This window comes from Actinosynnema sp. NPDC037264 (assembly GCF_055603705.1).
Window position 1 is genome coordinate 226396 of record NZ_JBVJVK010000004.1, and the last position, 114581, is coordinate 340976.

108 protein-coding genes are annotated in these 114581 nt (G+C 71.6%); 59 read left to right on the top strand and 49 right to left on the bottom strand.

Translation table 11 applies throughout. The features are described 5' to 3' along the window. Positions 1-106 precede the first annotated feature (106 nt). The 5 genes from ACZ7GX_RS07390 to ACZ7GX_RS07410 form a co-directional block, all read right to left on the bottom strand. Positions 107-520, bottom strand: a complete 414-nt coding sequence (locus tag ACZ7GX_RS07390; RefSeq protein ID WP_498773881.1) for an SAM-dependent methyltransferase — start codon at positions 518-520, stop codon at positions 107-109. Positions 521-883: 363 nt separating this feature from the next. After that, positions 884-2935 (bottom strand): alpha/beta fold hydrolase, encoded by a 2052-nt coding sequence (locus ACZ7GX_RS07395; protein WP_498773883.1) that lies wholly within the window; start codon positions 2933-2935, stop codon positions 884-886. Continuing rightward, positions 2935-3897, bottom strand: a complete 963-nt coding sequence (gene galE, locus ACZ7GX_RS07400; RefSeq protein WP_498773885.1) for a UDP-glucose 4-epimerase GalE — start codon at positions 3895-3897, stop codon at positions 2935-2937. The genes ACZ7GX_RS07395 and galE overlap by 1 nt, the downstream gene beginning before the upstream one ends. A 27-nt stretch (positions 3898-3924) precedes the next feature. Beyond that, a complete protein-coding gene (gene galK, locus ACZ7GX_RS07405; RefSeq protein WP_498773887.1) occupies positions 3925-5085 on the bottom strand; it encodes a galactokinase in 1161 nt (386 codons plus the stop codon). Further along, positions 5082-5774: an iron-dependent transcriptional repressor DtxR gene (locus ACZ7GX_RS07410; RefSeq protein ID WP_230566637.1), complete on the bottom strand. Its 693-nt coding sequence runs from the start codon at positions 5772-5774 to the stop codon at positions 5082-5084. The genes galK and ACZ7GX_RS07410 overlap by 4 nt, the downstream gene beginning before the upstream one ends. A gap of 61 nt (positions 5775-5835) precedes the next feature. Here ACZ7GX_RS07410 and ACZ7GX_RS07415 point away from each other — a divergent pair, with 61 nt between their 5' ends. Next, positions 5836-6678 (top strand): sulfurtransferase, encoded by an 843-nt coding sequence (locus ACZ7GX_RS07415; RefSeq protein ID WP_498773890.1) that lies wholly within the window; start codon positions 5836-5838, stop codon positions 6676-6678. 157 nt (positions 6679-6835) lie between these two features. On the opposite strand, the gene ACZ7GX_RS07420 is transcribed toward ACZ7GX_RS07415, so the two are convergent. Beyond that, complete coding sequence (locus tag ACZ7GX_RS07420) at positions 6836-7456, bottom strand: DUF3558 family protein (protein WP_498773892.1); 621 nt, start codon at positions 7454-7456, stop codon at positions 6836-6838. Between the two features lie 163 nt (positions 7457-7619). On the opposite strand from ACZ7GX_RS07420, the gene ACZ7GX_RS07425 reads away from it, so the two are divergent. The 5 genes from ACZ7GX_RS07425 to ACZ7GX_RS07445 all read left to right on the top strand — a co-directional run bounded on the left by ACZ7GX_RS07425 (position 7620) and on the right by ACZ7GX_RS07445 (position 13818). After that, positions 7620-8795 (top strand): acetoin utilization protein AcuC, encoded by a 1176-nt coding sequence (locus ACZ7GX_RS07425; protein ID WP_498773894.1) that lies wholly within the window; start codon positions 7620-7622, stop codon positions 8793-8795. Between the two features lie 5 nt (positions 8796-8800). After that, positions 8801-11464 (top strand): bifunctional acetate--CoA ligase family protein/GNAT family N-acetyltransferase, encoded by a 2664-nt coding sequence (locus ACZ7GX_RS07430; RefSeq protein ID WP_498773896.1) that lies wholly within the window; start codon positions 8801-8803, stop codon positions 11462-11464. A 136-nt stretch (positions 11465-11600) separates the two neighbouring features. Continuing rightward, complete coding sequence (locus ACZ7GX_RS07435) at positions 11601-12434, top strand: glutamate ABC transporter substrate-binding protein (protein ID WP_498773898.1); 834 nt, start codon at positions 11601-11603, stop codon at positions 12432-12434. Between the two features lie 59 nt (positions 12435-12493). Further along, the gene (locus ACZ7GX_RS07440; protein ID WP_498773900.1) at positions 12494-13267 is read left to right on the top strand and encodes a GntR family transcriptional regulator; all 774 of its coding nucleotides are present in this window, start codon (positions 12494-12496) and stop codon (positions 13265-13267) included. 224 nt (positions 13268-13491) lie between these two features. Then, positions 13492-13818, top strand: a complete 327-nt coding sequence (locus ACZ7GX_RS07445; RefSeq protein ID WP_498773902.1) for a hypothetical protein — start codon at positions 13492-13494, stop codon at positions 13816-13818. A gap of 110 nt (positions 13819-13928) precedes the next feature. Here the strand turns inward: ACZ7GX_RS07445 and ACZ7GX_RS07450 are convergent, their stop codons facing one another. From ACZ7GX_RS07450 to ACZ7GX_RS07475, 6 genes are all read right to left on the bottom strand, one after another. After that, positions 13929-14327 (bottom strand): hypothetical protein, encoded by a 399-nt coding sequence (locus ACZ7GX_RS07450; RefSeq protein ID WP_498773904.1) that lies wholly within the window; start codon positions 14325-14327, stop codon positions 13929-13931. Further along, positions 14327-14890 carry a hypothetical protein gene (locus ACZ7GX_RS07455; protein ID WP_498773906.1) on the bottom strand — a complete coding sequence of 188 codons (564 nt, stop codon included), beginning with the start codon at positions 14888-14890 and terminating at the stop codon, positions 14327-14329. Before ACZ7GX_RS07455 ends, ACZ7GX_RS07450 begins: the two co-directional genes overlap by 1 nt. A gap of 105 nt (positions 14891-14995) precedes the next feature. Next, positions 14996-15799 carry an ABC transporter permease gene (locus ACZ7GX_RS07460; protein WP_498773908.1) on the bottom strand — a complete coding sequence of 268 codons (804 nt, stop codon included), beginning with the start codon at positions 15797-15799 and terminating at the stop codon, positions 14996-14998. After that, a complete protein-coding gene (locus ACZ7GX_RS07465; RefSeq protein WP_498773910.1) occupies positions 15796-16776 on the bottom strand; it encodes an ATP-binding cassette domain-containing protein in 981 nt (326 codons plus the stop codon). The genes ACZ7GX_RS07460 and ACZ7GX_RS07465 overlap by 4 nt, the downstream gene beginning before the upstream one ends. Positions 16777-16885: 109 nt before the next feature. After that, positions 16886-17626 carry an HNH endonuclease gene (locus ACZ7GX_RS07470; protein ID WP_498773912.1) on the bottom strand — a complete coding sequence of 247 codons (741 nt, stop codon included), beginning with the start codon at positions 17624-17626 and terminating at the stop codon, positions 16886-16888. Then, positions 17623-18957 carry an AAA family ATPase gene (locus tag ACZ7GX_RS07475; RefSeq protein WP_498773915.1) on the bottom strand — a complete coding sequence of 445 codons (1335 nt, stop codon included), beginning with the start codon at positions 18955-18957 and terminating at the stop codon, positions 17623-17625. The genes ACZ7GX_RS07470 and ACZ7GX_RS07475 overlap by 4 nt, the downstream gene beginning before the upstream one ends. 207 nt (positions 18958-19164) lie before the next feature. Here ACZ7GX_RS07475 and ACZ7GX_RS07480 point away from each other — a divergent pair, with 207 nt between their 5' ends. Both ACZ7GX_RS07480 and ACZ7GX_RS07485 read left to right on the top strand, forming a co-directional pair. Further along, positions 19165-20019 (top strand): helix-turn-helix domain-containing protein, encoded by an 855-nt coding sequence (locus ACZ7GX_RS07480; RefSeq protein ID WP_498773917.1) that lies wholly within the window; start codon positions 19165-19167, stop codon positions 20017-20019. Next, positions 20016-20192: a DUF397 domain-containing protein gene (locus tag ACZ7GX_RS07485; protein ID WP_498773919.1), complete on the top strand. Its 177-nt coding sequence runs from the start codon at positions 20016-20018 to the stop codon at positions 20190-20192. The genes ACZ7GX_RS07480 and ACZ7GX_RS07485 overlap by 4 nt, the downstream gene beginning before the upstream one ends. Here ACZ7GX_RS07485 and ACZ7GX_RS07490 read toward each other — a convergent pair. Both ACZ7GX_RS07490 and ACZ7GX_RS07495 read right to left on the bottom strand, forming a co-directional pair. Then, a complete protein-coding gene (locus ACZ7GX_RS07490; protein WP_498773921.1) occupies positions 20170-21303 on the bottom strand; it encodes a sensor histidine kinase in 1134 nt (377 codons plus the stop codon). The genes ACZ7GX_RS07485 and ACZ7GX_RS07490 overlap by 23 nt on opposite strands. After that, positions 21300-21956 (bottom strand): response regulator transcription factor, encoded by a 657-nt coding sequence (locus tag ACZ7GX_RS07495; protein ID WP_498773923.1) that lies wholly within the window; start codon positions 21954-21956, stop codon positions 21300-21302. The genes ACZ7GX_RS07490 and ACZ7GX_RS07495 overlap by 4 nt, the downstream gene beginning before the upstream one ends. A 104-nt stretch (positions 21957-22060) precedes the next feature. Here ACZ7GX_RS07495 and ACZ7GX_RS07500 point away from each other — a divergent pair, with 104 nt between their 5' ends. The 5 genes from ACZ7GX_RS07500 to ACZ7GX_RS07520 all read left to right on the top strand — a co-directional run bounded on the left by ACZ7GX_RS07500 (position 22061) and on the right by ACZ7GX_RS07520 (position 29304). Further along, on the top strand, positions 22061-22540 hold the full coding sequence (locus ACZ7GX_RS07500) for a hypothetical protein (RefSeq protein ID WP_498773925.1): 480 nt from the start codon (positions 22061-22063) through the stop codon (positions 22538-22540). Between the two features lie 1077 nt (positions 22541-23617). Further along, positions 23618-24673: a peptidoglycan-binding protein gene (locus tag ACZ7GX_RS07505; protein ID WP_498773927.1), complete on the top strand. Its 1056-nt coding sequence runs from the start codon at positions 23618-23620 to the stop codon at positions 24671-24673. Further along, positions 24670-25335 (top strand): ABC transporter ATP-binding protein, encoded by a 666-nt coding sequence (locus ACZ7GX_RS07510; RefSeq protein ID WP_498773929.1) that lies wholly within the window; start codon positions 24670-24672, stop codon positions 25333-25335. The genes ACZ7GX_RS07505 and ACZ7GX_RS07510 overlap by 4 nt, the downstream gene beginning before the upstream one ends. Continuing rightward, the gene (locus ACZ7GX_RS07515) at positions 25328-26521 is read left to right on the top strand and encodes an ABC transporter permease (protein ID WP_498773931.1); all 1194 of its coding nucleotides are present in this window, start codon (positions 25328-25330) and stop codon (positions 26519-26521) included. The genes ACZ7GX_RS07510 and ACZ7GX_RS07515 overlap by 8 nt, the downstream gene beginning before the upstream one ends. Before the next feature lie 50 nt (positions 26522-26571). Then, on the top strand, positions 26572-29304 hold the full coding sequence (locus tag ACZ7GX_RS07520; protein ID WP_498773933.1) for a tetratricopeptide repeat protein: 2733 nt from the start codon (positions 26572-26574) through the stop codon (positions 29302-29304). A 41-nt stretch (positions 29305-29345) separates the two neighbouring features. Here the strand turns inward: ACZ7GX_RS07520 and ACZ7GX_RS07525 are convergent, their stop codons facing one another. The 5 genes from ACZ7GX_RS07525 to ACZ7GX_RS07545 are packed head-to-tail and all read right to left on the bottom strand — an operon-like array spanning position 29346 to position 35577. After that, entirely contained in the window at positions 29346-29561 is a 216-nt protein-coding gene (locus ACZ7GX_RS07525; protein ID WP_498773935.1) for a formate dehydrogenase subunit delta, read from the bottom strand. Further along, a complete protein-coding gene (gene fdhF / locus ACZ7GX_RS07530) occupies positions 29561-32371 on the bottom strand; it encodes a formate dehydrogenase subunit alpha (RefSeq protein ID WP_498773937.1) in 2811 nt (936 codons plus the stop codon). The genes ACZ7GX_RS07525 and fdhF overlap by 1 nt, the downstream gene beginning before the upstream one ends. Next, on the bottom strand, positions 32368-33915 hold the full coding sequence (locus ACZ7GX_RS07535) for a formate dehydrogenase beta subunit (protein WP_498773939.1): 1548 nt from the start codon (positions 33913-33915) through the stop codon (positions 32368-32370). The genes fdhF and ACZ7GX_RS07535 overlap by 4 nt, the downstream gene beginning before the upstream one ends. Further along, positions 33912-34382 (bottom strand): formate dehydrogenase subunit gamma, encoded by a 471-nt coding sequence (locus tag ACZ7GX_RS07540; RefSeq protein ID WP_498773941.1) that lies wholly within the window; start codon positions 34380-34382, stop codon positions 33912-33914. Before ACZ7GX_RS07540 ends, ACZ7GX_RS07535 begins: the two co-directional genes overlap by 4 nt. A 37-nt stretch (positions 34383-34419) precedes the next feature. Beyond that, the gene (locus tag ACZ7GX_RS07545) at positions 34420-35577 is read right to left on the bottom strand and encodes a molybdopterin molybdotransferase MoeA (RefSeq protein ID WP_498773943.1); all 1158 of its coding nucleotides are present in this window, start codon (positions 35575-35577) and stop codon (positions 34420-34422) included. Positions 35578-35667: 90 nt separating this feature from the next. Here ACZ7GX_RS07545 and ACZ7GX_RS07550 point away from each other — a divergent pair, with 90 nt between their 5' ends. After that, a complete protein-coding gene (locus ACZ7GX_RS07550; protein WP_498773945.1) occupies positions 35668-36975 on the top strand; it encodes an OFA family MFS transporter in 1308 nt (435 codons plus the stop codon). Here ACZ7GX_RS07550 and ACZ7GX_RS07555 read toward each other — a convergent pair. Further along, complete coding sequence (locus ACZ7GX_RS07555; protein ID WP_498773947.1) at positions 36920-37387, bottom strand: hypothetical protein; 468 nt, start codon at positions 37385-37387, stop codon at positions 36920-36922. The genes ACZ7GX_RS07550 and ACZ7GX_RS07555 overlap by 56 nt on opposite strands. Positions 37388-37404: 17 nt before the next feature. Here ACZ7GX_RS07555 and fdhD point away from each other — a divergent pair, with 17 nt between their 5' ends. The 3 genes from fdhD to sigJ all read left to right on the top strand — a co-directional run bounded on the left by fdhD (position 37405) and on the right by sigJ (position 40446). Continuing rightward, positions 37405-38232 (top strand): formate dehydrogenase accessory sulfurtransferase FdhD, encoded by an 828-nt coding sequence (gene fdhD / locus ACZ7GX_RS07560; RefSeq protein WP_498773949.1) that lies wholly within the window; start codon positions 37405-37407, stop codon positions 38230-38232. Between the two features lie 86 nt (positions 38233-38318). Continuing rightward, a complete protein-coding gene (locus tag ACZ7GX_RS07565) occupies positions 38319-39500 on the top strand; it encodes an NAD(P)/FAD-dependent oxidoreductase (protein ID WP_498773951.1) in 1182 nt (393 codons plus the stop codon). A gap of 10 nt (positions 39501-39510) precedes the next feature. Then, on the top strand, positions 39511-40446 hold the full coding sequence (gene sigJ, locus ACZ7GX_RS07570; protein WP_498773953.1) for an RNA polymerase sigma factor SigJ: 936 nt from the start codon (positions 39511-39513) through the stop codon (positions 40444-40446). Between the two features lie 7 nt (positions 40447-40453). Here sigJ and ACZ7GX_RS07575 read toward each other — a convergent pair whose 3' ends face one another. The 3 genes from ACZ7GX_RS07575 to sucC all read right to left on the bottom strand — a co-directional run bounded on the left by ACZ7GX_RS07575 (position 40454) and on the right by sucC (position 43842). Next, a complete protein-coding gene (locus ACZ7GX_RS07575; RefSeq protein WP_498773955.1) occupies positions 40454-41179 on the bottom strand; it encodes a hypothetical protein in 726 nt (241 codons plus the stop codon). A gap of 619 nt (positions 41180-41798) precedes the next feature. Then, positions 41799-42680, bottom strand: a complete 882-nt coding sequence (gene sucD, locus ACZ7GX_RS07580; RefSeq protein ID WP_498773957.1) for a succinate--CoA ligase subunit alpha — start codon at positions 42678-42680, stop codon at positions 41799-41801. A 1-nt stretch (position 42681) separates the two neighbouring features. Further along, entirely contained in the window at positions 42682-43842 is a 1161-nt protein-coding gene (gene sucC / locus ACZ7GX_RS07585) for an ADP-forming succinate--CoA ligase subunit beta (protein ID WP_498773959.1), read from the bottom strand. Between the two features lie 204 nt (positions 43843-44046). On the opposite strand from sucC, the gene ACZ7GX_RS07590 reads away from it, so the two are divergent. From ACZ7GX_RS07590 to ACZ7GX_RS07615, 6 genes are all read left to right on the top strand, one after another. Further along, positions 44047-45783 carry a thiamine pyrophosphate-binding protein gene (locus ACZ7GX_RS07590; protein WP_498773961.1) on the top strand — a complete coding sequence of 579 codons (1737 nt, stop codon included), beginning with the start codon at positions 44047-44049 and terminating at the stop codon, positions 45781-45783. 213 nt (positions 45784-45996) lie between these two features. Continuing rightward, a complete protein-coding gene (frc, locus tag ACZ7GX_RS07595) occupies positions 45997-47226 on the top strand; it encodes a formyl-CoA transferase (RefSeq protein ID WP_498773963.1) in 1230 nt (409 codons plus the stop codon). Positions 47227-47322: 96 nt separating this feature from the next. Then, positions 47323-49455 carry an acetate--CoA ligase family protein gene (locus tag ACZ7GX_RS07600; protein ID WP_498773965.1) on the top strand — a complete coding sequence of 711 codons (2133 nt, stop codon included), beginning with the start codon at positions 47323-47325 and terminating at the stop codon, positions 49453-49455. 48 nt (positions 49456-49503) lie between these two features. Continuing rightward, positions 49504-51009, top strand: a complete 1506-nt coding sequence (locus ACZ7GX_RS07605; protein ID WP_498773967.1) for an Nramp family divalent metal transporter — start codon at positions 49504-49506, stop codon at positions 51007-51009. Continuing rightward, positions 51009-51548, top strand: a complete 540-nt coding sequence (locus ACZ7GX_RS07610; protein ID WP_498773969.1) for a hypothetical protein — start codon at positions 51009-51011, stop codon at positions 51546-51548. The genes ACZ7GX_RS07605 and ACZ7GX_RS07610 overlap by 1 nt, the downstream gene beginning before the upstream one ends. Positions 51549-51572: 24 nt before the next feature. Continuing rightward, the gene (locus ACZ7GX_RS07615) at positions 51573-52565 is read left to right on the top strand and encodes a TerC family protein (RefSeq protein ID WP_498773971.1); all 993 of its coding nucleotides are present in this window, start codon (positions 51573-51575) and stop codon (positions 52563-52565) included. A 63-nt stretch (positions 52566-52628) separates the two neighbouring features. Here the strand turns inward: ACZ7GX_RS07615 and ACZ7GX_RS07620 are convergent, their stop codons facing one another. Next, complete coding sequence (locus ACZ7GX_RS07620) at positions 52629-52835, bottom strand: hypothetical protein (RefSeq protein ID WP_230566596.1); 207 nt, start codon at positions 52833-52835, stop codon at positions 52629-52631. Positions 52836-53092: 257 nt separating this feature from the next. Next, the gene (locus ACZ7GX_RS07625) at positions 53093-53830 is read right to left on the bottom strand and encodes a GntR family transcriptional regulator (protein WP_498773974.1); all 738 of its coding nucleotides are present in this window, start codon (positions 53828-53830) and stop codon (positions 53093-53095) included. Between the two features lie 192 nt (positions 53831-54022). On the opposite strand from ACZ7GX_RS07625, the gene ACZ7GX_RS07630 reads away from it, so the two are divergent. The 3 genes from ACZ7GX_RS07630 to ACZ7GX_RS07640 are packed head-to-tail and all read left to right on the top strand — an operon-like array spanning position 54023 to position 57630. Then, positions 54023-55006, top strand: a complete 984-nt coding sequence (locus ACZ7GX_RS07630; RefSeq protein WP_498773976.1) for a 2-dehydropantoate 2-reductase — start codon at positions 54023-54025, stop codon at positions 55004-55006. 10 nt (positions 55007-55016) lie between these two features. Continuing rightward, entirely contained in the window at positions 55017-56555 is a 1539-nt protein-coding gene (locus ACZ7GX_RS07635) for an aldehyde dehydrogenase family protein (protein ID WP_498773978.1), read from the top strand. A 13-nt stretch (positions 56556-56568) separates the two neighbouring features. Beyond that, positions 56569-57630 carry an acyl-CoA dehydrogenase family protein gene (locus tag ACZ7GX_RS07640; protein ID WP_498773980.1) on the top strand — a complete coding sequence of 354 codons (1062 nt, stop codon included), beginning with the start codon at positions 56569-56571 and terminating at the stop codon, positions 57628-57630. A gap of 222 nt (positions 57631-57852) precedes the next feature. On the opposite strand, the gene ACZ7GX_RS07645 is transcribed toward ACZ7GX_RS07640, so the two are convergent. Genes ACZ7GX_RS07645 through ACZ7GX_RS07655 form a run of 3 tightly spaced genes read right to left on the bottom strand, consistent with a single transcriptional unit; the run spans position 57853 to position 60973 of the window. After that, positions 57853-59343 carry an aldehyde dehydrogenase (NADP(+)) gene (locus ACZ7GX_RS07645; protein ID WP_498773982.1) on the bottom strand — a complete coding sequence of 497 codons (1491 nt, stop codon included), beginning with the start codon at positions 59341-59343 and terminating at the stop codon, positions 57853-57855. Then, positions 59340-60161, bottom strand: a complete 822-nt coding sequence (locus ACZ7GX_RS07650) for an NAD-dependent epimerase/dehydratase family protein (RefSeq protein ID WP_498773984.1) — start codon at positions 60159-60161, stop codon at positions 59340-59342. The genes ACZ7GX_RS07645 and ACZ7GX_RS07650 overlap by 4 nt, the downstream gene beginning before the upstream one ends. Before the next feature lie 29 nt (positions 60162-60190). Beyond that, a complete protein-coding gene (locus ACZ7GX_RS07655) occupies positions 60191-60973 on the bottom strand; it encodes an IclR family transcriptional regulator (protein ID WP_073895339.1) in 783 nt (260 codons plus the stop codon). A gap of 727 nt (positions 60974-61700) precedes the next feature. On the opposite strand from ACZ7GX_RS07655, the gene ACZ7GX_RS07660 reads away from it, so the two are divergent. The 8 genes from ACZ7GX_RS07660 (at position 61701) to ACZ7GX_RS07695 (ending at position 68777) form a co-directional block, all read left to right on the top strand. Next, positions 61701-62603, top strand: coding sequence for a 5-dehydro-4-deoxyglucarate dehydratase (locus tag ACZ7GX_RS07660; protein WP_498773986.1), 903 nt, complete (start codon positions 61701-61703; stop codon positions 62601-62603). After that, the gene (locus tag ACZ7GX_RS07665) at positions 62600-63856 is read left to right on the top strand and encodes a glucarate dehydratase family protein (protein ID WP_498773988.1); all 1257 of its coding nucleotides are present in this window, start codon (positions 62600-62602) and stop codon (positions 63854-63856) included. The genes ACZ7GX_RS07660 and ACZ7GX_RS07665 overlap by 4 nt, the downstream gene beginning before the upstream one ends. A 14-nt stretch (positions 63857-63870) precedes the next feature. After that, positions 63871-64992: a hypothetical protein gene (locus ACZ7GX_RS07670; RefSeq protein WP_498773990.1), complete on the top strand. Its 1122-nt coding sequence runs from the start codon at positions 63871-63873 to the stop codon at positions 64990-64992. 192 nt (positions 64993-65184) lie between these two features. Then, a complete protein-coding gene (locus tag ACZ7GX_RS07675) occupies positions 65185-65661 on the top strand; it encodes a hypothetical protein (protein ID WP_498773992.1) in 477 nt (158 codons plus the stop codon). An 88-nt stretch (positions 65662-65749) separates the two neighbouring features. Then, entirely contained in the window at positions 65750-66268 is a 519-nt protein-coding gene (locus ACZ7GX_RS07680; protein ID WP_498773994.1) for a hypothetical protein, read from the top strand. A gap of 36 nt (positions 66269-66304) precedes the next feature. Then, on the top strand, positions 66305-66994 hold the full coding sequence (locus tag ACZ7GX_RS07685; protein WP_498773996.1) for an SDR family NAD(P)-dependent oxidoreductase: 690 nt from the start codon (positions 66305-66307) through the stop codon (positions 66992-66994). Positions 66995-67008: 14 nt separating this feature from the next. Further along, positions 67009-67377, top strand: a complete 369-nt coding sequence (locus ACZ7GX_RS07690; protein WP_498773998.1) for a MerR family transcriptional regulator — start codon at positions 67009-67011, stop codon at positions 67375-67377. 56 nt (positions 67378-67433) lie between these two features. After that, positions 67434-68777: a jacalin-like lectin gene (locus tag ACZ7GX_RS07695; RefSeq protein ID WP_498774000.1), complete on the top strand. Its 1344-nt coding sequence runs from the start codon at positions 67434-67436 to the stop codon at positions 68775-68777. Positions 68778-68781: 4 nt separating this feature from the next. Here ACZ7GX_RS07695 and ACZ7GX_RS07700 read toward each other — a convergent pair whose 3' ends face one another. Next, complete coding sequence (locus ACZ7GX_RS07700; protein ID WP_498774002.1) at positions 68782-69015, bottom strand: hypothetical protein; 234 nt, start codon at positions 69013-69015, stop codon at positions 68782-68784. Positions 69016-69143: 128 nt separating this feature from the next. On the opposite strand from ACZ7GX_RS07700, the gene ACZ7GX_RS07705 reads away from it, so the two are divergent. Both ACZ7GX_RS07705 and ACZ7GX_RS07710 read left to right on the top strand, forming a co-directional pair. After that, a complete protein-coding gene (locus tag ACZ7GX_RS07705) occupies positions 69144-69992 on the top strand; it encodes a helix-turn-helix domain-containing protein (RefSeq protein ID WP_498774004.1) in 849 nt (282 codons plus the stop codon). Continuing rightward, positions 69989-70177 carry a DUF397 domain-containing protein gene (locus ACZ7GX_RS07710; protein WP_498774006.1) on the top strand — a complete coding sequence of 63 codons (189 nt, stop codon included), beginning with the start codon at positions 69989-69991 and terminating at the stop codon, positions 70175-70177. The genes ACZ7GX_RS07705 and ACZ7GX_RS07710 overlap by 4 nt, the downstream gene beginning before the upstream one ends. A 21-nt stretch (positions 70178-70198) precedes the next feature. On the opposite strand, the gene ACZ7GX_RS07715 is transcribed toward ACZ7GX_RS07710, so the two are convergent. Continuing rightward, positions 70199-71857, bottom strand: a complete 1659-nt coding sequence (locus ACZ7GX_RS07715) for a fumarate hydratase (RefSeq protein ID WP_498774094.1) — start codon at positions 71855-71857, stop codon at positions 70199-70201. A 102-nt stretch (positions 71858-71959) separates the two neighbouring features. Here ACZ7GX_RS07715 and ACZ7GX_RS07720 point away from each other — a divergent pair, with 102 nt between their 5' ends. Next, positions 71960-72880 carry a phosphotransferase family protein gene (locus ACZ7GX_RS07720; RefSeq protein ID WP_498774008.1) on the top strand — a complete coding sequence of 307 codons (921 nt, stop codon included), beginning with the start codon at positions 71960-71962 and terminating at the stop codon, positions 72878-72880. A 184-nt stretch (positions 72881-73064) separates the two neighbouring features. Here ACZ7GX_RS07720 and ACZ7GX_RS07725 read toward each other — a convergent pair whose 3' ends face one another. The 4 genes from ACZ7GX_RS07725 to ACZ7GX_RS07740 all read right to left on the bottom strand — a co-directional run bounded on the left by ACZ7GX_RS07725 (position 73065) and on the right by ACZ7GX_RS07740 (position 78002). Continuing rightward, positions 73065-74057, bottom strand: a complete 993-nt coding sequence (locus tag ACZ7GX_RS07725) for a sigma-70 family RNA polymerase sigma factor (protein WP_498774010.1) — start codon at positions 74055-74057, stop codon at positions 73065-73067. A gap of 202 nt (positions 74058-74259) precedes the next feature. Then, positions 74260-74685 carry a D-aminoacyl-tRNA deacylase gene (gene dtd, locus ACZ7GX_RS07730; RefSeq protein ID WP_498774012.1) on the bottom strand — a complete coding sequence of 142 codons (426 nt, stop codon included), beginning with the start codon at positions 74683-74685 and terminating at the stop codon, positions 74260-74262. Beyond that, positions 74682-76169, bottom strand: coding sequence for a DUF7782 domain-containing protein (locus tag ACZ7GX_RS07735; protein ID WP_498774014.1), 1488 nt, complete (start codon positions 76167-76169; stop codon positions 74682-74684). Before ACZ7GX_RS07735 ends, dtd begins: the two co-directional genes overlap by 4 nt. 339 nt (positions 76170-76508) lie before the next feature. Continuing rightward, a complete protein-coding gene (locus tag ACZ7GX_RS07740; RefSeq protein ID WP_498774016.1) occupies positions 76509-78002 on the bottom strand; it encodes a PucR family transcriptional regulator in 1494 nt (497 codons plus the stop codon). A gap of 118 nt (positions 78003-78120) precedes the next feature. Between ACZ7GX_RS07740 and ACZ7GX_RS07745 the strand changes: the two genes are divergently transcribed. Next, complete coding sequence (locus tag ACZ7GX_RS07745; protein ID WP_230566574.1) at positions 78121-78435, top strand: DUF3099 domain-containing protein; 315 nt, start codon at positions 78121-78123, stop codon at positions 78433-78435. On the opposite strand, the gene ACZ7GX_RS07750 is transcribed toward ACZ7GX_RS07745, so the two are convergent. Both ACZ7GX_RS07750 and ACZ7GX_RS07755 read right to left on the bottom strand, forming a co-directional pair. Further along, the gene (locus ACZ7GX_RS07750) at positions 78417-79307 is read right to left on the bottom strand and encodes a carbohydrate kinase family protein (protein WP_498774018.1); all 891 of its coding nucleotides are present in this window, start codon (positions 79305-79307) and stop codon (positions 78417-78419) included. The genes ACZ7GX_RS07745 and ACZ7GX_RS07750 overlap by 19 nt on opposite strands. Before the next feature lie 40 nt (positions 79308-79347). Then, a complete protein-coding gene (locus ACZ7GX_RS07755) occupies positions 79348-80256 on the bottom strand; it encodes a pseudouridine-5'-phosphate glycosidase (RefSeq protein ID WP_498774020.1) in 909 nt (302 codons plus the stop codon). A 31-nt stretch (positions 80257-80287) separates the two neighbouring features. On the opposite strand from ACZ7GX_RS07755, the gene ACZ7GX_RS07760 reads away from it, so the two are divergent. Beyond that, positions 80288-80536 (top strand): DUF3039 domain-containing protein, encoded by a 249-nt coding sequence (locus tag ACZ7GX_RS07760; RefSeq protein WP_141978007.1) that lies wholly within the window; start codon positions 80288-80290, stop codon positions 80534-80536. Between the two features lie 6 nt (positions 80537-80542). On the opposite strand, the gene ACZ7GX_RS07765 is transcribed toward ACZ7GX_RS07760, so the two are convergent. After that, positions 80543-81691, bottom strand: a complete 1149-nt coding sequence (locus ACZ7GX_RS07765; protein ID WP_498774022.1) for a YihY/virulence factor BrkB family protein — start codon at positions 81689-81691, stop codon at positions 80543-80545. Positions 81692-81864: 173 nt separating this feature from the next. Here ACZ7GX_RS07765 and ACZ7GX_RS07770 point away from each other — a divergent pair, with 173 nt between their 5' ends. The 5 genes from ACZ7GX_RS07770 to ACZ7GX_RS07790 all read left to right on the top strand — a co-directional run bounded on the left by ACZ7GX_RS07770 (position 81865) and on the right by ACZ7GX_RS07790 (position 88454). After that, entirely contained in the window at positions 81865-83580 is a 1716-nt protein-coding gene (locus tag ACZ7GX_RS07770; RefSeq protein ID WP_498774024.1) for a DEAD/DEAH box helicase, read from the top strand. Positions 83581-83759: 179 nt separating this feature from the next. Then, positions 83760-84896 (top strand): sugar ABC transporter substrate-binding protein, encoded by a 1137-nt coding sequence (locus ACZ7GX_RS07775; RefSeq protein ID WP_498774026.1) that lies wholly within the window; start codon positions 83760-83762, stop codon positions 84894-84896. Between the two features lie 123 nt (positions 84897-85019). Further along, positions 85020-85793, top strand: a complete 774-nt coding sequence (locus ACZ7GX_RS07780; protein ID WP_360460122.1) for an ATP-binding cassette domain-containing protein — start codon at positions 85020-85022, stop codon at positions 85791-85793. Between the two features lie 56 nt (positions 85794-85849). Then, positions 85850-87280: a sugar ABC transporter permease gene (locus ACZ7GX_RS07785; RefSeq protein WP_498774029.1), complete on the top strand. Its 1431-nt coding sequence runs from the start codon at positions 85850-85852 to the stop codon at positions 87278-87280. Position 87281: 1 nt separating this feature from the next. Then, entirely contained in the window at positions 87282-88454 is a 1173-nt protein-coding gene (locus ACZ7GX_RS07790) for an ROK family protein (RefSeq protein ID WP_498774031.1), read from the top strand. Here the strand turns inward: ACZ7GX_RS07790 and ACZ7GX_RS07795 are convergent. The 6 genes from ACZ7GX_RS07795 to ppgK form a co-directional block, all read right to left on the bottom strand. Then, positions 88347-90395 carry a tetratricopeptide repeat protein gene (locus ACZ7GX_RS07795; RefSeq protein ID WP_498774033.1) on the bottom strand — a complete coding sequence of 683 codons (2049 nt, stop codon included), beginning with the start codon at positions 90393-90395 and terminating at the stop codon, positions 88347-88349. The two genes, ACZ7GX_RS07790 and ACZ7GX_RS07795, sit on opposite strands and share 108 nt — an antisense overlap. 7 nt (positions 90396-90402) lie before the next feature. Then, positions 90403-90759, bottom strand: coding sequence for an RIP homotypic interaction motif-containing protein (locus ACZ7GX_RS07800; protein WP_498774035.1), 357 nt, complete (start codon positions 90757-90759; stop codon positions 90403-90405). A gap of 147 nt (positions 90760-90906) precedes the next feature. Then, positions 90907-91086, bottom strand: coding sequence for a DUF7455 domain-containing protein (locus ACZ7GX_RS07805; protein WP_015800348.1), 180 nt, complete (start codon positions 91084-91086; stop codon positions 90907-90909). Positions 91087-91501: 415 nt separating this feature from the next. Further along, on the bottom strand, positions 91502-92995 hold the full coding sequence (locus ACZ7GX_RS07810; RefSeq protein ID WP_498774037.1) for a vanadium-dependent haloperoxidase: 1494 nt from the start codon (positions 92993-92995) through the stop codon (positions 91502-91504). 178 nt (positions 92996-93173) lie between these two features. Beyond that, positions 93174-94502 carry an RNA polymerase sigma factor gene (locus ACZ7GX_RS07815; RefSeq protein WP_211363475.1) on the bottom strand — a complete coding sequence of 443 codons (1329 nt, stop codon included), beginning with the start codon at positions 94500-94502 and terminating at the stop codon, positions 93174-93176. 170 nt (positions 94503-94672) lie between these two features. Next, entirely contained in the window at positions 94673-95434 is a 762-nt protein-coding gene (ppgK, locus tag ACZ7GX_RS07820) for a polyphosphate--glucose phosphotransferase (protein WP_498774039.1), read from the bottom strand. 95 nt (positions 95435-95529) lie between these two features. Here ppgK and ACZ7GX_RS07825 point away from each other — a divergent pair, with 95 nt between their 5' ends. Next, on the top strand, positions 95530-96330 hold the full coding sequence (locus ACZ7GX_RS07825) for an inositol monophosphatase family protein (protein WP_498774041.1): 801 nt from the start codon (positions 95530-95532) through the stop codon (positions 96328-96330). A 66-nt stretch (positions 96331-96396) separates the two neighbouring features. Here the strand turns inward: ACZ7GX_RS07825 and cei are convergent, their stop codons facing one another. Continuing rightward, the gene (gene cei / locus ACZ7GX_RS07830; RefSeq protein ID WP_498774043.1) at positions 96397-97119 is read right to left on the bottom strand and encodes an envelope integrity protein Cei; all 723 of its coding nucleotides are present in this window, start codon (positions 97117-97119) and stop codon (positions 96397-96399) included. A gap of 430 nt (positions 97120-97549) precedes the next feature. Here cei and ACZ7GX_RS07835 point away from each other — a divergent pair, with 430 nt between their 5' ends. Continuing rightward, positions 97550-97849, top strand: coding sequence for a DUF4193 domain-containing protein (locus tag ACZ7GX_RS07835; protein ID WP_053717171.1), 300 nt, complete (start codon positions 97550-97552; stop codon positions 97847-97849). Between the two features lie 179 nt (positions 97850-98028). On the opposite strand, the gene ACZ7GX_RS07840 is transcribed toward ACZ7GX_RS07835, so the two are convergent. After that, positions 98029-98493, bottom strand: a complete 465-nt coding sequence (locus ACZ7GX_RS07840; protein ID WP_498774045.1) for a DUF3093 domain-containing protein — start codon at positions 98491-98493, stop codon at positions 98029-98031. 24 nt (positions 98494-98517) lie between these two features. Between ACZ7GX_RS07840 and dut the strand changes: the two genes are divergently transcribed. Both dut and ACZ7GX_RS07850 read left to right on the top strand, forming a co-directional pair. Next, the gene (gene dut, locus ACZ7GX_RS07845) at positions 98518-98985 is read left to right on the top strand and encodes a dUTP diphosphatase (RefSeq protein WP_053717169.1); all 468 of its coding nucleotides are present in this window, start codon (positions 98518-98520) and stop codon (positions 98983-98985) included. A gap of 5 nt (positions 98986-98990) precedes the next feature. Then, positions 98991-99617 (top strand): DUF3710 domain-containing protein, encoded by a 627-nt coding sequence (locus tag ACZ7GX_RS07850; RefSeq protein WP_498774047.1) that lies wholly within the window; start codon positions 98991-98993, stop codon positions 99615-99617. On the opposite strand, the gene ACZ7GX_RS07855 is transcribed toward ACZ7GX_RS07850, so the two are convergent. Beyond that, a complete protein-coding gene (locus ACZ7GX_RS07855; RefSeq protein WP_498774049.1) occupies positions 99614-100300 on the bottom strand; it encodes an alpha/beta fold hydrolase in 687 nt (228 codons plus the stop codon). The genes ACZ7GX_RS07850 and ACZ7GX_RS07855 overlap by 4 nt on opposite strands. A gap of 105 nt (positions 100301-100405) precedes the next feature. On the opposite strand from ACZ7GX_RS07855, the gene ACZ7GX_RS07860 reads away from it, so the two are divergent. From ACZ7GX_RS07860 to ACZ7GX_RS07870, 3 genes are all read left to right on the top strand, one after another. Continuing rightward, positions 100406-100783, top strand: coding sequence for an OB-fold nucleic acid binding domain-containing protein (locus ACZ7GX_RS07860; protein WP_033437072.1), 378 nt, complete (start codon positions 100406-100408; stop codon positions 100781-100783). Next, positions 100780-101547: a DUF3159 domain-containing protein gene (locus ACZ7GX_RS07865; RefSeq protein ID WP_498774052.1), complete on the top strand. Its 768-nt coding sequence runs from the start codon at positions 100780-100782 to the stop codon at positions 101545-101547. The genes ACZ7GX_RS07860 and ACZ7GX_RS07865 overlap by 4 nt, the downstream gene beginning before the upstream one ends. Positions 101548-101690: 143 nt before the next feature. Beyond that, positions 101691-101876: a hypothetical protein gene (locus ACZ7GX_RS07870; RefSeq protein ID WP_498774054.1), complete on the top strand. Its 186-nt coding sequence runs from the start codon at positions 101691-101693 to the stop codon at positions 101874-101876. Between the two features lie 190 nt (positions 101877-102066). On the opposite strand, the gene ACZ7GX_RS07875 is transcribed toward ACZ7GX_RS07870, so the two are convergent. Next, complete coding sequence (locus ACZ7GX_RS07875; protein ID WP_498774056.1) at positions 102067-103305, bottom strand: helix-turn-helix domain-containing protein; 1239 nt, start codon at positions 103303-103305, stop codon at positions 102067-102069. Between the two features lie 135 nt (positions 103306-103440). Between ACZ7GX_RS07875 and ACZ7GX_RS07880 the strand changes: the two genes are divergently transcribed. Together ACZ7GX_RS07880 and ACZ7GX_RS07885 are read left to right on the top strand one after the other, a co-directional pair. Beyond that, complete coding sequence (locus tag ACZ7GX_RS07880; RefSeq protein WP_498774058.1) at positions 103441-104016, top strand: bifunctional DNA primase/polymerase; 576 nt, start codon at positions 103441-103443, stop codon at positions 104014-104016. Then, positions 104013-104321 (top strand): hypothetical protein, encoded by a 309-nt coding sequence (locus tag ACZ7GX_RS07885; protein ID WP_498774060.1) that lies wholly within the window; start codon positions 104013-104015, stop codon positions 104319-104321. The genes ACZ7GX_RS07880 and ACZ7GX_RS07885 overlap by 4 nt, the downstream gene beginning before the upstream one ends. A gap of 104 nt (positions 104322-104425) precedes the next feature. On the opposite strand, the gene ACZ7GX_RS07890 is transcribed toward ACZ7GX_RS07885, so the two are convergent. Then, positions 104426-105082, bottom strand: a complete 657-nt coding sequence (locus ACZ7GX_RS07890; RefSeq protein WP_053717165.1) for a potassium channel family protein — start codon at positions 105080-105082, stop codon at positions 104426-104428. Beyond that, a complete protein-coding gene (locus ACZ7GX_RS07895; protein ID WP_498774062.1) occupies positions 105083-105745 on the bottom strand; it encodes a potassium channel family protein in 663 nt (220 codons plus the stop codon). A 247-nt stretch (positions 105746-105992) separates the two neighbouring features. Here ACZ7GX_RS07895 and ACZ7GX_RS07900 point away from each other — a divergent pair, with 247 nt between their 5' ends. The 6 genes from ACZ7GX_RS07900 (at position 105993) to ACZ7GX_RS07925 (ending at position 114282) form a co-directional block, all read left to right on the top strand. Further along, the gene (locus ACZ7GX_RS07900; protein ID WP_498774064.1) at positions 105993-108002 is read left to right on the top strand and encodes an APC family permease; all 2010 of its coding nucleotides are present in this window, start codon (positions 105993-105995) and stop codon (positions 108000-108002) included. Further along, complete coding sequence (locus ACZ7GX_RS07905) at positions 107999-109228, top strand: class I SAM-dependent RNA methyltransferase (protein WP_498774066.1); 1230 nt, start codon at positions 107999-108001, stop codon at positions 109226-109228. Before ACZ7GX_RS07900 ends, ACZ7GX_RS07905 begins: the two co-directional genes overlap by 4 nt. 75 nt (positions 109229-109303) lie before the next feature. Further along, on the top strand, positions 109304-111202 hold the full coding sequence (gene dxs / locus ACZ7GX_RS07910; RefSeq protein ID WP_498774068.1) for a 1-deoxy-D-xylulose-5-phosphate synthase: 1899 nt from the start codon (positions 109304-109306) through the stop codon (positions 111200-111202). Positions 111203-111433: 231 nt separating this feature from the next. After that, the gene (locus ACZ7GX_RS07915; RefSeq protein WP_498774070.1) at positions 111434-112066 is read left to right on the top strand and encodes a slipin family protein; all 633 of its coding nucleotides are present in this window, start codon (positions 111434-111436) and stop codon (positions 112064-112066) included. A gap of 394 nt (positions 112067-112460) precedes the next feature. Continuing rightward, positions 112461-113138 (top strand): response regulator transcription factor, encoded by a 678-nt coding sequence (locus tag ACZ7GX_RS07920; protein ID WP_230566547.1) that lies wholly within the window; start codon positions 112461-112463, stop codon positions 113136-113138. Next, a complete protein-coding gene (locus ACZ7GX_RS07925) occupies positions 113128-114282 on the top strand; it encodes a sensor histidine kinase (RefSeq protein WP_498774096.1) in 1155 nt (384 codons plus the stop codon). The genes ACZ7GX_RS07920 and ACZ7GX_RS07925 overlap by 11 nt, the downstream gene beginning before the upstream one ends. Positions 114283-114581 lie beyond the last annotated feature (299 nt).

A 114581-nucleotide genomic window follows, 5' to 3' on the forward strand; every position in this document is an offset into this window, starting at 1 on the left:
CCGCCGTCCGACACCGCCGTCCGACACCGCCGTCCGACACCGCCGTCCGACACCGCCGTCCGACACCGCCGTCCGACACCGCCGTCCGACACCGCCGCGGGCGGTGTTACGGCTGGAAGTACTCCGACATCAGGTGGCTGACCCAGGCCGGCTGCCTGACGTCCGCCGGGAGGAACTCCGTCATCGTCGGCTTCAGGTCGATGACGGGGGTGCCGGAGACCGCGTCGAGGCCCACCACCGTCAGTTCACGGCCGTGCACGGACTCGATGGCGCAGCACGTCACCCCGATGCGGTTCGGCCGGCGCGGGCCGCGGCCCGCGAAGATCCCGACGGGCGGGAGGTCCGGGCGGCCGCGGTAGGGGCGGGGTTCGCGGAAGTCGTCGCTCTCCGGGAACTGGTCGAAGACGAAGAGGACCTCCACGTGCGAGAAACCCTCCAAGCCTTGGAGGCACGCCTCGCCGAAGCGCTCGTCGACGGTGATCGTGCTGCGGACGGCACCCCAGTTGTCCGTGTGCTGCACGTCCGTCCGGTCGTTCCGGACGGTACCGATCGGTGTGACTTCGAAGCTCGGCATGGCAGGGGTTCTCTCTTCGGTCAGCGTTGCCTGGAGGGGGGATGACTGCGAGCTGTGCTGCGGCCTGGTGCGCGCCGGCGGGCTCGGCGCACCCGCGTGGCCAAGCCGCGTCACTGCTCCCACGCCCTCGGCGGACCCGCTGCGGACACCGGCGACGAACCGCGCGCACCGCAGCCGCGCGCACTACCCCGCCGTGCCCGCCGCCCGGTCGGTGACGTCACCACCCGGCTCCCCGGCCGACTGTCGCGGGCGCGGAGAACCGGGGCGCTCACCCGAGAGGTGGGCAACACGGCGGTGAGGCGAGTACGACTAGACGAGTTCCGGCCGTTCCCAGGGCTCGCCGAGCACGTGCTCCGCCAAGAACGCGAAGACCGTCTCGTACCAGACCTTGGCGTTGCCGGGCGTCAGGATCCAGTGGTTCTCGCTCGGGAAGTACAGGAACTTCGCCGGCACGCCGTGCCGCACGAGGTCGAAGTACAGCCGTTGCCCCTCGCCGATCGGCACCCGGTAGTCCTTGTCACCGTGGATCACCAGCATCGGCGTCTTCACGTCCGCCACCCGCAGGTGCGGCGAGTTCGCCCGCACGGTGTCCTGCTGCCGCAGCGGGTCGCCCATCTCGCGGATCCAGTAGTACGAGTCGTCGGTGGTCCCGGTGAACGCGTCCAGGTGCCACAACGACGCGTGCGTCACGATCGCCTTGAACCGGTCGGTCTGCGTGGCGATCCAGTTCGCCATGTACCCGCCGAACGACCCGCCCATGGCGGCCGTCCGCGAGTCGTCGACGTCGTCCCGCCGCACCGCCACGTCGGTGATCGCCATCAGGTCCGTGTACGGCTTGTCGCCCCACGAAGCCCACCCGGCGCGCACGAAGTCGTACCCGTACCCGGTCGACAGCGCCGGGTCCGGCAGCAGCACGGCGTAGCCCCGCGCCGCCATCAGCCACGGGTTCCAGCGCCAGCTCCACCCGCTCCAGCTCATCACCGGACCGCCGTGCACCCACAGCAGCAACGGCGCCGGCTGCGACGCCGACGCGCCGCGAGGCAGCACCAGCCACGCCCGCACCGTCCGGCCGCCCTCGACCACCGTCTCGACCTCGGTCAACGTCCCCGGCACCGACTCCACCGCACCGGGCGCCGGCAGCGGCACGGCCACCTGGTCCACACCGGACGCCGACAGCCGCACGGGCTGCGGCGGGTGGTCCCACGCGCTGCGCAACGCGTACACAGTCGCGCCGTCCGGGCTGACCCGCACGTCGGTGTAAGCACCGGACGCGGTCAGCTTCACCACCGAGCCGGACGCCAGGTCGAGCTTCCAGATCGGCTGGTGGCCCCGGTGGCTGCTGATGAAGTACACCGCGTCACCGGCCGGGCTCACCACCGGGTGGTCGGGCTCCTCGGCGAAGTCCGCGGCCAACTCCTCGACCGACCCCGACTCCAGGTCGATGCGCACCAGCGTGTTCGTCCACGGTCGGTCCGCCGTGGAGTCGAACGCGCGCACCGCGATCACGCCCGACGAGTCCGGCAGGAACACCGGCTGCAGGAACGAGTGCCCGTCGAGGTCGGCCAGCACCCGGTCGACCGCACCGTCGGTCGACGACAGCCGCAGCCGCACCCGCTGCCCGTACGACGCGCTCACCGCGACGCCCTCGGTGCGCACGACCCACCGGCCGTCCGGGCTGATCGCGGGCGAGTCGTCCAGCCGCGCCGCGGCGTTGGGCGTCAGGTCCACCAGGTCCGACGACTGGTCGATCGGCTCGCGGTCCACCCCGACCGGCGACGTGGTCGCCAGCAGCCGCGGGAAGCTCGGCCCGAGGTCGGAGTCCCAGTACCGCACCGGGTACGACTCGTGCAGGATCGCGGTCACCCCGGCGTCCTCGCGCGCCTTGCGGTGCTCCTCGTCCTGCTCGCCGAACTCCGCGGTCGGGTGCGCGCCGGCCGCGAGCAGCACCGTGCCCGACTCCCGCGCCACCGCGAACTCCGACACCCCGCCGGCCGGGCGGTACAGCTCACGCGCCTCGCCGACGGGCGGCAGCAGCCACAGCGCCGCCTTGTCCTTCTTGTCGCGGTCGGCCGGCTTGGCCTCCTGGTCGGGCCGCGCGGAGAGGAACAGCAGCGCGCCGTCCGGCGTGAACGCCGGCGCCGACTCGCCCTTCGCGCCGCGGGTCAACCGCCGCGCGGGACGCTCACCGGCCGGGTCGACCTCCCACAGCGCGCCCTGCCACGCCTTGCCGTCCGGCGAGAGCGTCGCCACCACGGTGACCAGCCGCGTGCCGTCCGGTGACAGCGCGAGCGAAGAGATCCGCGGCATCTCCGTGAACGAGGTCAGGTCCCCGAACCCGGCCTCGGTGATCTTGCCTGCCATCACGCCCCCTGTTGTGACCGGGTGAAGTCCCACGCGTCGCGCACGATGCCGGCCAGGTCCACCCGCTCGGGCTTCCAGCCCAGCTCGGTGCGGGCCTTGTCGCTGGAGGCCACGAGCACCGCGGGGTCGCCCGCCCGGCGCGGCGCCACGTCGGCCGGCACCGGGTGGCCGGTCACCTCGCGGCACGCGTCGATGACCTGCTTGACCGAGAAGCCCAACCCGTTGCCCAGGTTGTAGATGCGGTGCTCGCCCTCCGCCGCGTGCTCCAACGCCCGCAGGTGCGCGTCGGCCAGGTCCACGACGTGGATGTAGTCGCGCACGCACGTGCCGTCGTCGGTCGGCCAGTCGTCGCCGTAGACCTGCACCCGCTCACGTCGGCCGGACGCGACCTGCAGCACGATCGGGATCAGGTGCGTCTCCACGCCGTGCCGCTCGCCGAACCGCCCGTACGCGCCCGCCACGTTGAAGTAGCGCAGCGACACGGCGGCCAGGCCGTGCGCGGCGGCGTAGGAGGTGATCGCGTGGTCGATCGCGAGCTTCGTCGCGCCGTAGGTGTTGGTGGGGCGCGTCGGCGCGGTCTCCGCGATCGGCACCTGCTCCGGCTCGCCGTAGGTCGCGGCGGTGGAGGAGAACACCAGTCGCGGCGTGCCGTGCTCGCGCATCGCGTCCAGCAGCCGCAACGACGTCACCACGTTGCCCTGCCAGTACTTCGCGGGGTCCTGCATGGACTCGCCGACCAGCGACTTGGCCGCGAAGTGCAGCACGCCGTCGAAACCCCCGGCGAGCAGGTCGCCGATCGCGTCGTCGATGCCCGCCTCGACCAGCCGCACCCCGTCCGGCACCGCGTCCGCGTGCCCGGTGGACAGGTCGTCCAGCACGACCACCTCGTGGCCGGACTCCACCAGCCTGGCCGCGCAGACGCTGCCCACGTACCCGGCGCCGCCCGTGACGAGCAACTTCACCCTGAATCCCCGCTTTCGACCAGTCCGTCAGTGATCCCGGCCGGCGCCCGCCGAGGGCACGGCCGTGAAAGTCCTCGGTGTCGCCCAACCACGTCCGGCGAACGCGGCGAGCACCCGCCGCACCACCTCGTCGTGCCGCTCGACGGGCACCAGCGCGATCGCCGACCCGCCGAAACCGCCGCCGGTCATCCGCGCGCCCAACGCGCCCGCCGCCTTCGCCGCGTCGACCGCGACGTCCAGCTCGGGCGCGGACACCTTGTAGTCGTCGCGCAGCGACGCGTGGGAGCCGTCCAGCAGCGGTCCCAGCTCCGCCAACCGGCCGGTGCGCAGCAGTTCCACCGCCGCGAGCACCCGCTCGTTCTCGGTCACCACGTGGCGCGCCAGCGGGCGCAGCCGTTCGGGCAACCGGGCCAGCGCGTCGTCCAGCTCGGTCACGTCCACGTCCCGCAGCGCGGGGACCCCCAGGACCGACGCGGCCTCCTCGCAGCCCGCGCGCCGCGCGCCGTAGCCGCCGTCGGTGTGCGAGTGGCTGGCCCGCGTGTCGATGACCAGCACTTCCAGGCCGTGCTCGGCGGCGTCGAACGGCACCTGCTCGGCCTTGAACGACCGCACGTCCAGGAACAGCACGTGCGCCTCGGTGCAGCACAGCGACGCGGTCTGGTCGAGCAGACCGGTGGGCGCGCCGACGAAGTCGTTCTCCGCGCGCTGCACCCAGCGCGCGATCCGCGGCAGGTCGTCGGCCGCGTGCCCGGCCAGCCCGAGCAGCGCCAACGCCACCGCGCACTCCAGGGCGTGCGACGACGACAGGCCCGCCCCCGCCGGCACGTCACCCGCGATCACCAGGTTCGCCCCGCCGGTCAGGCCCTGCTCGCGCAGCACCCACGCCACCCCAGCCGGGTACGCCGCCCAGCCGCCGATCTCGCCGGGCTCCAGGTCGGCGACCGCTGCCGGTGAGGCCTGCTGAACCAGGCCGTCATCACCCACCGTGGCCACGTGCAACTGTCCGTCGTCGCGCGCCGACGCGGCCACCGCGGTCCGGTGGGGCAACGCGAACGGCAGCACGAAGCCGTCGTTGTAGTCGGTGTGCTCCCCGATCAGGTTCACCCGGCCGGGCGCGGACCAGACACCGCTCGGCGCGGCGCCGTGCAGCCGGGTGAACGCGGCGATCGCGCGCCGCGCCGGGCTCACCGGGCCTGCACCAGGACGGCGTGCGCCACCGCCGGGTCCAACTCGGCGACCGTGCCGTTGCCGCGCACCTGGATGACCTTCGCGCCGCCGAGGGAGTCGACCTCGACCGTGCCGCCCGGCACGACGCCGGCCGCCTTCAGCTCGGCCATCAGGTCCTCGTCGAGCTGCACGTGCTCGGCGATCCGGCGCACCTCGACGCGACCGCCGCCGCGCCGGGCCACCTCGTCCACCCGCACCAGGTCCGCCTCGGCGGGCGGGGCGGGCTCGCCGTCGCCCAGCTTGTCCAGCCCGGGGATGGGGTTGCCGTAGGGCGAGGTGGTGGGGTTGCCGAGGAGCTTGACCAGCTTGCGCTCGACGGCCTCGCTCATGACGTGCTCCCAGCGGCACGCCTCGCTGTGCACGTGCTCCCACTCCAGGCCGATGATGTCGACCAGGAGCCGCTCGGCGAGCCGGTGCTTGCGCATGACCGCGATGGCCAGGTTGCGACCCTGCTCGGTCAGCTCCAGGTGGCGGTCGTCCGCCACGATGACCAGACCGTCGCGCTCCATCCGCCCGACCGTCTGGCTGACCGTCGGACCGCTCTGCGCCAGCCGCTCGGCGATCCGCGCGCGCAGAGGCACTACGCCCTCTTCTTCGAGCTCGTAGATCGTGCGGAGGTACATCTCGGTAGTGTCGATGAGCTCGTTCACACCCGCTCCCCTTCGTATGGCGTCAATGCTAGTCGGCCGGTCACGGGTGCAGGATGGTGCCGTGCATCCACTGATCAGCACCGAAGCCCTCGCCTCCGCGCTGGACGGGGCCGAACCACCGGTCGTGCTCGACGTCCGCTGGCGACTGGGCGGACCGCCGGGACGTCAAGACTACGAGGTCGGGCACGTTCCCGGTGCGGTCTACGTCGACCTCGACACCGAGCTGTCCTCGCCGCCCGGCGCCGGTGGCCGCCACCCGCTGCCCGACCCGGCGGCGCTGCAGGCCGTGCTGCGGGCGGCCGGCGTCCGCCGACATCACCCGGTCGTGGCGTACGACGGCGGTGACGGCTCCGTCGCCGCACGTGCCTGGTGGCTGCTGCGGTGGGCGGGTCACCCGGAGGTGGCGGTCCTGGACGGCGGCTTCGCGGCGTGGACCGCCGAGGGCCGTCCCGTCGACGCGCGCCCGCCGGCGCCCGCTCCCGGCGACATCGAGGTGCGGCCCGGCGGCATGCCCGTGCTGGACGCGGACGAGGCCGCCGCGTTCACCGGCTCGGGCGTCCTGCTCGACGCCCGCGCCCCCGAGCGCTACCGGGGCGAGACCGAGCCGGTCGACCCGCGCGCCGGGCACATCCCGGGCGCGCTGAACGCGCCGACCTCGGGCCACACCTCCGCCGGCCGCTGGCTGCCCGCCGCCGCGCTGGCCGAGCGCTTCGAGGCCATCGGCGTCACCACCGACCGCCCGGTCGCGGCCTACTGCGGGTCCGGCGTCACGGCGTCGTCCGTGGTCCTGGCCCTGGAAGTGGCCGGCATCACCAAGCCCGACGCGCCCGCGCCGCTCTACGCGGGCTCGTGGTCCCAGTGGTCGTCTGACCCATCCCGACCGGCCGCCACGGGCTCCGCCTGATCACTGCCGCTACGCAGACCACCACCCCGCGAGGTCGCGTCGACCGTTCGCGACTCATTTTCCGGCGATCACGCTTTTCGATCGTCGGAAAATCAGGCGCGAACGGTCGACTTCCAGGCGACCTCGCCCGCCGTCTGCGGAGCAGCGGCAATCCAACTCAAGCGTTGGGGATCTTCTCGAAGCCCTTGGTGGCGAGCTTGAGCGCGATCTCGCACGGATCGATCTCGTCGATCGGCGTCACGGTGGCCTGGAACGCGGGGGTGATCTCGTCCGGGTCGTCGGTCAGCATGACCAGCACCGTGCAGTCGCCGCCCTTCTCCTTCACCTCGTACGCGGTGTTGCCGCCGACCTCGATGGTCCGCGCCTCGCCCTCGTACTCGGCGAACGTGACCATGAACAGCACGACCGAGAACGGGTCCTCCGTGCTCTGCACGCAGCCCTTCTCGCCGCCCTTCGACGCGCCGACGGCGGCGGCCACGTCCTCGGGCGTGAGGATGTCGCAGTCCTCGTAGCCCTCGGTCTTCTTCTTCGTCGTGATCTTCACGTCGCCGGACGGCTTCTCGGCCTCGGTGCTCTTCGGCGAGCCGGCCTTGCTGGTCGTCTTGGGTGAGGACGTCTTGGTCGACGACGGCTTGCCGGAAGCGGTCTTCTCCCCGGTCGACCCGCCCGCCGCGGCGACCGGGCTGCCGGCGACCGTGGTCGCGCAGGCCGACAGCCCGAGCGTGAGCGCCAAGGCCAGCACGGTGGTCAGGGCGGGGCGGACTCGTCGCAGCTGCATGTCTTCTCTGACCCCGTTCCGACGTGCGGGGTTCCATCCTCGATGGCCGCAATCCTGGCCCGCGTCGTCTCGGCAGACTCTAAGTCCACCCCGGAGGTCCGCACGCCGGGGGCGACCAACCTGTGATCACACGACCGCGCGCCGGGTGGGTTAGGTTGCGGACATGGGTAAGGCAGCCGCCGTCGTCTGGGACGAGTCCTTCCTCGGCTACGACCTGGGCGGCGACCACCCGCTCAACCCCGTCCGGCTCGACCTGACCGTCCGGCTGGCGACCGCGCTCGGCGTGCTGGACGGCGTGGGGCTCGTCAAGCCCGACCCGGCGACGGACGACGAGATCGAACGCGTGCACGAGCCGTCCTACCTCAACGCCGTGCAGGCCGCGCCGATGGCCGGCTGGGACGTCGGCCACGGCCTCGGCACCGCGGACAACCCGGTGTTCGACCGCATGCACGAGGCGTCCGCGCTGGTCGTGGGCGGTTCGCTTGCCGCCGCGCGGCGGATCGCCTCGGGCGAGGCGGACCGGGCGGTGAACATCGCGGGCGGGCTGCACCACGCCATGCGCGACCACGCGGCCGGGTTCTGCGTCTACAACGACTGCGCCGTGGCCATCTCGTGGCTGCTGGACAACGGCTTCGACCGGATCGCCTACGTCGACACCGACGTGCACCACGGCGACGGCGTGCAGGCCGCGTTCCACGACGACCCGCGCGTGCTCACCGTCTCGGTCCACCAGCACCCCATGAGCCTCTGGCCGGGCACGGGCCGGGCCGCAGAGGTGGGCGGCGAGGGTGCGGAGGGCACCAGCGTGAACCTGGCCCTGCCGCCCGGCACCGGCGACCAGGGCTGGCTGCGCGCGTTCGAGGCCACCGTCCCGTCGCTGCTCACGGCGTTCAGGCCGCAGCTGCTGGTCACGCAGTGCGGCGTGGACACGCACCGCGAGGACCCGCTGGCCGACCTCGCGCTCACCGTCGACGGCCACCGCGCCATCTACCGCCGCCTGCGCGAGCTGGCCGAGCGGACCGCGAACGGCCGCTGGCTGGCGCTGGGCGGCGGCGGGTACGAGCTGCTGCGCGTCGTGCCGCGCAGCTGGACGCACCTGCTGGCCACCGTGCTGGACCGGGACGTCGACCCGAACACCCCGCTGCCCGCCGACTGGGTCGCCCACGCCTCGACCCTGGCGCCGAACTGGCCGCTGCCGTCGTCGATGACCGACGGCTCCGACACCGCGTTCGAGCGGTGGGGCGGTGAACTCGACACCCCGGTCGACCTGGCCGTCATGGAGACGCGGCGCGCGGTGTTCCCGCTGCACGGCCTGGACCCCGACGACCCGAGGGACTGAGAGCCGTGGACCCGTTCGACTACCCGAGGCACTGGGAGGCCGACGTTGTGCTCAGCGACGGCGGCACGGTCCACCTGCGCCCGATCACGCCCGACGACGCGGAGAAGCTGCTCGCGTTCCACGGCAGGCTGTCGGAGCGGACCCGCTACTACCGCTACTTCGGCCCCTACCCGCGCATGCCCAAGCGCGACCTCGAACGCTTCAGCACGGTCGACCACGCCGACCGGGTCGCGTTCACCGCGCTGCTCGGCGACGACATCGTGGCCGTCGGCCGCTACGACCGGCTCGACGGCAGCGGCAGCGCCGAGGTCGCGTTCGTGGTCGAGGACGCCCACCAGGGCCGCGGCCTCGGCTCGATCCTGCTCGAACACCTCGCCGCCGCCGCGCGGGAACGCGGGCTGAGCCGGTTCACCGCCGAGGTGCTCGCGGAGAACGGCCAGATGGTGCGGATCTTCCGGGACGCGGGCTACGGCGTGAGCCGCGCGTTCGAGGAGGGCGTGGTGCACCTGGAGTTCGACATCGACCCGACCGAGGAGTCGGTGGAGGTGGCGCGCGCCCGCGAGCAGGCCGCCGAGGCGCGCAGCGTGCACAACCTGCTGCACCCGAAGTCGATCGCGGTGATCGGCGCGTCCACCGACCAGACCAAGATCGGTCACGCGGTGCTGACCCACCTGCTCGCCGCCGACTTCGCCGGCCCGGTGTACCCGGTGAACGCCGAGCACCGGTCCGTGCGCGGGGTGCGCGCCTACCCGTCGGTGCTGGAGATCCCCGACGACGTGGACCTCGCCGTCGTCGCGGTGCCCGCCGCCGGCGTGGACGATGTGATGGACGCCTGCCTGGCCAAGGGCGTGAAAGCGCTGGTCGTGGTCACGTCCGGGTTCGGCGAGACCGGGCCGGGCGGGTTGAGCGCCGAACGCAGGATCGCCGCCGAGGCCCGCGCGCACGGGATGCGGGTGGTCGGCCCGAACGCGCTGGGCGTGCTGAACACCGACGCGGGCGTGCGCCTCAACGCGACCCTGGCGCCGAAGCTGCCCGCCCGCGGTCGCACCGGCTTCTTCTGCCAGTCCGGCGCGCTGGGCACCGCGATCCTGGCCACCGCCGCCGATCGCGGCCTCGGCCTGTCGACGTTCGTCTCCGCGGGCAACCGCTCGGACGTCTCCGGCAACGACCTGCTCCAGTACTGGGAGACCGACCCGGCCACCGACGTGGTGCTGCTGTACCTGGAGTCGTTCGGCAACCCGCGCAAGTTCGCCCGGCTGGCCCGGAGGCTCGGCCGCACCAAGCCGATCGTCGCGGTGAAGTCGGGGCGGCACGCGGTGACGCCCGCGTTGGCGGCCACCTCGGTGCCGGTGGACGAGTCGAGCGTGCAGGCGTTGTTCGAGCAGGCCGGCGTGATCCGGGTGGAGTCGCTGGCGCAGCTGTTCGACACCGCGTTGCTGCTCGCGCACCAGCCGCTGCCCGCCGGGCCGCGCGTCGCCGTGGTCGGCAACTCGACCGCGATCGGCCTGCTGGCCGCGGACACCGCGCTGGCACAGGGTCTGGAGCTGGCCGGCGAGCCGGTGGACGTCGGCGCGCAGGCCGGGCCCGAGGCGTTCGCCGAGGCGGTGCGGGAGGCGTTGGCGAACCCGGACGCGGACGCGCTGGTGGTCGTGTTCGTGCCGCCGCTGGCGGTGCCGGGCACGACGTTCGCCCGCGCGTTGCGCGAGGTCGTGGAGCAGGGCGGGCACGCCAAGCCGATCGCGTCGACGTTCCTGGCCGTGGAGGGCGTGCCGGCCGAGTTGGCGGTGCCGGGTCCCGGTGGTGCGCCCGGACGGGGTTCCGTGCCGTCGTATCCGAGTCCGGAGCGCGCTGTGCTCGCGTTGGCGCGTGCGACCCGGTACGCGCGCTGGCGGTCCGCGCCGCAGGGCACGTTCGTCCGGCCCGAGGGCATCGACCCCGACGCCGCGCACGCCATCGTGGCGTCGCAGGCGCTCGACGGTGAGCTGCTCCTCGACGACGACACGACCGTGCGGCTGCTCGCGTGCTACGGGGTGCGGGTCGTGCCGTTCCGGGTGGTGACGTCGGCGGACGAGGCGGTGCGGGCGGCGGGGGAGTTGGGCTACCCGGTGGCGATGAAGTCCACCGACGACCGGCTGCGGCACCGCACCGACCTGGTCGGCGTGCGGCTCGACCTGTCCGGCGAGGAGGCCGTGCGCACGGCGTACGGGATGCTGGCCGGGATGTCCGAGCGCCCGGACGTGTACGTGCAGCGCATGGCGCCCAAGGGGATCTCGTGCGTGCTGGGCCTGCAGGACGACCCGTCGTTCGGCACGCTGGTGTCGTTCGGGCTGTCGGGGCTGGTCAGCGACTTGCTGGGGGACCGGGCCTACCGCGCGGTGCCGCTGACCGACGCGGACGCGGCGGCGCTGGTGCGCGCGCCCAAGGCCGCGCCGCTGCTGGCGGGGTACCGGGGCGACGAGCCGGCGGACCTGGCCGCGTTGCAGGACTTGGTGCTGCGGCTCGCCGCGCTCGCCGAGGACCTGCCCGAGGTGCGGGAGCTGTCGTTGGAGCCCGTGCTGGCCAGTTCGGCGGGCGCGTACGTGAGCAGCGCCAGGGTGACGCTGGGCCCGCCGCCGTCGCGCCATGACACCGGTCCCAGGCGGCTGCGCTCGCCCGGCGGCGCGCGTTAGCACGGTCACGTTCTCGATACCCAACCGTCACCCTTGACCGATCAGGTGTCCCCTATCTTCTCCTTGGCTATGGACCAGGTCCTTTGGGGCGCTTAGGTTTCCCGGCAACCCGAGGAACCTCCCGAAAAGGGGAAGAATGGCTCTGGCACCGTTGCGCGCCCTGCTGGTGGCGTGTTCCGCCGCGCTTGTCCTCGCGTCGTGCTCCACCGGTGACGACACGACCGTCGCCGGCAAGGCGGACAGCTCCAACAAGCTGACCATCGCCGTGGCGTACGACCAACCGGGGCTCGGTGTGCGCCGTTTGGACGGCAGCTACCGCGGCTTCGACATCGACGTGGCCCGTTATGTGGCGAAAGAGCTGGGGGTCGAGGAATCCGGCATCACGTTCACCGAGGCGACGCCCTCGGAACGCGAGAAGCTGCTCACCGAGGGCGCCGCGGACCTCGTCGTGTCCAGCTACTCGATCACCGACAAGCGCAAGGAGGTCATCGACTTCGTGGGACCGTACTTCGTGGCCGGGCAGGACCTGCTGGTCCGGTTGACCGATGATCGGATCACCGGGCCGGAATCGCTCAACGCAGGCAACCTGACGCTGTGCTCGGTGGCCAACACCACGTCGGCGCAGTACGTGAAAGACCGGTTCGCGCGGTCCGTGCAACTCAAGGAATATCCCAATTTCAGCGACTGCGTCACGGCGCTGCTGGCCGAGCAGGTGGACGCCATGACGACCGACGACGTGATCCTCGCTGGGTACGCCGCGCAGAACCCCGAGCTGCTGCGCGTGGTCAACCAGCCGTTCAGCAAGGAGGAGTACGGCATCGGCCTGCGCCGGGGCGATCCGACCAGCAAGGCGAAGGTGACCGCGGCCGTTCGGAAGATGATCGACACCGGCGAGTGGCGCAAGTCGTTGGAGGCCAACGTGGGTGCTTCCGGTTACGCCATCCCGGATCCGCCGACGCTCGTCCCGTGATCTGCGACCCACCCCGTCAGCGGTCTGACCGGCCCGGATCGCACCGTAGGCTCGGCTGTGTGCATGCCTCGCATTACGTGCCCCAGTACCGCGCGGACGGGCCGGTCCGCGCCGGTATCCCCGAACACGGCCGCATCCCCCGCTACTACGCGGTGAAGACCGAACTGCTGTGGCTCGTCGACGCCCTCGGCGAGGGCACGGCGCTGCCGCCGGAGCGGGAGCTGGCCGAGCGGTTCGCGGTGTCGCGGGTGACGCTGCGCCAGGCCGTCGGGGAACTGGTGCTCGAGGGCAAGCTGCAACGACGGCAGGGCAGCGGCACCTACGTCGCGCCGCCCAAGCTGGTGCAGCCGCTGTCGCTGCTCAGCTACACCGAGGGCATGCGGCGGCAGGGCGTCGACGCGACGCGCAGCGTGATCACCGTCGAGCACCTGCCCGCGGACGACGTGCTGGCGCGGGACCTGCGGATCGGGCGCGGCGACGAGGTCGTCCACCTGGAACGCGTGCTGCTGGCCGACGGCGAGCGGGTCGGCCTGGAGTCGACCTACCTGTCCGCGGCGCGCTTCCCGACCCTGCTGGAGGTGCTGGACCCGACTACGTCGCTGTACGCGTGCCTCAGCGAGCGGTTGGGCGTGGTGTTCGCCGAGGCCGAGGAACGGGTGGAGACGGTTTTGGCGACGCCGCGCGAGGCGTTGCTCATCGGCACGAACCCCGCGCTGCCGATGCTGCTGCTGCACCGCGTGTCCCATGACAACGTTGGCGAGCCGATCGAGCGGGTCCGCTCGCTCTTCCGGGGCGACCGGTTCAGCTTCGTGGCGCGGCTGCGCGCGGAGTGAAGGTCACGTGACCGTGACCGTTCCGCCGCGCCTTCGTGGTCCACTTAGGACATAACAGTGGAATGGCGGGCTTTCGGCGCGGGCAAGCGCGGAACGTTAGCGAATCTTTCCCGGAAACCGCCCGTTGGCAGCAAGTTCTGCGTGCCCCGGCGGATGTACCGTTGTTGCCCTGGTACGTGAGTCCTCCTCACCCGCACGGCAGCGGGGGAAGCGGGGGTGGCGCCGTGACGTTCAAAGAGGAGTTCCTGACGGAGCTCGAGGACTGCCTGCGCGGGTACGGCGCGGTGCCGGTGATCAACCCGGACGCGCTGGCCCGGTTCATCGACTACGTCCGCCGACTGCCGGACGACGATTCGCGGCTGCGCTGCCTCGAAGGCGTCGACCAGGGTTCCGGCTCGTTCTGGAACAACCCGGCGGTGTGGTGGGAGCAGGTGCCCCGGTTCGGCATCGGGTCGGCGGACTGCTCCGAGCTGCTCGACCGGATGCTGGACGAGGCGATCAGCGACGAGATCGACGTGCTGGAGATGGAGATCCGGGAACTGCCGGGCTGAGCGCCCGTCGCGGCCGAAGACGTGAAACACCCGTTGTGCACCTGGGTCGCCAGACGCACAACGGGGAGTCTTCACTCCTGAGGTCTCACTCCTGGGTCACGCTCGCGCGGTCACACGGACAGCAGCCGGTCGAAGAACGCGCGGTAGCGCTTGAGGGCCTGCCGCAGTTCCTCGGTCTGCACCTGCTCGCCCTGCTGCCACTGCTCCTCCAGGGCGTGCTTGTGCTCGGCGAACGTGTCGGTGAGTGACCGGATCACCTGCGTGACCAGCTCGTCCGCCCGCTGCACGGCCTCACGCGGGTCGTCGACGAACTCCGACTGCAGCGCGCGCCACTCGACCTGGAAGTTCTCCGAGTCCTCGGCGGCGAACAGCGGCGCGTCGCCCGCGGTCGTGGAGACGGGGTACAGCTCGACCGGCTCGCGGTCCACGGTGTCTTCCCACTCCACGGTGTTCCGGGCGGCGGTGTCGTCGGTGGCGGTCGTGGGAGTGGTGTCCTGGTGGCCGACCATCAGCGCGCTCCTTCCCGGCGTTCCCCGTCACGGGGCTCGCCCAGCAGGTCCTCGAACAGGCTGCGGTAGTGGACCATCGCGACGCGGAGGTCCTCGGTCGTCGCCTCGCCCCGGTCCTGGCGTTCGGTGATCGCGTGCGCCTCGCGGTAGTGGTCGAGCGCGCGGGCGTGGTCGACCGACAGCATCGACGCCCGCTTCTCGTACCCCTCGGTGGGGTAACCGCGTTCCGCCATGAGGTCGGTGACCAAGCGGTCCGCCTGGCCCACCGCCGCCGTCGGCGCGTCGACGAACTGCTCCTGCACGCGGGTCCAGTTCCGCGTGTAGCTCTCCCGCGAGACGGGGCTCAGCGGGCGCAGTTCCAGCTTGGCGTGCTCCTGCTCCCGCGCCACGAGCTCCCGTTCCGCCGCCATCCGGTTGTCGGTGCTGCGCACGACCCGGTCGTACTCGGGCCCGAACTTCGCGCGCAACCTCTTGCGCTGCAAGGCAACCTTCAGCAGCACCGCGACCGCGGCCAGCGCGACCAGCGCGGCGACGATCACGCCGATGGTGGTGCCGGTGGACATCTCGGCCTCCCTGGCTGGATCTTCACCCTTGGCTGGGACGCCACCGGACTACCCGTTCGGGGACAGGCGTGAAACCTGAACCCTTGACACATTCGCGTCCGTCGACTAGCGGGCCACCGCCTTGCGGTACTGCCGGATCGCCAGCGGCACGAAGATCAGCAGGAACACGACCACCCAGATCAACGTCATCAGCACCGGGTGCTGCAACGGCCACGCGCTCGGCTCGGACGCCATCGGGTTGGTGTTGCCGAACAGCTCGCGGGCCGCGGCCGTGACCGCCGACACCGGGTTCCACTCGGCGAACGTCTTCAGCGGTCCGGGCAGGTTGCTCTCCTGCACGAACGTGTTCGCGATGAACGTCAACGGGAAGATCGCGATGAACGACGCGTTGTTGAACACCTCGGGGCTGCGCACCATCAGCCCGACGATCGCCATGCCCCACGACACCGCGTAGGCGAACAGCAGCAGCAGGGCGAACCCGGCCAGCGCCTCCAGCGGCGACGAGTGGATCCGCCAGCCGACGATCAGCCCGGTCACCGACATCACCAGGATGACGATGACGTTGTTCGCCAGGTCGCTGGTGGTCCGCCCGATCAGCACCGCCGACCGCGCCATGGGCAGCGACCGGAACCGGTCGATCACGCCCTTCTGGATGTCCTCGGCCAGCCCGGCGCCGGTGATGGTCGCGCCGAAGACCACGGTCTGCGCGAAGATCCCGGCCATCAGGAACTCGCGGTAGTCCATGCCCGGGATGGCGATCGAGCCGCCGAAGACGTACGCGAACAACAGCACGAACATGATCGGCGACAACGTCGAGAACACGATCAGGTCCGGGACCCGCTTGATCTTGATGAGGTTGCGCTTGGCGACTACCGCGCCGTCGCCCAACGCCTGTGTGAACGCGCTCATTCCGCCTTCTCCCCCTGCTTCCGCTCGGTGTCGGTCCCGCCGGCCGCGTGCCCCGTCAGCGTGAGGAACACGTCGTCCAGCGTCGGCCTGCGCAACCCGATGTCGAGCACCTTGACCGACTCGGCGTCCAGCCTGCGCACACCGTCGACCAGCACGTCGGCGCCGCCCGACACCGGCACGGTCAGCCGCTGACCGCGCTCGTCCACCGTGATCTCCGAGATCGCCAACGGCGCCAGCGCCGCCTTCGCCGTCGCCGCGTCGCGGGCCGAGCTGACGGTCAGCTCCAGCCGTTCGCCGCCGACCTGCGCCTTCAGCTCGTCCGCGGTGCCCAGGGCGATGACCCGGCCGTGGTCGATGACCGCGATCTCGTCCGCGAGCCGGTCGGCCTCCTCCAGGTACTGCGTGGTGAGCAGCAGCGTGGTGCCGCCCGCCACGAGTTCCGCGATGACGTCCCACATGCCCAGCCGGCTGCGCGGGTCGAGGCCCGTGGTCGGCTCGTCGAGGAACAGCACCCTCGGTTTGGCCACCAGCGCGCCCGCCAGGTCGAGCCGGCGGCGCATGCCGCCCGAGTAGCCCTTCACCGGCCGGTCGGCGGCGTCCACCAGGTCGAACCGCTCCAGCAGCTCGCGCGCCCGTTCCCGGCTGCGCTGCTTGCCCAGGTGGTAGAGCCGGCCGACCATGTCGAGGTTCTCGAACCCGGTCAGGTTCTCGTCGACGGCCGCGTACTGGCCGGACAGCCCGATCCGGCGGCGCAGCTCCTTGGCGTCGGCGATGACGTCGAGGCCGGTGACGGTCGCCGTGCCCTCGTCGTGCTCCAGCAGCGTGGTGAGCACGCGCACCGTCGTCGTCTTGCCCGCGCCGTTGGGCCCGAGCAGACCCATGACGGTCCCTTCCGGCACCACGAGGTCGAGGCCGTCGAGGGCGACCACCGACCCGTAGCGCTTGACCAGTCCTTCGGCCACGATTGCGTCTGCCATGCGGGCCATGATGGACCCGGGGTCCGACAATTTCAGGTCGATTTCGCCGAGTACGCCCGGCACGGGCGTCCGAAGTGAGCTCTGTGGACGGTGCGGCCAGGGCATCCGGTCACGCGAGCAGCTGCGCGCGCAGTTCGTCGTCCCGCAGCACGGCCAAGGCCCACGGCACGTCCTCGAACACCCGCTCGGCGCCCGGCGACAGCGCCAACCGCAGCATCGCCTGGCACACGTCGGCGAACGGCTGCCCCTGGACGGTCAGCACGGCCTCGCGCATCTCGGCCGCCGTGCCCAGCGCCCGCCCGGCCGTCCACCTCGACAGGCACATCAGCACCACCCGCCTCGCGTGCACCCGGCCCTGCGTCAACACCGGTCTGTTGAGCCCGCAAACATCTATGGTGGCCGCGCCTTTCTCCGTGCGCGCCACGTACACCCCCAGTGACAGCGTGAGCAGCAAGTGGTCGAACGGGTCCTCCGCGGTCGGGTCGACCAGCAGCGGCGTGCCGTCGTCCGCCACCGGGAACCGGTCCCGCTTGAGGTTGCTGTTGCACGTCGAGCAGGCCAGCAGGTGGTTGAGCCAGTCGAACGTGCGCAGCGGGTTGAGCGACAGCGGCTCGAAGTGGTCGATGTCCGTGCCCTGGCTGTCTCCGCAGTACATGCACCGCTGGTAGCCCGGCGCCATGTCCTCCAGCAGCCGCCGCAACGGCGCGTGCACGCCCCGTCGCACGACGGCCCGCTTCCACAGGGCACGCGCCGCGCGGGTGGGGTGCGTGGCGTTCCCGATCTCCGCGGTCAGGTCGGGCAGCCGGTCGGCCAGCTCGGCGGGCAGCGCGGGCCGGACGAGCCGGATCACGTCCCGTCGCGTTCCAGCCGCGCGGACACCTCGCGCGTGCGCGCCACGGGCGAGCTGGTCAGCAGCCCTCGCAGCACCTCGTAGCGGCGCACCGCGTCGGCGTCGGCCGTGCCGCCGATCACCGCCACCTCCAGCTCCACCAGCTCGGCGCGCAGCTCCTGCGCGCGTTCGGAGTAGGGCGTGTCGAGGCCGAACAGCTCCGAGAGCACCGCGTCGTCGCCGCTGCCGTAGACGATCCGCTCGTAGAGGTCCTGGTCGACCACCCGCGGCGGTTCCTGCTGGTCCGGTCCGGGCAGCCGGATCAGCCCGCCGGGGTCGGCGGCCTGGCACAGGTACGGGCTGTGCGTGGTGACGACGAACTGGATGTTCGGGAAGTGCTCCTTGAGCCAGCCGCCGATCCGCTTCTGCCACGACACGTGCAGGTGCGCGTCCACCTCGTCGATGATCACCACGCCGGGCGCGGTCAGGGCCAGGCCGTGGGCGGTGGGCGTGGTCTTCAGGTCGCCGTACGACTCGTGGATCTGCTTGATCAGGTCCACCACGAGCGCGGCGACGGTCCGGTAGCCGTCGCTCATCTCCCGCAGCGGGAACCGGTGCCCGCCGCTGACCACCCACAGGCCGTCGGAGTCGACGCCCTCGATCCGGTAGTCGTCGGGCAGCAGGCCGTCCGACAGCACGCCGAGCGCGACCGTCTTCAGCTCCTCCGCGCCCGGCCTGCGCTCCAGCGACCTCAGGTGCTGCTCGATCAGCCAGCCGACGCCCTCGGCCAGCGACGCGTCCTCGTGGAAGAGGCTCGCCAGCCGCGACACCGGGCCGTGGCTGAGCATCAGCCGCTGCGCCTCGCCCGCGCCGCCGACGAGCCGCCGGAACGGGCCGTAGGCCGCGCAGAACCACCCGGTCGGATTGTCCTGCCAGGGTCCGCGCAGGGCGGCGGTCTTGCTGCCCTCCAGCTTCTCCTTCAGCGACGGCTGCAGGCCGCGGTGGGTCGGCCTGCTCTCCTCGTCCGGCATCGTCCAGCCGAGGCCGGCCCACAGCCTGCCCTCCGGCGGGCGGCCCTTGCCGAACCGCTCCACCCGCCGGTCGTGGGTGAACTGGACCTGGACGACGCCCTCCCGCTGGCCCGCGGTGACCCAGTTCTCGAAGTCGGGCACCAGGTTGCGCGCCACCGCCGGACCGCTCACGGCCAGCGCGATCGCCCTGAGCAGCGAGGTCTTGCCCGACCCGTTGCGGCCCGCGATCACCGTCCAGCCGGGCGCGGTGAGCTTGAGATCCACTTCGCGGGCACCGTGGAACCCCTTGACGTTCCGCAGCCGGACCTGCGAGATGTACATGTGGCCAGACTTTAGTCCGCGCTGATCACCCGTCCAGTTCGCCGGGCACGTCCTGGGGCGTGCCCGGCGACGTCGGGGCCGCCACCGACGGCGAGTGATCAGCGAGGGCGTATATGCACCTTTTAGACCCTCGATCGAGTGAACGCAGGCGGGCTGCGGAACAGCACTAGGGTGTTCGCAGTTCTTTTCCAGCGAGGAGAGATCCGCATGGCAGCCGTCCAAACCCGACGCAAGCGCAAGCTGGGGCAGTTCCTCAACGCCTTGCGCAAGCGGGCGGGCAAGACCGAGATCGACTACCACGCGCTGACTCGGAAGACGCAGTCGACGCTGTCGCGGATGGAGAACGGGTATATCAGTCCGAGTTGGACCGAACTGGGCGCGCTGCTCGGGCTCTACGGGGCGACCGACGCCGAGCGGCGCGAGGCGGAAGCGCTGTGGGAGGACGCGAAGCAGGACGGCACCCGCCTGGTGTACGCCGCGGCCTTCACCCCGGAGGCGCGGACCTACGCCCGGCAGGAGGCCGATGCCACGGAGGTGCGCACCATCGAGATGATCGTCATCCCGGGACTGCTCCAGACGCCCGCCTACGCGGTGGCGATCAGGCTCGCGGGGCACCGGTTCATGGACTCGTCGGTGTCCGTGGAGCAGGTGGCCGCGGCACTGGCGAACCGGCAGCGCCGGCTGCCCGGGTTAAGGCTGCACGCGGTGATCGACGAAGCGGCCCTGCACCGGATCGTCGGCGGTCCCGCCGTCATGCGCGAGCAGTTGTCGCATTTGCTCGAGAAGGGGAAGCAGGACAACATCACCATCCAAGTGGTTCCGTTCGGCGCCGGTGCCCACGGAACCATGTCGGGTGGTGGCGCGACCGCTCTCCGCTTCGAGGACAGTGATCCTTCGGCCGTGTACCTGGAGTACGCGGGTGGTGGCAAGTGGGTGGACAATCGCGCCGACGTGCAGAAGTACCTGTTGCACTTCGAGGAAATCGTGAGCGAGGTCGCCCTGTCGCCCAAGGAGTCGGCGTCGCTGATCAGAAAACTGGCAACCGCACTGAAGGACACATGAACAACGACAAGGCATGGCGCAAGAGCACCTACTCCGGCGCGGGCAACAACTGCGTCGAACTGGCCGTGGGACGGAGCACGACCAGCGTCAGGGACAGCAAACGACCAGGACCCAGATTGACCTTTGCGGAGCGTCCATTCCGGGCGTTCCTCACGGCTCTCCGGCAAACCTGACCGCAACCGCCAACCCGCCGTCCGCCCCCGGTGTCGCGGTCACCGTCGCACCGTGGGCGGCGGCGATGGCACGGACGATCGACAGCCCGAGGCCCAGGCCCCGATCGCCCGTCGTGGTCTGGTCCCGGTCGAGCCTGCGGAACGGCCGGAACAGCCCTTCCACCTCGTACGGCTCGATTCTCGGGCCGGTGTTCGCCACCACCAGGACGCCCGGCCCGGCGCTCACGTCGACCCACCCGTCCCGGTGGTTGTGCCGGATCGCGTTGTCGACCAGGTTGCGCACCAGGCGCTCCAGCAGCACCGGGTCGCCGACGACCTCGCACGGCGACATCTCGTGGTGCAGGTCGACGCCGGCCCGTTCGGCGGCGGCCCTCGACTGCCACAGCACGTGCTCGGCGATGTCGGAGACGGACGTGCGGCTGCGCTCGGTGAGCTCGTTCTCGCTGTCGGCCAACGTGAGCAGGCCGTCGATGAGCCGTTCGTGGCGGGCGTTCACCTTCAGCAACTCCGCGCCCAGCTGCTTGGCGTCCGCCGAGGCACCCGGTCGGGTGATCGACACCTCGATGAGGGCCCGTTTCACGGCCAGCGGGGTGCGCATCTCGTGCGACGCGTCGGCGACGAACCGGCGCTGCCCGTCGAACGCGCGGTCCAGCCGTTCCAGCATCGAGTTGAACGTTTCAGCCAGTTCGGCGACCTCGTCGCGCGGACCGGTCGGCGGTATCCGCTCGTGCAGGCCGTGGCCCGCCGCGATCCGCCGGGCGGCCTCGGTGATGCGGTGCACCGGCTGCAACGCGCTGCGCGCCAGCAGCCACCCGAAGGCCACCGCGATGGCGGCCACGCACAGCAATGCGAGGCCCCCTCGGGTGAGCAGCGATTGCAGCACCTCGTCGCGGTAGCGGACCTGGGCCGTGCGGATGGCCTCGATCACCTGGTCGGAGGACGCCTCGCGCAGCTCCCGCAGGCTCGCCCCGTCGGTGAACGGCTGCAACCGGCCGTTGAGGCTCTGCCACACCAGGAAGTAGGTGACCGCGAGCAGCGCGGCGCCGGCGAGCAGGAACAGCCCGCCGTACAGCGCCGTCAGCCGACCCCGGATGCTCCACCGGCCGATCACGGGATCCGGTATCCCACACCGGGCACGGTCTCGATCAGCGGCGGCTCACCGAGCTTGCGCCGCAGTTTGACCATGGTCACCCGCACCGCGTTGGTGAACGGGTCGATGTGCTCGTCCCACACCTTCTCCAGCAGGTGCTCGGACGTGACCACGGCGCCCTGCGCCCGGACCAGCTCGGTCAACAGCGCGAACTCCTTGTTGGCCAACGGAATGAACTCACCCGCCCGGGTGACTTGGCGGCGGGCCGGATCGACCCTCAGGTCCGCCCGTTCGAGCACCGGCGGGTTCGCCGGTCGGACCCTGCGCAGCAGCGCGTGCACCCGGGCGGACAGCTCGACGAAGGCGAACGGCTTGGGCAGGTAGTCGTCGGCGCCGAGGGCCAGCCCGGCCACCCGGTCGCGCACCGCGGCGGCGGCCGTGAGCATGAGGATCCGGGTCTCGGCGCCCGAGTCGGCGACCCGGCGGCACACTTCGTCGCCGTGCACGCGCGGTATGTCGCGGTCGAGGACGAGGACGTCGTAGGCGTTGACCGACAGGTGTTCCAGCGCGGAGTCGCCGTCGTGCACCACGTCGACCGCGAACGCCTCGCGGCGCAGCCACTCGGCGATGGCCGCCGCCAGCGTCGCTTCGTCTTCGACCACGAGGATGCGCATGGGTCCATCGTGCTCTGGGGGCCATAACGTCCGCATAACCAGATTTGGTAACGCGCTGGTTATAGCCCTCCTGGTCGACTGTCCCCACCGATGGAGGAGGGGAAATGCGAAGCAGTATCGTGCCGGCCGCGCTGGCGCTGGCGCTGGCACTGACCGGGTGCGGCTCGGGCGGGGCGGAGGTGGCGGGCTCGTCGTCGTCGAGCGTGGCGATGAGCCAGGAGGACCGGTCGCGGGAGTTCGCGAAGTGCATGCGCGACAACGGCGTGGACGTCCCCGACCCGGAGCCGGGGGGAAAGCCGGGCGGCTTCGGCAAAGTCGACCGCACCGACCCGGACTTCGAGCGCGCCAGGGAAGCGTGCCGCGAACTCCTGCCGGGCGGCGGCGACCTGTCCAAGGTGGACCCCGACAAGCTGGACCAGTTGAGGGTGTTCTCGCAGTGCATGCGGGACAACGGCATCGACCTGCCCGACCCGGACCCGAACGGCGGCAAGCTGGGCGGTCTGGCCCAGATCGACCGGGAAAGCCCGGCCTTCCGCGCGGCCCTGGACGCGTGCCGCGACAAGCTGCCGGAGCTGGGCCGATGACCGGACCTCTGTCGACCACGGCGGCCGTGGGTTCCGGTTGGTGTCGGCGCGTGTGCCGCCAGGAGCTTCTGGGATCGGTTCCAGCGAGCAGACGTGCGGTGGGCAGGGACGCTGGTTGCGGTGGGTCCGGGACTTCTCGGCCCACCGGGGCGCATGGCCCGGCATCCGGATCGCACAAGCCGAGCGATCTCAGCCAGTCCGATCGCAATCCCGGTGTGCTGCCCGACGCCGGCCGTGCGCCGACCCGAGCTGCCGGAGCCGGACCGCTGAGCACGGGTAGCGGAACTGCGGTGGGGGCGGGCGTGCCGGTCGTGCGGCGGGCGGGTGTTGCAACAGCGGACTCGTGGGCCGCGGTCGGCCCTGGATGTGTGTGGTGCCGGGCTGTCGGAGCCGAGCCGCTGAGCACGGGTAGTGACACCTTGTTGCGGGCGAGCGTGCCGGTCGTGCAGGGGGCAGGTGTTGCCGCGGCGGGCTCGTGGGCTGCGGTCGGCCCCGGACGTGTGCGGTGCCGGGTTGTCGGAGCCGGACCGATGAGTACGAGGAGCGGGACCGCGTCGCGGCAGAACGCACCGATCATGCGGCGGGCGGGTGTTGTGGCGGTGGGCTCGCGGGCCGCGGTCGGCCCCGGACGTGTGAAGTGCCGAGCTGTCGGAGCCGAGCCGCTGAGCACGGGTAGCGGGGCGCCGCGGTGCGGGCGAGCGTGCCGCGGGCGGGTGTTGTGGCGGTGGGCTCGCGGGCCGCGGTCGGCACCCGACGTGTGTGGTGCCGAGCTGTCGGGGTCGGCGCGATGAGCAAACGTGCGGGGACCGCGTGGAGTGCGGGCGTGCCGACCGTGTCCGTAATGGGCGCGGATCGGAGCGGCGGCAAGCCGAGTGGTCTTGGTCGACCGCGCCGGCTCGGTGGTCGGCGTGTGCGGTCCGTATGGCGAGCGGGCTCGCCGAGCGTGCGGAAGGCGGGAGATGTCGTGGTGGGCTGCCGGGGTCGGCGCGCGGACGAGGTGGGCCAGGGCGACGGCGACCTCCGGGCGTTCCCGTCGCCATTGGGACTGCGTCGGACCAAGCAGGCGGAGGTGGGCCGATGAGCAGGCGTGCGCGGTTGGCGTGGGGAGCGGGCGCGTTGGTGGTGTTGGGGGCGGGTGGTGTCGCGGCGGTCGGCCTCGGTGGCGCCGAACCCGTCCCGTCGAGTGCGGCGAACCTGCCACCGGCCACGGCGAAGGTGTCGGCGACGACGTTGACCCGCACCGAACGGGTCACCGGCACGTTGACCCACGGCACGGCCACACCCGTGCCCGTCGGCGCGCAGGGCACCGTCACCTGGCTGCCCGAACCCGGCGCCGTCATCGGTCGTGGTCAGGCGGTGTACGAGGTGGACGACCGGCCCGTCCCGCTGCTCTTCGGCGCCACGCCGGCGTACCGGTCGCTCGCCCCCGGCGCGGTCGGCGGCGATGTCCGCCAATTGGAGGAAAACCTGCTGGCTCTCGGTTACGGAGGGTTCACCGTGGACGAGTCCTACACCGCCGGCACGGCGACGGCGGTCCGCGCGTGGCAGCAGGCGCTGGGCGTGCCGGAGACGGGGGCGGTCCAGCCGACGGACGTCGTGGTCACCGGTGGCGACGTGCGGGTGGCCGAGCTGAAAGCCCAGCCGGGCAGCCGCGCCACCGGTCCCGTCCTCACCTACACCGGCACCACCCGGGTCGTGATCGTGCCCCTCGACGTCGGCAAGCAGCACCTGGTGGCCGAGGGCGTGGCGGCGACCATCGGCCTGCCGGACGGCAAGTCGGTCGAGGGCACGGTCGAGTCGGTGGGCACCGTCGCCACCAGCAGCCCCGCCCAGGCGGGCTCGACCCCGACCACCACGGTCGACGTCGTGGTCTCGGTCGCCGACCAGGGCGCGCTGGGCCGCCTCGACTCGGCGCCGGTGGACGTCCTGCTCGTCGCGGAGCGCAAGGAGGGCGTGCTGGCGGTGCCGGTAGGGGCCTTGGTGTCCCTCGGCGAGGGCAGGTACGGCGTGCAGGTGGTCGAGAACGGCGCGACACGGCACGTGCCGGTGGAGACGGGCCTGTTCGCCGCCGGCCAGGTCGAGGTCGCCGGCGAGAGCATCGCCGAGGGCGTCGAAGTGGGGGTGCCGCGATGACGCCGGTCGTGCAGCTGCGTGACGTCGGTCGCGAGTACCAGGGGGTGGTCGCCTTGCGGGACGTGTCGCTCACCGTCGAGCGCGGAGAGCTGGTGGGCATCGTCGGCCCGTCCGGGTCCGGCAAGTCGACGATGCTCAACCTCATCGGCACCCTCGACCGGCCGACCCACGGCGAGGTGCGCATCGCCGGGCACGCCGTCCGCGAGCTGTCGGACCGGGCCCTGTCCGCCCTGCGGGCAAGCGTGATCGGGTTCGTGTTCCAACAGTTCCACCTGGCCGCCGGTGTGTCCACAGTGGACAACGTCGCCGACGGCCTGCTCTACGCGGGCGTCGGCCTGAAGCAACGCCGTCGGCGCGCCGTGGAGGCGCTGGAAGCGGTCGGCCTCGGCCACCGGCTCACCCACCGCCCGCACGAGCTGTCCGGCGGCGAGCGGCAACGGGTGGCGATCGCCCGCGCCGTGGTCGGGCGGCCCGCGCTCCTGCTCGCCGACGAACCCACCGGGAACCTCGACTCGAAGTCCGGCGAGGCCGTCCTGGGGCTGCTGCGCTCCCTCAACGACGCGGGCACCACGGTCCTCGTCATCACGCACGACCAGGAAGTGGCCGCGACCCTCCCGCGCCGGGTGGACGTGCGCGACGGTCGGGTGGTGCGCGATGCCTGACCTGCGACCGGCGCGCCTCTCACCGGCCGACGTGCTGCGGGTGGGCGGCGCGGGACTGCGGGCCAGGCCGGCCCGGGTGGTGCTGTCCGCGTTGGGCATCGCGATCGGCATCGCGGCGATGATCTCGGTGGTCGGCATCTCGACCTCCAGCCGCGAGGACCTCGACCGCCGCCTCGCCGCGCTCGGCACGAACCTGCTGACCGTCGGCCCGGGCCAGACCCTGTTCGGCGAGCAGGCCCACCTGCCGGCCGAGTCCGTGGGCATGATCGGCCGGATGGAGCCGGTCACCTCCGCCACCGCGACCGGAAAGGTGGTCGACGCCCACGTCTACCGCAACGACCGCATCCCCGAGACCCAGTCAGGCGGCATCGCCGTCCTGGCCACGAGGACCGACCTCCTGGACACCGTCGGCGCGACCGTGGCCAAGGGCGTCTTCCTCAACGACGCCACCGCCGACCACCCGGCCGTCGTCCTGGGCCACAAGGCCGCCGAACGCCTGGGCGTGGCCGCCCCGAACGAACCCGTCCACCTGGGCGGCGAGTGGTTCACCGTGGTGGGCGTCCTGCACCCGACACCCCTCGCGCCCGAACTCGACACCGCCGCCCTGGTCGGCTGGCCGGTGGCCCGAGAGCACCTGGGCTTCGACGGCTACCCGACCACGGTCTACGCCAGGTCCAGGGAGGACGCCGTGCACAGCGTCCAAGCCAACCTGGCCGCCACCGCCAACCCCGAGCACCCCGACGAAGTGGAGGTGTCCAGACCCTCGGACGCCCTGGCGGCCAAACAAGCCACCGACGAGACCCTCAACGCCCTGCTCCTCGGCCTGGGCGCGGTGGCCCTGCTGGTCGGCGGCGTCGGCGTGGCCAACACCATGGTCATCTCGGTCCTGGAGCGCCGGGCCGAGATCGGTCTCCGAAGATCGCTGGGCGCCACCAGGTCCCAGATCCGCACCCAGTTCCTGACCGAATCACTCCTCCTGTCCGCACTGGGCGGCGCGGCGGGCGCGGTCCTGGGCGTCCTGGTCACCGCGGCCTACGCCGGCTACCAGGGCTGGCCGTCCCTGGTGCCGGCCTGGGCAACGCTGGGCGGAGTCGCCGCCACCGCCGTCATCGGCGCCTTGGCGGGCCTCTACCCCGCGGTCAGGGCCGGCCGCCTCGCACCGACGGAGGCCCTGGCGACCCCGTGACTCCGCACAAAGCGGATTCCACTCGCGACAGGGGGTGATATAGCTCGACCGTGGCAGACACCCAGCGGGCGGAGGCGACGTTCGGCGGCAGCACCGAACAGGCCCTGCGCGACATCAACCACACGACCAACCACTACTACGGCGACCGTCCGGCCCCGATCACCTCGGGCACGTCGGTGGCGCCGCCGCTGGGCCGCCTCAACCACAAGGTGCGCGGCAGGTCCGAGTTGGTCGCCGCGCTGACCGACGACCTGGGCGGCTCGATCGCCGTGCTGGCCGCGGGCGGCGGCTTCGGCAAGACCACCGTCGCCCTCGACGTGGCCCGGGGTCTGCCGAGGGTGTGGTGGGTGGACGCGTCGTCGCGGGACAGCCTGGTGGCGGGCTTGGCGGAGGTGGCGTTGCAGGCCGGCGCCGACTCGCACGAGGTCCAGGAGGCGTGGGCGGGCCGGGGAGGCTCGGCGATCGAACTGCTGTGGCGCAACCTCGACCACCAGCCGGAACCGTGGGCGCTGGTCTTCGACAACGCCGACGACCCGGACGTCCTCGCCGCCGCGAACCACCGGGTGGCCGACGGCAACGGCTGGCTGAGGTCGCCGAACTCGACCGGCTCGATCCTGGTCACCAGCCGCGCCGCCACCGGCTGGCCACCTGCCGCGCGGGTGCACCACGTGCGCCAACTCGACCCCGACGACGGCGCGCAAGTGCTGCTCGACCACGCCCACGCGGGCACCCGGGAGGACGCCACCGCCCTGGCCCGACGCCTGGGCGGCCTCCCCCTGGCCCTGCGCCTGGCCGGCCGCTACCTGGCCGTGGCCCAGGACGCCCTGGCCCTGCCGGGCCTGGAACCGCCGACCACTTTCAAGGCCTACCTGGAGCGCTGGGACCAGAGCTTCACCGAACTGACCGAGGGCGAGCCCGCCTCCCCGAGGGAATCCCTGAGTCGCACGTGGGAGATGTCGATGGACCTGCTGGCCGAACGCGGCCAACCGCAGACCCGCCAACTCCTGCGCCTGATCTCGACCTTCGCCGAGGCCCCCGTCCCCGCCTTCGTCCTGGACGCCGCCGTCATGGCCGAATCCGCCCTCCTCACCTCCGTCACCGCGGCCCAGCTGTCCGTGCTGCTCAGGGCACTCCAGGACGTCGGTCTCCTGGACGTGGTCGAATCGAGCGTCGTCGTCCACCCGGTGGTCCGCAGCGCCAACCGCCACCAACCGGACTTCGAGCAGAACCGACAGGCCTACGAAGCCCTGGTCGCCCGCCTGCTGCACGCCGCGACGAAGGAGTACTGGGGACGGGACCCGGAGGCCTGGCCGCGATGGCGCTTGGTGGTGCCGCACTTGGAGGTCCTCGGCGAGAGCGATGACCTCGAACTCGAAGAAGCGACGGCGATCGTGCTCTTCAACGGTGCGGAGTACACCAGGGCGGTCGGCCTGTACCCGTTGTCGGAGGCGCTCTACGACCGGTCCATCGCCGTGTGCCTGCGGGTGATGGGGCCCGACAGCGAGAGCACGCTCACGGTCCGGCACTCCCGGGCGGACCTTCGGCGGAGCAAGGGCGACCTGCCCCTGGCCGAGACCGAGCACCGCGCGCTGCTGCACGACCTCGAGAAGATGGCCGCGGAACCGTCGCACATCCTCGACGTCCGCGCCTGCCTGGCCGAGATCCTGCACGACCTCGGCCGGTCGGAGGAAGCGGAAGCCGAGCTCCGGGACGTGGTGGCCGAACGCGGCCGGGTGCTCGGGCCGACGGCACTGGACACGCTCGAAGCGAAGCACAGGTTCGGACACCTGCTGTGGGACAGGGGCCGCCTGGCCCGGGCGGCGGACGAGCACCGGGAGTTGTTGGCGACCAGCGTCGAGCACCGGGGTGACGACGACGCCTTCACCCAGATCGTCCGCGTCTGCCACGCTCGCGTCCTCCAACAGCTAGGCCGGTTGGGCGAGGCGGAAGCGGAGCTGCGGAGGGCGTGCTCGGCCCCCGAAAGCCCGCTGAACGCCCGGTGGTTCCTCTCCGGCCTGCTGCGCTCACGACTGCGGTTCGACGAGGCCGAGGTCGAGCACCGCAGGGCGTTGGACGAGTTCGTGCGGGTGCTCGGCGACGAGCACCCGCAGACCTTGGCGGTCCGGCACGACTTCGGCCACCTGCTCGAGGAGAAGGACAGTCTCCCGGCCGCGGAGGCCGAGCACCGGCAGGTGATCGAGGCGCAGGTTCGGCTGTTCGGCGCCACCCACCCGAACACGCTGAAGACGCGGCACTGCCGGGCCCGCATCCTGCGCAAGCAGGAGCGGTTCGACGAGGCCGAGACCGAGTTCAGGGCCGTCTTGGCGGCACGCGAAGCCGCACTCGGCCCCGAGCACCACCTGGTGCTGGGCGTGCGACACCAGCTGGGCCACCTCAGCGAACAACGGGGCGACCTGGTCGCGGCCGAGGACCACCACCGGGTGGTGATCGTCGGGCTGGAGCGGGCACTCGGGGCGTCGCACCCGGACACGCTGGACAGCCGCCTGTGCCTCGGCACCCTGCTGCACCGACAGGGACGGCACCCGGAGGCCGAGAGCGAGTTCCGCGCGTTGTCGTTGCTGTCGGCGCGGGTGCACGGGGCCGGGCACGTCAACACCCTGTTCAGCCGCTACCACCTGGCCGTGGTCCTGTCCGAGCAGCGGCGCTGGGGCGAGGCCGAGCGCGAACTGCGGGCGGTGCTGGCGCTCGCGGTCCGCACGCTGGACGAGGAGCACCCGTTCGTGGCCTCGATCCGCGACGGGTTGGCCGCGTTGTCGAGGTGACCGGCGTCCGGCGGATGCGGGCGCCGGCCACCCCGCCCGGCTCAGGAACCGACCAGCCTGGCCGCCGCCAACGCCACCGGGTCCAGGGACTCCGGCGACGTGACGACGTGGTGTTGCAGGTCGGTGCGCATCCGGGGATCCCAGAAGCGCTCGATGTGGCCGGCGACGGCGGTCGCGGCGGTGGCCGGTGGTTGGTGGTGGAACTGGCGGGCGATCTCGTTGGCCAGGCGGACCGTGGGTGGGGTTGTGCCGCTCATCAGTCGACCACCGCCCGTGCACGCGCGCCCGGGACCGACGCGGCCTCGGCGCCCTCGGCGCGCAGGGCCACCTGGACCGCGGTGACCTTGTACTCAGGGCAGTTGGTCGCCCAGTCGGAGTTCTCCGTGGTCACCACGTTCGCCCCGGTCACGGGGTGGTGGAACGTCGTGTACACGACGCCGACCGGCATGCGGTCGGAGATCACCGCGTGCAGCGACGTCGCGCCGACCCGACTGGCCAGCGTGACCGAGTCGCCGTCGCCGATCCCGCGCACCTCGGCGTCGTGCGGGTGGATCTCCAGCACGTCCTCCGGGTGCCACGCGATGTTCGCCGTCCGCCTGGTCTGCGCGCCCACGTTGTACTGGCTCAGGATCCGCCCCGTGGTCAGGATCAACGGGAACTTGCGGGTCGTGCGCTCGCTCGTCGGCACGAACGACGTCGGCACGAACCTGCCCTTGCCGCGGGTGAACGAGTCCACGTGCATGGTCGGCGTGCCGGCCGGCGCGTCCTCGTCGCACGGCCACTGGATGCTGCCCAACCGGTCGAGCGCGGCGAACGACACCCCGGCGAACGTCGGCGTCAGCGCCGCGATCTCGTCCATGATCTCGCGCGGGTGCGTGTAGGGCATGTCGTAGCCCAGCGCCGCCGCCAGCTCGCACACGATCTGCCACTCGTGCTTGCCGGTCTTCGGCGCCATCACCGGCCGCACCCGGTTGATCCGCCGCTCGGCGTTGGTGAACGTGCCGTCCTTCTCCAGGAACGACGTGCCGGGCAGGAACACGTGCGCGAACTTCGACGTCTCGTTGAGGAACAGGTCCTGCACCACGACCAGGTCCATCGCGGTCAACGCCGCCGTCACGTGCGCGAGGTTCGGGTCGGACTGCGCGATGTCCTCGCCCTGCACGAACAGCCCGCGGAACGTGCCCGCGATGGCCGAGTCGAACATGTTCGGGATGCGCAGGCCGGGCGTCGGCAGGATGCTGCGCCCCCACACCTGCTCGAACACCGTCCGCACCGCGTCGTCCGACACGTGCCGGTAGCCCGGCAGCTCGTGCGGGAACGACCCCATGTCGCACGACCCCTGCACGTTGTTCTGCCCGCGCAACGGGTTCACGCCGACGCCGTCCCGGCCGACGTTGCCGGTCGCCATGGCCAGGTTCGCCATGCCCATCACCATGGTCGACCCCTGGCTGTGCTCGGTCACGCCCAGCCCGTAGTAGATCGCCGCGTTCCCACCCGTCGCGTACAGCCGGGCCGCCGCGCGGATCTCCGACGCCGGCACCCCGGTGATCGACTCGACCACCTCGGGGCTGTTCTCCGGCCGCGCGATGAACTCCGCCCACTCCTCGTACCCCTCGCACCGCGCCGCCACGAAGTCGGCGTCGACCAGCCCTTCGGTCACGACGACGTGCGCGAACGCGTTCACCACGGCCACGTTCGTGCCCGGCTGCAACTGCAGGTGGTGGGTGGCCCGCACGTGCGGCGAGCGCACCAGGTCGATCCGCCGGGGGTCGATCACGACGAGCTTCGCGCCCTCCCGCAGCCGCCGCTTCATCCGCGACGCGAACACCGGGTGACCGTCGGTCGGGTTGGCGCCGATCACCACGATCACGTCCGCCGCCGCCACCGACCGGAAGTCCTGGGTGCCCGCCGACTCGCCGAACGTCTGCTTGAGCCCGTACCCGGTGGGGGAGTGGCACACCCGCGCGCACGTGTCGACGTTGTTGTTCCCGAACGCCGCCCGCACGAGCTTCTGCACCACGTACACCTCTTCGTTGGTGCACCGCGACGACGTGATGCCGCCGATCGCACCGACGCCGTGGACGGCCTGGATCTCCCGCATCCGCGACGCGGTGTAGCCGATCGCCTCCTCCCACGACACCTCACGCCACGGATCGGTGATCTTCTCGCGCACCATCGGCGACATCACCCGGTCCGGGTGCGTGGCGTAGCCGAACGCGAACCGACCCTTCACGCACGAGTGACCCTCGTTCGCGCCGCCGTCCTTGTACGGCACCATCCGCACCAGCTCGTCACCGCGCAGCTCGGCCTTGAACGAGCACCCGACACCGCAGTACGCGCACGTCGTCAGCACGGTCCGGCTGGGCATCCCCAGCTGCACCACGGACTTCTCCTGCAACGTCGCCGTCGGGCACGCCTGCACGCACGCGCCGCACGACACGCACTCCGATTCCATGAACGGCACGCCACCCGCCGACACCTGCGACTCGAACCCACGGCCCTCGATCGTCAGCGCGAACGTGCCCTGCACCTCGCCGCACGCCCGCACGCACCGCGAGCACGAGATGCACTTGGACGGCTCGAAGTCGAAGTACGGGTTGCTGGTGTCCTTCTCCAGCGACAGGTGGTTCTCGCCCTCGTACCCGTACCGCACCTGCCGCAACCCGACCGCGCCGGACATGTCCTGCAGCTCGCAGTCGCCGTTGGCCGAGCACGTCAGGCAGTCCAGCGGGTGGTCGGAGATGTAGAGCTCCATCACGCCCTGCCGCAGCTTCGCCAGCTTCGGCGTCTGGGTGCGCACCTTCATCCCGTCGGCGACCGGCGTGGTGCACGACGCGGGCGTGCCGCGCCTGCCGTCGATCTCCACCAGGCACAGCCGGCACGACCCGAACGCCTCCAGGCTGTCCGTCGCGCACAGCTTGGGGATGTCGATGCCGCTGGTCGCGGCGGCGCGCATGACCGACGTGCCGGCGGGCACGGTCACCGGGATGCCGTCGACCTCCACCGTCACCGAGGTCGAGGACGTCGCGGCCGGTGTGCCGAAGTCCGGTTCTTTCAAGATCGTCACGGGGTGACCCTCCTTGGGGTGAAGTCGTCGGCGAAGTGCTGGAGCGCGCTCCGCACCGGGTTGGGCGTGAGGCCGCCCATCGCGCACAACGACCCGTCGGCCATCAGCTCGCAGAGGTCGCCGAGCAGGGCGAGGTTGTCGTCGACGTCCTCGCCGCCGACGATCCGGTCGATCACCTCGACCCCGCGCACCGCGCCCACCCGGCACGGCGTGCACTTGCCGCAGGACTCCTCCGCGCAGAACGAGAACGCGAACCGCGCCATCGACGCCATGTCCACGGTGTCGTCGAACACCACGATCCCGCCGTGGCCGAGCATCGCGCCCGCCTCGGCGAACGCCTCGTAGTCCATCGCCAGGTCCAGCCCGGACGCCGGCAGGTACGCCCCGAGCGGCCCGCCCACCTGCACCGCGCGCACCGGCCGGCCGGACAGCGTGCCGCCGCCGTGCACCTCGACCAGGTCGCGCAGCGAGATGCCGAACGCCGTCTCGAACACGCCGCCGCGCGCGATGTTCCCGGCCAGCTGGAACACCTGCGTGCCACGCGACCGCTGCACGCCCAACGCCTGGTAGGACGTGCCGCCGTCGGCCAGGATCGTGGGCACGGACGCCAGCGTGAGCACGTTGTTCACCACGGTCGGCTTGCCGAACAGGCCGGTGATCGCGGGGATCGGCGGTTTCGCCCGCACCACGCCCCGCTTGCCCTCCAGGCTCTCCAGCATGGAGGTCTCCTCGCCGCAGATGTACGCGCCCGCGCCGACGCGCACCATCAGGTCGAACTTCAGCCCGGAGCCGAGCACGTCGTCCCCGAGCCAGCCCTGCGCGTACGCGATGTCGATCGCCCGGCGGAACGTCCGCACCGCTTCGGGGTACTCCGACCGCAGGTAGATGTAACCCTCAGTGGCGCCGACCGCGAAGGCCGCGATGGCCATTCCCTCGATCAGGCAGAACGGGTCGCCCTCGATGAGCATCCGGTCGGCGAACGTGCCGCTGTCGCCCTCGTCGGCGTTGCAGCACACGAACTTCAGCTCGCCGGGCGTGTCCGCGACCGTCTTCCACTTGATGCCCGCCGGGAATCCCGCGCCGCCACGTCCGCGCAACCCCGAGTCGGTCACCTCGGCGACCGTCGCCGCCGGTCCGATCTCCAACGCCCGCCGCAGACCCGTCATCCCGCCGTGCGCGAGGTAGTCGTCCGGCGACAACGGGTCGGTGACGCCGACGCGCGCGAAGCACAGCCGGTGCTGGGCGCGGAACCACGGCAGCTCCTCGACCACCCCCACCCGCAGGTCGTGCTCGGCGCCGTCCAACATCCCGGCGGCGACCAACCCGGGCACGGCGTCCGCGGTCACCGGTCCGTACCCGATCCGGCCCGCGTCGGTGGTCACCTCGACCAGCGTCTCCAGCCACAACATGCCGCGCGAGCCGTTGCGCACGACCCGGACGGCCCGACCCGCGAGCGCGGCTTCCCGGGTGATCGCGGCGGCGACGGCGTCCGCGCCGACCGAGAGGGCGGCGGCGTCGCGCGGGACGTACACGGTGGTGGTCATGGCGTCCCCATCTCGAAGTCCGCGGCGACCGCGGCGTCCAGCCGGGCCGGGTCGAGCCGTCCGTGCAGCCGCCCGTTGACCCGGGCGGCGGGTCCGAGGGCGCAGTTGCCCAGGCAGAACACCTGGCCGAGGGTGACCGCGCCGTCCGCGCTGGTCTGGCCGACCTTCACGCCGTACGCGGCCTCGGCGTGCGCGACCAGGCGCTCGGACCCGACCGACTGGCACGCCTCGGCGCGGCACAGCTGCACCGTGACGCGGCCCGCGGGCTCGCTGCGGAAGTCGCTGTAGAAGGTGACGACGCCGTGCACGTCCGCCCGCGACAGGTTCAGCTCCTTGGCCACCAGCGGGATCACCGACTGGTCGACGTAGCCGAACTCGGCCTGGATGCCGTGCAGGATCGGGAGCAGCGCGCCCCTGTCGCCGCGGTGCGCCTCGATCACGGCGAGCACCCGTTCCACCACGGTCATGCGGCCTCCACTGTCGCTCGCAGACTGTATACCGTATTCAAAACTGTACGCCTCCGCTCCCATCGGCGACAGGCAGCACCTCGACCTCGCCACCGGCGAACCCGGGCGGCACCACCGCCAGCCCGTCCGCCAACGCCGCGCCCCGCAACGTCCCCGGCCGGTCGTGCCCCACCGGGACGCCCACCCGCCCGGACACCACCACCGGCACCAGCCGCGTGTCGTGCCCGTGCGACCGCACCGCCGCCAACCCGACCGTCCGCGCCGCCGCGGGCTCACGCCCGGACAACGCCTCCACCAGCGGCGCCAGCAACGTGACGCCGGCGGCCAGCGCGGCGAACGGGTTGCCGGGCAGCCCGACCACGCACCGCCCGTCCGGCAGCACGGCCAACACCTGCGGGTGACCCGGGCGGCACGCGACACCGTCCACCCGCACGTCCGCGCGCAGCACCCGCAACGCCTCGTGCAGGTGATCGGCCGGCCCGACGGACGTCGCGCCACCGACCACCACCACGTCCGCGTCGATCTCCCACAACGCCTCGACCAGCGCGCCGGGGAAGTCGGCGAGGTGGGTGGTCCCCGCGTGCTCGCCGCCCGCCGCGCGCACCAACCCGGGCAGCACGGGTCCGATCGCGTCACGCACCCGCCCCGGCCCCGGCACGCCGGCGGTCACCACCTCGTCACCGGTCATCACGGCGGCGACCCGGGGACGCCGGTGCACGGCGAGGTGGTCGTGCCCGACGCTCGCCGCCAGCCCGAGCACGGCTGGCGTCACCACCGCGCCCGTCGGCAGCAGCAGCTCACCGGCCGGGCAGCTCTCGCCGACCCGCCGGATGTGCCTGCCCGGCGCCACATCACCCATCACCAGCGCGCCGGTGATCTCGGCGTGCTCCACCGGCAGCATGGCGTCCGCACCGCACGGCACGGGCGCGCCGGTCGCGATCTCGACCGCCTGACCACCGTGCAGCGAGCCCGCCACGCCACCTGCCCGCACCCGGCCGACCACGATCCACGGCCCGTGCCCGGCCACCGCGTAACCGTCCATCGCCGAGTTGTCGAACGACGGCACGGCCACCAACGCGCGCAACGGGGACGCCAGCACCGCGCCCAACGCCTGTGCCAACGGCAGTTCCACCACGTCCAGCGGCTTGCCCGCCTGTCGGGCCGCCTGCCTCGCCTCGGTCCAGGGGATGCGCATGGGGTCCGCCCGCCTGAGGGGTGTTCAGGAATGCATACAAGGCGCTAGGCTACTCAATACTGTATACAATCTGCAAGGAGGGTGGGCCTCATGCAGGTGCGTGAAGTCCTCGACGTCTACGGCCGCCGGTACCGCATCGGCGAGTCGGACCACGAGCTGCTGGGCCGGCCGCGGAGCCGGATCGCGTGGCTGAGCGGCATCGCCATGCTCGTCACCGGCACCGCCCAGTACGGGTTCGGCGCCTTGGTGCCCGCGTTGGAGCAGCGGTGGAGCCTGGTCGAGCTGTGCTGGGCGTTCGCGCTCTGGACGGCGTGCCAGGCGGGCATCGCGTTCCCGGTCGCGTGGCTGCGCGAACGCGGCCTGCTGCCACCGCGCCACGCCGTCGTCCTCGGCGCCGTGCTCAGTGCGATCGGCCTGCTCACCCTCTCCGCCGACCACCTGCTGGTCCTCTACCTCGGCTACTCGCTGGTCGGCGGCGTCGGCACCGGCCTGGTCTACGCGACGTGCGTCGGCACCGTCATCCGCTGGTTCCCCGACCGGGTCACCGGCCGGATCGCCCTGATCACCGGCGCGTTCGCGCTCGGCGGCGTGCCGTTCGCGCTGGCCGCCGGCCTCTGGTTCGACGGGGGCGACCGGACCGCGTTCCTGTCCGTCGCGGCCCTGGTCGTGCTGGTGGTCGTGACCGCGTGCGGCCTGCCGTTGCGCGACCCGCCGCCGAACTGGTGGCCCGCCGACGTCGACCCGCGCCACCGGGAACTCCGCACGCACCGCAGCAACCGCCCCGCCATCCGCCACTTCAAGCCGGGGGAGGCGCTGCGCAGCGGTGTCCTCGTGCCGATGTACGTGACGGTGGTGTTCGCGGCGGCGGTGTCGCTGTTCGACCTGGTGTTCCTGGCGGCCTTCGCGGACGGGACGGTGTTCGCGGCGGTGGGGCCGGCGGTACTGGCCGCGTCGGCGGGCGCGGGGCGGATCCTCGCGGGCCGGATATCCGAGGCCATCGGCCGTCGGCTCACGTTGCGGCTGGCGATGGCGACCGGCGGCCTGGCCCAGCTCGTGCTGCTGTTCGGCGGTCAGCGGCAGCACGCCGTCGCCCTGCTGATCGGCGCGGGCGTGGCCGGTCTCGGCACGAGCTGCTGCTACTCGTTGCTGGTCGGACTCGTGCGCGAGTACTTCGGCGAGGGCACCGCGCCGCTCAACTTCGCCGTCATCTACAGCGCCAAGGCCCTCGGCGGCGTCATCGGCGTCGGCCTGGCGTCCCTGGTCGTCGTGTCGCACGGCTACCCCGGCCCGTTCCTCACCGCCGCGGCGCTGGGCGTGGCGGGCGCGGCGCTGGGCGGGCGGTTCAGCCGGCCGGGACGTCCCCACCGGCTGCTGCCGCGCCCGCGCGAGGCGTCGTGACCACCCGGCTGCCCCGGTTGGCGCCGGGGCGGCACGTCACCCCCGCGCACGGCTGCTGCCTGCTGGAACTGGTGTCCACGCTGGCGGACGAGGAGTGGACCGACCGGCCCGCGACCGTGCACCCGGTGCTGGGCGCCGTCGCCCGCTGCGTGAACGACCTCAGCACGCCGGACGGCCGCCGTGCGCTGCTGGTCTTCGCGGTGCCGTTGATCGGCACGTCCACCGCCCGCCGCACGGACGCCCTGGTCGAGCACTGCCTCCGCGCGGCGGGCCGCCCCCGTGCCCCTTGGACGAGGTGGTGGCCCGCGCTCGCGGTCCACCGCGCGACCAGGGCCGTGGCGCTCGCCGCGGGGGAGCATCGCGACCAGGCCCTGCGCCGCCTGCTGGCCGAGTGCGCCGAGCTGTGCCTCACGACGGAGGAGTGTCCACATGGGACGAGTGACGAGCAGGCGACGGGTAGTGCGCGTGGTGGACGGCGTGGCCGACGCCCGGGCCGACACCCTCACCGTGGAGGAGCCGCTGGAGGTCCGCGTCGGCGGCAAACCGCTGTCCGTGACCATGCGCACGCCGGGTGACGACTTCGACCTGGCGGCGGGTTTCCTGGTCAGCGAGGGCGTGGTCCGCGCCGCGGAGCACATCACCTCGATCCGCTACTGCGCGGGCGCGACCGCCGACGGCGGCAACACCTACAACGTGCTGGACGTCGTGCTGGCGGCCGGCGTGCCACCACCCGACCCGTCGATCGAGCGCAACTTCTACATGACGTCGTCCTGCGGCCTGTGCGGCAAGGCGAGCCTCGACGCGGTGCGCACCAGCGCCACCTGGCCGGTCGCGGACGACCCGCTCACCGTCGACGCCGAGACCCTCGCCGTGCTGCCGGACGAACTGCGCGCCGCCCAGCGGGTCTTCGACCGCACGGGCGGCCTGCACGCGGCCGGCCTCTTCGACGCGGACGGCGAGCTGCTGTGCCTGCGGGAGGACGTGGGTCGGCACAACGCGGTGGACAAGGTCGTCGGCTGGGGCCTGAAGCAACGCGGCCTGCCCCTCGCCTCCACCGTTCTCATGGTGAGCGGCCGGGCGTCGTTCGAGCTGGTGCAGAAGGCGGCGATGGCCGGCATCCCCGTGCTCGCCGCCGTCTCCGCGCCGTCGTCGCTGGCGGTCGATTTGGCCGCGGAGGTCGGCATGACCCTGGTGGGCTTCCTGCGCGGCACGTCGATGAACGTCTACGCGGGCCGCCACCGCCTGGTCGAACGCTGAGGGGTGACCCACGCCACACTCGAAACCTGTCAGGGATCGCGGCGCTGTCCCGTTCAGAGGCCGAGCGAACCGACAGGAGCGTGAACATGAAGCACCGCATCATCGTCCTGGGAGCCGGCTACGCCGGGGGCTACGCCGCCGGACAGCTCGCCCGCCGCCTGCACGCCGACGACGTCGAGATCACCGTGGTCAACGCCGAGCCCGACTTCGTCGAGCGGATGCGCCTGCACCAGCTCGCCGCGGGCCAGGACCTGCGCCGCTACGACCTGGCGGAGCTGTTCGCGGGCACCGGCATCCGCCTGCGACTGGCGCGGGTGGCCGCCGTCGACCCCGAGCAGCGGACGGTCACCCTGACCGGCGGCGACCGGCTCGACTACGACACCCTCCTCTACGCGCTCGGCAGCACCGCCGCCGACCACGGCGTCCCGGGCGTGGCCGAGCACGCCTTCCCCATCGCCGCCCGCCCCGCGGCGCTGCGCCTGCGGCAGCGCCTGGACGAGCTGGACGGCAATGGGACGGTGCTGGTCGTCGGCGGCAACCTGACCGCGATCGAGGCCGCCACCGAGATCGCCGAATCCCGGCCCGAACTCGCCGTCACCCTCGCCACCAGCGGCGAGCTGGGCGGCTGGCTCGGCCCGAAGGCCCGCCGCCACCTGCTGCGGGCGTTCGACCGGTTCGGCATCACCGTCCACGAGCGCACCACCATCGACCGCGTCGAGGCAGCGCGGGCCCTCGCCGTCGACGGCACCGCCCTCGCCGCCGACGTCACCGTGTGGGCGGCCGGTTTCGCCGTCCACCCCATCGCCGCCGCCAGCGGCTTGGAGGTCACCGACACCGGCCAGATCGTGGTCGACCGCATGATGCGGTCGGTCTCGCACCCCGAGGTCTACGCCATCGGCGACAGCGTCCACGTCATCGGCGAGAACGGCCGGCCGCTGCCGATGTCCTGCGCCTCGGCCGGGTACACCGCCAAGCAGGCGGTGGCCGCGATCGTCGGCGACCTGACCGGTCGCGAGATCCCGAAGACCTCGCTGGCCTACGTCGGCAACCACATCAGCCTCGGTCGGAAGGACGCGATCTTCCAGGTGGTCGACGGCGAGGCGCGGTCGAAGACCTGGGCCCTGCGCGGTCGCCCGGCCGCGCGCCTCAAGGCGGCCGTCCTCCGCGGCGCGGCCTTCGGCATGGGCCACCCGACGTTCGGGATGCCCACCCGCAGGCACCGCGTCACCACCGCGCCCGCCCGCGCCACCGAGGCGGTCATCGCCTAGCGTGACCACCATGGACAGCGCGACCGTGGCGCGTTTCGAGGCCAGCCGGGACCGGCTGGCCTCGTTGGCCTACCGCCTGCTCGGCTCGGCCGCCGACGCCGAGGACGCCGTGCAGGACGCGTTCCTGCGCTGGCAGGCCGCCGACCGGGACCACATCGACGTGCCCGAGGCGTGGCTGACCAAGGTGGTCACGAACCTGTCCCTCGACCGGCTCCGCTCGGCGAAGACGCGGCGCGAACGCGCCGTCGGCGCCTGGCTGCCCGAACCGCTCCTCGAGGGCGACCCGATGCTGGGCCCGGCCGACACCTTCGAGCAGCGCGAATCGGTCACCCTCGCGGTGCTGACGCTCATGGAACGCCTGCCACCGGTCGAACGCGCCGTCTACGTCCTGCGCGAGGCCTTCTCCTACAGCCACGCCGAGATCGCCGACATCCTCGACATCACCGAGTCCGCGAGCCAGCAGCACGCCCACCGCGCCCGCCGCCACGTCGCCGCCGGCCGCAACCACGGCGAGGTCGACCGCGCCACCGCGCGCCGGATCGTCGAGGCGTTCATCGCCGCCGCGTCCTCCGGCCAGACCGAACGCCTGGTCGCCCTGCTGACCGACGACGCGACCGCCATCTCCGACGGCGCCGGGCTGACCGAGAAGCTGCTGCGGTACTCCGTCCCCGAACGCGTCGCCGCCGCCATGCGCGCCGGCTTCAAACCGACCCCGGCGAAGCGGAAGCTGGTCGGCGGGAACCTGGAGATCCACGCCGGCCTGGTCAACGGCTCACCGGCCATGATCGCCGTGGTGGACGACCGGGTGGTGGGCGTCGGCGTCCTGGAGGTCCGCGACGGCAAGATCGCGTCCGTCCGGGGCATGGCCTCACCGGCCCGGCTCGGCCGCATCAGCGAGGAGTGGCGACGGCACGAGCACGACGCCCCGCTCCTCGACTCGTGGTGACCGGCGATCACCGCCAGTCGAACTCGCCGTGGATGGCCGTGGCGAAGTGGAGCCCGCCGCCCATGTGCGCGACGTGGCGAACGTCGTCCACGGTGATCGTGAACTCGGCGTACGGGTAGTCCTCCAGCGTCATCGCGGCCAACTTGTCCGCGTACGCGTCCTCGTCGTACTCCTCGTCGTCCTCATCGCCGAAGTCCCACGGCGGCGGCCAGTTCCGCACCTCGCCGAGGCGGTAGTCGGCAATGACCTCACACGCCCGTTCGTAGAACGCGCGGGCATCACGCTCGGTCCGCACGAACGGCCTGCCGTCGTTGCCGACCGAGAGCGACGCGACGCCGTACCTCTCCATCAACCCCTGCCTGGCCGCCCGCTTCTCCTCGTGGTCGCGGATCCCGTGCACCGCCCGGATCTCGGCCACCTGCTCCTCCGACAGGTAGACGGGCCTGCCGTGGTCCAACGCCATGAGCAGCTCGAACGACGACTTCAGCCCCGGTTCCTCCGCCACGCCGGCCAACTCGTCCAGCTCGAGGTGCAGCCGGTCGTCGGGCAGGTTCCCCTCGCCGGAGGTGAAGAAGTACCCGTGCCGGATCCGGTGCCACACCTCGACGATCATCCGCAACGCGAAGTCCCGACCGGGCGGCACCTCCTCGGCGTCGGGGTTGATGATGTGCACCCGTCCACGCAACGTCGCTCCCGACCTGTCGTCGATCGAGATGCGGTAGGTATCGGTCACTCGCCTGCCCCGTCTTGTCGCTGACCCCCACCCACAACGACGTAACCCACCCCAATCCGGTTCCGCTCGGGTCGGGTCGGAGCGGGTCCACTCGGGTCCGGCTCGATTTGACATGGGGCCCTTACGGGCACCCCAGGCAGGCCAAAGCCGGGCAGGCCTGGCGGAAAAAGCACCCGCCAAGCCTGCCCGGCTTCGTCCAGCCTATGGCACCCGAACCCATGTCAAATCGGGCCTCTGCGGAAGGCTTCGGGCCCGCCGCGCCCCATTTCCACCGACCCGCGCCCATCCCCCTGCCACACCCCCGCCCCCCTGCCACACCCCGCCCTCACCCGTCCACTTCACCGCCCTTCCCCAAATGAAGGGCTTCGTGTCATCCCGCCGACCTGGCGCAGCCCTACCGCGCGTGTCAAGGGGGGCGCTGTTCACCGATGCCCGCACCGTCCACTGTTGCCGCCCCCCTTGATACGTGTGGTAGCCCTTGTGGAGGTCGGTGGGATGACACGAAACCCGACCAACAACGGACCCGCCGCCGAACCACCCACCCCGCCGTCATCCTGCTGATCTGCCCGTCCGGCGAGGACAGTCTTTAACGCTCTGAAACCCCAACACCTTCGATCGCCTAACCCAACACCTCCCGCAACAACCGCGCCGTCTCACTGGGCGTCTTCCCCACCCGAACCCCCACCGCCTCCAACGCTTCCTTCTTCGCCTGCGCCGTCCCTGTCGACCCGGACACGATCGCCCCCGCGTGCCCCATCGTCCGCCCCTCCGGCGCCGTGAACCCGGCCACGTACGCCACCACCGGCTTCGTCACGGACGACCTGATGTACTCGGCCGCGCGCTCCTCCGCGTCCCCGCCGATCTCACCGATCATCACGATCGCCGACGTCTCCGGATCCGCCTCGAACGCCGCCAGCACATCGATGTGCGTGGTCCCGATCACCGGATCGCCACCGATCCCCACCGCCGTCGTGAACCCGACGTCCCGCAGCTCGTACATCAACTGGTACGTCAACGTCCCCGACTTCGACACCAACCCGATCGGCCCAGGTCCACAGATGTCATCCGGGATGATCCCGGCGTTCGACTTGCCCGGACTGATCACCCCGGGGCAGTTCGGCCCGATGATCCGCGTCCGACCGCCCGACGCGACCGCGTGCGCCCAGAACGCCGCCGTGTCGTGCACCGGCACGCCTTCCGTGATCACGACCGCCAACCCGATCCCGGCGTCGACGGCCTCGATCACCGCGTCCTTCGTGAACGCGGGCGGCACGAACACCACCGTCGCGTCCGCGCCCGTCGCCGCCATCGCCTCCGCCACACCGCCGAACACCGGCAGCACCTGACCGTCGAAGTCGACGACCTCACCGGCCTTGCGGGGGTTCACCCCGCCGACGATCCGGGTGCCCGCCTTGAGCATCCGCTTGGTGTGCTTCGCGCCCTCCGCCCCGGTCATGCCCTGCACGATCACGCGAGTTCCCGACGTGATGAAGACGGCCACCTCACACCTCCGGCGCAGCGAGTTCGGCGGCCTTGTCGGCCGCGTCGTCCATCGTGTCCACCACGGTCACCAACGGGTGCGCGGCCTCGGCGAGGATCCGCCTGCCCTCCTCCACGTTGTTGCCGTCCAACCGCACCACCAACGGCTTGGTGGCCGCGTCACCGAGCATCCCCAGCGCCGCCACGACCCCGTCCGCGACCGCGTCGCACGCCGTGATGCCGCCGAAGACGTTGACGAACACCGACCGCACGCCCAGGTCGTTCAGGACGATGTCCAGCCCGTCCGCCATGACCTGCGCGGACGCGCCGCCGCCGATGTCCAGGAAGTTCGCCGGCCGCACCCCTCCACGCCGCTCGCCCGCGTACGCGACGACGTCCAATGTGGACATCACCAGCCCGGCCCCGTTCCCGATCACGCCGACCTGGCCGTCCAGCTTCACGTAGTTGAGCCCGCGCTCCCGCGCCGCCGCCTCCAGCGGATCTTCCCCGGACCCGTCCGCCAACCCCTCGTGCTCCGGGTGCCGGAACGCCGCGTTCGAGTCCAGCGTGATCTTCCCGTCCACCGCGAGCACGTCACCCGACCGAGTCCGCACCAGCGGGTTCACCTCGACCAACGTGGCGTCCTCCGCCACGAACGCCTCCCACAGCCTCACGATCACGTCCGCGACCCGATCGGCCACCTCCGGCGGGAACTTCGCCGCCGTCACGATCTCGTGCGCGACGGCCAGGTCCACCGACGTCACCGGCACCCGCGCCAACGCGTCCGGCCGCCGGGCCGCGACCTCCTCGATGTCCATGCCGCCCTCGACCGACGCCATCGCGAGGAACGTCCGGTTCGCCCGGTCCAGCAGGAACGAGAAGTAGTACTCCTCCGCGATGTCGCTCGCCTCGACCACGAGCACCTTCCGCACCACGTGCCCCTTGATCTCCATCCCGAGGATGTCGGACGCGGCCTCCCGCGCCTCCTGCGGCGTCCGGGCGAGCTTCACACCGCCCGCCTTGCCCCGGCCGCCGGTCTTCACCTGCGCCTTCACCACGACGGTCCCGCCGATCGACGTCGCCGCGGCGTGCGCCTCGTCCGGTGTCACGGCGAGCAGGCCGTGCGGCACCGGGACGGCGTGCGCCGCGAACAGGTCCCTGGCTTGGTGTTCGTGCAGATCCACGGCAGAAGGTCCTCTCCGCGCGGTGGGGCGCCGATGGCGGGCGCTGAAGGCCCGATCGTTGCGAGCTCTGGACATCGGCGCGAACAAGGCGTAACTATATGGGCTACCCCATACGGTATGCAATCTACAACCGGGCCGGTTCCAGGGTCGGGACCCCACCTCTGGAGAGGCGGGCCGACCGCGATCGAAGGAGTTGACCAGCACATGGCGCGGACAGCGACCGAGGCCGCCACGGGCGACAGCGCGGGGCCGGCGGGAGATGCCGACACGGGCCCGGAACTGATCTCCGGCGGGCACCTGGTGGCCAAGGCCCTCAAGGCCGAGGGCATCGACACGATCTTCACCCTGTGCGGCGGCCACATCATCGACATCTACGACGGCTGCGTGGACGAGGGCATCGCGGTGATCGACGTGCGGCACGAGCAGGTGGCCGCGCACGCCGCCGACGCCTACGCCCGCGTCACGGGCAAGCCGGGCTGCGCCGTGGTGACCGCGGGTCCGGGCACCACCGACGCGGTCACCGGCGTGGCGAACGCGTTCCGCGCGGAGAGCCCGATGCTGCTGATCGGCGGCCAGGGCGCGTTGAGCCAGCACAAGATGGGCTCACTGCAGGACCTGCCGCACGTCGACATGATGACCCCGATCACGAAGTTCGCCGCGACCGTGCCGTCCACCGCGCGCATCGCCGACCTGGTGTCGATGGCGTTCCGCGAGGCGTTCAACGGCGCGCCGGGCCCGTCGTTCCTGGAGATCCCGCGCGACGTGCTGGACGCGTCGGTGCGCGTGGACCAGGCGCGGATCCCGGAAGCCGGCCGCTACCGCGCGTCCACCCGCAACGCGGGCGACCCGGCGGCGGTCGAGCGGTTGGCCGACCTGCTCGTGCACGCGAAGAAGCCGGTCGTCCTGTTCGGCAGCCAAGTGTGGACCACCCGCGCCACCGGTTCGGCGATCGAGCTCGTACGCGCGCTCAACATCCCCGCGTACATGAACGGCGCGGGCCGCGGCACGCTGCCGCCCGGCGACCCCCACCACTTCCAGCTGTCCCGCCGGTACGCGTTCGACAACGCCGACGTGATCGTCATCGTCGGCACGCCGTTCGACTTCCGCATGGGCTACGGCCGCCGCCTGTCCGCCAAGGCCACCGTCGTCCAGATCGACCTCGACTACCGCACCGTCGGCAAGAACCGCGACATCGACCTGGGCATCGTGGGCGACGCGAACCTGGTCCTCGACGCGGTCACCCGGGCAGCCTCGGGCCGCACGGACAACGGCGCGGTGGCCCGCAAGCCGTGGCTGGAGGAACTCCAGGCCGTCGAGGAGAAGGCGCGCGAGAAGCGGCTGCCGCAGCTGCTCTCCGACGCGACCCCGATCCACCCCTACCGCCTGGTGCACGAGATCAACGAGTTCCTGACCGAGGACTCGATCTACATCGGCGACGGCGGCGACATCGTCACGTTCTCCGGCCAGGTGGTGCAGCCGAAGTCGCCCGGGCACTGGATGGACCCCGGTCCGCTGGGCACGCTCGGCGTCGGCGTGCCGTTCGTGCTGGCCACCAAGCTGGCCCGGCCGGACAAGGAGGTGGTGGCGCTGTTCGGCGACGGCGCGTTCAGCCTCACCGGCTGGGACTTCGAGACCCTGGTGCGCTACAACCTGCCGTTCGTCGGCATCGTCGGCAACAACTCGTCGATGAACCAGATCCGGTACGGCCAGGCGCAGAAGTACGGCGTGGCGCGCGAGCGGGTCGGCAACACCCTCGGGGACGTCCGCTACGACGAGTTCGCCCGGATGCTCGGCGGTCACGGCGAAGAGGTCCGCGACCCCAAGGACATCGGGCCGGCCCTCCGGCGCGCCCGCGAATCGGGCCTGCCGTCATTGATCAACGTCTGGGTGGACCCCGACGCCTACGCGCCCGGAACCATGAACCAGACCATGTACAAGTAACGCTCCCGTTATACGCCAAGGAGTTTGCTCGGGGAGCACTCCCTCTCAACCAACACAGCCGGCTCACATCAGCCAGCCAGCACACATCAGCCAGCCAGCACACATCAGCCAGCCAGCACACACCAGCCAGCCAGCACACACCAGCCGGCCAGCACACACCAGCCGGCCAGCACGGAACAGCGAGCACACACCACAGTCAAAGGAGGACGTGCCATGGGCAAGGCTCTCGACGGCGTCCGGGTCCTGGACCTGACGCATGTCCAATCCGGACCGTCGGCGACGCAGATCCTCGCGTGGCTGGGCGCGGACGTGATCAAGGTGGAGGCGCCGGGCCGGGGCGACATCACCCGCGGCCAGCTCCGCGACCTGCCCGGTGTGGACAGCCTGTACTTCACCATGTTGAACGCGAACAAGCGCAGCATCACGCTGAACATGAAGAGCGACGAGGGCAAGGCCGTGTTCGGCCAGCTCGTCACCACCGCGGACGTGCTGGTGGAGAACTTCGGCCCCGGCGTGGTCGACCGGTTCGGGTTCACCTGGGACCGGCTCCAGGAGCTCAACCCCGGCCTGGTCTACGCGTCGATCAAGGGCTTCGGCGCGGGCCGGTACGCGCACTTCAAGGCCTACGAGGTCATCGCGCAGGCCATGGGCGGCTCGATGAGCACCACCGGCTTCGAGGACGGCCCGCCGCTGGCCACCGGGGCCCAGATCGGCGACTCGGGCACCGGCATCCACCTGGTCGCGGGCATCCTCGCCGCGCTCTACCAGCGCACGTCCACCGGCCGCGGCCAGCGCGTGCAGGTGGCCATGCAGGACGCGGTGCTCAACCTGTGCCGCGTGAAGCTGCGCGACCAGCAGCGGCTCAAGCACGGCCCGCTCGGCGAGTACCCGAACGAGACGTTCGCCGACGAGGTGCCGCGCTCGGGCAACGCCTCCGGTGGCGGGCAGCCGGGCTGGGCGGTGCGCTGCGCGCCCGGCGGTCCCAACGACTACATCTACGTGATCATCCAGCCGGTCGGCTGGCAGCCGATCACCGAGCTGATCGGCAAGCCCGAGCTCGCCGACGACCCCGCCTGGGCCACCCCGGAGGCCCGGCTGGACAAGCTCGACAAGGCGTTCGCGCTGATCGAGGAGTGGACCGAGCGGCACACCAAGTGGGAAGTGATGGACGCGCTCAACGCCCACGACATCCCGTGCGGCCCGATCCTGTCCACCCGCGAGCTGATCGAGGACGAGACGCTGGCCGAGCTCGGCACCGTGGTCGAGGTCGAGCACCCCGAGCGCGGCGCCTACAAGACCGTGGGCAGCCCCCTGAAGCTGTCCGACTCGCCGGTCGACGTCCAGCGCTCACCGCTTCTCGGCGAGCACAACGGCGAGGTGCTGGCCGAGCTCGGCTACCTGCCCGAGCAGCTGACCAAGCTCAAGGCGATGGGCGCGATCTGAGGTCGAGCCGCGCCCGCCACCCCACTCACCCGCACCCCCACACCCGCAATCCGGACGGGACCCGACCACCGACCGCGATCAACCCAAGGAGACGTCATGCCGGACTACGACCGGGCAGCGGTCGAACGGATCATCGCGGCGGTCACCGCCGAGGGCCGCGCCTCGCTGACCGCGCCCGAGGGCAGGCTGGTGTGCGAGGCCTACGGGATCACCACCCCCGCCGAGGGCCTGGCCGCCTCGCGGGACGAGGCCGTCGCGCTGGCCGCCGACATCGGCCTGCCGGTCGTGCTCAAGATCGTCTCACCGGACATCCTGCACAAGACCGAGGCGGGCGGCGTGCTCGTCGGCCTGGCCACGCCCGAGGAGGTGGCCGCGGGCTTCGACACGATCATCGCCAACGCCGTCGCTTACCAGGCCGACGCGGACATCGTCGGCGTGCAGGTGCAGCGGCTGATGACCTCCGGCCACGAGGTCATCGTCGGCGCGACCACGGACGAGACGTTCGGCAAGGTCGTCGCCTTCGGCCTGGGCGGCGTCCTGGTCGAGGTGCTCAAGGACGTCACGTTCCGCCTCGCGCCGACCACCGCCGCCGAGGCCGCGTCCATGGTGGACGGCATCGCCGCGGCCGAGATCCTGCGCGGTGTGCGCGGCGCGCCGCCGGCCGACCGCGACGCGCTCGCCGACCTGATCCGCCGGGTCGGCGACCTGGTCACGGACTTCCCGGCGCTGGCCGAGGTGGACCTCAACCCGGTGCTGGCCACACCGGACGGCGCCACCGCCGTCGACGTGCGGATCCTCGTCGACCACGAGGCCGCGCGCGAGCCGGTGAGGTTCAGCCAGGAGGACATCCTGGCCTCGATGAACCGGATCATGAAACCGGCCGCGGTCGCCGTGATCGGCGCGTCCAACGAGACCGGCAAGATCGGCAACTCGGTGATGCGCAACCTGGTCGACGGCGGCTACCGGGGCGAGATCTACCCGATCAACCCCAAAGCGGACGAAATCCTCGATCGCAAGGCCTACCGCAGCATCGCGGACGTGCCCGGCGACGTGGACGTGGCGGTGTTCGCGATCCCGGCGAAGTTCGTGCCCGCCGCGCTCGAGGAAGTCGGCGCGAAGGGCGTGGCGGGCGCGATCCTCATCCCGTCCGGCTTCGGCGAGACCGGCAACCACGAGTTGCAGGACGAGGTCGTGGCCATCGCGCGCAAGCACGGCGTGCGCATCCTCGGCCCGAACATCTACGGCTACTACTACACACCCGAAAACCTTTCAGCTACGTTTTGCACCCCGTACGACGTGAAGGGCGGGGTCGCCCTGTCCTCGCAGAGCGGGGGCATCGGCATGGCGATCCTCGGGTTCAGCCGCTCCGCCCGGATGGGCGTGTCCTCCATCGTCGGTGTCGGCAACAAGGCGGACATCGACGAGGACGACCTGCTCACGTTCTTCGAGCAGGACGAGAACACCCAGCTCATCGCCATGCACCTGGAAGACCTCAAGGACGGCCGCGCGTTCGCCGAGACCGCCAAGCGCGTGTCGGCGAAGAAGCCCGTCGTGGTCCTCAAAGCCGGCCGCACCGCCCAAGGCGCGAAAGCCGCCAGTTCCCACACCGGCGCACTGGCCGGCAACGACAAGGTCTACGACGACATCCTGCGGCAGAGCGGCGTCATCCGGGCGCCCGGCCTCAACGACATGCTGGAGTACGCGCGCGGCGTGCCCCTGCTGCCCGCGCCGAAGGGCGAGAACGTCGTCATCATCACCGGCGCGGGCGGCTCCGGCGTGCTGCTGTCCGACGCGTGCGTCGACAACGGGCTCTCCCTGATGGAGATCCCGTCCGACCTGGACGCGGCGTTCCGCGAGTTCATCCCGCCGTTCGGCGCGGCGGGCAACCCCGTCGACATCACCGGTGGCGAACCACCGTCCACCTACCGCAACACCATCGCGCTCGGCCTGGAGGACGAGCGCGTGCACGCCCTGATCCTCGGCTACTGGCACACCATCGTCACCCCGCCGATGGTGTTCGCCGAGCTCGTCGTCGAGGTCGTCCGGCACTACCGGGACCAGGGGATCCACAAGCCCGTCGTCGCCTCACTCTCCGGCGACGTGGAAGTCGAAGAAGCCAGTGAACACCTGTACCGGCACGGCATCGTCGCCTACCCGTACACCACGGAGAAGCCGGTCGCCGTGCTCGGCGCCAAGTACCGCTGGGCCCGCTCCGCCGGGCTGCTGTGAAGGGGGAGCCCCGCCTTTAGAACGCTGTAACTCACCGGGAGGTCCGTTGTGGATACACCCAACTCACCCGCCGAACCGCGGTCGGGCGCGGACGTCACCGCACCTCCGCCGGAGGAACGCGTGTGGCGGGCGGGGCGGCTGGAAGCGATGCCCATCAGGAAACTGCCCGACGCCCCGCCCTCCATCCACATCCTGGGCCCGACGGTGTTCCTCGTCGCGCTCGGCGTCGGCATGGGCGAGTCCTACATGTGGCCGCGGCTGGTGCTGCTGTTCGGCCCGGAGATCCGATGGCTGTTCCTCATCGGCGTGACGCTGCAGGCCGTGGTCATGCTGGAGATGGCCCGCTACGCGATGGCGACCGGTGAGAGCATCTTCTTCGGCGCGGCCCGCGTGTTCAAACCGATCATGTGGTTCTTCTTCACCGTCGCGATCCTGGTCTACATCTGGCCCGGTCACCTCTCCGCCGGGGCCGCCGCCCTGGAGGAGCTCACCGGCATACCGTGGACCGTGTCGGCGTGCGTCGGCCTGATCCTCGTCGGCGTCCTGTTCAGCATGGCCAAGGTGATCTACAACCTGCTGGAGAACGTGCTGTCCCTGCTCATCGGGCTGCTCGTGGTCGGCACCGCCGTAGTAGCCGCGATGGTGGGCACCTGGTCGGACGTGGTGTCCACCATCACCGGCATGTTCCACTTCGGCTACCTGCCGCCCGAGGCGCTCAGCGCGGCCTGGTTCCCGATCATCGTCGGCTCCATCGCGTTCGCCGGCCCGTCGGGCATGCAGCAGATGTGGTACACGTTGCACCTGCGCGACAGCGGCGCCGGGATGGGCGCCCACATCCCCCGCATCCGCGGCCTGCGCCACGCCGGCGAGGAAGAGGCCATGCCCGCGCGCGGGTTCATGTTCGACACCGACGACCCCGCCGAGATGGCGAAGTGGCGCGGGTGGCGGCGCTGGGTCACGTTCGACGCGCTGCTGCTGTTCTGGGGCGTCACGATGCTGGTCACCGTGTCGTTCACGGTGCTGGCGCAGGCCGCCAGCCGAACCAGCCCCGACGTCAAGGCGCTGCTGCACGCGGGGGAGCGGGAAGCCGCGCTCAACGCCATGTCCGACTCGTTCGCCGCGGCGGGCGGCCCCGTCCTCGGTGGCGTGTTCCTCGGGTTCATCGCGCTCATCGGCCTCAACGCCACCCTCGGCCTGTTCGACTCGTTCTCCCGCGGCCAGGCCGACATGACCTACCACTTCGTGCCCGGCGCGAAGCGGTTCCGCATGTCCCACCTCTACGCCGGGTTCCTGTGGGGCGTCATCGCGTTCGGCATCGTCATCCTGCTGTTCGGACCCGCCGACGGACCAGGCGCGATCCTCGACATCCTCGCGTTCCTGTCCACGTTCGCCATGGGCGCCTACTGCGTCGTCCTGCTGCTGGTGAACAACCGCATGCTGCCCAAACCCATCCGGCCCAGGCTGCTCACCAACCTGATCATCGGGTTCGGCGCGGTGTTCTACCTCGGCATGCTGATCTACAGCCTGTTCCGGTTCGGCGTGGTGGTGGGGTGATGCGCGACCGGCTGGAGTTGGCGGTGCCGGGCGCCGTCGTCGGCGCGGTCGGCGGCCTGATCGCCGGGGCGCTGTCGGCGTTCGTCGGCCATCCCGCCGCGTGGGCGGCGGCCACCGCGCTGGCCATGGCCGTGCCGCTCGGGCTCCTCGGCGGCGGCTTCGGCCTGCTCGTCGGCGGCGGGCGGTTCCGGCTCGGCGTGTTCGCACCGGCCGCCCTGTACTGGCTGGTGGGGTTCCCGGCGGCCAGGCTGGTGGCGGAGACCTCGACGGGTTTCCTGCTCGGCGGCGGGTTCACCCCGCCCGACGACGTGCTCGGTTTCTTGGCCTACCAGGGCATCGTCAGCTTCGGCTGGGCCATCGGCTTCCTGTGGCTGCACGAGCGGATCGCACCGCACTGGCTCGACAAGGTGCGTGCGCGCAACCCGTTGGCGCAGCAGTGGTACGAGCGCTACGTGACGCACGCCCGCGTGCTGCGGGAGTCGTCGGCACGCGCCCGACGGAGGCGCGCCGACCGGGACACGACGGCACGGACGAAGTGACCGCCTAGCGAAGGGCTCGCACAGATGGTTCTCCCCACCTGGGTCTGGATCGCGACGTTGATCGGGATCGCCGCGGTGATCGCGTTCGACTTCTACCTCGTGGCGCGCAACCCGCGCGACCCGTCGTTCTCCGAATCGCTGGTGTCGGTCTCGGTGTACGTCGGGCTGGCCGTGCTGTTCGGGCTCGGCGTGCTCGCGTTCGCGGGTCCTCGGTACGGCGGCGAGTTCTTCGCCGGGTGGATCACCGAGTACTCGCTCAGCGTGGACAACCTGTTCGTGTTCGTGCTGATCATGGGTCGGTTCGCGGTGCCGCGCGAGTACCGGCAGAAGGTCCTGATCGTCGGCGTGGTGCTGGCCCTGCTGCTGCGCGCGGTGTTCATCGCGCTCGGCGCGGGGGCGATCGCCCGGTTCGACTGGCTGTTCTACGTCTTCGGCGCGTTCCTGATCTTCACCGCCTGGAAGCTGCTGAAGGAAGGGCCGGGCGAGGACGAGGGCGAGTTCCACGAGAACGCGGCGCTGCGCGCGGTGCGCCGCGTGCTGCCGACGTCCCCGCGGTACGACGGCGCGGCGTTGACCACCCGCGTGGACGGGCGGCGGGTGGTCACGCCGATGCTCATCGTGATGGTCGCGGTCGGCACCACGGACCTGCTGTTCGCGGTGGACTCGATCCCGGCGATCTTCGGCCTGACCAAGGAGCCCTACCTGGTGCTCACCGCCAACGCGTTCGCGCTGATGGGGTTGCGCCAGCTGTTCTTCCTGGTCGGCGGCCTGCTCGACCGGTTGGTCCACCTCGGCAAGGGTCTCGCGGTGATCCTCGCGTTCATCGGGGTGAAGCTGATCCTCGAAGCACTGCACCACCACGGCGTCGACTGGGCGCCGGAGATCCCGATCCTGCTGTCCCTCGGGGTCATCGTCGTGGTGCTGCTGATCACGACCGCGGCGAGCCTGCTGGCGTCGCGCCAGGCCCGGGTGCGGGCCGAGCGGGACGTGCGGCGGGAGGGCGCAGCCGGGTCGTGAGCCGGGGAGCCGGGCGTTGCTGTGGGCTTCGTCCGGCTCCCTCGTCGGGCCTGACCACGGCCGTCAGGAGACGGTGGTGGTCTCTTCGCCCTTGCTGCGCCGGTCGTTCGCGTACTGCTCGATGTCCGCGACGGCGTGGTCGGTCTCCCGGCGCTGGGCGTCCATCGCGGTGTCCAGGCCGAGGCCGATGCGCCTGCCGTCGGCGGAGAACCCGGCGGGACGGGTCAGGGCGTTCTTGAGCTGCTGCCATCCGGGCATGCCTGTGCTCATCTGGTTCGAGTCCTTCCTTGCTCATTCTCGGGTTTGAGCGTTCCTCGGAGTCCGCCCGCGCCATCGCGGAGCGGCTCCACGATCCAGTAGACCGCACGTGCACCAGGTGTACCGGCCGGAGGTGCTACATCCAGAATACAGACTATCGTATACAAAACACTCAAAGCGTGAGGGCCGTCACCTGTACTCGATTCAGGTGGCCTGACCAGGGGTTAGGTGCTCCGAACCGGGGCCAGGGGTGGTGGGCCCCGTCACTCTCAGCGGCCCTCGCTGCCCTCGAGGTGCGCGCGGTAGGCCGTCCGGGTGCGCTCGGTGTGCTGGTTCATCACCCGGCCGGCGGCCTCGGCGTCGCCCTCGGCGATCGCCTTGATCAGCTCGGCGTGCTCGCTCCACGCGTCCTTGCCGCGGGTCAGCGCCAACGGCGCGTAGTACCAGCGGACCCGGCGGTCGACGGTGGCGATCATCTCCGCCAGCACGGCGTTGCCGGACAACCGGGTGATGCGCGCGTGCAGGGCGGCGTTGGCCGCGACGACCCGTTCCACGTCCTTCTGCTTGAGCGCCTCGACGCCCTCGCGCTGCAGCGCCTTGAGCTCGGCGACGTCCTCGGCCGTGGCGTGCTCGGCGGCGAGCTTCGCGGAGTGCGTCTCCAGGACGTTGCGCACGGACAGGAGCTGGTCGGCCTCTTCGTCGGTCGGCGTGTGCACGAACGCGCCCTGGGCCGGGCGCAGGTCGACCCAGCCCTCGGTCTGCAGGCGCTGCAACGCCTCGCGCACCGGCTGGCGGCTCACGCCGAGGTGCTCGGCCAGCTCGATCTCGACGAGGTGCTGACCGGGCTTGAGGGTACGGTTGACGATCAGGTCGAGCAGGGCCTCGTAGACGGCCTGGCGCAACGGTGCGGGCCGCTCGACCTTCCGGGAAGCGGCACTGCTCAGCGATTCGCGGGCCGCGCGACGGGTGGTTCCCGCGCCGATCAGCGGCGCGTTGGGCTGGCTCACGGTCGCCTCCTCGGGCAGGTGTCGGGAATGCCCGATCTTCAGCATACAGATTTTCGTATGCAAAAAGCAATCTGAAGTCACCCGGTCGGGGCGGACGTCACCTGGTGGTGCGCATCGGCCGCCCGGTTGGGCTATCGCTCCCGTAGTTCATACAACATACTGTATGCAATCATCGCGAAGGCGAGGGACGTCATGAAAGTCGCAGTTCTCGGGGCCGGAGCCATCGGCGCTTACGTCGGCGCGGCGCTGCACCGCGCCGGGGTCGAGGTGCACCTCGTCGCACGAGGGGCGCACCTGGAAGCCATGCGCCGCCACGGTGTCCGGGTCCACAGCCCTCGCGGCGACTTCACCGCCGCGCCGCACGCCACCGACGACCCGGCCGACATCGGCCACGTCGACTACGTGTTCCTCGGGCTCAAAGCGCACCAGTACGCCGCCTGCGGCCCGCTCATCACACCCCTGCTCGGCCCGGACACCGCCGTCGTGGCCGCGCAGAACGGCATCCCCTGGTGGTACTTCCACGGGCTCGCCGGCCACCCCCTCGAAGGCGCCCGCGTCGAGGCCGTCGACCCGGGCGGCAGCGTCAGCGCCGTCCTCGACACCCGACGCGCGATCGGGTGCGTCGTCTACTGCTCCACCGAGATCGAGGCGCCGGGCGTCATCCGGCACGTCGAGGGCACCCGCTTCGCCCTCGGCGAACCCGACCGCACCGCCTCCAAGCGCTGCGCGGACCTCAGCGGGGCCATGGTCGCCGGCGGCCTCAAAGCGCCCATCGAACCCGACCTGCGCGACGACATCTGGGTCAAGCTGATGGGCAACGTCGCGTTCAACCCGCTCAGCGCGCTCACCCGCGCCACCATGGCCGAGATGTGCGAGCATCGCGACACCCGCGAGCTCGTCGCCCTCATGATGGCCGAGACCATCGCGGTCGCCCGCGCCGTCGGCTGCCACCCCCGCGTCTCCATCGAGAAGCGCATCGACGGCGCCCACCGCGTCGGCCACCACAAGACGTCGATGCTCCAGGACCTCGAAGCGGGCAAGGCGCTGGAGACCGACGCGATCATCGGCGCGGTCGTCGAGATCGCCCGGCTCACCGGCGTCGCCGCGCCCACCCTGCGCAGCGTGTACGCCGCCATCGACCTGTTGGGGCGCAAGGCACTCACCGCCGCTAGCTGAGAGGACCGACATGTCCCCGATCCTCAAGCCGGGCACCTCGTGGCCCGAGCTGTACGACCGGTGCGCCAAGGCCGCGCCCGAGGCGTTCCACCGCGACCGGCTGCTCAACCACGTCGCCGGCACGTGGCAGCGCATCGGCACGCCCGGTCACGCCACGTCACCCGTGGACGGCTCCACCATCGCCGGACCACCCCGGCTCGACGCCGCACAGGCCGAGCACGCCGTCGCGGCCGCCGTCGACCAGCACCGCGCGTGGGCCGCCGTGCCGTTGAAGGAGCGCAAGGCCCGCACCCTCGCCGCCCTGGCCGACCTGCACGCCCACCGCGACCTGCTCGCGTTGCTGCTGGTGTGGGAGATCGGCAAGCCGTGGCGGCTGGCGACCGCCGACGTCGACCGGTGCCTCGAAGGCGTCGAGTGGTACGTCGAGCAGATCGACCCCATGCTGCACGGCCGGACGCCGCTGCACGGCCCGGTCAGCAACATCGCCAGCTGGAACTACCCGATGAGCGTGCTGATGCACGCCATGCTCGTGCAGGCGCTGGCGGGCAACGCGGTCATCGCCAAAGCGCCCACCGACGGCGGCGTCGGCTGCCTGACCCTGGCGTGCGCCCTCGCCGTGCGGCACGGCCTGCCGCTCACCCTGGTCAGCGGCGGCGGGCGCGAGCTGTCGCCGGTGCTGGTCGGCTCGCCGGACATCGGCTGCCTGTCGTTCGTCGGCGGGCGTGGCGTCGGCGGCGAGATCGTCACCGGCCTCGACGCCACCAAGCGGCACGTCCTGGAGCAGGAAGGGCTGAACTGCTGGGGCGTGTGGGAGTTCGGCGACTGGGAGGCGCTGCGCCCGCAGCTGCGCAAGTCGTTCGACTACGCCAAGCAGCGCTGCACCGCCTACCCGCGGTACGTGGTGCAGCGGTCGTTGTTCGACTCGTTCCTCTCGGCGTACCTGGAAGCCGTCCGCGAGGTGACGTTCGGCCACCCGCTGGCCGTCACGTCACCGGACGACGACCTGCCGGACCTCGACTTCGGCCCCCTGATCACCGACGCCAAGGCCAAGGAACTGGGCGACGTCGTCGACGAGGCGATCGCCAAGGGCGGCGTGCCGCTGTACCGGGGCTCGCCGGACTCCGGCCGGTTCCTGCCCGACCAGCAGACGTCGGCGTACTTCGCGCCGGTCGCGATCCTGGCGCCGCCGCCGTCCTCGCCGCTGCACCACGCCGAGCCGTTCGGACCGGTGGACACGATCGTGCTGGTCGACACGGAAGCCGAGCTGCTGGCCGCGATGAACGCGAGCAACGGCGCGCTGGTGGCGTCGCTGTCGTGCGACGACGAGGCGGTTGCCCGTCGGCTGGCCGGTGAGGTGAACGCGTTCAAGTTCGGCCACAACAAGGCGCGTTCGCGCGGCGACCGGGACGAGGTGTTCGGCGGACGTGGGGCGTCGTGGCGCGGCGCGTTCGTCGGCGGTCCGTTGCTGGTGCACGCCGTCACCGAAGGCCCGCCCGGCGAACGGCTCTACGGCAACTTCCCGTCGTACTCCCTGTACCCGCCCACCTGAGTCGGAGGCTCGGATGTCTGTCGGCGTGGACCGGATCGTCCGCGACGTGGTTGCGCCCGCCGCTTCGTCCGTCGACCGCGACGGCGCCTTCCCCAGGGCGTCGGTCACGGCGTTGGGCGGGCTGCTCGGCATGACGATGTCCCGTGCGGTCGGCGGGCGCGGGTGCGGGTTGGCCGAGGTGGCGGACGTGGTCGAGCGGGTCGCGGCGGCGTGCGGCAGCACGGGTGCGGTGCTGCGTTCGCACTTCGCGGCGGTGGCGGCGGTGGATCGCCTGGGCGATCGGGCCTCGCGGGCGGCCGTCGCGGCCGGCGGGCATCTGAGCACGGTGGCGGTCTTCGGGCCGGGGTCGCACTTCCTGCTGCCGTCGGGCACGGCTTCGCGTCGTGGTGACGTGGTGGACCTGCGTGATCACAAGAGCGGTGTCGTGGCGGCGGGGGAGGCCGACAGCTACGTGTGGTCGAGCGAACCCCTCGCCGCCCACGGCACCACCACGTTGTGGCACGTGCCGGCGAACGCCCCGGGCTTGTTGGTGCCCACCAATCGCCCGGGCCTCGGCCTGCGCGGCACGTGCACCAGCACGGTCTGGGCGGATCCGGCCCACGTCCCCGCGGACCGCCTGCTGGGTTCGGACGGTCGCTCCTTCGACACCGTCGTGCACCACGTGCTGCCTTGGCACGTCGTGCTCGGCGCGTCGGTGGCGTTGGGCGTCATGGGCGGAGCCGTCGACGCCGTCGCATCACACATCGACCCCACCGAGCTGCTCCGCCTGCGTCTGCGCGCGGACGCCGTGCGCGTGCTGCAAGCAGACGCGGTCGCCGCCGTGGACTGGGAACCGGATAGGGCGAGACGCAAGCTGTGCCAGTTGGCGGTGCACGCCGCCGAAGCCCTGGCCTCGGTCACCGACCTGGCGCTGAAGGCGTCGGCCGAGATGCCCTGGCCCACCCGGTCCGCCGTGGAGCGCCACTTCCGCGAGGCGAGGGCCCTGAACGCCCACCCGCCGACCGCCGACGCCTTCACCGAGTTCACCGCCCGCGCCGAGCCGGACCACCCCAAGGCGACCCGGCTCGGCGCTTGACCTGCGCTTATCCTGTCCGCTCGATTCACGAACGGGTGAACCTGAAACTCCCCATCAACCACAACGCCGTTATCGAGGCCGTCGAACGTCGGTTGAAACGAAGAGGAGGCCCGACCAACCCACGGAACGCGCTCAGTGGCCAACCCACGGAACGTGCTCAGTGGCCAACCCGCAGAAGGCGCGTCCGTGACCAATCCGCGGGAGGCACCCGCGGAAGGCGCGTCAGTGCACCCCGAGCACGCCGTCCACCCGCCGCGGGATGCCCAACGGGTTGCCCTCGCGCAGCTCGGCGGGCAGCAGGGCGTCCGGCCAGGACTGGTAGGTCACCGGTGCCACCCACCGCCGGATCGAAGTCGCCCCGACGGACGTGTGGAGCGGGTTGGTGGTGGCCGGCCACGGGCCGCCGTGGTGCATGCCCCAGGCCACCGCGACACCGGTCGGCCAGGCGTTGAAGATCAGCCGACCCACGACCGGCCGCAGCGCCTCGGCGACGCGCCCCGCGTGCTCGTGCTCGGACTCGGCGGCGTGCACGGTGCCGGTGAGCGTGCCCGGCAGCCGGGGGAGGACCAACGCCAGCTCGGCCGGGTCGGTGTAGGTCACCACGACCGCCGCCGGGCCGAAGTGCTCCTCGGTCAGCTTCTCGAGGTTGTCCGCGAACGTCGCCAGCGGCACCTGGAACAGGCGCGGTTCGACGCTCCAGCCCTCGGTGGGCGCGGTGCCCTCGGCCACCAGGTCGGCCAGGCCGGAGGCGGCCAGGCCGTCGGTGCCGGAGCGGTACGAGTCGCGCATCCGCTCGTTCAGCATGGGGCCGCCCGCGGCGGCCGAGACGGCGTCCGCCAGGGCCGGGACCAGGGAGGCCGGGGCGAAGAGCAGGCCCGGGTTGGTGCAGAACTGGCCCACGCCCATGGTCAGGGAGCCGACGAACTCGGCCGCGAAGCCCTCGGGCCGCGCGGCGGCGGCGTCGGGCAGCACCACGGTCGGGTTGACGCTGCCCAGCTCGCCGTAGAACGGGATCGGGTCGGGACGGGCGCCGGCCAGGTCGTACAGGGCGCGGCCGCCCGCGGTGGACCCGGTGAAGCCGACCGCCTTGATCGCGGGGTGCTTGACCAGCGCCACCCCGGCCTGCTGACCGTGCACGATCCCGAACACGCCCGCCGGCACGACGGAGGCCACGATCCGCGCCGTCTCCCGCGACGTGCCGGGGTGCGACGGGTGCGCCTTCACGATCACCGGGCAGCCCGCGGCCAGCGCGGACGCCGTGTCGCCGCCCGCCACCGAGAACGCGAACGGGAAGTTCGACGCGGCGAAGACGCCCACCGTCCCGAGTGGACGGAGCATGCGCCGCAGCACGGGCCGCGGCGGGATGATGCCCGGGTCCGCCGAATCCAGCGTCGCCTCGACGTAGCTGCCCTCGCGCAGCACCTCGCCGAACAGCCGCAGCTGGTTCGTCGTCCGCTTCAGCTCACCCGTCAACCGCGGCACGCCCAGCGCCGTCTCCGCGTCCGCCAGTTCCACCAGCGCGTCGGCCGAAGCGTCGAGGGCGTCGGCCACGGCGTCGAGCACCGAAGCCCGCTCCACCGCCGGCAACGACGACCAAGCCGGGAACGCCGCCGCGGCCGCCCGGGCCAGCGCGTCCACCTCGCGGTCCGACGTCTCCGGCACCGCCGCGCCCACCGGCTCACCGGTCCGCGGGTTGTAACCCTGCTCGCTCATCGGCCCGCCTCCTTCACCGCGGTGTCGAACTCGGGCGTGCACCACACGCCGCCCAAGTACGTCATGGCCGGGGAGCCGGGATCCGGCGCGCCCGCGGCCAGGACCTCCTCCGCGTACACCTCGGAGTCGTCGGCGGACTTGTACCCCAACGCCTCCGCCTCGCTCAGCGAGAACCACCGCCGCGTGTTGTCCGACACGCCCCACACCACCCGGAACCCAGGCGACGGCGCCGACAGGCACGCCTCGAACAGCCGCGCGCCGTCGTCCGGCGACAACCACGTCGACAACATCCGCGCGTCACGCGGCTTCTCGAAGCACGACCCGATCCGGACCGCGATCACGTCGAGCCCGTACCGCGACGCGTACAGGCTGCCCAACGCCTCCAACGCCACCTTGCTCACGCCGTAGTACGTGTCCGGCTGCGGGAACAGGTAGTCGCCCGCCTCACCCGACCCGCGCTCGTAGTACCCGACCGCGTGGTTGGAGCTGGCCAGCACCACCCGGGACACCCCGGCCCGCCGCGCCGCCTCCAGCACCACGTGCGTGCCGTTGATGTTGACGTCCAGGATCTCCGCCCACGGCCGCTCCAGGCTGTGCCCACCGAGGTGGATCACCGCGTCGACGCCCGCGCACGCCTCCTCCATCGCGGCCTGGTCGGTCACCGACGCCGTGACCAGCTCGACCCGCTCACCGTCGGCGGCGGCCGGCAGCGGCGCGATGTCGAGCAGGCGCAGGGTCCGGTCCGGCGCGGCCAGTCGGGTGCGCATGAGCGTGCCGACTATGCCGGCGGCGCCGGTGATGAGGATTCGCTCGGTCACGTCGAGCCCTTTCGGAATCGGAACGGGAATCAGCGGCCGAACTGGCGCAGCAGTTCGGTGATCGTGCGGGCCGCGTGCAGCAGCGCTTCGACGACCTGGCGCTCGTGGTCCGGGTCGAGCCGACCCAGCGGCACCGAGCAGCTCATCGCGTCGAGCACGGGATTGCGGTAGGGCAGGGCGACGGCGAAGCAGCCGAGGCCCGGCGTGTTCTCCTCGCGCTCGTGCGCGTACCCGACCGCGCGGAAGCCCGCGAGCTGGGCGTGCAGCGCCGGGCGTTCGATGATCGTGTTCGGGGTCAACGGCGTCAGCCGCGCGGGCAGGATCGCGTCGACCTCGGCGGGCGTGCGGGCGGCGAGCAGCGCCTTGCCCAGCGACGTGGAGTGCGCGGGCAGCCGCCGTCCGACGCGGGACACCACGCGCAGGTGGTGCTCGGACTCGCGGCTGGCGAGGTAGACCACGTCCGCGCCGTCGAGGCGGGCCAGGTGGACCGTCTCGTTGATCTCCCGGCGCACCTGCTCCATGACGCGGATGGCGACCTGCACCACCGGGTCGTGGTCGAGGTACGACGTGCCGACGAGCAGGGCGCGCACGCCGATTCCGTACGTGCCGCGGGTGGGGTCGAGCTCCACCCACCCCCGGGCGACGAGCGTCTGCAAGAGCATGTAGAGGCTCGACTTCGGGTAGCTCAGCTCGCGGTGCAGTTCGGTCAGGGTCAGCGGGCGGTCCGACGCCGACAGCACTTCGAGCAGTTCCACAGTCCGATCGGCCGACTTGACCGCGTTCGGCCGAGCGGGTGACGCGGGTCCAGTCACCAAGTCCTCCACGGGAAACGTTCCGGCAACACGCACTTGACACGTCGCTGCGCCGATTCTTACAGTCCGCCCAACACGTTCACAAGTACGACCCTAATTCATATATATGAACAGTACGGCCGTGAACAGGAGTCGCCGTCCATGACACTCTCCCGCCGGTGCGCCACGGCCGTCGCTGTAGTGACCGTTGCGGGTCCGATCACGCACCCGACCTGCGGCTACCGGCCGTCCGACGGAGCGGCGCACCGCCACGCGCCGCCCTCGGCTCGAACGCGCCGCGCGGCGAGGTCGCCCGAGGTCCGCACCAAGTCTCCCGGCGCACGGCTCGGCGTCGAGGCAGACCCCGCCGGAACGACGGCATCCGCCGAACCGGTGAACTCCCGCGAACGGCCCGGGTTGCGCAACTCCTGGACTCGGACCGTCCATTCGCTCAGGGTGTCCCGGTGACACCGGTGGACACCGCCTTGGACGTGGGTGCGACGGCCAGTGGCGGCGGTGCCGTCGCGGCCCACCCCGTGGGGCGATCCCGACCTCGGGGTCGCCCCACGGAACCACACCCGAACCATTGTCACGTCGGCGGGGACTCGCTCATCAGCGCCGATGGTGCCCCTGCTGCTCCACTTCGCCGCCAGTGCGCTCGCCGCCTGCGCGCTGCCGCGCGAGGAAACGCAAAAGTCCTTCCTGCGTGGGATCACCACGGGAGCGATCAAGGGATGAAGGTCTGGGTATGCAACTGGATGGGGTGCTGTTCTTCCCGGTGACGCCGTTCGACGCGGACGGCGCGCTCGCGGAGGACGTGCTGGCCGAGCACGTCGAACGAGGGGTGGCGGCGGGCGCGGGCGGCGTGTTCATCGCCTGCGGCACGGGCGAGTTCCACGCGTTGGAGCCGTCGGAGGTCGAGCGGGCGGTGGCCGTCGCGGTCGAGGCGACCGCCGGGCGGGTGCCGGTGTTCTCGGGTGTCGGCGGCCCGCTGCCGACGGCCAAGCTGATCGCGCGCGCCGCCGAACGGGTCGGTGCGGACGGTTTGCTGCTGCTGCCGCCGTACCTGGTGACCAACCCGCCGAAGGGCCTGGTCAGGTACGTGACGGAGGTGGCGGGCGCGTCGGACCTGTCGCTGATCGTCTACCAGCGCAACAACGCGGTGTTCACGCCGGAGACGGCGGTGGAGGTCGCGTCGCTGCCGACCGTGGTCGGGTTCAAGGACGGGCTCGGGGACATCGACCTGCTGCACCGCATCGTGCTCGCGGTGCGCTCGGGCGTCGACAAGCCGTTCCAGTTCTTCAACGGCCTGCCGACCGCGGAGCTGACCGTGCCCGCGTACCGGGGCATCGGCGTGGACCTGTACTCGTCCGCGGTGTTCTGCTTCGCGCCGGAGATCTCGCTCGGCTTCTACCACGCGGTGCGCAGTGGTGACGACGCGTTGGTCAACCGGTACCTGTTGGAGTTCTACAAGCCGCTGGTCGAGTTGCGCGACAAGGTGCCCGGCTACGCCGTGTCACTGGTGAAGGCGGCCGTGCGGGCCACCGGGCTCGACGTCGGCGGCGTCCGCGCGCCGCTGCTCGACCCGACGCCCGAGCACGTGGCGGAGCTGGAGAAGGTCGTCGCGGCCGGTCGGAGCCTGGCCGCATGAAGATCACCGACATCACCATCACCCCCGTCGCCTTCCGCGACCCGCCCCTGCTGAACTCGGTGGGCGTGCACGAGCCGTGGGCGCTGCGCACCATCGTGGAGGTGCACACCGACGAGGGGATCTCCGGGCTCGGCGAGAGCTACGGCGACATCGGCCACCTCACCCGGATGCGCACGGCCGCGCCCGCGCTGGTCGGCCTGGACGTGCACGCGCTGAACGACATGCACTCCCGGATCGCGGCGGCGCTCGGCGGCGAGGCGGGGTCGGACCGGCACGGGCTGACCGGGCCGCTGACCGTCGAGTCCACTGTGGACCGGGTGTTCTCGCCGTTCGAGGTGGCGTGCTGGGACATCCGCGGCAAGGCCCTCGGCCGCCCGGTGAGCGACCTGCTCGGCGGCGCCGTGCGCGACGCCGTGCCGTACAGCGCGTACCTGTTCTACAAGTGGGCGGGCCACCCCGGCGCGGAGCCGGACGAGTTCGGCGAGGCGCTCGACCCGGCGGGCATCGTGGAACAGGCCCGGCTGCTCATCGAGCGGCACGGGTTCGGCTCGATCAAGCTCAAGGGCGGCGTGTTCCCGCCCGAGCAGGAGATCGAGGCGATCCACGCGCTGCGCGAGGCGTTCCCCGACCACCCGCTGCGGCTGGACCCCAACGCGGCGTGGACGCCGGAGACGTCGCTGAAGGTCGCCGAGGAGCTCGACGGCGTGGTCGAGTACCTGGAGGACCCCGCGCCGGAGATCGACGGGATGGCGGAGGTCGCGGCCCGCGCGCCGATGCCGTTGGCGACGAACATGTGCGTGATCGCGTTCGAGCACATCGCCCGGTCGGTGGAGGTGGACGCGGTGCAGGTCATCCTGTCCGACCACCACTACTGGGGCGGCCTGTCGCGGTCCAAGGAGCTGGCCGGGATCTGCCGGACGTTCGGCATCGGCCTGTCCATGCACTCCAACTCGCACCTGGGCATCAGCCTGGCCGCGATGACGCACCTCGCCGCGTCCACGCCGAACCTGAACTACGCGTGCGACACGCACTACCCGTGGAACGTCGCGGACGACGTGATCACCACGCCGTTCACGTTCGTGGACGGCGCCATCCCGGTGCCGACCGCGCCGGGGCTGGGCGTCGAGCTGGACCGCGACGCGTTGGCCCGGCTCGCGGAGAACTACCGGACGTGCGGCCTCGTGCAGCGCGACGACACCGGTTACATGCAGGAGCACGACCCGTCTTACGAGAGGAAGCGCCCCCGGTGGTGACCACCGTTGCGCACTTGTACCCCTGGGATGTCGTGGGGGACCCGTCCGCCGTCGAACGGGTCGCGTCGTTGGGGGTGGACGCGGTGGCCCTCGCCGCGTCCTACCACACGGTGCGGGCCGCGACGCCGTTCCACCCATCGCACCGGATGGTGGACGCGCGGCACGCGGCGTTCTACCTGCCCGTGCGGGAGGAGGCGTGGCGGGACAAGCGGTTGGTGCCCGCCGAACCGTCGTGGATGGGCGGTGCGGACTCCTACACCGAGGCTTCGGACGCCCTGCGGGCGGCCGGGTTGCCGGTGTACGCGTGGACCGTGCTGACGCACAGCAGCCGGCTGGGTGACGCTCATCCGGACGTGGCGGTGCGTAACGCTTTCGGTGACCTGTACCCGTACGCGCTGTGCCCGTCGAACGACGACGTGGTCGAGTACGCCCGGACGCTGGTGTCCGAGGTGCTCTCGCTCGGGCGGCCGGACGGGATCGTGCTGGAGGCGTGCGGGCCGCTGGGGTTCTTCCACGGCGGGCACCACGAGAAGACCGACGGCGCGGACTGGTCGGCCGTGCAGCAGAAGCTGCTGTCGCTGTGCTTCTGCGGGGCTTGCGCGCGGCGTTATGACGACCCGGAGGGGTTGCGCGCGCTGGTTCGCGCTGGGGTCGACAACGGTGTCGGCAGCGTGGACGAGGCGTTGGGGGATCGGACTGCCGACGTGCGCGCGGTGCGCACGGAGATCTCCCGTTCGCTGCGGCGCGACCTCGTGGGGTTGATCAGGTCGACGTCGCCGGGCACGCGCATCGCCGCGCACGCGACGGCCGACCCGTGGGGCACCGGGCCGTTCGCCACGGTGGCCGGGGGCGTCGACGCCGACGTCGACGTGCTGACGTTGACGTGCTGGCCGGGCGTGGACGCGTCGCTGCCCGCGATCCGCGCCTTGCGCGCGGAGACCGACGTGCGCACTGCCGCGTACGTGCTGGCCCTGCCGCCGAAGCCGGCGGACGGCGACGAGCTGCTGAAGGAGTGGCTGGCCTACGCGGAGGCCGGCGTCCAGGAGTTCCACCTCTACCACGCGGGCCTGGCCTCCGAACCCCGCCTGGCCGCCCTCCGCCACGCCATCACGGGCCTCGACCAAGCCCTCCGCTGACCCGCGTGTCGAACGTTCAGGTACCCCGAGTTCAACGCTCACGTCGGTCATCCAGGGCGCTGAGCGTTGAATTCAGGGGGTCCTGAGGGTTCGACACGCGGGACCTGGAGGTTCGGCGCGCGGGTTCACTGGATCGGGTAACTGTGAAGAAGGGTGGGCAACCCGCGGGGTGGGTTGGTCCGTCCTTGGGGCATGAGAAGCCTTGGAACCGCTATCGGCGCGGGTGTGCTGCTGGTCGTGCTCGCCGCCTGCGCAACGTCCACGCCCGTCGGTCCGGGCAACGGGCCGACGTTGACCACCTCGGCCGAACCCACCTCGCCCAGCGTCGAGGAGCCGGAGTTCGAGAGCCCCGTGCCGCCGGGCGGCCAGGAAGTGCCCGAGAACCGGATCGACGCGGCCGCCGTCCCCGAGGGCAACCCCACCACCACCTGGACCGAGGGTGACGGCAGCGTGCTCGGCGTCATCGCCCAGGAAGCCGGCTGCGGCAAGGCGAGCGTCGAGATCGCCGAGCAGAACGCCCAGGTGGTGAAGGTGGTGCTGGTCGAGACCACGCCGCTCGACCAGCCGGTCTGCACGATGGACATCCGCTACCCGCCGCTGACCGCGAAGCTCGACGCGCCGCTCGGTGACCGCACGGTCGTCCTGAGCACCCGGCAGGACCAGAAGTAATCCCCTCCGGTGCCCGGTCGGCCTGCCCCCGGTCGGCCGGGCATCGCCCGCTTTGCAACCTCGCGACCCCGAGTACCGTCCTCCAGCTATGAGGAACGTCAAGGTCGCCGTCGCCTTCTCCCTGCTCGCGCTCGCGGGGTGCAGCACCACCACCGACACCGCCCCGCCCGGCGGGTCGTCCACCACGGTCACCACGACGGGTTCGTCGTCTGCCCCGACAACGTTGTCATCCACCGCCGACGCCCAACCGACCGCACCGCCGCCGCAGACCAGCGCCGCGCCGCTGGCCGGCGGGCCGACCGAGGTGTCGGCCACCCAGGTCGACGGCGGCACGCTGCCCGACCACTACAAGCGGCAGGCGTGGACGTCGGCGGACGGCCGCACGGTCCAGGTCGTCGGCGTCGCGGGCGGCTGCCGGACGGCGAGCGCCGAGGTGACCGCCCAGTCCGGCGACCAGGTGTCGATCACCCTCGTCACGACCTACTACCCGCCGCCCGAGGGCGTCCAGTGCACGCAGGAACTGCGCGACGTGCCGCTGAACGTCACCCTCGACGCGCCCCTCGGCTCACGCCGCCTCGTCCTGGAGGCCCGCCAGGACCGGGCTTGACCTTCACGCGGACGTGAAGCTCTACGTTCGGTCCCCATGACGATCTTCACCGGCAAGGCGGTGGTCGTGACGGGCGCGGGCACGGGGATCGGACGTGCCGTCGCACGCGGGTTCGCCGCACAGGGCGCGTCCGTGCTCGCCGTCGGACGGACCGCCGAGACCCTGGCCGAGACCGCCGCCGACCACCCCGGGATCCGCCCGTTCACCGCCGACGTCTCCGCCGCCGAACGGGTGGTCGACGCCGCCGTCACCGAGTTCGGCCGGCTCGACGTGCTGGTCAACAACGCCGCCGTCCCCTCGGGCGACGCGATGGTCGCCACCAACCTGGTCGCCCCGATCCGCCTGGTCGAGGCGGCCCTGCCGCACCTGGAGGACACGCGCGGCGTCGTGGTCAACGTCAGCACGGCCATCGGTCAGCGCGGCTGGCCGATGCCCGGCGGTGAGCTGTACGCGGCGCTGAAGTCGGCGCTGGACTCCCTGACCAGGAGCTGGGCCGTGCAGTACGCGCCGCGCGGCGTGCGGGTGGTGGCCGTCGCGCCGGGTCCGATCGCGACGCCGATGCAGCAGGACGAGGCACGGCGCGCAGCGCTGATCGCCCGCGTGCCACTGGGCCGGGTCGGGCAGCCGGACGAGGTCGCGTTCTGGGTGATCCAACTCGCCCGACCCGAAGCCGCGTACACGACCGGTGTGGTGCTGCCCGTCGACGGCGGCGCGCTGGTCGGGTGACTACCCTGCGACGGGTGCGGATCGGCGAACTGGCACGGGCCACCGGCACCTCCACGCGGGCGCTGCGGTTCTACGAGGAGCAAGGCCTCCTCGACTCCGAACGCGCGTCCAACGGGTACCGCCGCTACGGTCCCGACGCGGTCGCCCGCGTGCGAGCCATCCGCTACCTGCTCGACCACGGCCTCACGCTGGAGGACGTCGCCCACTTCCGGCACTGCCTGCACGGCGACGTGGCGAACGCCGAGCCGGCCCCGGAGCTGGTCGCGGTCGCCGAACGCAGGCTCGCCGTGCTGACCAGCCGGATCGACGCGCTGATCGAGGTGCGCGATCACCTCGCGGACGGCGTGCGGCGGGCGCGGGCGGCCGAGCGGGTGAATACCTGAGAAACTTTCGCGTCACGGCTTCCGGTCGGACGGCGGGGCCGCCAGACTCCGATGACGTGAGACGACCTCTCGGCCTGGTGCTCGCCGTCGTGCTCGCGACGACCGCCACCCCCGCGCTGACCGCCACCGCGCTGACCACCCCCGCGTCCGCCGACACCGCCACGTCCGCCGACACCGCCGGGCAGTTCTCCGTGCTGACGTACAACGTCGCCGGCCTCCCGGAACCGCTCTCCGGGTCCGACCCGGCCGAGAACACGCCGCTCATCGGCGCACGCATCCGGGACTACGGGGTGGTCAACGTCCAAGAGGACTTCAACTACCACGCCGCCCTGTACGCCGCCGACAACCACCCGCACCGCACGCCCACCAGCGGGGGAGTGCCGTTCGGCGACGGCCTGAACACCCTCTCGGCCCACCCGTACAGCGACTTCACGCGGGTGAAGTGGGACAAGTGCAACGGCACGGACTGCCTCACGCCCAAGGGCTTCACCTACGCCCGCCTCCACCTGGCCGAAGGCGTCCACGTCGACCTCTACAACGTCCACGCCAACGCCGGCAGCACGGACGCCGACCTGGCCGCCCGCCGCGCGAACATCACGCAGCTGTCCCAGTACGTCGCCCGGAACTCCGCCGGCAACGCGGTGATCATCATGGGCGACACCAACACCCGCTACACCCGCACCGGCGACAACATCCGCGACCTCGTCCGCGCCAACGGCCTCACCGACGCCTGGGTGGAGCGCGTCCGGAGAGGCGTCGAACCCGCCCTCGGGGCGCCCGCGCTGGTGTGCGACCCGGCGAACGTCACCGACACGTGCGAGGTCGTGGACAAGGTCTTCTACCGCGACAACGCCCACGTCGACCTCACCGCCACCGCCTACCGCAACGACCACGCCTCCTTCCTCGACCCGGACGGCGAACCGCTGTCCGACCACTACCCGCACGCCGTCGGCTTCTCCTGGCGGCTCGCCGACCACCTGCGCCTGAGCGAGGAGTTCGGCGGCCCGCACGGCACGCCGTTCACCGACGTAGAGGCCATCCGCCCCGGCACGACGGTGCGCGAGGTGACGCTGAGCGGCGGCGCACGCCTCGACCGCATCGGCCTCACGCTCGCCGACGGCACCGCGCTCGCGCACGGCGGCACCGGCGGCACGCCGACCACGCTCACCCTCCAGCCCGGCGAGCACCTGACGACGGCCACGCTCACCCGAGGTCAGCGCGACGGCCGCACCCGGGTCTTCTCCGTCCGCATCACCACCACCCTCGGCCGAACCGTCACCGCCGGCACGCCCACCGCCGACCAGGTCACCTTCACCGCGCCCGCGGGCTGGCACATCGCCGGCTTCACCGGCCGTTCCGGGGCCGAGGTCGACCGGCTCGGCGTGGTCTACACCCGCTGACCGCTCACTCGGCGGTCGCGAAGGACGCCACCCCGTCCCACGCCAGCCACAGGTCTGCGTCGACCTGGTCCTCGTCCGCGACGATCGTGCCCGTCTCGCCGACGTAGAGGCCCAGGTCGCACCGGTGCGCCAGCAGCACCCGGGTCATCCACGCGTGCAGGTCCTCCTTCTCGTCGACGAGCTCCCGCGCGACCGTCCGGAAGTACACCCCGGTCCCGGACGTCTCGATCAAGCTCACCTGGTGGAAACGCGACCCCATTCGCACTCACTCCCCGCATGTGGTTGTATACTCTCTGAATTCGGGACGACTATCTCGTACGTACAGGATGTGCACAAGTCCCGATCGGGTGATGATCGAGGAGAGCGATGACCAGCCCACACCGCAGCGCCGCCCGCATCCAGATCGGCACCACGCTGCGCCGCATGCGCGAAGAGGCGGGCGTGCCCCGGGAGAAGGTGGGCGAGGTCCTGCACTGCACGATGACCAAGATCAGCAACATCGAGAACGCGATCAGCGGCGTCAAGCAGGCCGAGCTGGAGAAGCTCCTGGACCTCTACGGAGCCGACGAGGCGACCCGCGAGGACCTGCTCGCGCTCAACTCCGAGGCCCACCGCCGCCGACCGAAGAGCAAGATCGGCGGCACGATCCAACCCTGGCTGCGCCGCATCCTGGACGTGGAGGCCATCGCCACCGAGGCCCTCTACTCGTCGTTCGAGCTGATCCCCGCCGTGCTCCAGACCGAGGAGTACGCCCGCACGCTGATGACCGGGATCGGCCTCGACGGCGAGGTCCTGGAGAAGAACCTCCGACTGCGCATGGAACGACGAGCGCTGCTGACCGACCGCGAACCGCCGCTGCGGTTGTGGGCGGTGATCGCGGAGCCGGCGTTCCGGGCCAACGTCGGCGGCCCGGAGGTCATGCGGGACCAGCTCAAGCACGTGCTCGCCCTGACCGAGCTGGACAACGTCGTGGTGCAGGTGATGCCGCAAGGGGTCGGGGCCCACGCGTTGACCGGTACTACGCTGACCTTGTTCCGGCTGCCCGAGAAGCTGCCGTCGCTGATCAGCGTCGACACACCGTACGGTGCCCAGTTCGTGGACGGGGTCGACCAGCTGGAGAAGACGAGCCGGTGGTTCGACTACACCCGGGCGAAGGCGTTGGGGGTGGAGGAAAGCCGCGAACTCCTGACCCGGATCACGGAGGAGACCACATGACCCTGAAGCCCGGCGAGTGGACGAAGTTCAGCGGCGGCGGCGACAACTGCGTCGAGGTCATGCGCACGGCCGACGAGGTGCTCGTCCGCAACAGCAACCGGCCTGAAGAAGTCCCACAGCGCTTCACCTTCAGCGAGTGGGACTTCTTCACGCGCGGCGCCAAGCTCGGCGTGTTCGACCTGTAAGACCTGCGAAGGCCGGAAGGGCTACTTCCGGAACGAGATCTGGAGGGTCGGGGCGGAGGTCTCGGCGAAGAAGTCGTTGCCCTTGTCGTCCACCACGACGAACGCCGGGAAGTCCTCCACCTCGATCTTCCAGACCGCTTCCATGCCCAGCTCGGGGTACTCCAGCACCTCGACCTTGCGGATGCAGTCCTGGGCCAGCCGCGCGGCCGGGCCGCCGATCGAGCCCAGGTAGAACCCGCCGTGCGTGGCGCACGCGGACGTCACCTGCTTGGAGCGGTTGCCCTTGGCCAGCATCACCAGCGACCCGCCGGCGGCCTGGAACTGCTCGACGTAGGAGTCCATCCGACCGGCCGTCGTCGGCCCGAACGACCCGGAGGCGTAACCCTCGGGCGTCTTGGCCGGTCCGGCGTAGTACACCGGGTGGTCCTTGAGGTACTGCGGCATCGGCTCGCCCGCGTCCAGCCGCTCCTTGATCTTGGCGTGCGCGATGTCCCGCGCCACCACCAACGGGCCGGTCAACGACACGCGCGTCTTCACCGGCAACGCCGACAGCGTGGCGCGGATCTCCGCCATCGGCCGGGTCAGGTCGATGTTCACGACCTCGTCGGACAGGTTCTCGCCGGTCACGTCGGGCAGGAAGTGCGCCGGGTCGCGTTCCAGCTGCTCCAGGAAGATGCCCTCGGGGGTGATCTTCGCCTTGGCCTGCCGGTCCGCCGAGCACGACACCGCGATGCCGACCGGGCAGGACGCGCCGTGCCGGGGCAGCCGGATCACGCGCACGTCGTGGCAGAAGTACTTGCCGCCGAACTGGGCGCCGATGCCGAAGTTCCGGGTCAGCTCCAGCACCTGCTGCTCCAGGTCGACGTCCCGGAACGCGTGGCCCGCGGCGGAGCCCTCGGTGGGCAGGCCGTCGAGGTAGCGGGCGGACGCGAGCTTGGCGACCTTCAGGTTCTGCTCGGCCGACAGACCGCCGACGACCACGGCGAGGTGGTACGGCGGGCACGCGGCCGTGCCGAGCGAGCGCAGCTTCTCGTCCAGGAACTTGGCCAGCCGCGAGGGGTTCAGCAGCGCCTTCGTCTCCTGGTACAGGAACGTCTTGTTGGCCGAACCGCCGCCCTTGGCCATGAACAGGAACTCGTACTTCGGCTCGACGCCGGGCGCGGTGAACAGGTCGATCTGCGCGGGCAGGTTGGTGCCGGTGTTCTTCTCGTCCCAGAAGGTGACCGGCGCCATCTGCGAGTACCGGAGGTTCAGCTCCTGGTAGGCCTCGAAGATGCCGCGCGACAGGGCCTCTTCGTCGGTCCCGCCGGTGAGCACGGACTCGGTGCGCTTGCCCATCACGATGGCGGTGCCGGTGTCCTGGCACATGGGCAGCACGCCGCCGGCCGAGATGCACGCGTTGCGCAGCAGGTCCATCGCGACGAACCGGTCGTTGCCGCTGGCCTCGGGGTCGTCCACGATCGCGCGCAGCTGGGCCAGGTGCGAGGGCCTCAGCAGGTGCTGGATGTCCCGGATCGCCTCCTTGGCCAGCAGCGTCAACGCCGAGGGCTCGACCTGGAGGAACGTCCGGCCGGCGGCCTCGACGACCGACACCCCGTCCGGCGTCACGAGCCGGTACTCGGTGTGGTTGTCCTTGGCCAGCGGCAGGACGTCGGTGTACTGGAACGTCGGTCCCAACAGGTTCGACGAGGTCACGTCGCGGGCTCCCTTGCGCGCTTCGGGTTCCGCCGAACTTATACCGATCGCGCTCCCGAGTCCGCACGACGTGGTGTGATTCGCGTCGTGGTCGACAGCCTCACCAAGCGCCGGCTCTCCGCCGCCGCCCTCGACGCGTTGGTCCGCCGGGCCCTCGGCGTCCCGCTCGCCGCGCACGTCGAGCTGACCGACGGCATGTTCAACACCGCGTACCGGCTCACCGCGGCCGACGGTCGAGAGACCGTGCTGAAGGTCGCGCCACCGCCGGACGTGCCGCTGCTCACCTACGAGCGGGACCTGATGCGCACGGAGGCGTTGGCGTTCGGGCTGATGGCGGCACGCGGCCTGCCCGTGCCGGAGGTGCTGCTCCACGAAGACGACTTCCTGCTGATGACGGCGCTCAAGGGCGAACCGTGGTCGGCCGCGCGTCCCCGGCTGACCGACGCCGAGCACGGTGCGCTGCGCCGTGAGCTGGGCGCGATCGTCCGCGAGCTGCACACCATCCGGGGTGACGTGTTCGGCTACGCGCAGGGGCCGAACGCGGCGACGTGGCGCGAGGCGTTCACGAAGATGGTGGACGCGGTGCTGGCCGACGCGGACCGGTTCGGCGTGGAGCTGCCCGACGTGCGACCGGCGGTCGAGGCTCGCGCGCACCTGCTGGACGAGGTCACCGAGCCGGTGCTGGTGCACTTCGACCTGTGGGAGGCGAACATCTTCCTCGCCGACGGCCACGTCGAGGGGATCATCGACCCGGAACGGGCGTTGTTCGGCGACCCGTTGGCGGAGATCGCGACGCTGGCGCTGTTCACCGACCTGGACGATGACTTCAAGGCCGGTTACGGCTACGCGGGGTTCAGCGGGGCCGAGGAGACCCGGATCGCGCTCTACCGCGCGTACCTGTGCCTGGTGATGATCGTGGAGGGCGTGCCGCGCGGTTATGCCGGCGAGGAACGCGAGGCGCACGTGCGGTTCTTCCGCGAGAAGCTCGCGGAGTACCTGGAACTGTAGAGAAATGCGGAAGGCCGGGCCGGCCCCCGACCGCCCCGACCTTCCTCAGCGTGCGAGCACCTCCGCGCAATGGGGCGGAGGTGTCGCTTGGCTCGTGTAACGCACGACCGTGCCGTGACTGGCGTCACAAGTCAATCCCGCGCAGCGGTGACCGACCCCTGAATCGTCGCTGTATCGCGTCAGCTCAGCTCGCGTAGGCCCGCAGCTTGGCGGCCCGCTCGCCCTGCCGCAGCTTCGACATGACCTCCCGCTCGATCTGCCGCACCCGCTCCCGCGACAAGCCGAACTGCTTGCCGATCTGGTCCAGCGTGCGCGGCTGGCCGTCCTCCAGGCCGTAGCGCAGCCGGATCACCGCCTGCTCGCGCGGGTCCAACGTGGCCAGCACCCGGCGCAGGTCGTCCTGCAGCAGCCCCGAGATGACCGCGCTCTCCGCGTCCGTGGCGTCGGAGTCCTCGATGAAGTCGCCCAGCGGGGCGTCCTCCTCGGTGCCGACCGGCATGTCCAGGCTCACCGGGTCGCGGGCGTGGTCGAGCAGGTCGACGACCTTCTCCGGCGTCAGGCCCGACTCCTTGGCCAGCTCCTCGTTGGTCGCCTCACGGCCCAGCTGCTGGTGCAGGTCGCGCTTGATCCGGGCGAGCTTGTTGACCTGCTCCACGAGGTGGACGGGCAGCCGGATCGTGCGACCCTGGTCCGCCATTCCCCGCGTGATCGCCTGGCGGATCCACCAGGTCGCGTAGGTCGAGAACTTGAAGCCCTTGGTGTAGTCGAACTTCTCCACCGCGCGGATCAGGCCCAGGTTCCCTTCCTGGATCAGATCGAGCAGCGGCATTCCGCGACCGGTGTATCGCTTCGCAAGCGAAACGACCAACCGGAGATTCGCTTCGAGAAGGTGGTTCTTTGCCACGTGGCCATCGCGGATCAAAGCGCGCAGTTCCCGCCGGCGGTCCTCCGGCAGCTCCGGATGCGTCTCCAGCTTGTGCTGCGCGAAGACGCCCGCCTCGATCCGCTTGGCGAGCTCCACTTCGTCCGCCGCGGTCAGCAGCGCTGTCTTGCCGATCCCGTTCAGGTACACCCGAACCAGGTCTGCGGCGGGTCCCTGGGCGTCGAGGTCCAACTCGGCGCTCGTGGTGGTCGTCTCGTTCCCGACCTGACGGTCGAGGAGCTTCGGGACGGTCATGGAGCTCCCTCCCCCTTGTGTCGCGGGCTGGCAGTGCGGTCGTGTCGCACACTCCGCGCTGCGCTGCGCGGCACACCTTTCGGTGTCTGACACTGGTGGAAACGCGAACCGGGGCGAAATGGTTCCCGCTTCCCACGACCAGAAGACGTCACTGCCGTCACAGCGGTTGCGCCGCGAATCCTGAGGATTGGCTGAGAAGGATCTAGAGTTCCACCAACACGGTGAACGGACCGTCGTTCACACTCCGCACCGACATCATCGCGCCGAACCGTCCCGTTTGTACTCGGGCGCCCTTCCGGCGCAGTTCCGAGACCACCTCCGCGACCAACGGCTCGGCGTGCGCGGGCCGTGCGGCGGCGGTCCACGACGGCCGCCGCCCCTTCCGCGTCTCTCCGTAGAGTGTGAACTGGCTCACCACGAGCAGGGGCGCACCGGTCGTGGCGCACGACTCCTCGTCCCTCAGGACGCGCAGCTCGTAGAGCTTTCGGGCCATGACGTGCGCCTTGTCGGCGTCGTCGTCCACGTGGACGCCGAGCAGGACCAACAGGCCCGGTTCCTCGATCGCCCCCACGACCTCGTCGTCCACGGTGACCGACGCCTCTGTGACACGCGCCACAACCGCTCTCACGCGGGCACCACCATGCCGTGCCGGACGAGGTCGCGGACGATCGGGAGGGCCGACTCGGCGAGCGCGTCGGCGTCCAGGTCGTGGGCGTAGGCCAGCAGGGTGACCAGGTCCTCCAGCGGCAGCGCGCCCCGGAAGCCCGCGAGCAGCTTCGCCGCGGTCTCGTCCAGCTCGTGCTGCCAGCCGGGGCCGTCCACGCGGTGCAGGCGGCGCACGACCGCCTCCCAGCCCTCGTCGGTGGGGGAGGAGACCTCTTCCAGCAGCACGGTCTCGGGCACGGTGAAGCGGGTGCCCAGCAGCTGGGCGTTGTCGGTGGCGCGCAGCCAGGCGACGCGGTCCAGCCAGGCGGCGGACTCGGGGCCCAGCGGGTCGTCGAAGGCGTGGCGGAGGTCTTCGCACACGACCTCGGCGTGCTCGGTGTCCGTGCGGCGGAGCGTGACGAAGCCGAACCCGATGCCCTCGACCTCGTTCTCGGCGAACCAGTCCAGCCAGGCGGCGGCCTTGGCCCGGCCTTCGGCGCCGCGCGGGTCGACGCCCGCGTCACGCAGCCACGTGCCGACGTAGAGGGCGGGGTCGGCGACGTCGCGCTGCACGAACCAGGCGTCCACGCCACCGCGCGGCAGCCACGCGGAGACCCGGTCGGCCCAGTCCTCGCCCTTGCGGTGCAGCCAGGAGGCCAGGAGTTGGCCCACGCCGCCCTCGTTGAGGAACGACGGCATCTGGCGCACGACCAGGGCGCTGGCGTCGTCGCCGGCGAGGCCGGAGTCGCGGTAGGTGTAGTCGACCCGGGGCGGGCCCACGACGAACGGCGGGTTGCAGACGACCTGGTCGAACCGCCGGCCGCGCAGGGGGCCGAACCACTCGCCCTGGCGGAGCTCGACGTCGACCTCGTTGAGCCGGAACGTGCCCGCGGCCAGGGCGAGCGCGCGCTCCGACAGGTCCGTGGCGGTGATCCTGCGCGCGTGCCTGCTCGCGTGCAAAGCCTGGACGCCGCAGCCGGTGCCCAGGTCGAGCAGGGTGTCGACCTGGCGGCGCGACGTGGCGCGGGCGAGGCTGATGGACGCGTGGCCGACGCCGAGCACGTGGTCGGCCGGGACGGGCCCGCCGCGCTGGTCGGCGTCCTGGTCGGCGACGACCCACCAGGAGCCCTCGTCGTCGCCGTAGGGGCGGATGTCCAGCCCGGCGCGCAGCCCGTCGCCGTCACCGCGCAGCACCTCGGCCTTGACGGCGGTGTCCAGGTCGACGTCCGGGAGCGCGGCCCGCACGGCGGCCTCGGGCTCGGTGTCGCCGAGCAGGAACAGCCGGACCAGGGTGCCGAGGGCGCCCGCGTCCCGGGTGGCCCGCCGGGCGGCCTCGGGTTCGCCGCGGCCGAGCGCGGCGTGGGCCTGGGGCCCGAGCACGTCGACCACCCCGTCCGCGTCGTAGTCGGCGGCTCGGAACGCCTCGCGCAGCCGGGTGGTCAGGTCGGCAGAAAGATCAGGGAGCACGCCGTCATGGTCTCGCGCCCCACCCCCGGCCGCCTGACCAGCCCACCCGAACGCCCACCCCACCCGTTCCGAACGCAGGACACGCCGGACCTGAAGGTCCGACGCGCGGGCGCTGAGTGTCGACGCGCGGGTGAGTCGGACGCTCAGGTCCCGCGTGTCGACCACCAGCCGCCCCGAGCGGCGACCGCCCGCACCTCGACCCGGCCGCGACCCGCCTCCCGGATCGCCGCCTCCACCCCGGCCGGCACGACGTCCGGCGCCGCGGCGACGGCCGAGGTCAGCTCGACGCCGAGCGGTTCGAGTTCGGCTTGGACCTGCTGCTCGGCGGGCCGGCGGCGCTCAGGGCGTGATCGCCAGCGTGATGGCCATGGCCAGCCGCTGCTCGGGGTCGTCCAGCGGCAGCGACGTCACCGCCGCCATCCGCTGCATCCGGTAGCGCAGCGTGTTCGGGTGCACCGACAGCACCCGTGCGGCCTCGCGCGAGTCGCCCTGAGCCGCCAACCACGCCCGCAGCGTCGCGGCGTACTGCGTGCCGTGCTCGGCGTCGTGCCGCACGAGGTCCGCCACCGGTCCGCGCGACGGCAACCGCCCGGCCTCCGCCACCGCCGCCAACCGCCGCAACAGCACCCGCGCCCACGCCTGGTCGTACACGATGGGCTCGCCCTCGGACAGGGCCAGGCACTCGTCGGCCTCGCCCCGGGACGCGGGCAGCGACGCGGCGTCCGCCCTGCCACCCACCCCGGCCAGCACGACGGCCTCCGCGGGCAGCTCGCGCCCGAGCGCGCGCACCCAGTCCACCGCCACCGCCGGATCGTCCCCGCACGGCAGCACGGTGTAGAGCACGTTGCCGAACAACGCCGACCGCCCAGGCCGTGACCAGCCGAAACCCGCCGTCGCCCGGGAGAACGCCAGCAGGGCCGCCCCGTGCTCGCCCTCACCGGCGTGCGCCTGCACGGCGATCACCCGCAGGTCGGTCGACGGCAACCCCAGCCGGGCCAGGCCCGCGGGCGAGCCGGAGTCCAACGCCTCGATCACCAGGTCCGCCTCGGCCTGGCGCTCCAGGTCCGCCGACGCCCGCGCCCGCAGCAGGTGCAACGCCGCCGTCCGCGCGCCGTCCACCAGCGCCGCCGCGCGCACCGCGTCCACCGGGTCGTCCACCTCGACCCACACCGAACCGAGCAGCTCGCGCCCGGCCCGCACCGCCACCACCAGCCGCCCGCCGAGCTGGTCGGTCAGCTTCGGCACGAACAGCGGCTCGTCGGACCGGGCCAGGTGGGTGAACACGCCGTACGCGTCCAGGGCCTGCCAGGCCTCCTCCGGCACCCGCCTGCCCAGGATCGTCTGCACCCGAACCGGGTCGACGCCCTGCTGCCGGTAGGAGTACGCCAGCACCCGCGACTGCTGGTCCTCGATCGTCACGGGCCCGCCGACCACCGCCGCGATGACGTCCGCCACCGCGAACAGGTCGCCGGACCCCTGCCCGCCGAGCACGAGCGTCTGCGCGACGTTCGCCAACTGCCCCCACGGCACCGACGGGTCCACCAGCAGCACCGCCGCCCCGGACCTCTTCGCGGCGGCCAGCACCCGCTCGTCCAGCGGCGGCGCGCCGTGCAGCACGACCGCCGCCGCCGACGTGCCGCCGACCAACCGGGCCGCCGCGGCGGGGGAGGGCACGCCCAACCCGAGCAGCACGTCGTCCGCCGCGGCCGTGGTGTGCTCCGCCGGATCGTGCAGCGCCACCCCGCGCAACTCCACGTCACGCCCGCGTGGCGCGCAGCTCAGGTGCGTGCCGAGGCTCCCCAGCACGTCCACCAGGCGATCAAGGGCGACCACAACGGGATCCTAAGGTCACCGGCACGCCCGCGCGGCGGTTGCGGCGGGCCGGCGGAACAGCAAGCAAAAACACACCGGGCAGGTATCCGTCCGGCGCACGCGGTGGGACGATGGGGGCATGGTCAGTCCCGAGCGCGACGGCACACCGGTGCTCATCACCGAGGCGGCGCCCTCCTACGAGGAGCAGCACGCCGCGCGCAAGCGCAAGTACGCGATCATGATGGGCGCCCGCATCCCGTGCCTCATCCTGGCGATGGTCTTCTACCAGACCTGGTGGCTGGCCCTGGCCCTGATCGTGCTGTCCGTGCCGCTGCCGTGGATGGCCGTGCTGATCGCGAACGACCGGCCTCCCCGCAAGGCGGAGAAGGCCAGCCGGTTCGTCAAGGAGCACCGCGCCATCGAGGCGCGCCCGCATCACATCATCGAAGGCTGACGCGCCCCCGAGGGCTGCGCGCCGACCGCGGACACCGCCCGTGCCGCCGCGCGCACCCCGCCCAGCAGCGCGTCCACGCGTGACGCACCGGACAGCCACGCCGTGAGCAACCCGGCGTCGAACGCGTCACCGGCGCCCGTCGAGTCCACGCACTCGACGTCCTCGGCCGGCACGGACACCACGCCGTGGGAGTCCACCCAGCTCGCGCCGTCCGCGCCGGAGGTCAACGCCACCGCGCCCACCACGTCCAGCAGCGCCGCGGCCGACGACGGCTCCGCCGACCCGGTGAGCGCGACCAGCTCCTCGGTGTTGGGCAGCAGCAGGTCGACGCCGCGGATGTCGTCCAGGAACCCGTCGTAGATCAACGCCGACGACTGCGGGTCGACCGACGTGGTCAACCCCGCCTCACGGGCCGCGCGCAGCACCGCCAGCCCCGCGGGCCGCGACGACGCGTCCAGCAGCACGTACCCGGAAAGGTGCAGGTGGGAGGCGTCCCGCAGCAACCCCTCGTCCAGGTCGCCGGGCGAGAAGCGGGCGTTCGCGCCCCGGTCGGGCAGCATGCTGCGCTGACCGGTCTCGTCCACCAGCACCACCACGCAGCAGGTCGCCGCCTCCAGGTCCACGGCGAACGCGCACCGCACCCCCGCCGACGTCAGCTCGGCGTGCACCTGACGGCCGGCCGAGTCCGCGCCGACCCGCGCCACCAGCACCGGCGACGCGCCGCACGCGGCCAGCCACACCGCCGTGTTGGCGCCCGCGCCACCGGGCTCGATGGTCACGGCCGCCCGCGAGTCGCCGCCGTGCACGATCGGGCCCGCGTGCCGGGCCACCACGTCCAGCCCGGCGTCGCCGACGACGACGATCCCGTTCACGCCGCCACCTCGCCGAGGCTCGTCGGGACCACGAGCCCGCTCACGCCGCCAACTCCACGGCCACCGCCGCGGCCAGGGTGGCGTTCGACACGACCAGCGCCTCGTTGGCGTCCAGGCTCACCCCGCCGCTCGCGGTGTGGAAGTGCTCCAGCAGCACGGGCGTGACCTCCTTGCCGTGCACGTTGCGCTCGCGCAGCAGCTCCAGGCCCTCGGACAGCAGCCGTTCGTGCAGGTCGGCGTCCATCTCGAACTCGACCGGGATGGGGTTGGCCAGCAGCACGCCCGCCGTGCCGGGCGCCCCGCGGTGCGCCGCGACCACGGCCGCGGCGTCGGACGCCGAATCGACCCGCCACGGCACGCCGAACTCCGACTCCCGCCGGTAGAACGCGGGGAAGCGGTCCGTGCCGAAGCCGATCACCGGCACCGAACGGGTCTCCAGCAGCTCCAGCGTCGCGCCCATGTCCAGGATCGACTTCACGCCCGAGCACACCACCAGCACCGGCGTCGTGGCCAGCACGTCCAGGTCGGCGGACACGTCCCACGTCTCGCGCGCGCCCCGGTGCACACCGCCCAGGCCGCCGGTGGCGAACACCCCGATGCCGGCGGCGTGCGCCAGCGCGGCCGTGCTCGCGACCGTCGTCGCGCCGTCGCGCTTCAGCGCGTACGCCGCGCCCAGGTCCCGCCGCGACAGCTTGACCAGGTCGTTGGCCGGGTCGCAGACGTAGTCGAGTTCGGCGGGGGTCAACCCGATCTTGGGCACGCCGCCGAGCACGGCGATCGTGGCGGGCACCGCGCCCGCGGCGCGCACCACGCCTTCGAGTCGTTCGGCGACCTCGCGGTTGCGGCCGGGCGGTAGCCCGTGGGACAGGATCGTGCTCTCCAACGCGACCACCGGCCGGTTCTCGGCCAGGGCGGATCGGACCTCTTCGGTGACGCTCGGCTTGCTCACGAGGGGCCATCATCCCAGGTACGCTGTTCGCGTGAGCACGCAGACTCTGCCCGAGGTGGAGACCCGGCCGGAAGGCACGGACCACACCGGGGACGACACCCCGAAGATGTTCCACTACGTGCGCAAGGCCAAGATCGCGGAAAGCGCGGTGATGGGCACGCACGTGGTGGCGTTGTGCGGCGAGGTGTTCCCGGTGACGAAGTCGCCCAAGCCGGGCTCCCCCGTCTGCCCCGAGTGCAAGAAGATCTACGACGGCCTGCCCAAGGGCGGCGGCGAGTAGGACCCGCTAGGACGGCCCCGGCGTCGAGCCGCCGGGGCCCGACCCGTGCCCGCTCACCGGCGTCTCGCGCGCCGCTCGGCGCTCCACCGGCAACGGCACGGTGTGGTTCGCGTCCGCGGGCGACGGCGCGGTGTGCCTGACCTCCGCCGGAGGCGGCGGACCCGGCCGCGCCCGCTTGTCCTCGTCCGAGCGGATCCGCTCGGCGACCCGCTCCAGCTCCAGCCGCTGCCACCGCCGCCGCTGGCGCCGGGTCATCCTCGCCGGCCACATCTCCTGCAACGCGCTGTTGAAGTACGCGCCCAGCGTGATCGCCAGCCCGATCAGGTAGGCGAACAGCAGGAACGCGATCGGCGTCGCCAACGCCCCGTAGGTGTACCCGGTCGTCGTGATCCACCGGATGTAGAGCCGCAGCCCGATGGACGACAGCAGGAACACCGCCATCGCCAGCACGGCGCCCGGCACGAGCCGGTGCCACGGCAGCTTGTTCGGCAGCGACAGCTTGTACAGCGTCGCCAGCGCCAGCACCAGCAGCACCGCCATGCCCGGGTAGTAGAACGCGCTCAGCCACGACTCGATCGTCGGCTGCCAGGAGTCCGGGAACACCTGCGGCAGCAGGTCCGGCCCCAGCGCCACCACCGGCAGGCCGATGATCAGCAGCACCAGGCTCGCCATGTACAGCAGCAGCGCGAAGATCCGCTGCCACACCTCGTTGCGCACGCCGTACTGGTCGTGCGCGGCGGTGATCGCGTCCACGAACGACGACATCGCCGACGAGCCGGCCCACAGCGAGATCAGGAACCCGACCGAGACGATCTCGCCCTTGCCGGTGGTGAGGATCTGGTCGACGGTGGGCACGATCACCCCGTTGACCACGTCCGGGCTGAAGATCGTCCGGCAGGTGGAGATGATCCGGTCCTTGACCGCGCTGACGACCTCGGGCCCGAACCAGTCGCCGAGGTAGCCCAGGCTGCCCAGCAGCCCGAGCAGCAGCGGCGGGAACGACAGGACCTGCCAGAACGCCGCCTCGGCCGCCTCGGAGAAGATGCTGCCGTCCCAGGCCTTGGACAGCGTGCGCGCCAACAGACGCAGGGGCCCCTTGCGACCCGCGCTGCGTGCTGTCTCGTCCCTCGGCGAACCCATCGCAACATCAAGCATGGTGCATGCCGGGTGATTTCGCGGCATCGGCGACCGTGCGTCGCGGGCGGAGCGGGTAGGCTGTCGATGCCCTCGACGGTCACCCGCACCGAGGGCATTTGCGTGTCCACCACCGCAACACCGCCGCACGGTCCCGCGGCACCGCCGCTGATCAGCGCAGAAAGGGTTCGAGGTTGTCGCAACCGCAAGTCGCCACGACCCGTCCCCTTCGTGCCTGGCAGCGCCGCGCGCTGACCAAGTACCTCGCCGCCCGGCCCAAGGACTTCCTGGCCGTCGCCACGCCCGGCGCGGGCAAGACGACGTTCGGCCTGCGCGTCGCCGCCGAGCTGCTGGCCGACCGCACGGTCGAGGCCGTCACGATCGTCACGCCCACCGAGCACCTCAAGCACCAGTGGGCGCAGGCGGCGGCCGAGGCGGGCATCGCGATCGACTCGAACTTCCGCAACACCAACGCGATGACCTCCCGCGACTACCACGGCGTCGCGCTGACCTACGCCCAGGTCGCCGCCCACCCGATGCTGCACCGGGTGCGCACGGAGAACCGCAAGACGCTCGTGCTGCTCGACGAGATCCACCACGGCGGCGACGCCAAGTCGTGGGGCGACGCGATCCGCGAGGCGTTCACGCCAGCGGTGCGGCGGATGTGCCTGACCGGAACGCCGTTCCGCTCGGACGACTCGCCGATCCCGTTCGTCAACTACGAGCCGGGCCCCGACGGCGTGCAGCGCAGCCGCGCGGACCACTCCTACGGCTACTCCGACGCGCTGCGCGACGGCGTCGTCCGGCCGGTGATCTTCCTCGCCTACTCGGGCGAGGCCCAGTGGCGCACCAGCGCGGGCGAGGAGTTCTCCGCCCGGCTCGGCGAACCGCTGACGCAGGAGCAGACGGCGCGGGCGTGGCGGGTGGCGCTCGACCCGACGGGCGAGTGGATGCCGTCGGTGCTCAAGGCCGCCGACATGCGCCTGACCCAGCTGCGCCAGGGCGGCATGCCGGACGCGGGCGGCCTGGTGATCGCCACCGACCAGACCGTGGCCAAGGCCTACGCCGAGATCCTCAAGCGCACCACCGGCCACGACGCCACCCTCGTGCTGTCCGACGACCCGAAGGCGTCCGGCCGGATCGCCGAGTTCGCCGCCTCGCAGGACCGCTGGCTGATCGCGGTCCGCATGGTGTCCGAAGGCGTGGACGTGCCGCGGCTGGCCGTCGGCGTGTACGCGACCAGCGCCTCGACGCCCCTGTTCTTCGCCCAGGCCGTCGGCCGGTTCGTGCGGCAGCGGGCCAGGGGCGAGACGGCCAGCGTGTTCCTGCCCAGCGTGCCGGTCCTGCTCGGGCTGGCCAGCGAGCTCGAGCAGCAGCGCGACCACGTGCTCGGCAAGCCGCACCGGGAGAAGGACGGCTGGGACGACGAGCTGCTGGCCCAGGCCAACCAGGCCAAGGACGAGCCGGGCGAGGAGGAGAAGGCGTTCACCGCGCTGGGCGCCTCCGCCGAGCTCGACCAGGTGATCTACGACGGCTCGTCGTTCGGCACGGCCGCGTTCGCGGGCAGCGACGAGGAGCAGGAGTACCTGGGGCTGCCGGGCCTGCTGGAGCCCGACCAGGTGCGCGCCCTGCTGCGGCAGCGCCAGGAGAAGCAGCTGGTCGAGGCCAGCAAGCGCCAGGTCGCCGCGCCGGCGCCGCCACCGGCCGCGACCCGCCCGGCGAGCGTGCAGGAACGGCTGGCGCAGCTGCGCAAGGAGCTCAACACCCTCGTGGCCATGCACCACCACCGCACGAAGAAGCCGCACGGCAAGATCCACAACCAGCTGCGCGAGTACTGCGGGGGCCCGCCGACGGCGATGGCCAGCATCGAACAGCTCGAGGAGCGGATCGCCACGCTGCGCTCGTGGTGACCTTTGTTGTGACCTGCCGTAACCGGTTACTGCATTAGACGTAGTCAGATGTCCGTTCGGTTACCTCGTCGTTAGCGCATCGTGCCTACTTTACCGGTCAAGTGTGCTTCCGGTCACCGCCTGTCCCGGCATACGTTGTGCGCCACAACATTTACGCTCCTGCGTGAAAGGGATGGCGGATGCGCAGCAAGAGCCTCGCTCTCATCGCCCTTGGCACCGGCCTTGCCGTTGCCATGACGGCATGTGGCGCCAACACGTCCGGCGGGAACACCCCCGCGTCGGACACCAACACGAACAGCGGCTCGGGCGGCGCGAAGGTCGGCGTCATCCTCCCCGAGACCGCCAGCTCCGCGCGCTGGGAGGGCTTCGACAAGCCGCTCCTGAAGAAGGCGCTGGAGGCCGAGGGCCTCCAGGCGGACATCCAGAACGCCCAGGGCGACGTGCAGAAGTTCTCCACGCTCGCCGACGGCATGATCAACGCCGGCGTCAAGGTGCTGATCATCGCCACGCCGAACAGCGAGATCGGCGCGACGGTCGCGAAGAAGGCCGAGGCGCAGGGCATCCCGGTCATCGACTACGACCGGCTGAACCTGGGCGGCAGCTCGAAGTACTACGTCTCGTTCGACAACGAGAAGGTCGGCGAGCTGCAGGGCCAGGGCCTCGTCGAGGGCCTCGCCGCGCTGGCGCCGGGCAAGAAGCCGGCCGAGATCATCGAGATCGAGGGCGCGCCGACGGACAACAACGCGACGCTGTTCTACAACGGCCAGCAGAAGGTCCTCAAGCCCAAGTACGAGGCCGGCGACCTGAAGCTCGTCCAGTCGAAGCCGATCGACAAGTGGGACAACCAGGTCGGTGGCACCACCTTCGAGCAGATCCTGACCGGCAACGGCCAGAAGGTGGACGGCGTCGTCGCCGCCAACGACGGCCTCGCGGGCGCGATCATCACCGTGCTGAAGAAGTACGGCCTGAACGGCAAGGTCCCGGTCACCGGCCAGGACGCCACCCCGGAGGGCCTGCAGGCCATCCTGCGCGGCGACCAGTTCATGACCGTGTTCAAGCCGATCAACGAGGAGGCCGAGGCCACTGCCAAGCTGGCCGCCGCGCTGGCCAAGAACGACACCGCCGCCGCGGACAAGATCGCCACCGCGTCCGTCAACGACCCCACGGGCAAGCGTGAGGTCAAGTCCGTGCTGCTCACGCCGCAGCTGATCACCAAGGACAAGGTCAAGGTCGTCATCGACGCCGGCTTCGTCAAGGCGTCGGAGGTCTGCGTCGCCGACCTGGCCGCCGTCTGCACCGAGCTCGGCATCAAGTAAGTCAAGGCTCGCGCCGGGGCGGGGTGTGCCAGACGCACCCCGTTCCGGCGCGCCCACCCACGTGTGGGGCTGCACCCGAGAACGGGTTGGACCCCTTCAGACGGGTTAGACGGAGGAATTCCAGTGAGCGAGCCGATCCTCGAGCTGCGCGGCATCAACAAGAGCTTCGGTCCCGTGCACGTCCTGCACGACATCGACTTCGACGTGCACCCGGGCCAGGTGACCGCCCTCGTCGGCGACAACGGCGCGGGCAAGTCGACGTTGGTCAAGTGCATCGCGGGCATCCACCCGACCGACTCCGGTCAGGTCCTGTTCGACGGCGAGGAAGTGCACATCCACGGCCCGCGTGACGCCGCGCACCTGGGCATCGAGGTCGTCTACCAGGACCTCGCGCTGTGCGACAACCTCGACATCGTGCAGAACATGTTCCTCGGCCGGGAACGCGGCAAGCTGGGCATGCTCGACGAGGCCGACATGGAGCAGGCCGCCCGCAAGACGCTGACCTCGCTGTCGGTGCGCACGGTCAAGTCGGTGCGCACGCAGGTCGCGTCGCTGTCCGGCGGCCAGCGGCAGACCGTGGCCATCGCCAAGGCCGTGCTGTGGAACAGCAAGGTCGTGCTGCTGGACGAGCCGACCGCGGCGCTGGGCGTCGCGCAGACCCGCCAGGTCCTCGACCTGGTGCGCCGGCTGGCCGAGCAGGGCCTGGGTGTCGTGCTGATCAGCCACAACATGAACGACGTGTTCGAGGTCGCGGACCGCATCGCGTGCCTGTACCTGGGCCGGATGGCGGCCGAGGTCAACACCAAGGACGTCACCCACGGCCAGGTGGTCGAGCTGATCACCGCCGGCCGCTCCGGGGACCTGGGCATCGCCCGCCCCGAAACCGCGACCATCTGATGCCTGCCTCGGATCGACACCGGCACAGCAAAGCTCCCCACGACGAGGAACGCAGCATGTCCAACACCACGAGCGAGACCGCACCGGACGCGCCCCAGGGCGCGGCGATCTCCGACTTCGGCATCGACACCACGTCCCAGTCCACCGGCGAGGCGGTGCGCGACTACGCGGCCCGGCTGCGCGGCGGCGAACTCGGCTCCCTGCCCGCGCTGCTCGGCGTGGTCGTGCTGCTGATCGTGTTCAGCTCCCTCGCGGACACCTTCCTCACCCTGGGCAACATCGCCAACCTCCTCGCGCAGGGCGCGAGCGTCGTGATCATCGCCATGGGCCTGGTGTTCGTCCTGCTCCTGGGCGAGATCGACCTGTCCGCGGGCACCGCGTCCGGCGTCACCGCCTCGGTGATGGCGCTGCACCTGATCCACGGCGGCAACCTGCTCGGGGGCATGGGCGACACCGTCTTCTACCTCTTCTGCGGCCTGCTGGCGCTGGCCGCCGTGCTGGCCGGGATCATGCGCATCTGGGCGGGCGTCGCCCTGTCGGTGGTGGCACTGGCCGTCGCCCTGATCGGCGTGCCCGCCAACCCGTGGGTCGAGATGCTGCTGGCCGTCTGCGTCGGCGCCGCCATCGGCTGCATCACCGGCTTCCTCGTCGCCCGCGTCGGCATCCCGTCGTTCGTGGTGACCCTGGCGCTGTTCCTGGCCTGGGGCGGCGTCATCCTCCAGTTCATCGGCGAGGGCGGCACGCTCGGCCTGCGCGACGACATCATCTTCAACGTCGCCAACGGCAACCTGAGCACGGCGGGCTCGTGGGCGCTGTTCGTCCTCGCTGCGGGCGGCTACGGTGCGGTCGTGCTCGGCCGCCACTTCAGCAGGTTGCGCCGCGGCCTGGTCGCGTCGCCCACCCCGATCGTGCTGGTCAAGGTCGGCGCGGTCCTCGTGCTGGGCGCGGTGGCCACCTACGCGCTGACGCTCAACCGCTCCAAGAGCGACCTCGTGGTGATCACCGGCGTGCCGTTCGTGGTGCCGATCGTGCTCGTGCTGCTGGTCATCGGCACGTTCGTGCTCGAACGCACCCGCTACGGCCGGCACGTCTACGCCGTCGGCGGCAACCAGGAAGCGGCCCGCCGCGCCGGCATCAACGTGGCGCAGATCCGGATGAGCGTGTTCGTGATCGCCTCCTCGATGGCGGCCATCGGCGCGATCGTCTACTCCTCGAAGGTCGGCTCGGTCGACCCGAACGCCGGTGGCGGCAACACGCTGCTGATGGCGGTCGGCGCGGCCGTGATCGGCGGCACGTCGCTGTTCGGCGGCAAGGGCAAGCTGCGCGACGCGGTCATCGGTGGCGCGGTGCTCGCGATCATCCAGAACGGCATGGGCCTGCTCGACCAGCCCGCCGCCGTGGTGTTCATCGTGACCGGCCTGGTGCTGCTCCTGGCCGCGAGCGTCGACGCGCTGTCCCGCCGCCGGGCGGCGTCCGCCGTCCGCTGACGTGAGCACACCGACCGCGGGAGCCCGACCCGACGAGGTCCGCAGGCACAACCGAACGGCGCTGCTGCGCCGACTGCACGTGGACGGGCCCTCCACCAGGGCGTCGCTGGCGGCTGAGCTGGGCCTCAACCGCAGCACGATCAAAGCCCTGGTGGACGGCCTGGCCGAGTCCGGCGTGGTGGCCGAACGCGTGCCGGCGCAGCGCTCCGGCGCCGGCCGGCCGTCACTGCTCGTGCTGCCGCAGCCGCACGCGGCCGTGGTGATGGCCATCGACGTCCGCGTCGAGCAGGTGGCGATGGCCATGGTCGGCCTCGGCGGCGACATCCTCGGCCGGGACTCGTGGAACCTGCACCACCGGTCCCGCGACCCCGGCGAGGTGATCACGCACATCGCCGACTCGGCCAAGCTCCTGGCCGACGAGCTCGACGTGCGGGCGGTCGGCGTCGGCGTCTCGGTGCCCGGTGTGGTGCGCCGCGCCGACGGCCTCGTGCACGAGGCGCCGAACCTGCACTGGACCGACGTGGCGCTGGGCGAGCGGCTGTCGTCGGTGCTCAAGGTCCCCGTCCAGGTCGGCAACGACGCCGAGCTGGGCGCCTTGGCCGAGCACGTGCGCGGCGCGGCCCGCGGTTCGTCGGACGTGGTCTACATCTCCGCCGACGTCGGCATCGGCGGCGGCGTGATCTCCAGCGGCCAGCCGCTGCGCGGCACCGGCGGGTACGTCGGCGAACTGGGGCACATGGTCGTGCGCCCCGGCGGCCGTCGGTGCTACTGCGGCTGCCAGGGCTGCTGGGAGACCGAGGTCGGCGAGGCGGCGCTGTGCCGTGCCCTGTCCCTGCCGGAGGACGCGCCGCGCGGCACGGTGGTGGCGGAGCTGCGGTCGCTGGCCGGCTCGCCGGACAGCGTCGCGCACCGGTTGGGCGAGTTCACCGAGTGGCTGGCCATGGGGTTGATCACGGTGGTCAACATGCTCGGGCCGGAACTGGTGGTGCTGGGCGACTTGTTCACCGCGCTGCCGGAGTCGTTGGTGGACCAGCTGCGGCGCACCGTGCAGCAGCGGTCGTTGGTGTCACGCGCGGTCGGCGGCACCAGGATCGTCTCGTCGCCCCTCGGCCGTGACGCCAAGCTCGTCGGCGCCGCCGAGCTCGCCTTCGAGCCCGTCCTGGGCGAGGTCTGACCACTCCCGGACCGCTCGTCGGATGATCACCGTCTCGGGGTGGTCGGGCCCGAGCACCCTGACGTGGTCGGCGAGCAGTTCCCGCGTCTCGGCCACCGCGGTCGCGAGGTCCCCGGACTTCAAGCGGGCGAGCGCGAGGTTGAACCGGGTCATGAGGGTGTCGGGGTGCTCGCCCGCCATCCCGCGCCACGCGGCCAGGTTGTAGCGGGCGGTGAGGGTCTGCGGGTGGTCCGGCCCGAGCGCGCGGACGTGGTCGGCCACCACCCGTTCGAACTCGGCGATCGCCCCCGCTTGGTCGCCCGCCGCGGCCCGCCACCCGGCCAGGTTGTGCCGGGTGCCGAGGGTGTGCTGGTGGTCGGGGCCCAAGACCTCGATCCGGTGGGCGAGGATCCGTTCGAGCTCGGCGATCGCCCCAGCGTGATCGCCGCTCCGGGCGAGCCAGTGCGCGTGGTTGCTGCGCGCGGCGAGGGTGTTCACGTCGTCGGGACCCAGGATCCGGGTCGTGTCGGCCACCAACCGCTCGTCCTCGGCGACGGCCTCGTCGTGCCGCCCCGCCCGGCCGGTCCAGGTGGCGATCTCGTTGCGCGCGGCCAAGCCGTCCCCGTGGTCGGGCCCGAGGTGGTGCTCAGCCTGTCGTCGCAGCTCGCGGAAGTAGTCGATGGCGTCGGTGTGCAGGCCCGCCTCGCCCAAGGACCTGCCCGAGTGGAACAGGATCGCGTGGCCCGTGGGCTGCCAGAGCGCCGGTGTGGTGTTGGTGTGGAGGGCTGCCGCGGCGGACCGCAACGTGCCGGCCAGCGCGCTGTTCGCCTCGTACCCCGGCCAGGTCAGCAGGAGCGCGTCCGCGGCGAGGTGGGCCAGGGGAGTGAGGCGTGCCGGCTCGACGGTGTCGCGGACCGCGCGCTGGAGCAGGGCGTGCGCCTGGATCGTGCTGCTGTCGAGCGTGATGAGGCTCAGCCGGTGCAGGCAGCCGAGAGCGTCGTGGACGTCGTCGGCGCCGGCGGCCAGGTGCGCCAGGACGTTGCCGGCCGTGAGCACGGCGACCGGGGTGCCTGCCGGGTCGAGCAGGCTGACGATCTCCAGCAGTGGCCGCGCGAGCCCTGCCGGGCGCAGCGCGTCGGCGCGTTCGATCGACAACGACCAGGTCGCCGCGACCGTGGCCCGGTGCTCGTCGGGCAGTTCGCCCTCCTCCGGCAGCACCTGGGCCAGGGAACGGCGGTCGGCCAAGCGTTTGCGGTAGTCGGCGACGGTGAGCAGCGGCTTGTCCGCGATGAACGCCGCCGCCTGCGCCAAGGCCAGCGGCAGGTGGCCCAGGTCGTCCGCCAGGGCCGCGAGCTGGTCGTGGCCGGGGAGCTTCGCGGTCAGGTAGGCCAGTGACTCGGCCTCGGTGAACACGCCCACCTCGACCAACCGGCGGTCGTCGTGGGACAGCGCGGCGTCACGGCGCCGGGTCGTCACGACGACCTGGCCGGTCGGGGTGTTCGGCGGCCACAAGCCCTTGAGGTCGGCGGGGTCCTGGACGTCGTCGAGGACGACCAGCCACCGCCGGCCCGTCGAGCTGAGCCACGTCTGGAAGGCGGCCGCCGCGTCCTCGGGCGTGCCACCGGGATCGAGCCGGACCCGGCCGGCCGCGTCCGCGTAGGCGCTGATCACGGCGACCCGCGTCACGGCGGCGATCCACACCACCAGGTCCACCGACTCGTCCCGCCACACCGCGTGCGCGTGGCGTGCGGCCACCTGGGACTTGCCCACACCGCCCAAACCGGACAGCACCGCGGACGTCCCGGCCAACCGGGACTCGGCTTCCCGGTGCTGGTACCGGTCCGCGACCGGCGGCAGCACGCCGACCCGCACGGGCCACGTCACCGGCGCTGCCGGCGGCAGGTGGAGGTGCTGGGTGTTCCCGTCACCGACCTGCACGCCGACGTTGTCGTGGACCTGCACGGCGGAGCTACTCGCGGCCGAAGTTCAGCGTCATCGTGTTGCCGTCGCCGACCTGCACGCCCTGGTTGTCGTGCACGTCGATGCGGTACTTGGCCGCGGCGTCGGGGTCCGCCAGCGCCAACACCTCGCGTGCGGCGGCGACCAGCTCGACGTCGGACCCGGCGTCCGCGGCCGTCAGAGCGGCCGTCAACTCCTCCGGATCGGTCGGCACCTCCGTCACCCCACCGCGGCGCAACGCGCGCCGTGTCAGCGACTTCAGGCCCTGGTACGCGTCTTTCACGGCGGTCGAGGCCGTGTCCGTCACGCCCGCCACCGCACCGGCGGCCAGCGCCGCCACCACCAGGTCGACCGACTCGATCACCACGCACCACTCCCGCCCGCGTCCGTCACCACCAGTATCGGCGAGACCACGGCGAGCGCGTCCGCCGAAATGAGGGGGGCGGGGATCCTCTCGGATCCCCGCCCCGGACGGCTAGGGTGCTACGGGTCCCGTGCCTGGGACCCGTGGTGTTCAGCCCTGCTGCAACTCGGCAGCGAGCTCACGCAGCTTGGTGCTGTGCTCACGGGCGTGGTGCCCGCAGAACAGCAACTCGCCCCCGGAGGGGAGCACGGCGCGAACCTGGGCAGCAGCCCCGCAGCGGTCGCAGCGGTCGGCAGCGGTCAACGCGGGGCGGGTGAGCGTCGTAGTCATGGAAATCTCCCTCCGTCCCGGCACCGGGGATCGGTGCCCTCACACCTAGCTGCGACCACTTCGCATCTGGCGGGTGCGCCGTGTTCGCTGCCTTCACTCTTGCAGACGTTCGGGCGGAAGTCAGTGTTCCCCTGACCGTGGCGACCCGCGTCACTCCTCATTTACCCGGCGCCCGGGTGGTCGGAACCTGTCGGTTCCACCGGTTCGATCCGCCCGTGCTCACGTTCCGCTGTCGTGGCAACGGATTTCCGACCTGCGAATACGGCGTTCGACGCACCCTTGATGCTCCAGAAGGGCGGTTCGCGGCCGGCGGCGCTGTGACGGGTAACACTTTGGTCAGCCCAGAGCGAACACGGCCTCGCGTTCCACGATCCGGACATGATCCGTCCGGTTCACGGGCCGCTTCACCGACCGTTCAGATGGTCAGGCGCCGCCCGTCGAACCGGGTCAGGCCGAACGACGCGTCCTCGTGGTTGACCCGGACGTGGTCCCGCAGGATCCCGATGCCGACCGCCTCGCCCAGGAGCACGGCCTCGGTGAAGTCGGTCCGCCAGTGCACGCCGGCCATGTTCCGGGCGGTCGCGATGTTCGCCGCCACCTTGTCCAGCTCGCCGCCCACGGTGAGCGCCTCGCCACCGGTGAAGGGCACGAGGGCGGTGCCGTCGGCGTTGGCCACGACGGGGTCGGGCAGCACCCACGACTCGTCGAACCACGCCTTCAGCACCGTGACGCACGCGCCGGCGACGGTCGCGTGACCCGAGCCGTAGGACGGGTGCGTCGGCGAGCCCTCCGGGAACGCCTGCGGCAGCAGGTACGAGCCGTGCTTCTCGTAGGAGAGCTTGACCGCCTCCGAGTCCAGCACCTCGCGGTCGATCATGGCGTAGTCGCGCATCCCGGACAGGTGCGCGTGGACCCGGCCGCCGAACGCCTCCGGCCGCAGCCTGCGGTGCACGTACCACTTCTGGAACCACATCGCCTTCAACGCCCGCGTCGCCACCTCGGTCACCAGCGACAACAGGTGCGGCGCGCCGTAGGTGCCGAAGCCGACCTGGTTGGCCGAGTGCCGGTACGGGTTGCCCGCGTCGACCGGCGCGCCCAGGTCCAGCAGGATCAGCGCCGCGTTGAGGTAGGCCTCGTACAACGCGTCGAAGTGCACGTAGTTGGCCACGTCACGGCCGTTGCGCAGGTACCGGCGGTTGACGTGGTCCCGCTTGATCGGCTTGGTGGTCGCGCCCTCCTGCACCGCGCGCCACGCGTCGAAGTCGGTCAGGAAGTCGCGGTTCGGCCGCACGGTGTCGTGCAGCTGCTGGACGCGCAGCGTGCCGTACTGGATGTCGCGCAGCAGGAACTGCGACAGGAACGGTCCCCGCAGGTCACCGCGCGTGCCGCCGCGGAAGATCGTGGCGGGCGTGACGCGGCCGTCGACCTTCGGCGCCCGGTAGTCGCTCAACCGCGACAGCTCGTCGGCCGCCTGCGCGATCAAGGGGTGCCGGTCGTACTCGCCGAACGGGACGTCCCTGGTCAGCGCCATCCAGTACAGCTCGACCGCCTCGGCCGAGTTGCGCGCGCTGTCGATGCGCGGCGCGGGCGGCAGGGCCAGCGACTGCGGGTCCGGGCCCTCCAGGTCGAACGCCAGGCCGGCCTGCGGGTTGGTGAGCTTGACGCCCCGGCCCAGCGGGATGCGCTCGAAGTCCTCCGTCCGACCCGTGGACAGGGCCCTGAGCAGCGTGTTGTACGCCTCCGGGCGCACCTCGCCCGCCTCGTCGTGCGGCAGGCCCTTGCTGTAGTTGGCGACGTGCGGGTAGTCGCCCTCCTCGCCGTTGTTGACGTGCTCCGGCCACGGCTGCCGGTCCAACGCCTCGGCCGAGGCCAGGCGCGAAAGGCGTGCTTCAGTGCGACGTTCACTCATGCGAATTCCCCCTGCTTCGGCGCGCCCCGTGCCGCCCCCCGGCGGCCGCGCCACACCCAGGACACCACGGAGAGTGATCGACGGCAGCGGCCATTCGGGTGAAGAAGCGCACAAAAACCAGGGCCCCTCGACCGAACGGTCGAGGGGCCCTGGCTCTGCGTGATCTTCAGCCCGGGTACTAGTCCAGGTAGTCGCGCAACACCTGCGACCGCGACGGGTGGCGCAGCTTCGACATCGTCTTCGACTCGATCTGCCGGATCCGCTCGCGCGTCACGCCGTAGACCTGGCCGATCTCGTCCAGCGTGCGCGGCTGGCCGTCGGTGAGGCCGAACCGCAGCCGCACCACACCCGCCTCGCGCTCGGACAACGTCGCCAGCACCGACTGCAGCTGGTCCTGCAGCAGCGTGAACGACACCGCGTCCACCGCCACCACGGCCTCGGAGTCCTCGATGAAGTCACCGAGCTGGCTGTCGCCCTCGTCGCCGATCGTCTGGTCGAGCGAGATGGGCTCCCGGGCGTACTGCTGGATCTCCAGCACCTTCTCCGGGGTGATGTCCATTTCCTTGGCGAGCTCCTCCGGGGTGGGCTCGCGGCCCAGGTCCTGGAGCAGTTCGCGCTGGATGCGACCCAGCTTGTTGATGACCTCGACCATGTGCACCGGGATGCGGATGGTGCGGGCCTGGTCGGCCATCGCGCGGGTGATCGCCTGGCGGATCCACCACGTCGCGTACGTGGAGAACTTGTAGCCCTTGGTGTAGTCGAACTTCTCCACCGCGCGGATCAGGCCGAGGTTGCCCTCCTGGATCAGGTCCAGGAACGCCATGCCACGACCGGTGTAGCGCTTGGCCAGCGAGACCACGAGCCGGAGGTTCGCCTCCAGCAGGTGGTTCTTGGCCCGCTCGCCGTCCCGCACGATCCACCGCAGGTCGCGGCGCATCTGGGGGGTCAGCTTCTCCTGCTCGTCCTCGGCGCGGCGCACCCGCTCGGCGGCGTAGAGGCCGGCCTCGATGCGCTTGGCGAGCTCGACCTCCTCCTCCGCGTTGAGCAGGGCGACCTTGCCGATCTGCTTGAGGTAGGCGCGGACCGAGTCGGCCGAGGCGGTGAGCTCGGCGTCCTTGCGGGCCTGCCGCAGGGCCTCCGACTCCTCCTCGTCCCAGACGAAGTCGCCCTCGCCGGGCTTGGCCTCCTCCTCGGCGGGCTCCTCCTCGACCGGCTCGTCGATCAACTCGACGTCGTCGACCAGGTCTTCGGCGTCTGGAGCGCCTTCGAGGTCCTCGGGCTCCTCGCCGTCCTTCTTCACCTTGCCAGGCGCGGCAGCGGCGGCCTTGGCGGCCGTCTTGCGCGGCGCCCGCGTGGCCGTCTTCCCCGCCGCGGCGGTCTTCGCCGCCGGCTTCTTCGCCGGGGCCTTCCTCGCCGAGGTGGCCTTGGGCGTCTCCTCGGCGTCAGCCTTAGCTGCCTGAGTCGTCTTCGCGGCTGCCACGTACGCCCTTTCGCGACTGTCGATCAAGGCCGACCGAAGGGCGCGAACCTCGGTCGCCTGAGTACGGGGGATCCCCCGCCGGATCGTTCGTCAGCGGGGCACCGTTCCATTGTAACGACGAGAATCGCGTGCCGTTGCCCCCCGGCGTCATCCGAGGTGGTCCGGCACGCGTTCTCGCAGGTGGAACGCCGCGCAAATCAGTGCCGGAGACCTTGCGCGGCGGCCACGGCGGCGCCCACGATGCCCGCGTCGTTCTTCAGCGCGGCGGCCACCACCTCGGTGCGCACGTCGAGCAGCGGGAGCCACTTCTCCGCCTTCTTGCTGACACCGCCGCCCGCGATGACCAGGTCCGGCCAGATCAGGTCCTCCAGCACGTTGATGTACCGGGACACGCGGGGCGTCCACTCGGCCCACGTCAGGCCCTTGTCCTCCTTCACCGAGGCCGCGGCGCGCTTCTCCGCGTCGTGGCCGTCGACCTCGAGGTGGCCGAACTCGGTGTTGGGCACGAGCTTGCCGTCCAGGAACAGGGCGCTGCCGATGCCCGTGCCGAACGTCAGCAGGACCACCAGGCCGTCCCGGTCGACACCGGAACCGAACCGCATCTCGGCGATGCCGGCCGCGTCGGCGTCGTTGAGGACGACGACCTGGTCGGTCGGCCGGCCGAGCCGCTCGGCGAACAGCGCCGCGGCGTCCGTGCCGATCCACCCCTTGTCGACGTTCGCGGCGGAGTGCGCGACACCGTGCTTCACCACGCACGGCAGGGTGACGCCGACGGGACCGTCCCAGTTGAACTTCTCGACGATCTCGGCGACGACGTCGGCGACCGCGTCCGGGGTCGACGGCTGGGGCGTGGTGATGCGCAGGCGCTCACCGTCCAGCGCCCCCGCTTCGAGGTCCACGAGCCCGCCCTTGATGCCGGAACCGCCGATGTCCACGCCGAACCCGCGGGTCATGCCCATCCCCGTGGCCCTTCCTACTCGATTCAGTAACCGTGGCCGCAGACATTAGCCTGCAGGTCTCCGATAGTCCCGTGAGAGTGACGCAGGAGGAACAGTTGCGTTTCGATCCGCGCTCATTGGTCGATGTCGCCGTGCTCGTGGCCCGCGAGGCGGGCGAGCTGGTCGTGACCACGCGCGATGCCGCCGTGACCGATGTCGACACCAAGAGCAGCGCCACCGACGTGGTGACCGCGGCCGACCGCGCGGCCGAGCAGCTCGTCCGGCAGCGGCTCGCCGAGTTGCGGCCGGGTGAGCCCGTGATCGGGGAGGAGGAGGGTGGCAGCGCCGCCCTGGAGGGCCTGACCTGGGTCGTGGACCCGATCGACGGCACCGTGAACTACCTCTACGGCATCCCCCAGTACGCCGTGTCGATCGCCGCGCAGGTCGACGGCGAGTCCGTGGCCGGTGCGGTGGTGGAACCCGTCGGCGGTCGGGTGTGGACGGCGGCGCGGGGCGGCGGGGCCTGGTTGGACGGTCGGCGGCTCCGGGTCTCCGACGCCACCCGATTGGACCTGTCCCTTCTGGGTTACGGCTTCGCCTACCGGGCGGAGCGGCGGCAGCGGCAGGCGGACGCGTGGGCGGGCCTGGCGACCAGGGTGCGGGACATGCGGCGGGCCGGTGCGGCGTCGTTGGACCTGTGCGCCGTGGCGGCGGGCCGGCTGGACGCCTACGCCGAGCACGGCCTCGGCCGGTGGGACTGGGCGGCGGGCGCGCTGGTGGCCCGTGAGGCGGGCGCGGTCGTCCACCTGGCGGGTGAGGCCCCGGAGCTGGGCGCGGACGCCACCTTCGCCGCCGCGCCGGGCATCGCCGACGCCCTCTTCACCGCTCTCGTGGAGTGCGGCTTCGGCAAGGTCTGACCACCCGCGTGTCGAACCTCCGCGTCCCGCGGGCGCTGAGCGTTCGACACGCGCGGGGTGGCGTGGTCAGCAGGTGATGTCGCGGGCGCCCTTGAGGTTGTCGGCGTTCAACGAGAGCGGGGTGGAGCCCTCGGCGGCCTGGCCGCCCTGCTGCTCCGGCTGCTGCATCGCCCACTCCGCGAGCTGGTCGAGCACCTTGCGGGCGTCGCTGTTCGGCTTCACCTCGCTGAACTTCTGCCCGATCGCCACGTCCACCGTCGCGTCCTGGCGCTCGTCGCGCACCAGCTCGAGGCAGGGCTCGACCAGGCTCAACGTCCGCGCCGCGCCCGCGCCGGGCGCGCCGAACCGGATCTGGCCGCGGCAGTCCATGTCCTGCGCCGGGTACACCGGGTCGTTGCCCGGCTCGGCCGCCTGCTTCATGCCCAGCTCGGCCAACGTCGTCGCCACGAACCGCGCCTGGTTGCGCTGCGTGCTCGCGTTGAACACGCGGAACTGCACGCTGCCGACCGGCACCGGGTCGGTCCGGTCCAGGGCGTCGTGCGCCAGCACCGTCCCCAACGCGGGCACCGGCTCGGCCGCCGGCGCGACGGGCGCGCCCGACGACGGCGCCGGCACCCCGCCGGGCGGGTTGCACTTGATCGCCGCGTCCACGTCGCCCGCGTCCGTCAGCACGCGGTTCCACACCACGACGGCGGTCACGGCGAGAACCAGGAACAGGACGAGCGCCGGCAACGGTCGCCGCTTCCGGTACCGCGACGACCCGCTGCTCCCCGTACCGGGTCGTCCCACGTCCGTCGACCTCCCCTGGCGCAGTGTTGACAGTGATCAGGCTATGCCGCTCCTCACCGCCCCGCGTCTCGGGCGGGGTTGTGGCGGGGTGCGATCACCCGGTCGCGGACGGTCAACGCCCTGGTCTGGCGGCGGAGCACGGGAGGACCGGGTGGGTGGTGCCCGTCCAAGCCTATCTGGCCAGCGTGGGAAGGGCCTGTCACCCGTCTGCTCAATTAGGGGGAACCCGCTGCGCGACCGCCCGATCAATGAGCTACCCTCTCGGCGCTCCGCGCACCGCCGGACACCGGAAAGCGTCGACGAACAGGGGGTTGGCGCCCGGCCGCACGAGCGAGACCTCCGTCACTGGGGACGGAGGGCACAAATAGGGGCGCTGGTGCGTTAACCAGCGACACGAACAGTCTCCGTTGACCGCAGGGGTGAAAGAAGTATGGCGACCGACTACGACGCACCGCGTCGCAGCGAGGCGGACGAACTCGCTGAGGACTCCCTCGAGGAGCTGAAGGCGCGGCGCAATGAAACGCAGTCCGGGGTCGTCGACATCGACGAGGACGCGACCGCCGAGAACTTCGAGCTGCCGGGCGCCGACCTGTCCGGTGAGGAGCTCACGTTCAAGGTCCTGCCGAAGCAGGCGGACGAGTTCACGTGCTCGAAGTGCTTCCTGGTGCACCACCGCAGCAGGCTGGCCGAGGAAGTCAACGGCCAGTACATCTGCCGCGACTGCGCCTGAGGCACGTCCACCGGGCACGAACCCGCACGACACCGCACGACCAGCACCACCGCCGGATCGACCGGCACGGCGCCACCGCACGACCGGCGCCGCGGCACGACCGAACACGCACCTACGACCAGACCTGGGCGCTCACCCCCACCGCCGGGGTGGCGCCCAGTCCCCGTTGCCGACCCACGTCACCGATCGCGCAGCAACGCCGCCAGCTCCTCCGCCGAACGCACGCTGAACAGCCAGTACGGCGTCGGGTCCGCCGGGTCGCGCAGCTCGACCTTCACCATCGGCCCGACCCAACCCCGGTGCGTGACGAACGCCATCGGGTCCAGGTTCGGGCCCATCGCCTTCCGCTTGTCCTTCGAGTCGAACACCTCGACCTCGCCGAGCAGCTCCAGCGGCACGTGCGCCGAGGCGACCCGCAGCTCGCCGCCGGACACCTCCACCTTCGCCGAGCCCATCCGCACGATCAGCAGCACGGCCAGCGGCACGGTGATCACGTACGGCAGCCACGACCGCACGCCGGGGAACCCCATGTGGATCTCGGCGGCCAGCAGCACGGCCGCGGCCAGCGGCAGCGGCCAACCCCACCAGGGCACGTACAACCGCTCGCGGAACGCGATCGGGGCGGTCACAGCAGTCTCGCTCACGCCACCAGGGTAGTCTCGCGCGCCGTGCCCAGCGTCGAGGTCCTGTTGTCCCGGCTCGATCCCGCCGTGCCGCTCCCGGCCTACGCCCGACCGGGTGATGCCGGCGCCGACCTGGTGACCACCACCGACGTGGTGATCGAACCGGGGGAGCGCGCGGTGGTAGGCACTGGTGTCGCGATCGCGTTGCCGGAGGGGTACGCGGGGTTCGTGCACCCGCGTTCCGGCCTGGCCGCGCGCGTCGGCCTGAGCGTGGTCAACACCCCGGGCACGATCGACGCGGGCTACCGGGGCGAGATCAAGGTGTGCCTGGTGAACCACGACCTGCGCGAGCCCGTAGTGCTGACGCGCGGTGACCGGATCGCCCAGCTGGTGGTGCAGAAGGTGGAGCACGCGGTGTTCCGCGAAGTCGACGAGCTGCCCGACTCCGCACGGGGCGCGGGCGGCTACGGCTCTACAGGCGGGCACGACGTGCTCGCCCGGACGGAGGGGTGAAGGCGATGTTCGGAAAGCGCCGCAAGCGCGGTAGGCACTCCGCGAACCGGGGGACGGCGCAACCCGAGGTCGAGTTCGACGGCGTGGAGGAGGTCGAGGACGGGCCGTTCGACTCGACGTGGGCCCCGGACGACGGCCTGAACCGGCTGGACCTCGGCTCGATCCGGCTGCCCGTGCCCGAGGGCGTGCAGTTGCAGGTGGAGATGGACCCGGCGGGCGCGGTGCGGGCGGTGCACCTGCTGACGACCGTCGGCCAGCTCACCGTGAGCGCGTTCGCCGCGCCGAAGCAGGACCGGCTGTGGCCGGACGTGAGCGGCGAGATGATCGCCCAGTTCAAGAGCGACGGCTTCCGGATCCTGCGGGAGAACGGCGAGTGGGGCGAGGAGATCACCGCCCGCAACAACGAGGTGCACCTGCGGGTGGTCGGCGTGGACGGGCCGCGGTGGATGCTGCGGGGCATCGCGGCGGCGCCGACGGAGGAGCAGAGCGCCCAGGCGACCGAGGCCCTCTACGCGTTGATGCGGGACACGGTCGTGGTGCGCGGCGAGCAGGCGATGCCGGTGCGCACGCCGTTGCCGATCGAGCTGCCCGAGGCCATCGCCCGGCACATCCAGGCGCAGCAGCAGAGCTAGTACAGCCAGTCCGCCGCCGACGCGGAGCGGTAGGCGTCGAGCGCGGCGCGGCCCAGGGACTCCCGGTCCGCGCCCAGCGCCGCCAACGTCGTCGTGCGCAGAGCGGCACGGGGGAGCGCTCCGACCCACGTCCGGGCGATCTCCACGGGGTGAACGGGGTCGTCGGTGCAGGCGGCGACCCCCACCGGCGCCGTGAGCCCCGCCAGTTCGGCCACCGTCGGCGCGGACGACCCGGCGGCCTCCCGCAGCACGTCGGCGAGCCGCGAGCCGTACCGGGGCCACGCCCGCCGCAGCTCGTCGCCGAGCCACCCGTCGACGCCGGTCAACGCGGCCTCGACGCCCTCCGACTCCACCACCGAGGCGCTGGCCCGTGCCGCCGACGCCGCGGGCGCGCCGTCCGCCGGGCCGTTCCAGGCGGGCAGCGCCACCAGCAGACCGGCGCACCGCTCGGGGTGCCGCACCGCCCACGCCGCCGCCACGTGCGCGCCCAGCGACACCCCGCCCACGACCAGCGGCGTGCCGTCCCAGGCGGCGTCCAACGCCTCGACGTGCTCCCGGACACCCCGTGACGCGGGCGCGACCAGCACCAACCCGGCCTCGGCCAGCGGGCGGGCGAACACCGAGGACACGAACACCTCGTCGGAGGCGGTGCCCGGCAGCAGAACGGCACGTGACGAGCTCATGACGGCAGATCCTCCCCCAGTCGGATACCCGGTCGGGTGCACCCGGTTACGCTGGCTGTTGGACGGGCTTCGTCGTCGAGGCCCCGCGCATTCCAGGAGTCGGGGATGACTGGTACTGGGGGTGGCTACTGGCGCCGCCTCGTGCGTCGGCTGACCACCGACGTCAGCGAGTTGGACGCCGACGACCTGTCTCGAAAAGCCGAGGCCGTCGGGGCCATCCGAGCGTGCGACTGCAAGTCCGGGCAAGAGGTGACGGTGTTGGGCCGGTTGCGCAGCGTGGAGCTGTGCCCCCGTGACGCCGCGGCCACCCTGGAGGCGGAGCTGTACGACGGCACCGAGGGCGTGACGCTGGTCTGGCTGGGCCGTCGTCGGATCGCGGGCATCGAGCCGGGTCGCACCATCAAGGCCAGAGGCCGGATCGCGGTGCGCGACGGGCGCAAGGTGCTCTACAACCCCTACTACGAGTTGCAGAACGCTTCATGACACAAGTGAACGAGTCCGAGAAGCAGCCCACCCTCCTCGAGCAGATGGGCGGCGTGAGCGGCCTGCTGTTCTCCTCGTTGCCCGTCGTGGTGTTCGTGCTGGTCAACGCGTTCGCCGGGCTCATGCCCGCGATCTGGAGCGCGCTGGCGTTCTCGGTCGCGATCGGCGTCGTGCTGGCCCTGCGCAAGGGCTCCGTGCAGCCGGCCGTCTCGGCGGTCTTCGGCGTCGGCATCGCCGCGTTCATCGCCTACCGGACCGGCGACGCCAAGGGCTTCTTCCTGTTCGGCATCTGGCAGAGCCTCGTCTACGGCGGCGGGTTCATCCTGTCGATCCTGGTCAGATGGCCTCTCGCGGGCGTGATCTGGTCGTTCCTCAACGGCCAGGGCCAGGCGTGGCGCAAGGACAAGGCGAGCGTCCGGGACTACGACATCGCCACCCTCGTGTGGGCGCTGGTCTTCCTGGCGCGGTTCGTGGTGCAGCGGTGGCTGTACGACGAGGCGTCGGTGGGCTGGCTGGCGGCGGCGCGCCTGGCCATGGGCTACCCGCTGATGGCGGTGGCGCTGATCGCCACGGTCTGGGCGGTGCGCCGCTCGGACAAGCGCCTGAAAGCCACCCTCGCCCGCGAGGAGGAGGAGAACCGGGCCGCCGAGGAACGCCTCCGCGCCCAAGCCGGGGCCGACCACGAGCCGACCATCTACGACCGGCTGCTGGACTCCTCCACCGACAACCCCAACCCCGCGCCCGCCCGGGCCGAGGAACGCTGACTCATCCGACCTGCGCCCCACCGGTTCCGCGGCACACCAGCCGGCCCGGTGGGGCAGGTCCGATCCCCCTCGCGACTGCGCCGATCGCTAACCTTGATGGGTTCGCGCACGTCGTGTGGCCAGCCGTCTTCGGAGGGGGTCGCGTGAAATTCTTCGACAGGGAACCCACCACGGTCGACATCGCGCAGAACCTGCTGGACGCCGCGCGCCAGTGGCCGCTCGGCTCGCAGGAGCGCGCCAACCTCTTGGCCGAAGCCCAGCTCATCGTGTCGGTGGACATCATGACGCACGGCAGAACGGCGTTCGGCGAGATCAACCACCCGCGATAAGGCCGGCCATCGACGGTGCGGCCACCGGTCTGACCAGCCACAACCCGATTGCTGCGCAGGGGTCCTCGCCAAGGGGACCCCTGCTTTCATCCTGCCGGCGGGCACCGACGGAAACGCGCCGCCCGCCCACCGCCTGTGGACAACCGAGCAGGTACTGAGCCGGTCGGCGGTTCTGCTCGAAACCAGCGGGTCAGGCCGCGACACCGACGAAGTCCGCCAGCCTGCGCAGGTCGGCCTTCACCGAACGTCGTTCGCGTTTCAGCATGCCCCGAAGCATCGAGTGGACCCTGCCGGTGAACAGGAGTTGTTCCGGGGCGGCCATCCTGGCCAACGTGAGCGCGTCCAGCGCTTCGCGGTCCTTCCGGCGCAGGTAGTAGGCCCAGGCGACGGTGATGAGGTGCGAAGTCCTGCGCTCGGACAGTTCGGGGGGCAGGTTGTCGTACGGCACACGCTCCGCTTCCGCGATGGCTCGACCCGGATCGCCCAGTTCGAGTGCGAGCCAGACGCGGTGGATGGCGATGTTCGTCGGCCCGAACGCGAGCCAGAAGTCGTTCCGGTCCCCGATCTCCTCCGCTGCCCGTGAGGCTTCGCCCAGGTAGTCGTGCGCGGCCCGGTGGTCGCCGAGCGTGGCGGCGCCGACGGCGCCTTTCAACATGAGCGACCCGTACATGCTGTACGACTCCGGAACGTCCAGATCCCGTCGGAGCGCGTCGGCCGCGGCGACGGGCGCGTCGGTCGACTCCGTGAGCCGGCCCGCGTGGCGGAGGACGACCGCCAGTCGCCACGCCCCGCCCGCGATCAGCAACCGGTCGTCGGACTCCTCGGCGGCGTGCATCGAACGCTCGGCGGCGACCCAGGGCAGGTGCGGCTCGCCCAGCCGATCCAGCATCCCTGACGTCACCCGGTACACCAGGGCTTGCAACTTCGACGCTTCCCGCCGTTGGCGCTCGTCCCCGGCGTCGTGCACCAGGTGCCAGGCGTCCGCGATCATGCCCGGGACGAGCGGGGCCATGTCGGACCACCGCTCGGTCTGCGAATGCAGGAATGCTTTTTCCACTCGGATCCGAAGGTGTTCCGGTGTGACCGGTTTCCGATCCGGGACGCCGAGCAGCGGGGAAATGCCGTTGTAGCGCAACATCGCGGCTTCGATGTCCGGAACAATGGCCGGGGCGGTGCCGAGGGAATCCGTGCGCCGCGCTGTCGTCCGGAAAGGACCCGGCAGCAGCGCTGACGGCGAAACGCGCAGTGCCTCGGCCACGGCCACGATGGTGGACAGCTTGTCCACCTCCCGTTTGCCGTTCTCGATCTGCCTGAGCCACTCGGTGGTGCGCCCACCCACCAAGCCGCACAACACTTCCTGCGTCATGCCCTGGCGCTTGCGGTAGTAGGCGATGCGCTCACCTACCGTCGCCTCGTTGTCCTGCCGCATACGCCCAGAGTACCCATCCGAAACCGCGCCGAGGACACCCCAACAGAGATTTTGGGTTGATCGCGGAAAAGGGGAACTAGCGTGCCTCTCAGGCGAACCGATGGCGATGGCGATCGCCTGGGCGGAAGTGAGGTCGTGGTGCAGAGCAGCACACCGGATATTCGACAGGCCACCTTGCAAGCGGCCCTGGACTACGCCGCCCTCGGGTGGCCGGTCGTGCCCGGAGCCATCTGGCGCGGGGGACGCTTCGCCGATCCGGTCGACGGTGCCCCTGTCCTGAGCCCGCACCTGCGGCCGCTCGCGGACGCGACCACCGATGCCGACCTGGTTCGGAGGTGGTGGTCGGCGCCCGGCAGGTTCGTGCCGAACATCCTCACCCCGGTCTCGGCGAACCTCGGTGTGTTCACGGTCTTCGCCACCTTGGCCGAGGCCGTCGCCCGGCACCCGTGGTTCGGCGCCGACCCGACGCCGGTGTTGGCGATCCAAGGCATGCCGCTGACCTACTTCCTCGTCAGGCCGCCAATGCCGGTGGTGCTGCTGAGCGACCACGCGAGCGTGGTCGACCGTGGCATGCCCCTGCCTTTGCCGCCCACGTCCATCGGGGGAACGGAGGTGCTGTGGCTGATCACTCCCGAAGAAGCGGGCAACACCCTCGTGACCGGTGACGACCTCGCCGACTTCATCCACCACGTCGAAAGGAAGACCGCGTGAACGAGCCGACCCGAGTCGAGCGGACCGTCGACGTGGGAAAGGCCTTCACGGCGCTGATGCGCGAGGTGGCGCGCGAAGACGCGCCCCGGTCGTTCGCCATCGTGGAGGAGTACGGAGAGGGTGAAGACGCCCGGGTCGCGGGTTATGGCCTGGCCTACGCAGACCGTGCCGAGTCCAACTCGGTCGAGGGCGATTTCCGCCTCAGCTCGGAGTGCGCCGAGAATGCCCGGACCTGGTACGAGATCAGCACGGATGAGACCGTGCGGCGAGTGCACCTGGTGTGGTTGGACCAGGCCACCACCTAATGGCTGCGCGGGGGTCCCCGCCAAGAGGACCCCTGCTTTCATCCTGCCGGCGGGCACCGACGGGACGAGCCGCCCACCCGCCGCCTGTGGACAACCCGGACGCGTCAGTAGCCCAGAGCCGAACGGATCTCCTGCTCCACGTCCGCCGCCGCCACGAAGAGCAGCTCGTCCCCGCCCTCCAGCGTGTCGTCCGGCGTCGGCACGATGACCCGGCCGCCCCGCAGGATGGTCACCAAAGCGGCGTCCCGGGGCAGCGCCAGGCCGTTCACCGGCGACCCCGCGAGCGGTGTGTCACCTGGAAGCGTGATTTCCACCAGGTTGGCCTGGCCTTGGCGCAACGTCATCAGCCGCACCACGTCCCCGACCGTCACGGCCTCCTCCACCAGCGCGGACAGGATGCGCGGCGTCGACACGGCCACGTCCACCCCCCACGACTCGGTGAACAGCCACTCGTTCGCCGGGTCGTTCACCCGCGCCACCACGCGCCGCACCGCGAACTCGGTCTTCGCCAGCAACGACACCACCAGGTTGACCTTGTCGTCACCGGTCGCGGCGATCACCACGTCGCACAGCTGCATCCCCGCGTCTTCCAACGACGACAGCTCGCACGCGTCGGCCTGCACCCACTCGGCCTGCTCCACGGTGTGCGGCTCGAAGTGCGTGCGGTCACGTTCGATCAGCATCACCTGGTGCCCGTCGGACACCAGCTCGGCCGCGATGGAACGACCCACCGCACCGGCACCCGCAATCGCGATACGCACTCAGCTCTCCTCGGGCGCGTGAGCCGCAGCCGCGGCCACGTCGGTCACGGTGCCGGACAGGGCGGCCACGTACACCTGGTCGTCCTCCTGCAGCACGGTCTTCGAGTCCGGCAGCACACCCGTCCCGAACCGCATCACGAACGCCACCCGGCACCCGGTGGCCTCCTCCAGGTCGCGCACGGTGCGCCCGACCCAGTCCTCGTGCAGCTCCAGCGGCAGCACGGCCACCGTGCCCGACGGGTCGCGCCACGCGGTCGCCGTGCCCTCGGGCAGCAGCATCCGCAGGAACCGGTCGGTCGACCACGGCACGGTCGCCACGGTCGGGATGCCCAGCCGCTCGTACACCGCGGCGCGCTTCTCGTCGTAGATCCGCGCGACCACCGCCTCCACCCCGAACGTCTCCCGCGCCACCCGCGCCGAGATGATGTTGGAGTTGTCGCCGCTGGACACGGCCGCGAACGCGCCCGCCCGCTCGATCCCGGCCTCGATCAGCACCTTCTGGTCGAAACCGTTGCCGACGACCTGCTGGCCGTGGAAGTCCGGGCCGAGTCTGCGGAAGGACTGGGCGTCCTTGTCGATCACCGATACCTGGTGGTCGAGGCGCTCCAGCGCCTTGGCCAGGGACGAGCCCACCCGGCCGCAGCCCATGATCACCACGTGCACGAAAGCCTCCCCGAACGACGCTTACGGAGAACCTACCGTCCCTGATCAGTGAACGAGAGCGGTGCGTCCGGCGCCGCACGCGTCCCGCACGGCCCAACGCCTCGAACACCTGAGCGAATACCGCGCCGGCCACGCGCGTGACCACGCGTTCGAGCCGCCACCCGGACCCGCGACGCACGTCACAAGCGACCCGGCGCCCACCGGACGACAACGCCCGCCCGGTCACCACCCCTTACGCTCTCGACCCGTGTCCAAGCTCGCAACCGCGGCCAAGCGCCTCCTCGTCGGCAGGCCCTTCCGCAGCGATCGCCTAGCCCACACCCTGCTGCCCAAGCGCATCGCCCTGCCCGTGTTCGCCTCGGACGCGATGTCGAGCGTGGCCTACGCGCCCGAGGAGATCTTCCTCGTGCTCTCGGTGGCGGGTCTGTCGGCCTACGCGCTGGCGCCGTGGGTCGGCGTGGCGGTGGTCGTCGTGATGCTCACGGTGGTCGCGAGCTACCGGCAGAACGTGCACGCCTACCCGTCCGGCGGCGGCGACTACGAGGTCGCCACGGTCAACCTCGGCCGCAGAGCGGGCCTCACCGTGGCGAGCGCACTGCTCGTCGACTACATCCTCACGGTCGCCGTGTCGATCTCGGCGGCGGCGGCGAACATCGGCTCGGCCATCCCGTTCGTCGCCACCCACAAGGCCGAGTTCGCGGTCGCCGCGATCGTCCTGCTCACCGCCGTCAACCTGCGCGGCATCCGCGAGTCCGGCAGCGCGTTCGCCATCCCGACCTACGCGTTCATGGTCGGCGTCCTGTTCATGATCGGCTACGGCCTGTTCCGCGGCCTCGTCCTGGGCGACGAGATGCGCGCCGAGAGCGCGGGCCTGGAGCTGCGGGCCGGGGACGACCACCTGATGGGCCTGGCGTTCGTGTTCCTCGTCCTGCGCGCCTTCTCGTCCGGCAGCGCGGCGCTCACGGGCGTGGAGGCGATCAGCAACGGCGTGCCGGCGTTCCGCAAGCCGAAGTCGCGCAACGCGGCGACCACGCTGCTCATGATGGGCCTGATCGCGGTCACCATGCTGATGGGCCTGATCGTGCTGGCCCAGCTCACCGGCGTGAAGATGGCCGAGGACCCGGCCCACCAGCTGGTCAACGCGCCCGAGGGCTACGAGCAGAAGACGATGGTGGCCCAGATCGCGGGCGCGGTGTTCGAGGGCTTCCCGGTCGGGTTCTTCTTCATCACCACGGTCACCGCGCTGATCCTCGTCCTGGCCGCGAACACCGCGTTCAACGGCTTCCCGGTGCTCGGCTCGATCCTCGCCCAGGACCGCTACCTGCCACGCCAGCTGCACACCCGCGGCGACCGGCTCGCGTTCAGCAACGGCATCGTCTTCCTCGCCGGCGCCGCGATCGTGCTGGTCATCGCGTTCGACGCCGAGGTCACCAAGCTCATCCAGCTCTACATCGTCGGCGTGTTCGTCTCGTTCACGATGAGCCAGACCGGCATGGTCCGGCACTGGAACCGGCTGCTCAAGACCGAGACCGACCCCAACGCCCGCCGCCGGATGCGCCGGTCGCAGTCGATCAACGCGTTCGGCCTGGCGCTCACCGCCTCGGTGCTGGTCGTCGTGCTGATCACGAAGTTCACCCACGGCGCGTGGATCGCCATCGCCGCGATGGCCGCCCTCTACGCCCTGATGACGGCGATCCGCAGGCACTACGACCGGGTCGCCGAGGAACTGCGCCAGCAGGAGCGGCAGAAGCTGCTGCCCGCCCGCAACCACGCCATGGTGCTGGTCTCCAAGCTGCACATGCCCACCCTGCGGGCCCTGGCGTACGCGAAGGCCACCCGGCCCGACATGCTGGAGGCGGTCACCGTCAACGTGGACGACGGCGACACCCGCCGCCTGGTGCGGGAATGGGAGAAGGAGAACTTCAAGGTGCCGCTGAAGGTGATCGAGTCGCCCTACCGCGAGATCACCAAACCGGTCCTGGACTACGTCAAGCGGGTCCGCACGGACAACCCGCGCGACGTGGTCACCGTGTTCATCCCGGAGTACGTGGTGGGCCACTGGTGGGAGCAGTTCCTGCACAACCAGAGCGCGCTGCGGCTCAAGGGCAGGCTGCTGTTCCAACCGGGCGTGATGGTGACGAGCGTGCCGTGGCAGCTGGCCTCATCCTCGAAGGTGACCGACAAGGACGACGTGGTCGCGCCCGGCGCGATCCGGCGCGGCCTGGACAAGCGCGGCCAAGACAAGGACGGCAAGTGACGGCGACCTGGAAGCAGCGGCTGATCGAGGTCGAGGTCGGCGCGGTCGCCCACGGCGGGCACTGCGTGGCCCGGCACGAGGGCCGCGTCGTGTTCGTCCGGCACGCGCTGCCCGGCGAACGGGTGGTCGTGCGGATCACCGAGGACACCGGCGGCTCGTTCTGCCGCGGCGACGCCGTCGAGGTGCTGGAGGCCTCGCCGGACCGCGTGCCGGCGCCGTGCCCGTTCGCCGGTCCCGGCCTCTGCGGCGGCTGCGACTGGCAGCACGCGTCGTGGCAGGCCCAGCGCGAGCTGAAGGCCGCCGTGGTCAGCGAGCAGCTGCACCGCCTGGCCAAGCTCGACTGGGAGGTCGTCGTCGAGGACCTGCCCGGCGGCCCGGAGGACTGGCGCACCAGGATGCGCATGGCCGTCGGCCCGGACGGCCGCCCCGGCTTCCGCGCCCACCGCAGCCACCAGGTCGTCCCCGTGGACGACTGCGTGATCGCCGTCCCGGGCGCCCTGGACGACGTGGTCCACCACACGTGGCCGCCGAAGTCCGAGCTCGTCGTCACCCGCGACGCGGGCGGCCGGACGCACGTCACCGAGATCGGCCCGCCCATCATCCGCCGGGGCCGCCCCGTCCCCGGCCCCTCCCGCCTGCGACAAGGCAGCGGCACGGCCACCGAACTGGCCGCCGGCCGCACGTGGAACCTCCGCGCGGACGGCTTCTGGCAGGTCCACCCCGCCGCCGCGGACACCTTCGCCAAGGTCGTCGGCGACTGGGCCGACTGCCGCCCCGGCGACCGCGCCTGGGACCTCTACGGCGGCGTCGGCCTGTTCGCCTCCGTGCTCGCCGAGCAGGTCGGCCACCGCGGCTCCGTCGCCGTGGTCGAGTCGTCGTACGGCGCCGTCGCCGACGGCCGGCTCAACCTCTCCGACCAGCCGCAGATCAGCTGGCACACCGGCCGCACCGAAGCCGTGCTCGAATCACCCGAGTTCACCGACCTGCCACCCGACGTCGTCGTCCTCGACCCGCCGCGCAAGGGCGCGGGCAAGGTCGTGGTGACCGCGATCGCACGCAGCCGACCCTCCCGTGTGGTCTACGTCGCGTGCGACCCCGCAGCGCTGGCCCGCGACATCGCCGCCTTCGCCCAGCACGGCTACGAGTTGGCCCAGCTCAGGGCGTTCGACGCGTTCCCGATGACCCACCACGTGGAATGCATCGCCCTGCTGACCCCCGCACGCTGACAGGCGTCTCAGCCTGTGGTCCGTAGACTGACCGGACGAATCGGGGGACCCGAACCACAGGGCGAGGTGGAGCGAGTGACGCTGCTGGAATCCGTGCACGGACCGGCGGATCTGAAACGGCTGGGACCTGACGAGCTGCCCGCGCTCGCCGACGAGATCCGGCGTTTCCTGGTCGACAAGGTCTCCCGGACCGGCGGGCACCTCGGTCCGAACCTCGGCGTGGTCGAGCTGACCATGGCCGTGCACCGGGTCTTCGACTCACCGCACGACTCGGTGGTCTTCGACACCGGCCACCAGAGCTACGTGCACAAGATCCTCACCGGCCGCCGCGACGGCTTCGACACGCTCCGCCAGAAGGGCGGCCTCTCGGGCTACCCCTCCCGCGCCGAGAGCGAGCACGACGTCGAGGAGAACAGCCACGCCTCGACCGCCCTGTCCTACGCCGACGGCCTGGCCAAGGCCTACCAGCTCGGCGGCCAGCGGCGGCACGTCGTCGCGGTCGTCGGCGACGGCGCCCTGACCGGCGGCATGTGCTGGGAGGCGCTGAACAACATCGCCTCCGGCACCGACCGACCCGTCGTCATCGTGGTCAACGACAACGGCCGCTCCTACTCGCCCACCATCGGCGGCCTGGCCGACCACCTCTCGTCGCTGCGCCTGCAGCCCGGCTACGAACGCGCCCTCGAGCGCGGCAAGAACGCCCTGCAGGGCACCCCGTTCGTCGGCAAGCCCGTCTACGCCGCCCTGCACGCCGCCAAGCGCGGCATCAAGGACGCCCTCAGCCCGCAGGCCATGTTCGAGGACCTCGGCCTCAAGTACATCGGCCCCGTCGACGGCCACGACCACGCCGTCCTGGAGTCGGCCCTGCGCCGCGCCAAGTCCTTCGGCGGCCCGGTGATCGTCCACACCGTCACCCGCAAGGGCAACGGCTTCGCGCCCGCCGAGAACCACGAGGCCGACCAGATGCACGCCACCGGCGTCATCGACCCCATCACCGGCGAGAACATCGGCCCGTCCAAGCGCACCTGGACCCACGTCTTCGCCGACGAACTGGCCACCCTCGGCGGCGAACGCCCCGACCTGGTCGCCATCACCGCCGCCATGCGCGGCCCCACAGGCCTGGACAAGTTCGCCGGCCTCTACCCGGAGCGCTGCTTCGACGTCGGCATCGCCGAACAGCACGCCATGACCTCCGCCGCCGGCCTCGCCATGGGCGGCATGCACCCGGTCGTCGCGATCTACGCCACCTTCCTCAACCGCGCGTTCGACCAGCTCCTGCTGGACGTCGCCATGCACAAGCAGGGCGTCACCGTGGTCCTCGACCGCGCCGGCATCACAGGCCCGGACGGCGCCTCCCACCACGGCATGTGGGACCTCTCCATCTGCGGCCTCATCCCGGGCATCCACGTGGCCGCCCCCCGCGACGCCGCCACGCTCCGCGAAGAACTCCGCGAGGCCGTCCGCATCTCCGACGGGCCCTCCGTCATCCGCTACCCGAAGGCCTCCGTGGGCCCCGACCTGCCCGCCCTCGAACGCATCGGCAAGGTCGACGTCCTGCACCGCTCCGGCTCCGACGTCCTCCTGGTCACCGTGGGCGCGTTCGGCGAACTCGGCCTGGCCGCCGCCCAACGCCTCGCCGACCAGGGCATCGGCGTCACCGTCGTGGACCCCCGCTGGGTCTTCCCCGTCTCGGACGACCTGGTCGCCCTCGCCGCCGACCACCGCCTCGTCGTCACCGTCGAGGACAACGGCCGGCACGGCGGCTTCGGCTGGGCCCTGGCCGCCGCCCTCCGCGACAACTCCGTCGACACCCCGCTCCGCGACCTGGGCATCCCCCAGACCTTCCAGGAGCACGGCGAACGCAGCGAGGTCCTCTCCGACATCGGCCTGACCGCCCAGGACGTCTCCCGCCGCATCACCGAGTGGGTCGTCGCCGCCGAGCCCGCGGAAATGGGCGCGACGGTCGAGAAGTAGCCCGGTTACCCTCCTCCCGCCCGGTCAGCGGCTCGGACGGCACTGCCGAACCCGAGTCCCGCGATCGCAGCCGGGCGAACCTTTCAGAGAGGCGCGTTGCCAACGCGGCGGGTTGCGACACCCAAGCCGCGACCCCGGTCGACCACGGGGCGTGGGGCCCTGCGAGCCCCGTGCTCCCGCCCACCGCCCCACGACCGGGGGCGCGGTCCGCGCAACGCAGGAGGAGGACCGGTGAAGCACACCCTCATGCCGTGGGAACGCGGTGTGGTCTTCCGGCACGGCGAGCTCGTCGAGGTCCTGGGCCCCGGCCGCCACCGCCGCAGCTTCCGCCACCAGGTCCGCCACCTCGACATCCGCCCCCGGTCGCAGACCCCCGGCTGGCAGGACATCCCCACCTCCGACGGCGTCCTGATCCGCGTCACCCTCGTCCTGGTCTGGTCGATCTCCGACCCGGCCCAGCACGTCCAGGCCGCCGCCACCCCCGAGGTCGAACTCCACCTCGCCACCCAGATCGCCCTGCGCACCGCCGTGCTGACCCGCACCCACGACGAGGTCGACCCGGCCCGCCCGGCCATCGCCGCCGAAATCCTCGCCGCCGTCACCACCCGCGCCACCGACCTGGGCATCGACCTGCGCGAAGTCGCCGTCCGCGACGTCGTCATGCCCACCGAACTGCGCAAAGCCGCCCTGTCCGAACTCCTGGCCCGCTCGGAAGCCCGAGCATCCCTGGAACGCGCCCGCGGCGAGACAGCAGCCCTCCGCACCCTCCTCAACGCCGCCCGCCTGGCCGAGGACCACCCGGCCCTCCTCCAACTGCGCGCCCTTCAATCCGCCAACACCGTCGTCGTCGAACGCAACCGCTGACCTCGTCCACTAACACGCCCTTGCCCACACCCTTCCCCAAAGGAAGGGCTTCGTGTCATCCCGCCGACCTGGCTCCGCCCTACCGCGCGTGTCAAGGGGGCTGTGCGTCCCTTGCCCGCCCCTCCACCTATGCCTGCCCCCTTGATACGTGTGGTAGCCCGTAGGGAGGTCGGTGGGATGACACGAAACCCGCACCACAACGGACCCGGCGCGTACCCACCCACCCCGCCGTCATCCTGCTGATCTGCCCGTCCGGCGAGGACTCTTTTGATCTTTCCCACGCACCCCGCCCCACCCACCGCTTCGCCCCGCCTTGCCCCTCGACAGCACCTCGACAGCGGCCCGACAGCTTCACGCTAAGCACCTTCTCAGGGATGTGTGGCACCTTTGTGGGGTGCGGATCCTGGTAGTCGAGGACGAGGTGCCGTTGGCCGACGCGATCGCGCGTGGCCTGCGGCGCGAAGGCATGGCGGTCGACGTCGCCTACGACGGCGAGACCGGCCATGAGAAGTCGACCGTGACCCGGTACGACGTGGTCGTGCTCGACCGCGACCTACCCGGCATGTCCGGCGACGAACTGTGCAAGGAGATCCTCAGCTCGGGCGCCCTGACCAGGGTCATGATGCTCACCGCCAGCGCCGGCGTGGACGACCGCGTCGCGGGCCTGTCCCTCGGCGCCGACGACTACCTGGCCAAACCGTTCGCCTTTCCCGAACTGGTCGCCCGCGTCCGGGCCCTCGCCCGCCGCGCCACCCCGGCCACGCCGCCGTTGCTGACCGCTCGCGACGTCGAGCTCGACCCGGCCCGGCGCACGGTGCGCCGCGCCGGCCAGCCCGTCGACCTGACCCGCAAGGAGTTCGGCGTGCTGGAGGTGCTGCTGGCCGCCAAGGGCTCGGTGGTCTCCAGCGAGGAGCTGCTGGAACGCGTGTGGGACGAGAACGCCGACCCGTTCACCACGACCGTCCGCGTCACCGTGATGACGCTGCGCAAGAAGCTCGGCGAACCGGGCATCATCGACACGGTGGTCGGCTCGGGCTACCGCGTGCCCACGGCAGGTTCCGCTGAACTCTGAGCTGGCCCGCAGGCGCGGACCCGGGCTGCGGACGCGGCTCACCCTCCTCGCGACCGGACTGGTCGCGTTCGTCAGCGGCCTGCTGCTCCTGCTCGGCTGGCTGCTCGTCGGCCGGGTCATCGCCTCCTCGCCCCGCTTCGCCGAGGGCAGCACCGTGGTCGTCGACGGTCGTGAGGTCGCGGCTGACGCGCTGATGGACCTGCTCGGCGAGCAGGCACGGGACGACGTGCTGCGATCCGGCTCGATCGCGTTCCTCTGCGTGGTCGCCGCGGCGGCACTGCTCGCCTGGACCATCACCGGCCGCGTGCTCCAGCCCGTGCACGACGTGACCGACGCGGCCCGTCGGCTGTCCGCCGAGTCCCTCGGCGAGCGGCTGCGCCTGGCCGGTCCCCGGGACGAGGTCGCGGAGCTGGCCGACACGTTCGACGAGATGCTCGACCGGCTCCAGGCGGCGTTCGAGTCGCAACGGCGGTTCGTCGCCAACGCCTCCCACGAGCTGCGCACGCCGTTGGCCGTGATCCGGACCGAGCTCGACGTCACGCTCGCCGACCCGGACGCCGACGACGCCGAGCTGCGCCGCATGGCGGGCGTGGTGCGTGCCGCCACCGAACGAGCCGAGCAGCTGGTCAGCGCTCTGTTGCTGCTCGCGCGCACAGATGGGCTGGGATTGGCGGTGCGCGAGCCGGTGGACCTCAACGCCGTGGTCGAGTCCGCGTGGCGTGCCGTGCGGGGGGAGGCGGAGGAGCGCCAGCTGCGGGTCTCGTTCCTCACCGCGCCGGCGCCCGCCGTCGGCGACCCGGCGTTGCTGGAGCGGATCGCGGGGAACCTCCTGGAGAACGCCGTGCGGCACAACCTGCCCGGCGGGTGGATCGAGGTGCGCACCGAAGGCGGCCCCGAGTGGACGTTGCTGCGGGTGTCGTCGTCCGGGCCCGTCATCGCTCCGGACCGGGTGGAGGAGCTGTTCGAGCCGTTCCGCCGGGGTGGCACGGACCGGACCGCGCGCACCGGCACCGGGCTCGGGCTGTCCATCGTGCGGGCCGCCGTCGCAGCTCACGAGGGTCAGGCTCACGCCGTGGCGGTGCCCGGCGGAGGGCTCTCGGTGGCCGTGCACCTGCCGTCCACGCCGCATGGAAAACTAGTCTGAGTGGTCCCGATCACACATGATCCGGTTTGAGGGTCGCCGCAGGGGGTACTACCTGCGCAGACGTGCCTCCCGACCCCCGATTTGTCTCCGCGTTGGGCGGGGTGTAACTTTCTCTCTGCCAGCGCGGAACGGGCCGGAGAGAGACCGGAACGGAGCGCGGCGAACATCAGCCCCGGATCGAGTCGCTGCACAGCGACGAGCTACGGTGAGCGCGTGTTCTTTGAGAACTCAACAGCGTGCCGAATAGCCAGTAAATTTATGAACCTCGTCAAGAGGTTTCCTTTGAGATTGTTACTGGA

Bases quoted from the DNA above. Each gene is read 5' to 3' on its own strand.
- ppgK (WP_498774039.1), bottom strand. From the start codon at position 95,434: ATGGGCATGACCCGCGGGTTCGGCGTGGACATCGGCGGTTCCGGCATC.
- ACZ7GX_RS07420 (WP_498773892.1), bottom strand. From the start codon at position 7,456: ATGCAGCTGCGACGAGTCCGCCCCGCCCTGACCACCGTGCTGGCCTTG.
- ACZ7GX_RS07590 (WP_498773961.1), top strand. From the start codon at position 44,047: ATGGCGCGGACAGCGACCGAGGCCGCCACGGGCGACAGCGCGGGGCCG.
- ACZ7GX_RS07775 (WP_498774026.1), top strand. From the start codon at position 83,760: ATGCGCAGCAAGAGCCTCGCTCTCATCGCCCTTGGCACCGGCCTTGCC.
- ACZ7GX_RS07500 (WP_498773925.1), top strand. From the start codon at position 22,061: ATGCGAAGCAGTATCGTGCCGGCCGCGCTGGCGCTGGCGCTGGCACTG.
- ACZ7GX_RS07480 (WP_498773917.1), top strand. From the start codon at position 19,165: ATGGCAGCCGTCCAAACCCGACGCAAGCGCAAGCTGGGGCAGTTCCTC.
- ACZ7GX_RS07745 (WP_230566574.1), top strand. From the start codon at position 78,121: ATGGTCAGTCCCGAGCGCGACGGCACACCGGTGCTCATCACCGAGGCG.
- ACZ7GX_RS07785 (WP_498774029.1), top strand. From the start codon at position 85,850: ATGTCCAACACCACGAGCGAGACCGCACCGGACGCGCCCCAGGGCGCG.
- ACZ7GX_RS07550 (WP_498773945.1), top strand. From the start codon at position 35,668: ATGCAGGTGCGTGAAGTCCTCGACGTCTACGGCCGCCGGTACCGCATC.
- ACZ7GX_RS07435 (WP_498773898.1), top strand. From the start codon at position 11,601: ATGGCTCTGGCACCGTTGCGCGCCCTGCTGGTGGCGTGTTCCGCCGCG.
- ACZ7GX_RS07545 (WP_498773943.1), bottom strand. From the start codon at position 35,577: ATGCGCATCCCCTGGACCGAGGCGAGGCAGGCGGCCCGACAGGCGGGC.
- ACZ7GX_RS07540 (WP_498773941.1), bottom strand. From the start codon at position 34,382: ATGACCGTGGTGGAACGGGTGCTCGCCGTGATCGAGGCGCACCGCGGC.
- frc (WP_498773963.1), top strand. From the start codon at position 45,997: ATGGGCAAGGCTCTCGACGGCGTCCGGGTCCTGGACCTGACGCATGTC.
- ACZ7GX_RS07765 (WP_498774022.1), bottom strand. From the start codon at position 81,691: ATGCTTGATGTTGCGATGGGTTCGCCGAGGGACGAGACAGCACGCAGC.
- ACZ7GX_RS07705 (WP_498774004.1), top strand. From the start codon at position 69,144: ATGACCAGCCCACACCGCAGCGCCGCCCGCATCCAGATCGGCACCACG.
- ACZ7GX_RS07660 (WP_498773986.1), top strand. From the start codon at position 61,701: ATGCAACTGGATGGGGTGCTGTTCTTCCCGGTGACGCCGTTCGACGCG.
- ACZ7GX_RS07505 (WP_498773927.1), top strand. From the start codon at position 23,618: ATGAGCAGGCGTGCGCGGTTGGCGTGGGGAGCGGGCGCGTTGGTGGTG.
- ACZ7GX_RS07810 (WP_498774037.1), bottom strand. From the start codon at position 92,995: ATGAGTGAACGTCGCACTGAAGCACGCCTTTCGCGCCTGGCCTCGGCC.
- ACZ7GX_RS07450 (WP_498773904.1), bottom strand. From the start codon at position 14,327: ATGGTCGGCCACCAGGACACCACTCCCACGACCGCCACCGACGACACC.
- ACZ7GX_RS07465 (WP_498773910.1), bottom strand. From the start codon at position 16,776: ATGGCAGACGCAATCGTGGCCGAAGGACTGGTCAAGCGCTACGGGTCG.
- ACZ7GX_RS07475 (WP_498773915.1), bottom strand. From the start codon at position 18,957: ATGTACATCTCGCAGGTCCGGCTGCGGAACGTCAAGGGGTTCCACGGT.
- ACZ7GX_RS07875 (WP_498774056.1), bottom strand. From the start codon at position 103,305: ATGCGGCAGGACAACGAGGCGACGGTAGGTGAGCGCATCGCCTACTAC.
- ACZ7GX_RS07565 (WP_498773951.1), top strand. From the start codon at position 38,319: ATGAAGCACCGCATCATCGTCCTGGGAGCCGGCTACGCCGGGGGCTAC.
- ACZ7GX_RS07675 (WP_498773992.1), top strand. From the start codon at position 65,185: ATGAGAAGCCTTGGAACCGCTATCGGCGCGGGTGTGCTGCTGGTCGTG.
- ACZ7GX_RS07710 (WP_498774006.1), top strand. From the start codon at position 69,989: ATGACCCTGAAGCCCGGCGAGTGGACGAAGTTCAGCGGCGGCGGCGAC.
- ACZ7GX_RS07620 (WP_230566596.1), bottom strand. From the start codon at position 52,835: ATGAGCACAGGCATGCCCGGATGGCAGCAGCTCAAGAACGCCCTGACC.
- ACZ7GX_RS07855 (WP_498774049.1), bottom strand. From the start codon at position 100,300: ATGAGCTCGTCACGTGCCGTTCTGCTGCCGGGCACCGCCTCCGACGAG.
- ACZ7GX_RS07515 (WP_498773931.1), top strand. From the start codon at position 25,328: ATGCCTGACCTGCGACCGGCGCGCCTCTCACCGGCCGACGTGCTGCGG.
- ACZ7GX_RS07860 (WP_033437072.1), top strand. From the start codon at position 100,406: ATGACTGGTACTGGGGGTGGCTACTGGCGCCGCCTCGTGCGTCGGCTG.
- ACZ7GX_RS07630 (WP_498773976.1), top strand. From the start codon at position 54,023: ATGAAAGTCGCAGTTCTCGGGGCCGGAGCCATCGGCGCTTACGTCGGC.
- ACZ7GX_RS07600 (WP_498773965.1), top strand. From the start codon at position 47,323: ATGCCGGACTACGACCGGGCAGCGGTCGAACGGATCATCGCGGCGGTC.
- sigJ (WP_498773953.1), top strand. From the start codon at position 39,511: ATGGACAGCGCGACCGTGGCGCGTTTCGAGGCCAGCCGGGACCGGCTG.
- ACZ7GX_RS07725 (WP_498774010.1), bottom strand. From the start codon at position 74,057: ATGACCGTCCCGAAGCTCCTCGACCGTCAGGTCGGGAACGAGACGACC.
- ACZ7GX_RS07485 (WP_498773919.1), top strand. From the start codon at position 20,016: ATGAACAACGACAAGGCATGGCGCAAGAGCACCTACTCCGGCGCGGGC.
- ACZ7GX_RS07610 (WP_498773969.1), top strand. From the start codon at position 51,009: ATGCGCGACCGGCTGGAGTTGGCGGTGCCGGGCGCCGTCGTCGGCGCG.
- ACZ7GX_RS07645 (WP_498773982.1), bottom strand. From the start codon at position 59,343: ATGAGCGAGCAGGGTTACAACCCGCGGACCGGTGAGCCGGTGGGCGCG.
- ACZ7GX_RS07425 (WP_498773894.1), top strand. From the start codon at position 7,620: ATGGGTAAGGCAGCCGCCGTCGTCTGGGACGAGTCCTTCCTCGGCTAC.
- ACZ7GX_RS07455 (WP_498773906.1), bottom strand. From the start codon at position 14,890: ATGTCCACCGGCACCACCATCGGCGTGATCGTCGCCGCGCTGGTCGCG.
- ACZ7GX_RS07665 (WP_498773988.1), top strand. From the start codon at position 62,600: ATGAAGATCACCGACATCACCATCACCCCCGTCGCCTTCCGCGACCCG.
- ACZ7GX_RS07615 (WP_498773971.1), top strand. From the start codon at position 51,573: ATGGTTCTCCCCACCTGGGTCTGGATCGCGACGTTGATCGGGATCGCC.
- ACZ7GX_RS07635 (WP_498773978.1), top strand. From the start codon at position 55,017: ATGTCCCCGATCCTCAAGCCGGGCACCTCGTGGCCCGAGCTGTACGAC.
- ACZ7GX_RS07805 (WP_015800348.1), bottom strand. From the start codon at position 91,086: ATGACTACGACGCTCACCCGCCCCGCGTTGACCGCTGCCGACCGCTGC.
- ACZ7GX_RS07835 (WP_053717171.1), top strand. From the start codon at position 97,550: ATGGCGACCGACTACGACGCACCGCGTCGCAGCGAGGCGGACGAACTC.
- fdhD (WP_498773949.1), top strand. From the start codon at position 37,405: ATGGGACGAGTGACGAGCAGGCGACGGGTAGTGCGCGTGGTGGACGGC.
- ACZ7GX_RS07495 (WP_498773923.1), bottom strand. From the start codon at position 21,956: ATGCGCATCCTCGTGGTCGAAGACGAAGCGACGCTGGCGGCGGCCATC.
- ACZ7GX_RS07510 (WP_498773929.1), top strand. From the start codon at position 24,670: ATGACGCCGGTCGTGCAGCTGCGTGACGTCGGTCGCGAGTACCAGGGG.
- ACZ7GX_RS07865 (WP_498774052.1), top strand. From the start codon at position 100,780: ATGACACAAGTGAACGAGTCCGAGAAGCAGCCCACCCTCCTCGAGCAG.
- ACZ7GX_RS07685 (WP_498773996.1), top strand. From the start codon at position 66,305: ATGACGATCTTCACCGGCAAGGCGGTGGTCGTGACGGGCGCGGGCACG.
- ACZ7GX_RS07525 (WP_498773935.1), bottom strand. From the start codon at position 29,561: ATGAGCGGCACAACCCCACCCACGGTCCGCCTGGCCAACGAGATCGCC.
- ACZ7GX_RS07395 (WP_498773883.1), bottom strand. From the start codon at position 2,935: ATGGCAGGCAAGATCACCGAGGCCGGGTTCGGGGACCTGACCTCGTTC.
- ACZ7GX_RS07850 (WP_498774047.1), top strand. From the start codon at position 98,991: ATGTTCGGAAAGCGCCGCAAGCGCGGTAGGCACTCCGCGAACCGGGGG.
- ACZ7GX_RS07535 (WP_498773939.1), bottom strand. From the start codon at position 33,915: ATGACCACCACCGTGTACGTCCCGCGCGACGCCGCCGCCCTCTCGGTC.
- ACZ7GX_RS07460 (WP_498773908.1), bottom strand. From the start codon at position 15,799: ATGAGCGCGTTCACACAGGCGTTGGGCGACGGCGCGGTAGTCGCCAAG.
- ACZ7GX_RS07680 (WP_498773994.1), top strand. From the start codon at position 65,750: ATGAGGAACGTCAAGGTCGCCGTCGCCTTCTCCCTGCTCGCGCTCGCG.
- ACZ7GX_RS07640 (WP_498773980.1), top strand. From the start codon at position 56,569: ATGTCTGTCGGCGTGGACCGGATCGTCCGCGACGTGGTTGCGCCCGCC.